This window comes from Paenarthrobacter sp. RAF54_2 (assembly GCF_052113945.1).
Taxonomy (GTDB): Bacteria; Actinomycetota; Actinomycetes; order Actinomycetales; family Micrococcaceae; genus Arthrobacter.
The window spans coordinates 167,713-278,804 of record NZ_JBFRDV010000002.1 but is presented as its reverse complement, the minus strand read 5'-3'; the positions used below and the strand labels follow the sequence as shown (position 1 = coordinate 278,804).

Annotated in this window: 108 protein-coding genes and 2 pseudogenes (2 of these 110 only partly in view); 56 read left to right on the top strand and 54 right to left on the bottom strand. The window is 61.6% G+C overall.

The window, feature by feature from the left end; all coding sequences use genetic code 11:
- Positions 1-499, bottom strand: partial view of an aldo/keto reductase gene (locus tag AB4Y87_RS02780; protein ID WP_442002954.1) — the 5' portion only. 473 nt of this gene lie to the left of the window's left edge; the window shows 499 of its 972 coding nt (coding positions 1-499); it begins with the start codon at positions 497-499; its stop codon lies off the left edge, out of view.
- A gap of 25 nt (positions 500-524) precedes the next feature.
- Positions 525-1,346, bottom strand: a complete 822-nt coding sequence (locus AB4Y87_RS02775; RefSeq protein WP_442002953.1) for an aldo/keto reductase — start codon at positions 1,344-1,346, stop codon at positions 525-527.
- A 232-nt stretch (positions 1,347-1,578) separates the two neighbouring features.
- On the opposite strand from AB4Y87_RS02775, the gene AB4Y87_RS02770 reads away from it, so the two are divergent.
- The gene (locus AB4Y87_RS02770) at positions 1,579-2,463 is read left to right on the top strand and encodes a helix-turn-helix transcriptional regulator (protein ID WP_442002952.1); all 885 of its coding nucleotides are present in this window, start codon (positions 1,579-1,581) and stop codon (positions 2,461-2,463) included.
- A gap of 54 nt (positions 2,464-2,517) precedes the next feature.
- On the opposite strand, the gene AB4Y87_RS02765 is transcribed toward AB4Y87_RS02770, so the two are convergent.
- Positions 2,518-2,727, bottom strand: a complete 210-nt coding sequence (locus AB4Y87_RS02765) for a dodecin (protein WP_442002951.1) — start codon at positions 2,725-2,727, stop codon at positions 2,518-2,520.
- A 108-nt stretch (positions 2,728-2,835) separates the two neighbouring features.
- Positions 2,836-3,642 (bottom strand): SDR family oxidoreductase, encoded by an 807-nt coding sequence (locus AB4Y87_RS02760; RefSeq protein WP_442002950.1) that lies wholly within the window; start codon positions 3,640-3,642, stop codon positions 2,836-2,838.
- A gap of 163 nt (positions 3,643-3,805) precedes the next feature.
- Between AB4Y87_RS02760 and AB4Y87_RS02755 the strand changes: the two genes are divergently transcribed.
- Positions 3,806-4,237 carry a universal stress protein gene (locus AB4Y87_RS02755; RefSeq protein WP_431117519.1) on the top strand — a complete coding sequence of 144 codons (432 nt, stop codon included), beginning with the start codon at positions 3,806-3,808 and terminating at the stop codon, positions 4,235-4,237.
- Between the two features lie 114 nt (positions 4,238-4,351).
- On the opposite strand, the gene AB4Y87_RS02750 is transcribed toward AB4Y87_RS02755, so the two are convergent.
- The 4 genes from AB4Y87_RS02750 to AB4Y87_RS02735 all read right to left on the bottom strand — a co-directional run bounded on the left by AB4Y87_RS02750 (position 4,352) and on the right by AB4Y87_RS02735 (position 7,005).
- The gene (locus AB4Y87_RS02750) at positions 4,352-4,735 is read right to left on the bottom strand and encodes a hypothetical protein (protein WP_442002949.1); all 384 of its coding nucleotides are present in this window, start codon (positions 4,733-4,735) and stop codon (positions 4,352-4,354) included.
- The gene (locus tag AB4Y87_RS02745; RefSeq protein ID WP_442002948.1) at positions 4,736-5,353 is read right to left on the bottom strand and encodes a nucleotidyltransferase domain-containing protein; all 618 of its coding nucleotides are present in this window, start codon (positions 5,351-5,353) and stop codon (positions 4,736-4,738) included.
- Between the two features lie 67 nt (positions 5,354-5,420).
- Positions 5,421-6,122 (bottom strand): FadR/GntR family transcriptional regulator, encoded by a 702-nt coding sequence (locus AB4Y87_RS02740; protein WP_442002978.1) that lies wholly within the window; start codon positions 6,120-6,122, stop codon positions 5,421-5,423.
- Between the two features lie 79 nt (positions 6,123-6,201).
- Positions 6,202-7,005, bottom strand: coding sequence for an alpha/beta fold hydrolase (locus AB4Y87_RS02735; protein ID WP_442002947.1), 804 nt, complete (start codon positions 7,003-7,005; stop codon positions 6,202-6,204).
- A gap of 131 nt (positions 7,006-7,136) precedes the next feature.
- Between AB4Y87_RS02735 and AB4Y87_RS02730 the strand changes: the two genes are divergently transcribed.
- The 5 genes from AB4Y87_RS02730 (at position 7,137) to AB4Y87_RS02710 (ending at position 12,462) form a co-directional block, all read left to right on the top strand.
- The gene (locus AB4Y87_RS02730; RefSeq protein WP_442002946.1) at positions 7,137-8,624 is read left to right on the top strand and encodes a four-carbon acid sugar kinase family protein; all 1,488 of its coding nucleotides are present in this window, start codon (positions 7,137-7,139) and stop codon (positions 8,622-8,624) included.
- Positions 8,625-8,659: 35 nt separating this feature from the next.
- Positions 8,660-9,562, top strand: a complete 903-nt coding sequence (locus tag AB4Y87_RS02725; protein ID WP_442002945.1) for an NAD(P)-dependent oxidoreductase — start codon at positions 8,660-8,662, stop codon at positions 9,560-9,562.
- A gap of 96 nt (positions 9,563-9,658) precedes the next feature.
- Positions 9,659-11,128, top strand: coding sequence for a GntP family transporter (locus AB4Y87_RS02720; RefSeq protein WP_442002944.1), 1,470 nt, complete (start codon positions 9,659-9,661; stop codon positions 11,126-11,128).
- Positions 11,128-12,018 (top strand): class II fructose-bisphosphate aldolase, encoded by an 891-nt coding sequence (locus tag AB4Y87_RS02715; protein ID WP_442002943.1) that lies wholly within the window; start codon positions 11,128-11,130, stop codon positions 12,016-12,018. The genes AB4Y87_RS02720 and AB4Y87_RS02715 overlap by 1 nt, the downstream gene beginning before the upstream one ends.
- 51 nt (positions 12,019-12,069) lie before the next feature.
- The gene (locus tag AB4Y87_RS02710; protein ID WP_442002942.1) at positions 12,070-12,462 is read left to right on the top strand and encodes a DUF1304 domain-containing protein; all 393 of its coding nucleotides are present in this window, start codon (positions 12,070-12,072) and stop codon (positions 12,460-12,462) included.
- A 21-nt stretch (positions 12,463-12,483) separates the two neighbouring features.
- Here the strand turns inward: AB4Y87_RS02710 and AB4Y87_RS02705 are convergent, their stop codons facing one another.
- Positions 12,484-12,903: a VOC family protein gene (locus AB4Y87_RS02705; RefSeq protein ID WP_442002941.1), complete on the bottom strand. Its 420-nt coding sequence runs from the start codon at positions 12,901-12,903 to the stop codon at positions 12,484-12,486.
- Positions 12,904-13,273: 370 nt separating this feature from the next.
- Between AB4Y87_RS02705 and AB4Y87_RS02700 the strand changes: the two genes are divergently transcribed.
- The 4 genes from AB4Y87_RS02700 to AB4Y87_RS02685 all read left to right on the top strand — a co-directional run bounded on the left by AB4Y87_RS02700 (position 13,274) and on the right by AB4Y87_RS02685 (position 19,701).
- Entirely contained in the window at positions 13,274-14,671 is a 1,398-nt protein-coding gene (locus tag AB4Y87_RS02700) for an acyltransferase family protein (protein WP_442002940.1), read from the top strand.
- Positions 14,668-15,024 (top strand): GNAT family N-acetyltransferase, encoded by a 357-nt coding sequence (locus AB4Y87_RS02695; protein ID WP_442002939.1) that lies wholly within the window; start codon positions 14,668-14,670, stop codon positions 15,022-15,024. Before AB4Y87_RS02700 ends, AB4Y87_RS02695 begins: the two co-directional genes overlap by 4 nt.
- Before the next feature lie 171 nt (positions 15,025-15,195).
- A complete protein-coding gene (locus AB4Y87_RS02690; protein WP_442002938.1) occupies positions 15,196-16,797 on the top strand; it encodes a sigma-70 family RNA polymerase sigma factor in 1,602 nt (533 codons plus the stop codon).
- 177 nt (positions 16,798-16,974) lie between these two features.
- Entirely contained in the window at positions 16,975-19,701 is a 2,727-nt protein-coding gene (locus AB4Y87_RS02685) for a DUF7507 domain-containing protein (protein WP_442002937.1), read from the top strand.
- Here the strand turns inward: AB4Y87_RS02685 and AB4Y87_RS02680 are convergent.
- On the bottom strand, positions 19,698-20,054 hold the full coding sequence (locus AB4Y87_RS02680; protein ID WP_442002936.1) for a hypothetical protein: 357 nt from the start codon (positions 20,052-20,054) through the stop codon (positions 19,698-19,700). The two genes, AB4Y87_RS02685 and AB4Y87_RS02680, sit on opposite strands and share 4 nt — an antisense overlap.
- 230 nt (positions 20,055-20,284) lie before the next feature.
- Here AB4Y87_RS02680 and AB4Y87_RS02675 point away from each other — a divergent pair, with 230 nt between their 5' ends.
- Genes AB4Y87_RS02675 through AB4Y87_RS02660 form a run of 4 tightly spaced genes read left to right on the top strand, consistent with a single transcriptional unit; the run spans position 20,285 to position 25,612 of the window.
- Positions 20,285-21,847 (top strand): pyridoxal phosphate-dependent decarboxylase family protein, encoded by a 1,563-nt coding sequence (locus AB4Y87_RS02675; protein WP_442002935.1) that lies wholly within the window; start codon positions 20,285-20,287, stop codon positions 21,845-21,847.
- A complete protein-coding gene (locus tag AB4Y87_RS02670; protein WP_442002934.1) occupies positions 21,844-23,187 on the top strand; it encodes a lysine N(6)-hydroxylase/L-ornithine N(5)-oxygenase family protein in 1,344 nt (447 codons plus the stop codon). Before AB4Y87_RS02675 ends, AB4Y87_RS02670 begins: the two co-directional genes overlap by 4 nt.
- Complete coding sequence (locus AB4Y87_RS02665; RefSeq protein WP_442002933.1) at positions 23,184-23,774, top strand: GNAT family N-acetyltransferase; 591 nt, start codon at positions 23,184-23,186, stop codon at positions 23,772-23,774. The genes AB4Y87_RS02670 and AB4Y87_RS02665 overlap by 4 nt, the downstream gene beginning before the upstream one ends.
- Positions 23,771-25,612, top strand: coding sequence for an IucA/IucC family protein (locus tag AB4Y87_RS02660; protein WP_442002932.1), 1,842 nt, complete (start codon positions 23,771-23,773; stop codon positions 25,610-25,612). The genes AB4Y87_RS02665 and AB4Y87_RS02660 overlap by 4 nt, the downstream gene beginning before the upstream one ends.
- A 181-nt stretch (positions 25,613-25,793) precedes the next feature.
- Here the strand turns inward: AB4Y87_RS02660 and AB4Y87_RS02655 are convergent, their stop codons facing one another.
- Positions 25,794-26,417 (bottom strand): hypothetical protein, encoded by a 624-nt coding sequence (locus AB4Y87_RS02655; RefSeq protein ID WP_442002931.1) that lies wholly within the window; start codon positions 26,415-26,417, stop codon positions 25,794-25,796.
- 381 nt (positions 26,418-26,798) lie between these two features.
- Between AB4Y87_RS02655 and AB4Y87_RS02650 the strand changes: the two genes are divergently transcribed.
- The 4 genes from AB4Y87_RS02650 (at position 26,799) to AB4Y87_RS02635 (ending at position 32,943) form a co-directional block, all read left to right on the top strand.
- Positions 26,799-29,405: a DUF7507 domain-containing protein gene (locus AB4Y87_RS02650; protein WP_442002930.1), complete on the top strand. Its 2,607-nt coding sequence runs from the start codon at positions 26,799-26,801 to the stop codon at positions 29,403-29,405.
- 69 nt (positions 29,406-29,474) lie between these two features.
- Complete coding sequence (locus AB4Y87_RS02645) at positions 29,475-31,013, top strand: SpaH/EbpB family LPXTG-anchored major pilin (protein WP_442002929.1); 1,539 nt, start codon at positions 29,475-29,477, stop codon at positions 31,011-31,013.
- Between the two features lie 144 nt (positions 31,014-31,157).
- Positions 31,158-32,096: a class C sortase gene (locus tag AB4Y87_RS02640; RefSeq protein ID WP_442002928.1), complete on the top strand. Its 939-nt coding sequence runs from the start codon at positions 31,158-31,160 to the stop codon at positions 32,094-32,096.
- Between the two features lie 67 nt (positions 32,097-32,163).
- Positions 32,164-32,943, top strand: a complete 780-nt coding sequence (locus AB4Y87_RS02635) for an SDR family NAD(P)-dependent oxidoreductase (protein ID WP_442002927.1) — start codon at positions 32,164-32,166, stop codon at positions 32,941-32,943.
- Here AB4Y87_RS02635 and AB4Y87_RS02630 read toward each other — a convergent pair.
- Positions 32,906-33,982 carry an FUSC family protein gene (locus AB4Y87_RS02630; RefSeq protein WP_442002977.1) on the bottom strand — a complete coding sequence of 359 codons (1,077 nt, stop codon included), beginning with the start codon at positions 33,980-33,982 and terminating at the stop codon, positions 32,906-32,908. The genes AB4Y87_RS02635 and AB4Y87_RS02630 overlap by 38 nt on opposite strands.
- A 212-nt stretch (positions 33,983-34,194) precedes the next feature.
- Here AB4Y87_RS02630 and AB4Y87_RS02625 point away from each other — a divergent pair, with 212 nt between their 5' ends.
- The 3 genes from AB4Y87_RS02625 to AB4Y87_RS02615 all read left to right on the top strand — a co-directional run bounded on the left by AB4Y87_RS02625 (position 34,195) and on the right by AB4Y87_RS02615 (position 36,207).
- The gene (locus AB4Y87_RS02625; protein WP_442002926.1) at positions 34,195-35,181 is read left to right on the top strand and encodes an aldo/keto reductase; all 987 of its coding nucleotides are present in this window, start codon (positions 34,195-34,197) and stop codon (positions 35,179-35,181) included.
- 46 nt (positions 35,182-35,227) lie between these two features.
- The gene (locus AB4Y87_RS02620) at positions 35,228-35,695 is read left to right on the top strand and encodes an SRPBCC family protein (RefSeq protein WP_442002925.1); all 468 of its coding nucleotides are present in this window, start codon (positions 35,228-35,230) and stop codon (positions 35,693-35,695) included.
- 80 nt (positions 35,696-35,775) lie between these two features.
- A complete protein-coding gene (locus AB4Y87_RS02615; RefSeq protein ID WP_442002924.1) occupies positions 35,776-36,207 on the top strand; it encodes a GNAT family N-acetyltransferase in 432 nt (143 codons plus the stop codon).
- Between the two features lie 3 nt (positions 36,208-36,210).
- Here AB4Y87_RS02615 and AB4Y87_RS02610 read toward each other — a convergent pair whose 3' ends face one another.
- Both AB4Y87_RS02610 and AB4Y87_RS02605 read right to left on the bottom strand, forming a co-directional pair.
- A complete protein-coding gene (locus AB4Y87_RS02610; RefSeq protein ID WP_216922561.1) occupies positions 36,211-36,612 on the bottom strand; it encodes a VOC family protein in 402 nt (133 codons plus the stop codon).
- Positions 36,613-36,645: 33 nt separating this feature from the next.
- Positions 36,646-37,578 (bottom strand): DMT family transporter, encoded by a 933-nt coding sequence (locus AB4Y87_RS02605; protein WP_442002923.1) that lies wholly within the window; start codon positions 37,576-37,578, stop codon positions 36,646-36,648.
- On the opposite strand from AB4Y87_RS02605, the gene AB4Y87_RS02600 reads away from it, so the two are divergent.
- A complete protein-coding gene (locus AB4Y87_RS02600) occupies positions 37,577-38,992 on the top strand; it encodes an aminotransferase-like domain-containing protein (RefSeq protein WP_442002922.1) in 1,416 nt (471 codons plus the stop codon). The two genes, AB4Y87_RS02605 and AB4Y87_RS02600, sit on opposite strands and share 2 nt — an antisense overlap.
- A 48-nt stretch (positions 38,993-39,040) precedes the next feature.
- On the opposite strand, the gene AB4Y87_RS02595 is transcribed toward AB4Y87_RS02600, so the two are convergent.
- Positions 39,041-40,192 carry an ROK family protein gene (locus AB4Y87_RS02595; RefSeq protein WP_442002921.1) on the bottom strand — a complete coding sequence of 384 codons (1,152 nt, stop codon included), beginning with the start codon at positions 40,190-40,192 and terminating at the stop codon, positions 39,041-39,043.
- 286 nt (positions 40,193-40,478) lie between these two features.
- On the opposite strand from AB4Y87_RS02595, the gene AB4Y87_RS02590 reads away from it, so the two are divergent.
- Genes AB4Y87_RS02590 through AB4Y87_RS02575 form a run of 4 tightly spaced genes read left to right on the top strand, consistent with a single transcriptional unit; the run spans position 40,479 to position 45,002 of the window.
- Entirely contained in the window at positions 40,479-41,897 is a 1,419-nt protein-coding gene (locus tag AB4Y87_RS02590) for an ABC transporter substrate-binding protein (RefSeq protein WP_442002920.1), read from the top strand.
- Complete coding sequence (locus AB4Y87_RS02585) at positions 41,894-42,892, top strand: carbohydrate ABC transporter permease (RefSeq protein ID WP_442002919.1); 999 nt, start codon at positions 41,894-41,896, stop codon at positions 42,890-42,892. The genes AB4Y87_RS02590 and AB4Y87_RS02585 overlap by 4 nt, the downstream gene beginning before the upstream one ends.
- The gene (locus AB4Y87_RS02580; RefSeq protein ID WP_442002918.1) at positions 42,892-43,821 is read left to right on the top strand and encodes a carbohydrate ABC transporter permease; all 930 of its coding nucleotides are present in this window, start codon (positions 42,892-42,894) and stop codon (positions 43,819-43,821) included. Before AB4Y87_RS02585 ends, AB4Y87_RS02580 begins: the two co-directional genes overlap by 1 nt.
- Entirely contained in the window at positions 43,818-45,002 is a 1,185-nt protein-coding gene (locus tag AB4Y87_RS02575) for an MGH1-like glycoside hydrolase domain-containing protein (RefSeq protein WP_442002917.1), read from the top strand. The genes AB4Y87_RS02580 and AB4Y87_RS02575 overlap by 4 nt, the downstream gene beginning before the upstream one ends.
- Here the strand turns inward: AB4Y87_RS02575 and AB4Y87_RS02570 are convergent.
- Positions 44,986-45,555 carry an SGNH/GDSL hydrolase family protein gene (locus AB4Y87_RS02570; RefSeq protein WP_442002916.1) on the bottom strand — a complete coding sequence of 190 codons (570 nt, stop codon included), beginning with the start codon at positions 45,553-45,555 and terminating at the stop codon, positions 44,986-44,988. The two genes, AB4Y87_RS02575 and AB4Y87_RS02570, sit on opposite strands and share 17 nt — an antisense overlap.
- 29 nt (positions 45,556-45,584) lie before the next feature.
- Here AB4Y87_RS02570 and AB4Y87_RS02565 point away from each other — a divergent pair, with 29 nt between their 5' ends.
- On the top strand, positions 45,585-47,351 hold the full coding sequence (locus tag AB4Y87_RS02565) for a class I mannose-6-phosphate isomerase (RefSeq protein ID WP_442002915.1): 1,767 nt from the start codon (positions 45,585-45,587) through the stop codon (positions 47,349-47,351).
- Between the two features lie 11 nt (positions 47,352-47,362).
- Here the strand turns inward: AB4Y87_RS02565 and AB4Y87_RS02560 are convergent, their stop codons facing one another.
- Both AB4Y87_RS02560 and AB4Y87_RS02555 read right to left on the bottom strand, forming a co-directional pair.
- On the bottom strand, positions 47,363-48,325 hold the full coding sequence (locus AB4Y87_RS02560; protein WP_442002914.1) for an ROK family protein: 963 nt from the start codon (positions 48,323-48,325) through the stop codon (positions 47,363-47,365).
- Positions 48,322-49,299, bottom strand: coding sequence for a Gfo/Idh/MocA family protein (locus AB4Y87_RS02555; RefSeq protein ID WP_442002913.1), 978 nt, complete (start codon positions 49,297-49,299; stop codon positions 48,322-48,324). The genes AB4Y87_RS02560 and AB4Y87_RS02555 overlap by 4 nt, the downstream gene beginning before the upstream one ends.
- 230 nt (positions 49,300-49,529) lie before the next feature.
- Here AB4Y87_RS02555 and AB4Y87_RS02550 point away from each other — a divergent pair, with 230 nt between their 5' ends.
- The 5 genes from AB4Y87_RS02550 to AB4Y87_RS02530 are packed head-to-tail and all read left to right on the top strand — an operon-like array spanning position 49,530 to position 54,762.
- Positions 49,530-50,453 carry a zinc-dependent alcohol dehydrogenase gene (locus AB4Y87_RS02550; RefSeq protein WP_442002912.1) on the top strand — a complete coding sequence of 308 codons (924 nt, stop codon included), beginning with the start codon at positions 49,530-49,532 and terminating at the stop codon, positions 50,451-50,453.
- Positions 50,453-51,250: a sugar phosphate isomerase/epimerase family protein gene (locus tag AB4Y87_RS02545; protein ID WP_442002911.1), complete on the top strand. Its 798-nt coding sequence runs from the start codon at positions 50,453-50,455 to the stop codon at positions 51,248-51,250. The genes AB4Y87_RS02550 and AB4Y87_RS02545 overlap by 1 nt, the downstream gene beginning before the upstream one ends.
- A 35-nt stretch (positions 51,251-51,285) precedes the next feature.
- A complete protein-coding gene (locus AB4Y87_RS02540; protein ID WP_442002910.1) occupies positions 51,286-52,575 on the top strand; it encodes an MGH1-like glycoside hydrolase domain-containing protein in 1,290 nt (429 codons plus the stop codon).
- Entirely contained in the window at positions 52,572-54,482 is a 1,911-nt protein-coding gene (locus AB4Y87_RS02535; protein ID WP_442002909.1) for a glycogen debranching N-terminal domain-containing protein, read from the top strand. Before AB4Y87_RS02540 ends, AB4Y87_RS02535 begins: the two co-directional genes overlap by 4 nt.
- 34 nt (positions 54,483-54,516) lie before the next feature.
- On the top strand, positions 54,517-54,762 hold the full coding sequence (locus AB4Y87_RS02530) for a hypothetical protein (protein WP_442002908.1): 246 nt from the start codon (positions 54,517-54,519) through the stop codon (positions 54,760-54,762).
- 137 nt (positions 54,763-54,899) lie between these two features.
- Here the strand turns inward: AB4Y87_RS02530 and AB4Y87_RS02525 are convergent, their stop codons facing one another.
- Positions 54,900-56,519 (bottom strand): MFS transporter, encoded by a 1,620-nt coding sequence (locus AB4Y87_RS02525; protein WP_442002907.1) that lies wholly within the window; start codon positions 56,517-56,519, stop codon positions 54,900-54,902.
- A gap of 230 nt (positions 56,520-56,749) precedes the next feature.
- The gene (locus tag AB4Y87_RS02520; RefSeq protein WP_442002976.1) at positions 56,750-57,601 is read right to left on the bottom strand and encodes a putative protein N(5)-glutamine methyltransferase; all 852 of its coding nucleotides are present in this window, start codon (positions 57,599-57,601) and stop codon (positions 56,750-56,752) included.
- Between the two features lie 257 nt (positions 57,602-57,858).
- Here AB4Y87_RS02520 and AB4Y87_RS02515 point away from each other — a divergent pair, with 257 nt between their 5' ends.
- Positions 57,859-58,107, top strand: a complete 249-nt coding sequence (locus AB4Y87_RS02515) for a hypothetical protein (RefSeq protein WP_442002906.1) — start codon at positions 57,859-57,861, stop codon at positions 58,105-58,107.
- Positions 58,108-58,194: 87 nt separating this feature from the next.
- Positions 58,195-58,455, top strand: coding sequence for a hypothetical protein (locus AB4Y87_RS02510; RefSeq protein ID WP_442002905.1), 261 nt, complete (start codon positions 58,195-58,197; stop codon positions 58,453-58,455).
- Between the two features lie 90 nt (positions 58,456-58,545).
- Here AB4Y87_RS02510 and AB4Y87_RS02505 read toward each other — a convergent pair whose 3' ends face one another.
- On the bottom strand, positions 58,546-61,101 hold the full coding sequence (locus AB4Y87_RS02505) for an ATP-dependent DNA ligase (RefSeq protein ID WP_442002904.1): 2,556 nt from the start codon (positions 61,099-61,101) through the stop codon (positions 58,546-58,548).
- 38 nt (positions 61,102-61,139) lie between these two features.
- Between AB4Y87_RS02505 and ku the strand changes: the two genes are divergently transcribed.
- Positions 61,140-62,006 carry a non-homologous end joining protein Ku gene (gene ku, locus AB4Y87_RS02500; protein WP_442002903.1) on the top strand — a complete coding sequence of 289 codons (867 nt, stop codon included), beginning with the start codon at positions 61,140-61,142 and terminating at the stop codon, positions 62,004-62,006.
- 62 nt (positions 62,007-62,068) lie between these two features.
- Here ku and AB4Y87_RS02495 read toward each other — a convergent pair whose 3' ends face one another.
- Both AB4Y87_RS02495 and AB4Y87_RS02490 read right to left on the bottom strand, forming a co-directional pair.
- Positions 62,069-62,335, bottom strand: coding sequence for a DUF7218 family protein (locus tag AB4Y87_RS02495; RefSeq protein ID WP_224094779.1), 267 nt, complete (start codon positions 62,333-62,335; stop codon positions 62,069-62,071).
- Positions 62,336-62,385: 50 nt separating this feature from the next.
- Positions 62,386-62,904 (bottom strand): DUF6328 family protein, encoded by a 519-nt coding sequence (locus AB4Y87_RS02490; protein ID WP_442002902.1) that lies wholly within the window; start codon positions 62,902-62,904, stop codon positions 62,386-62,388.
- Between the two features lie 116 nt (positions 62,905-63,020).
- Here AB4Y87_RS02490 and AB4Y87_RS02485 point away from each other — a divergent pair, with 116 nt between their 5' ends.
- The gene (locus AB4Y87_RS02485; RefSeq protein ID WP_442002901.1) at positions 63,021-63,287 is read left to right on the top strand and encodes a hypothetical protein; all 267 of its coding nucleotides are present in this window, start codon (positions 63,021-63,023) and stop codon (positions 63,285-63,287) included.
- Between the two features lie 173 nt (positions 63,288-63,460).
- Here the strand turns inward: AB4Y87_RS02485 and AB4Y87_RS02480 are convergent, their stop codons facing one another.
- Positions 63,461-63,631, bottom strand: coding sequence for a hypothetical protein (locus AB4Y87_RS02480; protein ID WP_223935420.1), 171 nt, complete (start codon positions 63,629-63,631; stop codon positions 63,461-63,463).
- Positions 63,632-63,934: 303 nt separating this feature from the next.
- Here AB4Y87_RS02480 and AB4Y87_RS02475 point away from each other — a divergent pair, with 303 nt between their 5' ends.
- Positions 63,935-64,414 (top strand): Dps family protein, encoded by a 480-nt coding sequence (locus tag AB4Y87_RS02475; RefSeq protein ID WP_442002900.1) that lies wholly within the window; start codon positions 63,935-63,937, stop codon positions 64,412-64,414.
- 27 nt (positions 64,415-64,441) lie between these two features.
- Positions 64,442-65,398 carry a DNA topoisomerase IB gene (locus tag AB4Y87_RS02470; protein ID WP_442002899.1) on the top strand — a complete coding sequence of 319 codons (957 nt, stop codon included), beginning with the start codon at positions 64,442-64,444 and terminating at the stop codon, positions 65,396-65,398.
- Positions 65,399-65,426: 28 nt separating this feature from the next.
- Here the strand turns inward: AB4Y87_RS02470 and AB4Y87_RS02465 are convergent, their stop codons facing one another.
- From AB4Y87_RS02465 to AB4Y87_RS02435, 7 genes are all read right to left on the bottom strand, one after another.
- A complete protein-coding gene (locus AB4Y87_RS02465; protein ID WP_223935423.1) occupies positions 65,427-65,705 on the bottom strand; it encodes an HPr family phosphocarrier protein in 279 nt (92 codons plus the stop codon).
- A gap of 35 nt (positions 65,706-65,740) precedes the next feature.
- Positions 65,741-67,453, bottom strand: coding sequence for a phosphoenolpyruvate--protein phosphotransferase (gene ptsP, locus AB4Y87_RS02460; protein WP_442002898.1), 1,713 nt, complete (start codon positions 67,451-67,453; stop codon positions 65,741-65,743).
- A gap of 57 nt (positions 67,454-67,510) precedes the next feature.
- On the bottom strand, positions 67,511-69,550 hold the full coding sequence (locus AB4Y87_RS02455; protein WP_442002897.1) for a PTS fructose transporter subunit IIABC: 2,040 nt from the start codon (positions 69,548-69,550) through the stop codon (positions 67,511-67,513).
- Positions 69,551-69,552: 2 nt separating this feature from the next.
- On the bottom strand, positions 69,553-70,539 hold the full coding sequence (locus AB4Y87_RS02450) for a 1-phosphofructokinase family hexose kinase (RefSeq protein ID WP_442002896.1): 987 nt from the start codon (positions 70,537-70,539) through the stop codon (positions 69,553-69,555).
- Positions 70,536-71,327: a DeoR/GlpR family DNA-binding transcription regulator gene (locus AB4Y87_RS02445; protein WP_223935427.1), complete on the bottom strand. Its 792-nt coding sequence runs from the start codon at positions 71,325-71,327 to the stop codon at positions 70,536-70,538. The genes AB4Y87_RS02450 and AB4Y87_RS02445 overlap by 4 nt, the downstream gene beginning before the upstream one ends.
- Before the next feature lie 485 nt (positions 71,328-71,812).
- Positions 71,813-72,013: a hypothetical protein gene (locus tag AB4Y87_RS02440; protein ID WP_442002895.1), complete on the bottom strand. Its 201-nt coding sequence runs from the start codon at positions 72,011-72,013 to the stop codon at positions 71,813-71,815.
- A gap of 69 nt (positions 72,014-72,082) precedes the next feature.
- A complete protein-coding gene (locus tag AB4Y87_RS02435) occupies positions 72,083-72,415 on the bottom strand; it encodes a hypothetical protein (RefSeq protein ID WP_442002894.1) in 333 nt (110 codons plus the stop codon).
- Between the two features lie 270 nt (positions 72,416-72,685).
- On the opposite strand from AB4Y87_RS02435, the gene AB4Y87_RS02430 reads away from it, so the two are divergent.
- The 3 genes from AB4Y87_RS02430 (at position 72,686) to AB4Y87_RS02420 (ending at position 75,412) form a co-directional block, all read left to right on the top strand.
- Entirely contained in the window at positions 72,686-73,480 is a 795-nt protein-coding gene (locus AB4Y87_RS02430; RefSeq protein ID WP_442002893.1) for a GAF and ANTAR domain-containing protein, read from the top strand.
- 289 nt (positions 73,481-73,769) lie between these two features.
- Positions 73,770-74,228, top strand: coding sequence for a hypothetical protein (locus AB4Y87_RS02425; RefSeq protein ID WP_442002892.1), 459 nt, complete (start codon positions 73,770-73,772; stop codon positions 74,226-74,228).
- 38 nt (positions 74,229-74,266) lie between these two features.
- Complete coding sequence (locus AB4Y87_RS02420) at positions 74,267-75,412, top strand: glutamate--cysteine ligase 2 (protein WP_442002891.1); 1,146 nt, start codon at positions 74,267-74,269, stop codon at positions 75,410-75,412.
- A gap of 81 nt (positions 75,413-75,493) precedes the next feature.
- Here AB4Y87_RS02420 and AB4Y87_RS02415 read toward each other — a convergent pair whose 3' ends face one another.
- The gene (locus tag AB4Y87_RS02415; RefSeq protein WP_216922497.1) at positions 75,494-75,895 is read right to left on the bottom strand and encodes a VOC family protein; all 402 of its coding nucleotides are present in this window, start codon (positions 75,893-75,895) and stop codon (positions 75,494-75,496) included.
- Between the two features lie 10 nt (positions 75,896-75,905).
- Complete coding sequence (locus AB4Y87_RS02410; RefSeq protein ID WP_442002890.1) at positions 75,906-76,355, bottom strand: helix-turn-helix transcriptional regulator; 450 nt, start codon at positions 76,353-76,355, stop codon at positions 75,906-75,908.
- Positions 76,356-76,380: 25 nt separating this feature from the next.
- On the opposite strand from AB4Y87_RS02410, the gene AB4Y87_RS02405 reads away from it, so the two are divergent.
- The 4 genes from AB4Y87_RS02405 (at position 76,381) to AB4Y87_RS02390 (ending at position 81,381) form a co-directional block, all read left to right on the top strand.
- Positions 76,381-77,013, top strand: coding sequence for an alpha/beta hydrolase (locus tag AB4Y87_RS02405; RefSeq protein WP_442002889.1), 633 nt, complete (start codon positions 76,381-76,383; stop codon positions 77,011-77,013).
- A 233-nt stretch (positions 77,014-77,246) separates the two neighbouring features.
- A complete protein-coding gene (locus AB4Y87_RS02400) occupies positions 77,247-78,248 on the top strand; it encodes a LacI family DNA-binding transcriptional regulator (protein WP_442002888.1) in 1,002 nt (333 codons plus the stop codon).
- 8 nt (positions 78,249-78,256) lie between these two features.
- Positions 78,257-78,988 (top strand): HAD family hydrolase, encoded by a 732-nt coding sequence (locus AB4Y87_RS02395; RefSeq protein ID WP_442002887.1) that lies wholly within the window; start codon positions 78,257-78,259, stop codon positions 78,986-78,988.
- Positions 78,989-79,017: 29 nt separating this feature from the next.
- A complete protein-coding gene (locus AB4Y87_RS02390; protein ID WP_442002886.1) occupies positions 79,018-81,381 on the top strand; it encodes a glycoside hydrolase family 65 protein in 2,364 nt (787 codons plus the stop codon).
- Positions 81,382-81,470: 89 nt separating this feature from the next.
- Here AB4Y87_RS02390 and AB4Y87_RS02385 read toward each other — a convergent pair whose 3' ends face one another.
- Positions 81,471-81,671 (bottom strand): YegP family protein, encoded by a 201-nt coding sequence (locus AB4Y87_RS02385; protein ID WP_442002885.1) that lies wholly within the window; start codon positions 81,669-81,671, stop codon positions 81,471-81,473.
- Positions 81,671-82,057 carry a hypothetical protein gene (locus AB4Y87_RS02380; RefSeq protein ID WP_442002884.1) on the bottom strand — a complete coding sequence of 129 codons (387 nt, stop codon included), beginning with the start codon at positions 82,055-82,057 and terminating at the stop codon, positions 81,671-81,673. Before AB4Y87_RS02380 ends, AB4Y87_RS02385 begins: the two co-directional genes overlap by 1 nt.
- Positions 82,058-82,254: 197 nt before the next feature.
- Here AB4Y87_RS02380 and AB4Y87_RS02375 point away from each other — a divergent pair, with 197 nt between their 5' ends.
- The gene (locus AB4Y87_RS02375; protein ID WP_442002883.1) at positions 82,255-82,590 is read left to right on the top strand and encodes a hypothetical protein; all 336 of its coding nucleotides are present in this window, start codon (positions 82,255-82,257) and stop codon (positions 82,588-82,590) included.
- Between the two features lie 57 nt (positions 82,591-82,647).
- Here AB4Y87_RS02375 and AB4Y87_RS02370 read toward each other — a convergent pair whose 3' ends face one another.
- On the bottom strand, positions 82,648-84,306 hold the full coding sequence (locus AB4Y87_RS02370; RefSeq protein ID WP_442002882.1) for an HNH endonuclease: 1,659 nt from the start codon (positions 84,304-84,306) through the stop codon (positions 82,648-82,650).
- A 174-nt stretch (positions 84,307-84,480) separates the two neighbouring features.
- Here AB4Y87_RS02370 and AB4Y87_RS02365 point away from each other — a divergent pair, with 174 nt between their 5' ends.
- Complete coding sequence (locus AB4Y87_RS02365; RefSeq protein WP_442002881.1) at positions 84,481-85,023, top strand: MarR family winged helix-turn-helix transcriptional regulator; 543 nt, start codon at positions 84,481-84,483, stop codon at positions 85,021-85,023.
- Positions 85,024-85,083: 60 nt separating this feature from the next.
- Here AB4Y87_RS02365 and idi read toward each other — a convergent pair.
- The 3 genes and pseudogenes from idi to AB4Y87_RS02350 all read right to left on the bottom strand — a co-directional run bounded on the left by idi (position 85,084) and on the right by AB4Y87_RS02350 (position 88,004).
- Positions 85,084-85,684, bottom strand: a pseudogene (gene idi / locus AB4Y87_RS02360) (isopentenyl-diphosphate Delta-isomerase).
- Positions 85,685-85,804: 120 nt separating this feature from the next.
- Entirely contained in the window at positions 85,805-87,055 is a 1,251-nt protein-coding gene (locus AB4Y87_RS02355; protein ID WP_442002975.1) for an Nramp family divalent metal transporter, read from the bottom strand.
- 133 nt (positions 87,056-87,188) lie between these two features.
- Positions 87,189-88,004 carry a CPBP family intramembrane glutamic endopeptidase gene (locus tag AB4Y87_RS02350; RefSeq protein WP_442002880.1) on the bottom strand — a complete coding sequence of 272 codons (816 nt, stop codon included), beginning with the start codon at positions 88,002-88,004 and terminating at the stop codon, positions 87,189-87,191.
- A gap of 170 nt (positions 88,005-88,174) precedes the next feature.
- Here AB4Y87_RS02350 and AB4Y87_RS02345 point away from each other — a divergent pair, with 170 nt between their 5' ends.
- Entirely contained in the window at positions 88,175-89,281 is a 1,107-nt protein-coding gene (locus AB4Y87_RS02345; RefSeq protein WP_442002879.1) for an EAL domain-containing protein, read from the top strand.
- Here the strand turns inward: AB4Y87_RS02345 and AB4Y87_RS02340 are convergent.
- The 3 genes from AB4Y87_RS02340 to AB4Y87_RS02330 form a co-directional block, all read right to left on the bottom strand.
- Entirely contained in the window at positions 89,278-90,180 is a 903-nt protein-coding gene (locus AB4Y87_RS02340; RefSeq protein ID WP_442002878.1) for an SGNH/GDSL hydrolase family protein, read from the bottom strand. The genes AB4Y87_RS02345 and AB4Y87_RS02340 overlap by 4 nt on opposite strands.
- A 140-nt stretch (positions 90,181-90,320) precedes the next feature.
- Entirely contained in the window at positions 90,321-90,764 is a 444-nt protein-coding gene (locus AB4Y87_RS02335; protein WP_442002877.1) for a hypothetical protein, read from the bottom strand.
- A gap of 136 nt (positions 90,765-90,900) precedes the next feature.
- A complete protein-coding gene (locus tag AB4Y87_RS02330) occupies positions 90,901-91,608 on the bottom strand; it encodes a FadR/GntR family transcriptional regulator (protein ID WP_442002974.1) in 708 nt (235 codons plus the stop codon).
- Between the two features lie 116 nt (positions 91,609-91,724).
- Here AB4Y87_RS02330 and AB4Y87_RS02325 point away from each other — a divergent pair.
- Positions 91,725-92,677, top strand: a pseudogene (locus AB4Y87_RS02325) (cation diffusion facilitator family transporter).
- Between the two features lie 37 nt (positions 92,678-92,714).
- Here the strand turns inward: AB4Y87_RS02325 and AB4Y87_RS02320 are convergent.
- A complete protein-coding gene (locus AB4Y87_RS02320; protein ID WP_442002876.1) occupies positions 92,715-93,548 on the bottom strand; it encodes a helix-turn-helix transcriptional regulator in 834 nt (277 codons plus the stop codon).
- 86 nt (positions 93,549-93,634) lie between these two features.
- Between AB4Y87_RS02320 and ilvD the strand changes: the two genes are divergently transcribed.
- Positions 93,635-95,497, top strand: a complete 1,863-nt coding sequence (gene ilvD / locus AB4Y87_RS02315) for a dihydroxy-acid dehydratase (RefSeq protein WP_442002875.1) — start codon at positions 93,635-93,637, stop codon at positions 95,495-95,497.
- Positions 95,498-95,504: 7 nt separating this feature from the next.
- Here ilvD and AB4Y87_RS02310 read toward each other — a convergent pair whose 3' ends face one another.
- Together AB4Y87_RS02310 and AB4Y87_RS02305 are read right to left on the bottom strand one after the other, a co-directional pair.
- A complete protein-coding gene (locus tag AB4Y87_RS02310) occupies positions 95,505-95,741 on the bottom strand; it encodes a hypothetical protein (protein ID WP_442002874.1) in 237 nt (78 codons plus the stop codon).
- Positions 95,742-95,757: 16 nt separating this feature from the next.
- Positions 95,758-97,557, bottom strand: a complete 1,800-nt coding sequence (locus AB4Y87_RS02305) for a thiamine pyrophosphate-requiring protein (RefSeq protein ID WP_442002873.1) — start codon at positions 97,555-97,557, stop codon at positions 95,758-95,760.
- Between the two features lie 116 nt (positions 97,558-97,673).
- Here AB4Y87_RS02305 and AB4Y87_RS02300 point away from each other — a divergent pair, with 116 nt between their 5' ends.
- Positions 97,674-97,913 carry a hypothetical protein gene (locus AB4Y87_RS02300; protein WP_442002872.1) on the top strand — a complete coding sequence of 80 codons (240 nt, stop codon included), beginning with the start codon at positions 97,674-97,676 and terminating at the stop codon, positions 97,911-97,913.
- A gap of 4 nt (positions 97,914-97,917) precedes the next feature.
- On the opposite strand, the gene AB4Y87_RS02295 is transcribed toward AB4Y87_RS02300, so the two are convergent.
- Together AB4Y87_RS02295 and AB4Y87_RS02290 are read right to left on the bottom strand one after the other, a co-directional pair.
- Entirely contained in the window at positions 97,918-100,074 is a 2,157-nt protein-coding gene (locus tag AB4Y87_RS02295) for an amylo-alpha-1,6-glucosidase (protein ID WP_442002871.1), read from the bottom strand.
- Between the two features lie 147 nt (positions 100,075-100,221).
- Entirely contained in the window at positions 100,222-100,479 is a 258-nt protein-coding gene (locus tag AB4Y87_RS02290; protein WP_442002870.1) for a hypothetical protein, read from the bottom strand.
- Between the two features lie 165 nt (positions 100,480-100,644).
- Here AB4Y87_RS02290 and AB4Y87_RS02285 point away from each other — a divergent pair, with 165 nt between their 5' ends.
- Positions 100,645-101,001 (top strand): cupin domain-containing protein, encoded by a 357-nt coding sequence (locus AB4Y87_RS02285; RefSeq protein WP_442002869.1) that lies wholly within the window; start codon positions 100,645-100,647, stop codon positions 100,999-101,001.
- 56 nt (positions 101,002-101,057) lie between these two features.
- Here AB4Y87_RS02285 and AB4Y87_RS02280 read toward each other — a convergent pair whose 3' ends face one another.
- The 7 genes from AB4Y87_RS02280 to AB4Y87_RS02250 all read right to left on the bottom strand — a co-directional run bounded on the left by AB4Y87_RS02280 (position 101,058) and on the right by AB4Y87_RS02250 (position 108,371).
- Positions 101,058-101,750, bottom strand: coding sequence for a GntR family transcriptional regulator (locus tag AB4Y87_RS02280; protein ID WP_442002868.1), 693 nt, complete (start codon positions 101,748-101,750; stop codon positions 101,058-101,060).
- A 39-nt stretch (positions 101,751-101,789) separates the two neighbouring features.
- On the bottom strand, positions 101,790-103,244 hold the full coding sequence (locus AB4Y87_RS02275; protein ID WP_442002867.1) for an NAD-dependent succinate-semialdehyde dehydrogenase: 1,455 nt from the start codon (positions 103,242-103,244) through the stop codon (positions 101,790-101,792).
- 26 nt (positions 103,245-103,270) lie between these two features.
- On the bottom strand, positions 103,271-104,524 hold the full coding sequence (locus AB4Y87_RS02270; RefSeq protein ID WP_442002866.1) for an aspartate aminotransferase family protein: 1,254 nt from the start codon (positions 104,522-104,524) through the stop codon (positions 103,271-103,273).
- 79 nt (positions 104,525-104,603) lie between these two features.
- On the bottom strand, positions 104,604-105,734 hold the full coding sequence (locus AB4Y87_RS02265; protein WP_442002865.1) for an FAD-dependent oxidoreductase: 1,131 nt from the start codon (positions 105,732-105,734) through the stop codon (positions 104,604-104,606).
- A gap of 3 nt (positions 105,735-105,737) precedes the next feature.
- Positions 105,738-106,505 carry an amino acid ABC transporter ATP-binding protein gene (locus AB4Y87_RS02260; protein WP_442002864.1) on the bottom strand — a complete coding sequence of 256 codons (768 nt, stop codon included), beginning with the start codon at positions 106,503-106,505 and terminating at the stop codon, positions 105,738-105,740.
- Complete coding sequence (locus AB4Y87_RS02255) at positions 106,502-107,434, bottom strand: amino acid ABC transporter permease (RefSeq protein WP_442002863.1); 933 nt, start codon at positions 107,432-107,434, stop codon at positions 106,502-106,504. The genes AB4Y87_RS02260 and AB4Y87_RS02255 overlap by 4 nt, the downstream gene beginning before the upstream one ends.
- A 13-nt stretch (positions 107,435-107,447) precedes the next feature.
- A complete protein-coding gene (locus AB4Y87_RS02250; RefSeq protein ID WP_442002862.1) occupies positions 107,448-108,371 on the bottom strand; it encodes an ABC transporter substrate-binding protein in 924 nt (307 codons plus the stop codon).
- A 261-nt stretch (positions 108,372-108,632) separates the two neighbouring features.
- Here AB4Y87_RS02250 and AB4Y87_RS02245 point away from each other — a divergent pair, with 261 nt between their 5' ends.
- The 3 genes in view from AB4Y87_RS02245 to AB4Y87_RS02235 are tightly spaced (at most 33 nt apart) and all read left to right on the top strand, a layout consistent with a single transcriptional unit that may run on beyond the window.
- On the top strand, positions 108,633-109,307 hold the full coding sequence (locus AB4Y87_RS02245) for a haloacid dehalogenase type II (protein WP_442002861.1): 675 nt from the start codon (positions 108,633-108,635) through the stop codon (positions 109,305-109,307).
- A gap of 27 nt (positions 109,308-109,334) precedes the next feature.
- On the top strand, positions 109,335-110,612 hold the full coding sequence (locus AB4Y87_RS02240) for an NAD(P)/FAD-dependent oxidoreductase (protein ID WP_416417790.1): 1,278 nt from the start codon (positions 109,335-109,337) through the stop codon (positions 110,610-110,612).
- A gap of 33 nt (positions 110,613-110,645) precedes the next feature.
- Positions 110,646-111,092, top strand: the 5' end (the start) of a protein-coding gene (locus AB4Y87_RS02235) for an aldehyde dehydrogenase family protein (protein WP_442002860.1). 1,104 nt of this gene lie beyond the right edge of the window; only the first 447 of its 1,551 coding nucleotides appear in the window; the start codon lies at positions 110,646-110,648; the stop codon falls past the right edge of the window.

Here is a 111,092-nt window from a genome sequence, read left to right as displayed (position 1 = left end):
GGGCTTGGGCGATGTGCCAGCCGGCAAAGTTGCTGCTTCCCGAATACAGGATCTTGCCCTGCTGGACGGCCACCTCGATTGCCTGCCAGATCTCATCCCACGGTGTCTGACGGTCGATGTGATGGAACTGGTAGATATCGATGTAATCCGTCTGCAGCCGCTTCAGGCTGGCATCCAGGGCACGGCGAATGTTCAGCGCGGAGAGCTTTGATTCATTCGGCCGATCCGTCATGGTGCCATACAGCTTGGTGGCCAGCACGGTCCGTTCCCGGCGCTCGCCGCCCTTCGCGAACCATCGCCCGATGATTTCCTCGGTCCATCCCCGGTGGCCCGAACCGCCGTAGACGTTGGCGGTATCGAAGAAGTTGATGCCGGAATCCAGTGCGGAATCCATGATGGAGTGCGCCGTTGCTTCATCCGTCTGGGGGCCGAAGTTCATGGTGCCCAGGCAGAGACGCGAAACTTTCAGGCCGGAGCGCCCAAGGTTGGTGTACTGCATGTTTTTGGTCCTCTACTTTGTCTATTTAGAGCTGGGTAAAAGCCGCGACGGCGGGATCGGAACCTATGCGGGCCCCGGCCTCCAAGGCGGTGATGGCAGCCAGTTCGGATTGGGTAAGGGTGAGATCGGCGGCTCCAAGGTTTTCCCGCATCCTGGCAGAGTCCGCGGACTTGGGAATCACGATGGTTCCCTGCGCGAGGTGCCAGGCCAGAATTACCTGTGCCGGGGTTGTTTCGTGTGCGGCAGCCACCAAGGCCACTACCTCGGCGTTCAGGTCCTTGCCCTGCCCCAACGGGCTGTACGCCTCAACGGCGATGCTGAGATCGCGGCACTTGTTTGCAAGATCGGCCTGCTGGTACGTGGGGTGCAGCTCGATCTGGTTCACGGCCGGCACCACGTCCGCTTCCCTCAACAGCGTGTCCACGTGGTCCGAGAGGAAGTTGGAGATGCCGATGGACCGAATCTGCTTGTCCTGGTAGAGCTTCTCTATCTCCTTCCAAGCCTGCGTGTACAGCCCCTGTGAAGGGACGGGCCAGTGGATCAGGTAGAGGTCAACTACCTCCAAGCCGAGGGCGTCGCGGCTGCGTTGGAAGGCGTCGTACGCCTCGCCCTGCTCTCCGTTGCGGAGCTTGGTGGTGATGAATAGGTCTTCCCGGGGAAGGCCTGATGCGGCGAGGGCGGCGCCCACGCCGGCCTCATTCCGATAGGCGGCGGCAGTATCGATGTGCCGGTATCCCGCCTCCAAAGCGTCTTCCACCACCTTCTGCGTTTCTTCCGGAGGCACCTGGAAAACACCGAATCCGAGCTGGGGAATGGTGACGCCGTTATTTAGGGTCAGCTCTGGCATGAGGTCTCCTTCGAGGTAGATATGTCCAAGCCTGCCCGTGGTTCCTGTGAGCTCGGCCGGGTAAGCCGGTTTTCCAGAAAGCGTTTTCGGGAGGCTCTGTACTGAGCCTATTCAGTTTTCGTCGGAGAGTCAGCAACCCAGCCTGATCCTGTTTTTCCTAGGTCTGGCAGTCCTACCCAAATCGGTGGTCCTGCTCTGGTCTTGCCCGCCGCGATAACGGCAGAATGGACGGATGGGTCAAAGCGCCGAGTTCGGAAAATTTCTCAAAGTCATGCGAGCCCGCCTTTCGCCGGAGGACGCCGGGGGCCAGGAGTCCACGGGCTCACGCAGGGTGCCCGGTCTCCGCCGCGAAGAGGTGGCGAGGCTCTCCGGGGTGAGCACTGACTACTACACACGCCTCGAGCAAGGCCGGAACATCCACCCCTCCAAGGCAGTCCTCGACTCTGTAGCGAGAGCACTGCGCCTGGACGCGGGGGAGCACGCGCACATGCTGGACCTGCTTGAGCACTGCGCGAGTTCGGCCGGCAATCCCGGCCCCGCCCAAAAGGTGCGCCCCGCGTTGCGGCAGCTGCTGGACGCCGTCGGCGATGTTCCCGCCATGGTCCTGGGGCGACGCGCGGATGTATTGGCCGGAAACCGGATGGCTCATCTGCTGTTCACGGATTTCACGGCGCTGCCCGCCACTGAGCGGAACCTGACCCGCTGGATCATTCTGGATCCTGCAGCCAAGGACCTGTTCAGGGACTGGAAAACCGTGGCCGCCGAGGCAGTGGGTGCCTTGCGGATGGATGTAGGCAGACACCCCAACGATCCGCAAACCAACCAGCTCGTAGGCGAACTCGCGGTCCATAGTGAGCATTTCCGTCAATGGTGGGCTGGGCACAGGGTGGCCTCACGCTCTGCCGGCACGGTGAGATTGCACCACACGCTGATTGGCGATCTTGAACTGAACTTTGAAACGCTAAGCCTCCCGGACGATCCCGACCAGCTGCTGAGGGTCCATTCCGCGAAGGCGGGCTCGCCGTCGTCGGACGCTTTGACCCTGCTCAGCAGCTTTGGCGAGGTGCCCGAAGCGATCCAGCCGGCCCCCGAACCCGCCCGCCGAGATGACAGTTGACGCCCATGTTTTTGCTGAACATGGGCGTCAACTGTCATCTCGCGGGGGAGGGGATCAGCGCTCCAGGCGGAAACCAAGCTTGATGGTCACCTGCCAGTCGGCAATTGCACCGTCCTGCAGATGACCGCGGATCTCTTTCACCTCGAACCAGTCCAGGTTACGCAGCGTCTGGGAGGCGGCGGCAATGCCATTCCTGACGGCCGCATCGACGCCCTCGGAAGAAGTGCCAACAATTTCGGAAACGCTATATGTGTGGTCAGCCATGGTGCTCCTCATCATCGTCCCTGAATCTTTGAAAATGCTGGCCCGCTCGGCAGGCCGTTCCTGCAGACTAGCCCACGGACGTCCGTGCGGGCCAGAGGTCGGGCGGGCTCAGCTTTCGCGCCAGTCATTGCCCGTGATGTGCGATCCTGCATGCGGTCCCATTTGGAGCATTCCGCCGTCCACGGGCCACGAGGCGCCAGTGACGTAGCTGGAATCCGGGGAGGCCAGGAAAGCGATGACGGCGGCAATTTCCCGTGCGTCACCTGGACGGCCAAGGGGCACGCCCGGCCGTTCCTTCTGCCTGGGGTCCTCGTCCGTTTGGCCCGTCATGGGTGTTGCGATCTCACCGGGAGCAACATTGTTGGCGGTGATGCCAAACTCTGCAAGTTCCAAAGCCATGGTCTTGATGAGCCCGCCAAGGCCGTGCTTTGAGGCGTCGTAGGCGGAGGCTCCGACCCGTGGCTGGAACTCGTGCACGCTCGTGACGGCGATGATGCGCCCGCCGCGGCCGGCCTTGACCATCCTTTTGGCGGCTGCCTGCATGGCCACGAAAGCACCGTTGAGGTTGGTGTCCAAGGTGGACATCCAGGTGTCGTAGTCCAGTTCGAGGAACTTGGTGCCATCGCCCGTTCCGGAGTTGTTGACGAACACGTCCACGCCGCCGAGTTCCTCGGCCAGCTTGTCAATGCTTGCAGCGGTTTCGGAGACGTTCGTGGTGTCCAAGTGCTGCACCACCGCTTTGCGGCCCAGGCCGCGGACTTCTTCTGCGGTGTCCTCGGCACCTTGCTGGTCCGTGTGCCAGGTAATGCCGACGTCCATGCCTGCCTTGGCCAGAGCAACCGCCGTGGCGCGTCCTATCCCAGAGTCAGATCCTGTAACGATGGCGGTTTGCGGGGAAAATGATGCCTCGCTCATGTCCTTGCCTTTCGGTCGCGTGATGGTTCCGATGACTTATCTCTACCCGGACACGCCGGATCGTAAACACTCGGTTGGAAGATGCCAGGTCCCGGCGGGGGATCACGATGGAGTGTAGATTTTTAGCAGCACCACCAGTGAATTCCCACAACCAGGAGTACTCATGTCTGAAGTTATTGTCGTCGGCGTTGACAGCAGCGAAACGGCCAAACGCGCAGCAGTGGCAGCAGCGAAGCTTGCCACAGCCCTTGGCGCCGAGTTGCACGTCATCAGCGGGTTCTCCGATGACCGCATTGAAGAATTTGGCAGCGGCAGCGACCGGATCACGGTTTCTTCGGCCGACTCCGCAGAATACGTGGCCCGCAAGGTCTCTGAGGAACTCGATGTCCCCAGCGGCAACATCAAGTACTTCGCAGCCCGCGGTACGCCGGCCAACGCGCTCATCAACTACGCCGAGACCAACAACGCCTCGCTGATCGTGGTCGGAAACAAGCGGATGAAGGGCCTCGGCCGTGTCTTGGGCAGCATCGCCAACAGCGTGGCACACGGCGCTCCGTGCGACGTGTACATCGTGAACACGGACGTGGACGCGTAGCCCTTTCTTATTAGGTAGCAGCAGAGGCCGTTTTGGAAGCTCAAAACGGCCTCTGCTGCTGTTCAGTTGGGGAGAATTCATGGCCGTGGAAAGGCCTCGCCAAGCCGCTGAGTGCTATCTTCGGGCGAATTCCAAGAGGGCGCTCATGGCCCTTGTGGCCTTCTTGAGCTGCTCCGTGGTGACGGCATGGTGCCCGTACCCAGCGCGAGTTTTCATGCCCAGCAGAGCGGTTAGATGCTTGGCTGCGGCTTCATCTACCGTCCTCAGAAGGCCCGCAGCCTCGTTGTGGTCTTGACTCTGTGCGAACTGCCCGAGGCGGGCAATGCAGATGGCGTCAGAGGCGGCAATGCCGGCGTGGACGCAGAGTGTTGCCACGGCATCAGCTACTTCATGGTGTTCCTCGGCCAGTTCGAGTGCGTCCAAGGCAACTTTTTGGAACTGCACAGCCTTATTCAAACGACCCAGGCGGATAGCTTCGCTTCCTTGCGCGGTCCTCATTTACGCGACGCTGTCCGCGCGTAGTACGCGCCTCAGCCAGGTAGCGTCGCCGAAAAGTGTGTACCCGTCGGTGATGATCGAATCGAAGATCGGGGAGGGTGCAACTTCGGACTCCAGATAGACCAGGGGCCGCGTGTCGTTGCCTGTCCACGCACTGACATCGGCGGCCAGCTGCGCAATCCTGGTGTCAGCCTGCGACTCGTCACTGGGGTCATTGAGGGCTATGAAAAGGTCTATATCGCTATCGTTGCGCATGTCATTACGTGCAGCTGAGCCAAAGATCGTGACGACAATGGGCGAGAATTCCCACATCTCGATTTCGCTCCGGATGCGGGCGAAGAGGCGATCTTTTGATAAGGCCATCGCGATCACTGCCTCGGCCAAAAGGTGATCACGGTTGAGCCGGAAAACGTGCGTTCTTCCGGCCACCTTGTCCAAGACGATGCCCTGAGCGACGAGGCGAATCAGGGCCTTGCGGACGCCGGCAAGGGAACTGCGCTCGGGAAGAAGGTTGGAGAGGTTGGGGGCTGTGAACTCGGCATCAGCGCGCGCCAGGACGTACAGGACACCCATGTCAAGCGTGGGGCTGATGGTCGTCAGCGGGTTCTGCAGCCGCATGGCGTCTCCCAGATCTACTATTGTGCACTTATAAGTACAATAGTAGACATCCGCCGAGCCAGTTGGGCTAGGCCTCCAGAACGTACGTCTTCAGATCGTCCAGGGTCTGCTGCATGTGGGCGTCCATGGCCAGCCGTGCCTCGTGCGGATTCCGCGAGTCCAAGGCCGCTGCGATTTTCCGGTGATGGCCGATCGCGTGCTCCTGGATTTCAGGGAAAGCTGAGGTCTCCGTGCGCCGCGCTTCGAGTACACGATGCAGTGGCTCGAACAGTACTGCCACGAACACGTTGCCCGAGGCATGGAGGATGACGTCGTGGAAGGCGAGATCGGCTTCCACGAAGGCGGCCACGTCATTAACCTCGTGCGCGGCTTGCATCTTTTCAACATGCTCTTTGAGGCTGATCAGCTCGTCGTCGGAGATGCGTTCCGCAGCGAGTTCGCAGGCGCCGGTCTCCAGCATCCGGCGTAGCTCGATGAGCTGGACGGCAGCTGCCGCGTCTTTGGTTCCTTCGGATGCCGCACGCAGGACAGCCTCCAGGGATGCCCACTGGTTCAGCGGATTAACGAACGTACCGCGGCCACGCTCCACGCTGAGGATCCGCTGCGCTTCGAGTGTTTTCATGGCTTCGCGCACGGTCATGCGGCTCACCTCGTGCCGGGCGCTGAGCTCCAGTTCGCCCGGGACAATCGTTCCCGGCGGAAACTCGCCCGCGATGATCCGGTCCAGCAGCTCATCAGCAACGACGCCCACCAGCGACTTGCGTGCCATGTATCCCCATTTCCCGTAATTCAGACCGTCCGGCACCTCATGGATGTTTTCCTCCAGGCGCGGATGGTTGTCAGACATCTTACGCTGGCGCTGGCCCGCTCGTTTTCCAAAATTCACACAAAGTCTTCGCGCATTCTTCGGGCTGGTCCCAGTGGACGCTGTGGCCGGCGTCGGGAATTGCCTTCAGGGTGCGTGATGGGCTCGCCGCCACAAACGCAGCCATCTGCTCGATGGACCGCACGCGGTCGCCCGTTCCAGCAATCACCAGAAGCGGCGCCTGAACGCGGCTGGGAACTGAAGGTTCGACGCCGGTCATCGCCGCCCGGGCGCTGGCGGACAGAACTTCGAACGGCGTATCGAAACCTTTGCTGAGCAGCTCCATGTTGTCCGCGGAGAGATCCCCGTACCAAGCATTCATAAGCTTCAGCTTGGTATCGGCGTCGAAAAATCCCTGCCGGAGCTGCGACACCAAGAGCTTCTTGAAGGCCTCGTTTTGAGGTGCCGGAACCATTCCTACCAGCGTCACTGTCGCCACTAGTTCTGGATGCTTTGCCGCCAGGGTCAGTGAGACACTGCCACCCATCGAATGCCCCACGAGGTGCACCGGCCCTTCTGTGCGGGCGCGGATCGCTGCTCCGACCGACGCTGCGGCGCTGTCCAACGTCCACGTGTAGCCGGACGGCAGGTCCTGACCCGGGTGATAGCCCGGGAGATCGAGGATCCAAACTTCGCGTCCGGCGTCGAGCAGTATTTTCGCGAGCGGCTCCCAGTACACGGAGCCTGAGGCCCAGCCGTGGATCAGCACAACGGGAACTTGCTCGCCCGAGGAAGACGCGGGGGTGCGAACCTCCACGAAGGGGAGTGGAACTGCGGTGCCGGCCATGTCTCCAGACTAGTGACGCACGGCATCTTGCGCGGGGAAGAGCGCTGTGTCACACTGGCTATGAAATGTTAGATGTCTGACATCTTACATTCACGAAACCGCGACAAAGATTTCCCACGATGGAGTGCACAGTGACCCTTGAAGCCGACGTTCTGGCCGCTTTTCCGGCGGAAGTCCACATTCCTGCCCAGCTGGTTGCCGACGCTGTTGCTGCGTCTTCGGCCGAGGCCCCACGCGTCCTGGTTGTCCTGGACGACGACCCCACCGGAACCCAGTCCGTTTCGGACCTCGCCGTCCTCACCCGTTGGGACGTCGCTGACTTTGCCTGGGCCTTCGCCTACATCCGGGAGAACCAAACCAAGCCCGCCGTGTACGTCCTGACCAACACCCGTAGCCTGGACCCGGCCGAAGCGGCAGCGCGGAATGAAGAGATTGTCCGCAACGCACTCGCGGCGGCAGCCGGCAATGTGAAGCTGGGCTTCGTCAGCCGCAGCGACTCCACCCTGCGTGGCCACTACCCGTTGGAGCCCGATGTCATCGCGGCTACCGTGGCCGCTGAGACCGGTGAAACCACCGACGGCGTAGTAATCGTCCCCGCATTCCCCGACGCCGGAAGGGTCACCATCGGCGGGGTGCACTACATGCGCGGTACCGGGGAAGAAGCAGGCAAGCTCACCCCCGTGGCAGAAACAGAGTTCGCCAAAGACGCCAGCTTCGGCTTCGCCAACTCCGAGATGGCCAAGTATGTGGAGGAGAAGTCGCACGGCCGGTTCCCCGCCAGCGACGTGATCGTTCTGGATCTGAACATTATCCGCGCCGGGGCCTCCGCCCAGGACCCCGCCATTTCCGCCAAAGCGATCGCCGATGCTCTTGAACCGGCCACGAACTCGACTCCGGTCGTGGCCGACATCGTTACCGAGAACGATCTCCGTGCCCTCGCGCTTGGCCTGGAAGAGGCCGAACGCCGCGGCAAGAAGCTCCTCTACCGCGTAGGCCCCCCGTTCGTCCGAGGCCGGATTGGCCAGGAAATCCGCACCGCGCTGACCTCCGAAGAAGCGTACGCAGGCAACACTCCCTCTACGGCCGGTGGCCTGATAGTGGTCGGCTCGCACGTCGGTGTGACAACCCGCCAGCTCAGCGCGCTGACGGCCGCACACAGCTCTGCCCGCATTATCGAGATCGACGTTGAGAAGCTGCTGGCTCCTCAAGCTGACGGTTACATCACCACGGTGGTGTCCGACGTCGTCGACGCCCTCCACCAAGGCGACGTCATCGTCCACACCAGCCGCCTGCTCATCAAGACCGACGACGCCGCAGCGAGCCTGAAGATCGCCCGCACCGTCTCCGCCGCCGTCGTCAATGTAGTGAACCGGACGTTGAAAACCTTCCCGCCGCGGTTCGTCATCGCCAAGGGTGGCATCACGTCCTCGGACGTGGCAGCGCATGGACTGGAGATCCGCCACGCGATCGTCCGCGGGCCCATGCTGCCGGGCATCGTCTCGCTTTGGGAACCGGTGGATGGCCCCGCGAAAGGCATCCCGTACATCGTGTTCGCCGGCAATGTGGGCGATGACCAGTCGCTCGCCCAGGTCACCCGCAAACTCAGCGCGACTTTCTAAACTCCCGGAAGCCACAAAATTCAATGGAGAACACCATGACCAGCAGCAACTACACCATCACCGTCCTGGGCCTCGGCGCCATGGGCCTGCCCATGGCCACCCGCCTGGCCTCTGAGCTGACCGTCCACGGTTTCGATATCGCCGAACCCCGCCTGGAGCTCGCCGCAGCGGCCGGTATCAAGACTTTCGCTTCTGCCCGCGAAGCTTCGCAGGATGCCGACGCGCTGCTCCTGGCCGTTCGCAACGGGGAGCAGCTCAACGATGTCCTGTTCGGCGAGAACGGCGTTGCCTCGGTTCTGAAGCCAGGCGCAGTCGTCATCCTCGGCAGCACCGTTGGCACCGAGGCCATCCCGGCCACAGTCGAAAAGCTCGCAGGGTATGGAGTCGCGCTGGTGGATGCTCCGCTGTCCGGCGGCCCGAAGCGCGCGGGTGAAGGTGACCTGCTGATTGTTGTTGGAGCCGAACCAGAGGCCCTCGAAAAGGCCCGTCCCGCTCTGGAGCTGCTGGCATCCACTCTGAGCATTGTTGGCGACAAGCCCGGCGATGGCCAGGCGCTCAAGACCGTCAACCAGTTGCTCTGTGGTGTTCATATCGCCGCAGCAGCCGAGGCCATGGCCCTGGCGGATGCCCTGGGTCTGGATCAGGCGAAAACCCTCGCCGCCCTCGAAGCCGGCGCTGCGGGCTCCTTCATGCTTTCAAACCGTGGCCCCCGCATCCTGGAGGCCTATACCGAAGACGGTGCCGAGGTCCTCAGCCGCCTGGACATCTTCGTCAAAGACATGGGCATCGTCGGCAAGGCCACCCGCGCTGCCGGCCTTGCCGCACCGGTTGCTGCTGCTGCAGAACAGCTTTACCTTCTCGGCCAGGCCCAGGGCCTCGCCGCCGCCGACGACTCCGCCGTCATCAAGGTTGTCGCGCCCACAAAGCGCACCAACTAACCCACCAAAAACCCGCGACGACGGCGGTCCCCCCTTCGTCGTCGTCGCCACCTCCCGCCGGTCTTTTAGACTGGTTTGTCAAAGGAGACACCCCCAATGAATCCCCTCATCAACTCGTTGATGGTCCGGGCTGCCGATGCCCCCGCTATCAAACCGGCAGTGGAACTGGGAACACCCCTGTTGCTGACTATCGCCGCCGCGGGCATTGCCCTGCTGCTGGTGCTGATCATCCGCTTCAAGATCCAGGCCTTCGTTGCCCTGTTGGCTGTCAGCATCCTGGTAGGTGTGGCGGCCCAGATTCCCCTCAAGGACATCTTCACCGTGGTGGCCAACGGCGTTGGCAGCACCATGGGCAAGGTTGCTTTGTTGATTGCGCTCGGCGCCATTCTTGGCCGCATGATCGAGGTGTCCGGCGGCGTGCAGTCGTTGGCTACACACTTCACTGAGAAGCTCGGAGCCAAGCGCGTTGCCATCGCCTTGACGGCCGTGGGCTTCCTCGTGGCGATTCCGGTGTTCTTCGAGGTTGGCGTCATCGTCCTCGTCCCGATTGTCTACGCCTTTGCCAAGATCGCGAACGTTCACCCGATCAAGTTCGGCCTGCCCATGGCCGGCATCATGCTGTCCATCCACGTGGCTGTGCCGCCGCATCCGGGAATCGTTGCGGGCGCCGGTGTCTTTGGCGCCGACATTGGACTCATCACCCTGATCTCGCTGATCATCTGCGTGCCGCTCGGCTTCCTGTCCTACTGGGTTGCCAGCATCATGAACCGCAAAGACTACGAACTGCTCCCTGGGGTCAAGGCGCAGGTGGACGAGTTCGGTTCCGCGGACTCGCTCGTGCACGTTGGCCACGACGGCCCCGGCGCCCGCGCCATTGCTCCTCCCCGTCCGGGCCTGATCATGTTCCTGATCGCTGCTCCGATCGTCCAGATCCTCGTGGGCACCCTGGGAACGCTGACCATTGCCAAAGACAACTACTGGTACGGCGTGGCTGCGTTCATCGGCAACCCGTTCTTCGCGCTCCTTGTAGCTGTAGCCCTCTCCTTCTTCCTGCTGGCGGTCCGCCGCAACTGGTCACTCAAGGAAACCGGCGAGATCTTCGAAGGCGCACTTCCTCCCATTGCCTCCATCCTCATGGTTGTCGCGGCGGGCGGCGTGTTCGGTGAAGTCCTCCGCACCTCCGGCATCGGCGCAGCCCTGTCCCACACCCTGGACAGCTTGGGCTTGCCGGTGATCGTGCTCGGCTTCATCATCTCCCTGGCACTCCGCGCCGCCCAGGGTTCGGCCACCGTCGCCATTGTCACGACGACGGGCCTGCTTACCTCCGCTGTGATGGAAGGCGGCTACACGCCCGCCCAGATCGCCGTGATCGTGATCGCCATCGGATTCGGCGCCTTGGGGTTGTCCCACGTGACGGATGCTGGTTTCTGGACCGTGATCCGGTACTACGGGCTTACCGTGACCGACGGTCTCAAGACCTGGACAGTCCTCACCACGATCCTCGGCCTGGCCGGCTTCGTACTGACGTACGTCGCATGGATCCTGGTGGGAGGTTTGGCCCACTAATGCGCGCCAAACTCGATCAGCTGGTCATCTCCGCCCTCGCTGATGGCTCTGCTGTTCCGGCTTTCACCTGCTACGACTTCACCACTGCGTTGGCCGTTGTTTCGGCGGCGGAGGAAGCCCGGCTCGGTGTGATCCTGCTGGTAGCACCCAAGACGGCATCCACTCCCAACGGACTCCGGCTCATCGCAGCACTTCGCGGCCTGGCCGACGACGCCAGCGTTCCCGTATCAGTCCAACTGGATCACGCCTCGGACCTGCAGGTCATAAAGGATTCTGTGGCAGCCGGGGCGGATGCGGTCCTGGCCGACGGTTCGTCCCTGGCCTACGAGGACAACATCGCCTTGGTCCGCGAAGTCCGTGCCGCCTTGGATGCCCAGGGCGCGTTCGACGTCGTGATCGAAGCAGAACTTGGCGGCCTCGCCGGTGACGAAGACAAGGCTTTCGGTACGGAAGGTTCAGCGCCCGACGCTGGCCCGTCCGACGCCGGTACTTCAGTCGCCGGGCTGACTGACCCTTCGCAGGTGGCGGACTTCGTTGCACGCACTGGTGCCCAACTCCTGGCGGTAGCCGTGGGTAACGTCCACGGAAAGTACAAGGGCGAGCCCAACATCCGCTGGGACGTACTCCAGGAAGTTGCAGCGCGGACGGACGTGCCTTTGGTGCTGCATGGCGCCTCAGGCATCCCGGCTGAGCAGCTCGCAAAAGCTCCTTCCATGCAGGTCGGCAAGGTGAACTTCAACACCGAGCTGCGCACCGGAATCCTGGCCACCCTTGAAGCCGAAACCCCCGCGCACCGGGCAGACGGTGAGAACCTCCAAGGCCTGCTGGCTCGATGGAATGGTTCCGCGTGGTCCTTCGCCGGAGCAACGCTGGCGATGCTGAGTGACTGACACAACCCCGCACTCACAGGCTCTGTAACGCAGGGAGGCTAGGATCAGACCATGATCCTGGCCTCCCTGATTTTTGCCCTGCTTGCGGCGTTGCTCCACGTGTACATCTTCACGATGGAGTCCATCACATGGACCAAGCCAGCCACGTGGAAGCGGTTCAGCGTCACGTCGCAGGCTGATGCCGAAACCACCAAGCCGCTCGCCTACAACCAGGGCTTCTACAATCTGTTCCTGGCCATTGGCGCACTGGTAGGCATCATCGCAGTGGCCATGGGTGCACCCCAGGTTGGCTGGACCCTCGTATTCAGCTGCTGCGGTTCCATGCTTCTTGCAGCGCTGGTGCTCGCAGCGAGCGGCAAAAAGTACCTCCGCCCTGCGGTTCTCCAAGGGACAACGCCATTGCTCGCCGTCGTGCTTGGCGTGCTCGCCGTGACGCTGGGCTAGAGCCAGCGGGGCCGAGGCGCCTTAGTGCTCTGGCGGGCCACTCTGCGCGGCGGCCTGGTCCATCCACACAACCTCCCAGTGGTGGCCGTCGAGGTCGCGGAACGCCCTGCTGTACATGAATCCGAGGTCCTTGGGATCGTACGTCTCGGAACCTCCGGCTTCGAGCGCCTTAGTGGCCAGGGCATCAACACCTTCACGGCTGTCGGCGGAGATGGCAACAACGGCCGCGGCCGAGTTCCGGGTGTCCGCGATGGGCTGATCGGTGAACTGGCTGAACTTGTCGTGCGTCAGGAGCATTGTGTAGATGGTGTCGCTGAAGACGACGCAAGCGGCTGTCTCATCGGTGAAGTTTGGATTGATGGAGTAGCCAAGGGCCGTGTAGAAGGCCTTGGAGGCCTCGAGGTCGCTGACGGGCAGGTTCACGAAAATGGACGTAGTCATGGGTTCGATCCTGCCGGTGTTTCGCCATTCCGTCCAGAGCACGGCAGGCAGTTGTGGATAACGGACAGAGGCCGCCGACAGATTCGTTGCCATAGACTCAGGATTTGGCGTGTTGAGGTTCTATGGCCCTCTACCGCATCAATGAGCGCACTGCGCTGAACAAGGACCCGGTTGTACGTCGGGTCCATTGTTCTTTAAACAGTGCGATGAGCTGCTGCTCATCTGACACTAGACTATCTTTTTCTCCCTACTCGTTGTCACTTCCGCCGTTAGCCCTTAGCACCTGCCAACGCCACGACCGCTGGTCCCCATGGCACCCGGGGCGGACAATGGAGTCAACACGCAGGGGCGTGTATTCGTGGGGAGGGCCATGCAGCGGGCAAAGCCGGTTCAGCCTCCCGCCAGCCGGAGCGCGGCTGTGCCGGGAGCCTCAGCAGTGGGACCGCAACCGGCTGTGCAGCGTGATCCAGCAATCGACCTGGTCCGCTTCATCTGCCTCCTTCTGGTGGTCGCAGCCCACTGCATGATGGTGAGCCCCGTTCTGCACAGGGACGGGAAAGTCACCACGGGAAACACACTCATGGAGCAAAGCTGGTTCACGCCGGTGGTTTGGGTGCTCATGATCGTCCCGTTGTTCTTCGTCCTGGGCGGCGTCACTGGGTTGCAGTCGTGGCGGCGCTTGAAAGCACGCGGCGGCACAGGCTTCGACTTCGCCCAGCTGCGACTGCTTCGCCTGGTCCGCCCCGCCATGGCCCTGCTCGCCGTGATGTGGGCGGGGCTTTGGGCGGCCCTGCTCCTCGGCGTTGATCCACAGGTGATCCAGTTGATGACCACCGGGGCCGCGATGCCCCTCTGGTTCCTGGCCGCGTACCTCACAGCACAAGTCAGCATCCCGCTTATGGCCCGGCTCCATCAGCGTGCCCCACTGTCAACTTTGGGCATTCTCGTAGCGCTGATCATTACCGTCGACTCCCTCCGCGGCGCCGTCCCGGTTCTTGCCTTCGTCAACATGGTGTTTGTCTGGTGCGCAGTCCAGCAGCTCGGATTCCTCATGGCCGACGGCTTTTTTGAGCGTCGCAGCAGAACCTGGCTGGTAGGGGCGATCCTGGTCAGTAATGTGTTGCTCGGGCTGGTGACCGGTGTCGGCGTATATCCGGGCAACATGGTGGTGAACATCAACCCACCCAATCTTTGCCTGCTTCTGCTGGCCATTTCACAGACTGCCACGCTCCAACTTCTGGGCAAAGGCATACGCTGGATCGCCTCTGTGCGTTGGGTCCAGACGATCATCGCGGTGGCGGGCCGCCGGTCCATGACCGTTTACCTCTGGCATCTTCCTCTCCTGGTGGGCATGTCCGGACTCCTCTTGCTCGCCGACTTCCCCAAACCGGCCGCGGGCACAGCGGAATGGTGGTGGGCACGCATCCCCGTCTTCTTCGCCGTCATAGCCCTGCTGCTGCCGGTGGTGCTGCTCCTTGGCCGCCTCGAGAACCGTCCGACGGCGGCCAGCCACGCCCGGGGTCCCTCACGCACCGCTGTGGTGACCGCCGCCGTCGTGGTCCTTATCCCCGTTGCGGACGCCGCATTCAATGGCTTGACGCTGGCGCTCCTGGGTGGGGGAGCTGCCTGCTTCGCGCTCGCCGTCCTGCTGCTTGGCAGGGTCCCGACGCCGGTGCTGCCGCCGTCGGGGCCGGACGGGACGCCAACGTCCGGGGTAAAGCGGTCCACATTGCCAGCGCAGGGTTTACGTGCCAATCTCGAATCATGACCGAGCACACTGAATCATTGGCAGACTCGTTCCGCGCTGGCGTCACTACAGTTCGAAACGACAAATTCCATCGCTATGAACTCCGCGTAGACGGGGAGTTGGCGGTGATTTCCCAATTCATCGATAGGCCCGGTCACATCGATTTCACCCATACCGAGACAAAGTCCGCGTTCAAGGGCCAGGGCTTGGCCAAGGTGCTGGCACATTTTGCCTTGGACGATGTGGTGGCATCCGGTAAGCGCATCATTCCCCATTGCCCGTACATCGCCGCATACCTGCAAAAGCATGAGGGCTACGAGCAGGACGTCGATTGGCCTGCCGAGAAACCCGTGGGCGAGCCGGAGAACGAGTAGGGTTTTCGGGTCTCGTTTGACGCCTCCAGGGGCGCTGATAATGGACGCCTCCCAACTGAATAGTGCACCTTCCTGCCGGATCGTGTCGCTGAAATTGCGAGTAATTTAACCCCCTAGTCGTAAGTACCCTGCGATTCAAGTCATCCCGGAATTTGCTGTCACACTGGGCTTATGGGGAGCGATTTTGATACTGGTTCCAGCGGCGGAACCATCACCGCTGGACCAGTCACTGATCAGGTAATAATTGCGATGGTCCGCGGCGGCGACACCGATGCCTTCGACTCGTTGTACCGGCGGCATTTGGCTGCTGCGCAATACGTTGCGCGGGCGAATACTGATAACCCGAGTGACGCCGACGACATCGTTGCCGAGGCATTCGCATCAGTGTTCCAGGCCCTTAGCAGCGGCAAAGGACCACGGGAGTTCTTTCGCGCCTACCTGCTGACAGTGGTGCAGCGGACGGCGCATGCGCGGAACCGGAAAGCAAGGCTCACCCAGTCTGCCCCTGACGATGCCATGCTGGATACCGCCGTCGTCGATGCTGATCCCATCCTGAAGGAATTCGAATCCTCCGCCGTGGCGGCGGCGTTCAAGTCGCTGCCAGAACGTTGGCAAGCGGTGCTCTGGCATGTGGACATTGAGGGCATGAAGCCCGCCGCTGCTGCGCCGTTCATCGGTATCAGCCCCAATGGAGTGTCGTCTCTGCTCATACGGGCAAGGGAGGGACTGCGTCAGGCTTATTTGCAAAACCACGTGGTGGTGGCTCCGGACGATGAGTGTTCGGAGTATTCCGGCCAATTGGGCAAATATGCACGGAACGCCCTGAAACGGACTTCGCACGAAAAGGTCACTGCGCATCTGGAGACGTGCTCAAAGTGCACTGCACTGCTGTTTGAACTCAACCACATCCAAGGGGCCATGCGGGCGGCTCTCTTCCCCCTGGTGACCGGCATCGTGTTGACGCCTGGCGCGGTTGCGGGATTGCTCTCAGCATCGAACTCTTCCGCCCTCACAGGGGAAGGCCCTGCAACCGTTCGATCCCTCGGCCACGTGGGGAAGGTTGCTGCTGCTGCGGCCGTTGCTGCAGGGGTGGCGATTTTTGGTCTGGTCGCGTGGTTCGGGCAGTCCGGTGCCCAGGTCAATAACGCCGGCGATGCTCCAAGCACCTCCGCCGCGTCACCCTCGGCATCCAGCCCCTCGGCGTCCAGCCCCACGGCGTCCAGCCCCACAAGGGACGCACCCATCATGCCGTCCCCAGCTCAGCCAGCGGCGCAGTTGCCACAACCTTTTATAAGTGAAGAGGTTCGGCCGCATCCTGTGTCCGAGGAAATAGCCAAGCAGCGGGCAGCAGTTGTCACGAACTCCGGGACAGTGTCCTCAACCACCGAGGCCACGCCTTCAACGGCTGCCCCGTCACAGTCTGTCGACGCTGTTTTTGGCATGGAAGCTGGGGGCGGAGTACTCGAGCGCGATATCAGTGTGGGCTTTTCACTTCTGGGAGGCCCGGCATCAGGTTCCGGTGAAACAACCTTCAGCTTGCCGGAGAATGCCACCTTCATCCCGGGGAAATTCTCGGCACCGACCGGATGGTCGTGCTCAGATCCTGCTGCGGACAATCGGTTGATCCGCTGCACCACGGCGTCCATCGAACCGGCCAGCTTGGCATTCAAGATGGGCGTTTCCCTTGGGAATCCGGAAGTTGGCAGCACGTTGAGCTATCAATTCGGCGGTCAACACGTCCTTACCAAGTCCTTCGCCAACGGTTTTCACTAGGCTCTGGCGGCTTCCAAAACTTTTTCTATTTTCTCCGTCACGATTCGGCCTTGGCCAACACTAAGAGGCTGACAATATCTGTGCGCATCGGCTTCCTTGGAAGCGGAAGCACCAAGCGCAGCTGCCTGGGACTTGAGCCTGGGGCGCTTGGGGACGATGGAAAGATAAGCAACAGCCGTGAAGAATTCTCTCCTGGCCAGAACCTTGGTGATACTTCTCTCCACCCTTACTGCTGCTTCAGTGCTGGGCGGCCTTCAACTTTCTCCTGCGCAGGCGGTAACGCCATCAAAGCCACCTACCCCGTCAACATCCTCGACGCCCGATGCTACGCAGCCTGGCACTGTAGTGTTCTCGGAGAATTTCGAGCACGGTAGCCCCAACTCCGCCCTGGGTGCGCAGTCCTACTCCGCTCCCGGGTCAAAGCATTATGTTGGCAAGGGCGGCCAGTCGTACACAGGTTCTCCAGCTTGGATCGACGCCTCCAGGTGCAATGGCGTTATCCTGAGCTACCGGAATTCGACCACGCCCAGATGGGCGCAGTCCGGAACGGCGGCCGAAGGCAATGACAACAGGTGTGCCGAGCTCGCGGATATCCGCAGCTATCAGTACATGCGCATGTTGGCCTTGGCCATGGGTCAACAGTTCACCCCAGCTTCTCCCAGTACAAATCACGTCAACAGCTCATACACTGAATGCCCGTCCAGCAGTTCCAGCGGGTCGGCGTGCGATGCCATCCCGTCCGGTCCCACGGATGGAGTCATGTTCAGGACGGCGAGCCCCATCCCGGTGACCGCGGGTCACTATTACACTTTTGGCCTGAATACGGCGTACATGAATTGCGGCCTGGCTGCGGGCGATCCATCCTATCAATTCGCCACGGTTGATAGTGCTGGGGCGGTCACAGCCATCGGGAATCCACTTAACGGGTGCCAAACCTCGGACGATCCCAACGTGGAGTCCTTCCAGCAACAAGTGACCAGCGATGTCGGCGGAACTCCAGGAACCGTCACCAGGACCGTCAACATCAACTCGATGACGTCGAACACGGCGATCCAAGCCACCGGAAACTCCCTGTCGCTTGAAATGTGGAACAACAATGGCACCACCAACGGGAACGATGGCGCCTTTGACGATGTGCGCCTGATGGACGTGACTCCGCAATTGAAGCAATCCTTCACGCCCGCGGTGGTGGGCCCCGGCGGGATATCCACCCTCACCCTCACTGTCGCCAATACCAGCGAGCTCAACGCGAAGCATGACTGGTCCATCAACCAGGCGCTTCCTTCCGGACTGACGATCGCCGGAGATCCGAACATCGGGGGTACGTGCGTTCAGGTTCCCGGAACCGATCCACTCCTTCGCTCTGCAGCAGCGGGCAGCGGAACTCTTTCGATCTTGGGCGGTGACCTCCGTTCGGGTCAGGCCTCGTGCACGGTTGTGGTGAATGTGACTGCTGCCGCGGACGGCACCTATGCCAGCTCGTCCTCGGATATTGCGACGAATTTGAACCCTCCTGCCCAGGCTTCCCTTGTGGTCCGGGCTCCCCGGATAACGCTGGGCAAAGCGCTGAGCACGGCGCGTGCCACGGGTTCTGACCAATTCACCATGGAGATCCGTGCGGGGTCTCCTACTGGTCCCGTGGTAAATGCCATCAATCACTCCACTACCTCCGGATCTGTGGCAGACATCGCCGCTGGTACTGGTGTCACAGGTCAGACAACGGCCAACGCAGGCACTACCTACTACCTCACGGAAGCGGGCGGCATCCCGTCCAACTACCTCCGGAGCATCACCTGTGCGGACGCGGCTGGCCTGCAGCCGAATTTGCCTGTGGGAGCGGCGGTTGACCGGCCGTTTGCACTTACACCCGTCGCCGGCGCAGACATCACGTGCATTTTGACTGGCACCGCTGCGGCCCTTCCCGGCCTCGGGTTTACTCACGGCGCTGATGCCTCCGCTGTCCACTCGCCAGCGCAGGTGGGAGATGTGATTCGCTACAGCTTTGGGGCAACGAACAGTGGAAACGTGCCATTGAGGGATGTGGTCATCAACAACACCCTTGCCGGACTTCCGGAATTGGCATACTCGTGGCCCGGAATCCCAGGTCAGTTGCTACCGGGGCAAACACTGACCGCTGTTGCTGCTTACAGGATCACCCAAACAGACCTCGACGCCGGTAAGGTCGCCAACTCGGCTGCGCTCGCCGGCGTTCCAGGCGCCGGCGGCCTCACGGCCTCGTTGCCGGTGACTACAGATACACCGCTGTCACCGGATGCGCGCCTGGAATTCTCCACGACTGCGGATGCCTCTGCGGTGGGAGATCCCGCTCAGGTGGGCCAGGTCATCACGTATAATTTCATGGCGAAAAACGCCGGAAACGCCGCCCTCAAGGCGGTCTCCATTGAGGACCAAGTGCGGGGACGCGGGCCACTGGCCTACGCGTGGCCCGGAGTCGCCGGTGAACTGCTGCCTGGTGAAACTGTGACTGCTTCGGCAAGCTACAAACTCACGTGGTGGGACGTCAAAGCGGGCAACATCACTAACGCGGCAACAGCTACGGGGAAGGCCTCGGCAGGTGGGTGGGTAACCACGCATCCTGCCACAACGGCAATAGCATTCCCGCGGACAGGGCAGAAGGAGACTGCGGAGGCTTTCCAACGGCTGGCAGTTCAATCAGAACGAGAGGCCGCTTCGCGCGCCGTTCCGAATGGGTCAGTCTCGAAACAGCCCGAGGAGCAGGGTCAGCCCGGCGAGTCCGTGACCGCTACCAATTCATCGGCCGGAGCATTGGCCTCCACGGGAGTCACTCTTACCTTGCTGCCGGTTGCTGTCCTCATCCTTTCCGGTCTGGTCCTGTTCGTAATGGGACGCCGCAAAGCTGTCCGGAGTCAGGAGCAGGTCTAGGTACTGGAGCGTTTCTTCTGCCACTGCCAGGCGTGCCAGAACAGGAGGGCGGCCGTGACCAGGATGGTCCCTGGAATCACGTAGGGCACGGACTGGAGGACCATAAAGTTTACTTGGGCTGAAGGACTTGGCGCCGTCGGACCGGTCATTGCCGCGACGGCGTCGAAAGCCCAGAAGCAAAACCACACCAACCCAGCGTCCAGCACCCAAAGGGCCACGACGAAGGGGTTCACGAGTACCCGACTCCGCCCCCGTTCAGGGGTTTCCGGGTCGTGTGGACTCACTGCCCGCACCGCATTCCCGTGTTCATCGATCTCGCGGAATCCGATCCGCTCGTGTACGTCGTCAGCCACTGGTCCCCCAACCGTCGAGTTTCTGTGCCGTTGACTCTACAGCTCTTGGCTATAAGCCGGGGTATTTTCCACGGGGCCAGCTTCCAACAAAAGTCAATGACGCGTCCTCTTCCCCACATTCGGCGAAAATACGGGCATCAGGCGAAATAGATCACAAAAGTTTGACGAAAAGGTAAGCCTAAGTAAGGCTTACCTTGCTAACTAGCGCCCAATGATGGAAGGAAGCTGACGTGACGTCACCAAGTGTCGAAGAGCGGATCGCTCAGGAGCAGGACTTTGGCTCCAAGGTGGAGCTGGCCCTCGCTGCCACAAACCAGCTGTTCAACGCACGAAATTCGCCCAGCTATGTGGCGCAGGTTCTTCAGGGAGTCAACGCTGTCTCCACCAAAGTCCAGCGCACCGCCCGGCCGTTTACCGGCGTCGGGCATGCAGAACTGAAGGCCATGGTTGGTGCGATCGATCTTGAACGTCCGCTGCCGGATATGGCTGCTGCCCTGGAGGAGCTTGACGAGCTCTACCTCAAGGACGCGATCTACTTCCACGATTCCCGTTACGCGGCGCACCTGAACTGCCCGGTGGTCATTCCCGCTTTGGTTGGTGAAGCTGTGCTTTCGGCCATGAATTCCTCCATGGACACGTGGGACCAGAGTGCCGGCGCCACCATGATCGAGCGGCGACTCATCGATTGGACTGCTGGGCGGATCGGTTTTGATACCGCCGCCGATGGTGTCTTCACCTCAGGTGGGAGCCAGTCCAACTTCCAGGCGTTGCTGATCGCCCGCAACCACGCCGTGGCAAAGCTCCGGGCCACGAATGGCGACGCGCGCCTGCCCCACCTCCTTGAACGGCTCCGGATTTTCACGTCCGCAGACAGCCACTTCAGCATCCAGAAGTCCGCTTCCATGCTGGGGCTCGGCTTCGATGCCGTCATCTCCGTGCCCACCGCTGACGATCACCGCATGGACCCCACCGCGCTTGCGGCTGCTTTGGCGGAAGCGCACGACGCCGGCTTGGTAGCGATGGCGGTCGTGGCCACTGCCGGGACCACCGACTTTGGTTCGGTTGATCCGCTCTCCGAAGTGGCGGCCTTGGTGCGGGCCTATGATTCCTGGCTTCACGTCGACGCAGCTTACGGCGGAGGCCTCATCGTCTCCGGCCGCTACCGCCACCTCCTGAACGGGATCCTTCTGGCGGACTCCATCACTATTGACTTCCATAAGACCTTCTTCCAGCCTGTCAGCTCCAGCGCGGTCCTGGTCCGCAACGGCTCCATGATGCGCCACGTCACCTACTACGCGGACTACCTGAATCCGGAGAGCGCCGCGAAGGCTGAAATTCCCAATCAGGTGGACAAGAGCATCCAGACCACCCGCCGCTTCGATGCCCTGAAGCTGTGGCTCACCTTGCGCATCATGGGCGCCGACGCCATTGGTGCGCTGTTCGACGAAGCAATCGACCTCGCCGGCCGTGTGGGAACCCTGTTGGTGGATGACGCCGACTTCGAACTCGCCGCCACACCCCAGTTGAGCACTTTGGTATTCCGCTACCGTCCGGCCGTTGACGGCGTGACCTTGGACGAGGATGCCTCAGACGTCATCAACCCTGCCATCCGGGCAGCAATCTTCGCTTCGGGCGAAGCCGTGGTTGCCGGCACCAAGGTGGCTGGCCGCCACTACCTCAAATTCACCCTTCTCAACGCCGAGGCGTCCCTGAGGGACATCGAGGAAATCATCGAACTTATCCGCCGGACGGGCGCCAGCCTGCTCGCGACCACCACGGAGGCTGCAGCGTGAGCACCCCGGACAACAGCAGGATTTACGACGTCGCTGGCATCGGCGTCGGGCCCTTCAACCTGGGTCTCGCCGCGCTAAGTGAGCCGGTTGACGGCCTGGACTGCGTCTTCCTTGAACGTCGCGAATCCTTCGATTGGCACCCCGGCATGATGCTGGAGCCCGCGCACCTGCAGGTCCCGTTCATGGCTGACCTCGTCACTTTGGCCGATCCGACGTCCCCTTACTCATTTTTGAACTTCCTCAAGCAGACCGGACCGTTGTATCGCTTCTACATCCGGGAAAACTTCTACCCGCTTCGGGCGGAATACAACCAGTACTGCCAGTGGGTGGCCGGCCAGCTTGAGTCGGTGCGTTTTAGCACAGATGTGCTGGATGTGGCGTACGACGACGGCGTGTACCGCCTTTCGGTGCAGGGTCCGGAAGGCGCTGAGGTTCTTCACGCCCGGAAGTTGATCCTGGGAACAGGCACCTCGCCATATGTTCCGGACTCCTGTGCAGGGATTGTGGATGGCGGCGGACTTGTCCTCCACAACGCCGAGTACCTGTCGAGGAAGAGTGAGCTGCAGTCCAAGCGCAGCATCACCATCGTCGGCAGCGGCCAGAGTGCCGCGGAGCTCTACTACGAACTCCTTCAGGAAATCGACGTGTACGGCTACCAGCTGAACTGGGTGACCCGCTCGGACCGCTTCTTCCCCTTGGAGTACACCAAGCTCACCCTTGAAATGACCTCGCCGGAGTACGTGGACTACTTCCACTCACTGCCGGGGGAGCAGCGCGATTCCCTGATCAAGAGCCAGAAGAACCTGTACAAGGGCATCAACTCGGACCTGATCGACGACATCTACGATCTCCTGTACACCAAGAGCCTGTCCGGCATGGTGGATACGCAGCTGCACACGCACTCCTCGCTAACATCCGCTGAATGGGACCCGGCCACGGGCACCCACACACTGCAGTTGCACCACGGGGAACACTGCCGCGATTTCAGCCTGGAGTGCGAAGCCGTGGTTCTCGCCACCGGCTACACCTACAAGGAGCCCGCCTTCCTGGCCGGCATCCAGAACCGGATCCGCCGCGACGCCAAGGGCCGCTTCGACGTCGAACGAAACTATGGAACCGGCGTCGAACCCGGCGAAATCTTCGTCCAGAACGCCGAGCTTCACACCCACGGATTCGTCACGCCGGACCTTGGCATGGCTGCCTACCGCAACTCCTGCATCCTGCGGGAAATCACCGGCCGTGAGGTCTATCCGATCGAGCGGAGCATCGCGTTCCAGCAGTTCGGCGCGCCAGCCCCAGTTGCTTCAACAGCTCCGAACACCGTGGGGGCCGCTGTATGAGCTTCACCTTCCGACCGGTCGACCCCGTAGCGGATGCACCTGTCCTCCACAGCTGGGTCAGTCAGGAGTATGCACGGTTCTGGGGCATGGTTTCGGCAACCGAGCAGGACGTTGTGGAGGAGTACTCGCGAATCGTCGAATCAGGTCACCATCAGGTGTTCCTGGGGCTCGACGACGGCGTGCCCGCCTTCCTCATGGAGCGGTATCGTCCCGAGTCGTCGCCGTTGGCAGACGTTTACGAGGTCCAGAGCGGCGATGTGGGTATGCACCTCCTGGTGTCTCCGCCCAGTGGCGAGCCGCGGCCCGGCTACACCACAGCCGTCATGCAGTCCGTCATGGCCGAACTGTTCGCCGACCCCGCAACCCGGCGGGTCGTCGTCGAGCCTGACGCCCGCAACCACAAAATCCATGTGCTGAACGAGAAGGTGGGCTTCCGCCCGCATGGAGTGGTGACCCTTCCCGCCGTCGATCCTGCCGAAGACCACAAGCAGGGGCTCCTAAGCTTCTGCACGCGCGAGGATTTCCTCGCAACCCTGACCCCGATTCTGGCCGCGACTGTCGCGGCGACCAGAGGAGATTTCCTGTGACCACTACTGCCGAAGCCACCCTCCACGAGGTAGCCGAATCCGTCTCCCACCTGACCCCGGAGCGTTGGGTCGTGGCCAACAGACACTTGGTCCGCAAGGCGATCGCCGAATTCTCACACGAGCGGATCCTGGTTCCGGAGCTGATCCGTGAGGAGGGCGCCGGCGTCGGGCTGTACAAGGTTGTCAGCGACGACGCCACCGCTGAGTACCGCTTCCGTGCGCGGCTCTTGGCGCTTGAACACTGGTCCGTGTCCGCTGAGTCGATTGCCCGGCTGCGCGGCACCGATGAGCTGACGCTGGATGCCTTGGATTTCATCACGGAATTCCACGAGGCACTGGCCATCCGGCAAGAGATGCTGCCCGTCTACCTGGAGGAAATCAGCAGCACACTCGCCAGCCACGCCTACAAGCAGGGCAAGCCTTTTAGCTCCCGCGAGTTGGCGGCGGGCATCACCCGCGGCGCGGACCGGGCGGCCGATTTCCAAGCGATCGAGCACAGCATGACCGAGGGGCATCCATGCTTCGTTGCAAACAACGGCCGGCTGGGTTTCGGTATCGCCGATTACCATGCGTTCGCGCCGGAAACCGGTGCCGTGGTGAAGCTTCAGTGGATCGCCGTGTATCGCAGTAAAGCCGTCTTTGCGTCCAGCGCAGGCTTGGATTACCGGACGCACTTTGAGGCCGAACTTGGAGCTGCAACACTGTCATGGTTCAACGCGGAACTTGCCGCTTCCGGCCTTGATCCTGAGGACTACCTGCTCATGCCGGTGCACCCCTGGCAATGGGACAACAAGCTCACAGTGACGTTCGCGGCAGAAATCGCCCAGCGCCACATCGTAAACCTGGGCAGCGGCGAGGACTCCTATCAGGCGCAGCAGTCCATCCGTACGTTCTTCAACACCACCTCACCGGAGAAGGCGTACGTCAAAACGGCCATGTCCGTACTGAACATGGGCTTCATGCGTGGTCTTTCCCCGCAGTACATGAAGGCAACGCCGGCCATCAATGATTGGCTGCAGGAACTGATCGGCAATGACCAGGAGCTCCAGAACCGGGGCTTGGCCATGATCCGTGAAACGGCGGCCATCGGCTACCACAACCACTATTACGAGGCTGCATCGGGCAAGGGGTCCCCGTACCGGAAGATGCTCTCGGCTCTGTGGAGGGAAAGTCCCCTTCCGATGCTCAAGGACGGCCAGCAGTTGGCAACCATGGCGTCCTTGTTGCATGTGGATTCCTCCGGCGCGTCAGTGGTCTCGTCCCTGATTCAGCGCTCCGGGTTGGCTCCAACTCAGTGGCTGCGCCGCTACTTCGAGACATACCTCGTTCCGTTGGTCCACTGCCTCTACGAGTATGAGCTCGCGTTCATGCCTCACGGTGAGAATGTCATCCTGATCCTCGAGGACGGCGTGCCGGTACGGGCGATCATGAAGGACATTGCCGAGGAAATTGTGGTCATGGGGGACCGGCTGGACCTGCCCGAGGAAGTCTCCCGCATCAAGGCCGAGATTCCCGCTGAAGAAATGGTCCTCGCGATCTTCACTGACGTGTTCGACTGTATCTTCCGTTTCCTCGGGGCCATCCTTGTGGAGGACGGGACGCTCCAGGAAGACGAATTCTGGGGGACGGCAGCTGCCGTAGTTCGCGAATATCAGGAACGGCATCCGGAACTAGCGGACCAATTCGCCATGCATGATCTGTTCGCTTCGGACTTCGAGTTGTCCTGCCTTAACCGGCTGCAGCTGCGGAACAACCAGCAGATGCTCGATATCTCGGATCCGTCCGGTGGATTGCAGATGGCTGGCCCACTGGCCAACCCCTTGGCAAAGTTCGCTTAAGCGGAAAATTGGCGGAGGCGCCGCCGGGAAAAATTGCTTCATCCGGTGGCGCCTCCTCATGACTGGCTGCCTGATCCGACCCCAGGCAGCTGCCACGCCTATGTAGTACTAATTGCCGCTGAATCGTGTTGCGAAAAAGGGCACGGCTTCGCGGCATCTTCCTATTCCATGGCGTTCCTTATCAGGCTGACCGTCTGTATCGAAGGCCAGCGATTGCCCGGTCGCACTCCGCTCGCGACGTGGGAAAGTCCAGGAATTCCACGAGCGTTCGCCGTCCAACGCCCAGGTGTAGCCCGTCGATGCGCTGCAGACAGCGGAACAATGCCTTGTAGCTCTCCCGCTTGCGGGTCATCATGGTGTGAATGCTTCCGCGATGATAGGCGGCAGTGGCTTCCACTGCCGCAAGTTCCCCTCTGCATATCTGTCCGATTTCGGCCAACATTTCCCAGCTCAGCAGCTTGCCGCCTTCAGACCATCCCAGATGAAGGGTCGCTATCGTGTGGCTTCTCCGCCGGGCGCTGGGGCGGAGCGACATTTCATGGATCAGCCGTTCAAAGTGCGCCATGGTTGCAAGCCCTGTATAGACGTCCGTGCAGGAGAAGGGCTCGAGGCGTTCATTTTCCGTCGCCCATCCCTCCACGAGATCCCGCATCGAACCGTCATCGGCAGGCACGCCTGCGGCCTCAAAAAAGGCACTGAAATCCTGCATGGTTTCGCGGACTCCAACGCCGTGATAGGCGCGGGACGCCCCGAGATTCTTGGCAGACATTTGCAGCTCACCACCCTCCGCTTGGGTCTTCAGCATGTCCTCGACTTCAGGAACGAGCCAATCACCCGGGAATAGCCATCCGGCTTGCTCACTACGTTGTCGCCAGCGCCCACGGAGCTGTAAGGACCTGCTTTCGATTTTCAGATGAGCGCGTTGATCTTTCATGTCCAATGAGTGCCATTGAGCGCCAAGTCATGACGCAATTTCGTCCAAATACTGGACATCGTTCTCCCTTGGACATGGTTCCATCCGCGGCCAGAAAAAGTTTTCGTTTTTTGCGGCATGAACTTTTCCCACGCCGCACTCATTGACTGGAGACCAACCCTGCCGGACGCAAATGGATGGTCTCTCTTGATGTAACTGTCTTGCTCGTCGGTTGAGGGGTCGACCGGGTCACTGTTCTTTGGAAGGAACCCCTTGAAGTATCCGGTTGGGAAGATTACGGCGTTCGTTGCCGCGTTGATGATGGTCCTGGGAGGGCTTTCATTCGGGACGCTGGGCTTCGGGACACCGGCTCAGGCTTACGAGATCGCGACCGCCCCGGCGACCCTCAATGGTCCCGGTACTGTCGCCACACTTTCCATGCCTGGGTCTGGTCTGACCACCACCTATGGCCAGTCGGGTTATACCTACATGGTGGGCCGATCAACGATCGGCAGCCGTGGATATGTGGCCTCTGATTTCTCACAAAACGTAGGAACCGGGGCCCCTGCTGTTGAATTCGCCACCCACGCAGTCAATAATTGCGCGGCAACCGGCCCCTGTAGCGGCTTGGGGACCGTCACGATCGCGTTCAGCCAGCCGGTGAGGAATCCCGTGCTCAACATCGCTGGCCTCGGCGGAGAGGTCGACTTGGATGAAACTGACAACGGGAGTGTCGACCGACAATCCCAGTTGAGCGCCGTCCTTAACCTCGCAACCCCAGGCCTGACGATGACCAAGCTGTCGGGTGGCAACCTTTCGGTGGCAAACAACGCCATCACTACTAGCAACAACAATGCCGGAACGGCGTGTAATACGAGTGTGCAGACCGGCACACCCGACCCTGTCGACGCACAGGCTACGGCAGGATGTGGATCGGTCCGCATCAACGGCATCGTGACCACGTTGACTTTCAACATCAGCAGCGTCTTCATTCCAGTCAGCAGCACGATGCCCGGTTACACCGACAACGACATCACACACATCGGAGACCACAACCAGGACAACTTCGTCATTGCGATGAGCGCTCTGCAGGATTTCGGTGATGCTCCGGCCAGTTATGACCAAGGCAGTGCTGCCCGGGCTGTTCTGTCGGACGTGACTCTTGGGCCGAACGTCACTGAGGACAACGCGACGGTTGCCAACGGCACCGCCTCGCCGAATGCGGGTCTGACGGCGGCCCAGGACCTGATGGACGACGGCGTGGTGCTGGCTCCGATGGTGCAGGGTGCTACCAGCTACTCGACAACGGTGGCGATCAGCGGGGCCAGTAAAGCAGGCATGACCTGTGGGTGGATTGATTTCAACAAGGACGGGATTTTCAATAACACTGCCGAGCGCGCCTGCGCTTCCTTCTTGGCGGGTGCCACGACCGCCACACTGACCTGGACGTCGATCGCTCCCGTGACTGCGGGGACGACGTATGCGCGGTTCCGGATCGGCTACGCCACCGCCCAGGTCCAGCTCCCGATCGGACCCTCCGATTCCGGCGAAGTGGAGGATTACATCTTCACGGTCGCTCCGGCCGCTGCTCCGGCGATCACGCTGGTGAAGACGGTGAACAAGACCACGCTGGTGGCCGGTGAAACGGCCACGTACACGTTCGTGGCGAAAAACACGGGCAACGTGACGCTGACCTCGGTGGTCATCGCCGAGACGCAGTTCTCCGGAACCGGCACGATGTCGGCCCTGTCCTATGCCTGGCCTGGCCTTCCCGGGATTCTTTTGCCCGGGCAGTCCGTGACCGCGACCGCGACATATGTGGTCACGGCGCCGGATGTCACCACGGGGTTGTTGACCAACACGGCGAAGGTCACCGGGAACCCGCCCCTGGGTTTGCCCGTCACGGCGGTCGATGACGCGCAGGTCACCGCACCGGCGGCGTGGAAGATCAAAAAGACCGCCACGGTCAACGGGGTGGTTCCTGTGAACGGGTCTGTCAGCCCGGGGCAGACCATCGTGTACACGGTCACGGCCACGAGTATCAGCGGCACCATCACCGGGGTTGTGCTGAAGGACAACCTGGGGGAGGTCCTGGATGACGCGACGTTCGTGTCCGGGTCAGCGACCCTGGTGATCGGCACGGGAACACCCGTGGCGGTAGCCAATCCCGTACCGCCCTCCACCCTGCTGAGCACTGCACCGTTCACGTTGCCGGCCGGGCAGACGGCCACCTTGAAGTACAGCGTCGTGGTCAAGGCCGGGGCGTGGAATAAGGAGCTTGTCAACATGGTGACGGGCACGGCGACCACCACGCCACCGCAGACGTGCGCACCAGGTTCCAGCGGGCCGGGTCCTGACTGCACCACCACGCACCGCACCCCGGGCAAGGTGTTGATCGAGAAGATCGGCGAGTCCTCCGGCGGCACCTGGGTGCCGATGGCCGGCTCCACCTGGGCCGTGCACGTGGACAACAACGGCGCCCCCGGCGCCCTCCTGGCCAGCCCGGTCGTCACCGCCGTGGCCGGGCAAACCGGCCGGTTCCAACTCGAAGGAATCCAGCCCGGAACCTACTGGCTGAAGGAAACCAAGGCCCCGGCCGGGTTCAACCTGCTCGCCGAACCGGTGAAATTCACCATCACCACCACCGGTGCCGTGACCCTGGGCCAAGGTGCGGGAGGCGGGGTAGTGACCAGCACCGACACCGACGGGGACGGGATTTTCCTCCTCACGGTCCGGGACGTGCCGGCACTGAAGTTGCCCGAGTCCGGCGGCATCGGCTGGTGGCCCTTCACCACCACCGGATCCGCCCTGCTGGTCGGCGCCCTCGCACTGACCCTGGCCGGCAACCGCCGCCGCCGGAACGAGCCTGTCGCTACCTGACACGTGTCGATCACTACCAAGTAAGAGTTCCCCCGGCCCCCGCTGCGTGTTGCGGGGGCCGGGCGGTGCATGTCCATTACCGAGCACCACCACGATGAAATCATCACGATGAAAGAGGAAAACACAGTGAGTAATCACCACACCGGGCGGCTTTGGAAGACCGCCGCCGCTACGATCGCCGGGGCGGTGTTGGCGATGTCCTTCTCCGTGGCCCCGGCCTCGGCTGCGCCCCTGGTTGATGGGGACAAGACCGGTTCGATCACGGTCCACAAGTTCGAGCGTCCCTCCACTCCGACGGGCCTGCCGAACAACGGCACGTCCGTGGACACCACCGGCCTGACACCGTTGGCCGGTATCGAGTTCACGATCCAGCAGGTCAACACCATTGACCTGTCCACCAACGCCGGCTGGGACGCCGCGCACAACCTCTCGGGCGTGTTCGCCCCGGCCAACCCCGCGGGCTCGATCACCGGCGCCGGGTACACCCTGGGCGCTGCCCAGGCGAAGACCACCGACGCTGCCGGGACCGCCGGGTTCACCGCGTTGCCGGTGGGCCTGTACCTGGTGACGGAAACGAACTACCCGGCCGGTGTGACCCCGTCGGCCCCGTTCCTGGTTTCCGTGCCGTTGACGGACCCGGATAACAAGGACAACTGGATCTATGACGTCCACGTCTACCCGAAGAACTCCGTTGCCGGGGCCGAGAAGACCGTCACGGATGCCCCTGACGTGAAACTCGGGGACCAGATCGACTTCACGATCACCGGTGACATCCCGAACGAAACCGTCATCGATGGCTACAAGATCGTGGACGTCCTGGACCCGAAGCTGACCTACGTCGGCGCGTCCGCGACCCTCGTTGATGGCACGCCCATCACGGCCGGCACGGACTACACCGTGAGCTTCGACGCCGCGACCAACACCGTCTCGGTCATCTTCACCCCCGCCGGCCGGGCGAAACTGGCAGCACACAACACCACGCGTGTGCAGGTCATGGTCAACACCAAGGTCAACACCATCGGCGAAATCGAAAACGAAGCCCTCGTCTACCCGAACGCTGCCAGCTTCAACGTTGCACCGGGCCAGCCCGGTGGCCCGATCGTCACGCCCCCGGTCGTGACCAAGTGGGGCGAAATGACGCTGCAGAAGGTCAACGAGAACGGTGCAGCCCTTGCCGGTGCCGCGTTCTCGGTTTACACCAACCAGGCTGACGCCAAGGCCGGGACGAACCCGGTTGACCTCAACGGCCAGACGGTCTTCACCGTCGCCGCTGACGGCACGCTGACGATCTCGGGCCTGCGGTACTCGGACTGGGCCAACGGCGCAGCCGTGGCACCCGGAACCCCGGACTACCGCACGTACTACCTGGTAGAGACCACCGCCCCGGCAGGCTATGAACTGCTCGCCGAGCCGGTGTCCTTCCTGATCAACGCCGCCACCACCACGGTCGGTATCGACCTGAGCGTGAAGAACATCCCCTCCAACAGCGGCTTCCAGCTGCCGCTGACCGGTGGCGTGGGAACCGGCATTCTCTACGCAGCCGGTGCCCTCCTGGTCGTCGGCGCAGCCCTGATGTTCGTCCGCAACCGCCGCACCAGCAACAACTAACACCAGCAACAACCAACACTGCAGGGGCCGCTACCCGCGGCCCCCGCAGTGACCCCAAGTGGGGAAGAACGCCAACCACGCGCTCTTCCCCACTTGCATTCCACTTTCACTCTTCCAACCGACTCACCCAGCTACAGGATTTTGATGACACAGGCACCAACCCGCACCCGTCGTGGACTCCGGCATCTGACCGGACCGTGGAGCCGCCAACGGCTCCTGATCGTGCTGGTGGCGGTCATCGGCGTCGGAATCCTGCTTTATCCCACCGCCGCAGCCTGGTTCTCGGACCGGATCCATGCCACCGAGATCAGCGGCTACGTGGATTCTGTCCAGACGATGAACCCCTCCGCTAAGAAGTCCCTGCTGGACCAGGCACGCGAGTTCAATGAAGAACTGCCCTCAGGACCCCTCCGGGACCCCTACTCCTTGAATGAAGCAGGCGAGCAAACCACCATCGGCGCCGGCTCCGAGGCGTACAAGAAGATGCTGGCTGTGGGGCCCGGAGGGATGATGGGCCGCATCAGCATTCCCTCCATCCACGCAGATTTGCCCATCTTCCATGGCACGGACGAGGACACCCTCTCCAAAGGCGCCGGCCACCTCTTCGGGTCCGCGCTGCCCGTGGGCGGCAAAGGCACTCACAGTGTGTTGAGTGCTCATTCAGGATTCGTCAACGCCACTCTGTTCGACGACCTGGACAAAGTCCACGAAGGCGACGTCTTCAGCATCAACGTGCTCGATGAAACCCTTTATTACAAGGTCGACCAAATCCTCACGGTGCTTCCGGACCAAACCGAGGCCTTGCGCAAAGTGGAGGGCAAGGATTACCTCACCCTCATTACGTGCACACCCAAAGGCATCAACAGCCACCGACTCCTGGTTCGCGGCGAACGAACCACTGCACCCACCAGCGCTGACGGACCCCGCACCTTGCCGTCCACAACAGCCGACCCCGGATTCCCCTGGTGGATTCTTGGCATCACCGGCTCGATAGTGCTGGCCATCATCGCCACCAAGCCGCGCAGGCGATCCTCTGACGAAGAGCAGGCGATACCCTCTGACGAAGAGCATTTGATCTTCTGACGAAGAGCACTCGACCCTCTGAAGAAAAGACAGGGCGCCGGAGGCGTTCAGCGCATAGTCTAGGCGCATGACGACTCGAGCCAATGAACTCACCGCCCTGGTCACCGGTGCCACGGCTGGGCTCGGTGCGGAATTCGCGCGCCAGCTCGCCGAAGCCGGACACCACCTCGTCCTGGTAGCCCGCGATGAAGAACGCCTCAAAGAAAAGGCCGAGGAGTTCGAACGCGACTTTAGTATCTCGGCGGAGGTTCTGTCCGCCGACCTGACCACCGACGTCGGGGTTTCCTTGGTGGCCGACCGCTTGCGGGACGCTGCTCGACCTGTGGATGTCCTTGTCAACAACGCCGGAATCGGACTGCTGAAGTCGTTCGAGCAGAACGAGTTGGAGGACGAAAGGCGGCATCTCCGCCTCCACGTGCAGACACCCATGGAGCTGTGCCACGCGGCGCTTGAAGTCATGCTGGCTCGTGGCAAAGGCCGGATCATCAACGTTGCGAGCGTCGCAGCCTTCGCCAACAGGGGAACCTACTCGGCGGCCAAAGCCTGGCAGGTGACGTTCAGCCGTTGGGCAAATATTGCGTATGGGAAGTCGGGCGTGCAGGTCACAGCGGTTTGCCCTGGCTTCACGCACACCGAATTCCACGACCGCATGGGCATGGATAAGTCCGTGGCGCCGCGGTTCCTGTGGCTCAGCGCCGAGCGCGTGGTGCGGGAAGGGCTGGAGGACAACGGCAAGGGCAAGGCTGTTTCCATCCCGACGCGTCGATACAAAGTGGTGAGCTTCTTTGCGCGTATCTTGCCGGCGAAGCTTACTTCCGGCCCGCCGCGCCGGCCCCTGCAGCCCTAAGAACAGGAACGACAGGTGCCCTGACCAGCACTGCTACCGCGATTCCAATCACCGCTCCGACGAACGTCTCAACAGCGCGCTCCATCACCAGTACGCCCGGATCCATGGGCGACGCCAGTTGGGCGATCAGCAGGACCACGGGCGTGAAGAACACCATGGCCCAGCCATAGTGCCGCGCCATGAACAGCTCAGTGGGAAACTGGCACAGGACCACCACAATGGCCAGGACCACGGCAGCGTGGCCGGGGAAATACTGCAGCGGTGACAACGGAGTTGGGAAAAGTACGACGGCGACTACCGCCAAACCGAGGAACGTTCCCACGATGCGGTGGATGCCTCTGTGGATGCGGCTCGGGAGGTCCGCGCCAGCCAGCGGGACGGCGGCTGCGGCCATGGCCCAATGCGGATGCCCGCTCCCACTGAGAACTCCACACACGCCGGCAGCACTGACAGCGAGGGTGTAGCGGGCGGCATGAACAAGGGCAGATTGCCGTAAGGGTCCGCGGAGGACGGGGACGTCGCGGGCAGCGCCCGGCTCCCACCTTCGATGCCGAAGCCAGCCGGCGAATCCAACAAGAATCGAAAACGCCGCCGAAGCCGTGCCGATCAGCACCGCCGCCAGGAACGGAACGCTGGTGGGGACCGAAGCGCACGCCCCCAACGCGAGAATGCCGAAGAACGGCCCGATCGGCTTAAGACGCACGGCGTCTGCATATAAGGAACCCGCACCGGCAAAGAGCGTCGCCACCAACACCAGCCACCAGGACTGGATGTGGTTCACGGAAAGAAACGTGCCAATGGTGAGTCCGCCAACCAGAACAAGCGCGGCTTGGGCTTGGTGTTTCAGCCGCAGCTGGTGGGTCTCGTTGCGTCCGTACATTCCAGTGAGCGCGCCGAACACCGCATACATCATGAGGTCCGGGCGGCCTACCAGAATCAAGACCAGCCCCGGAACTGCGACGCTGAGGGCCACCCGAACGGCGGAGAGACGGTCGTTGTTCGCCGGCCCTAATCTATGGAGCTCCCGGGCGTGCGCCATGAATGCGGGCACGGGAAACACCACCAATCATTCGGGGCTTGTGGGCGAGCTATCTGTATCGAAAATTATCAGGAGCAGCGGGTGGGCCGCCATAAGCCGGGTCACAACGCGTAGTAAGGCACTGGCAGTACCCCTTACGTCAGTACCTCCCATATGAGTCGAGAACGTTGTTGACTGGATCAAACGAGTTACTTGGATCAACAGGAGGCATCATGCACACACGGACACTTGGGCAAGGGTTGAAGGTCTCGGCCATCGGTCTGGGCTGCATGGGCATGTCCCAAAGCTACGGCCCCAACCCGGGGGACCGGACGGCGATGATTAAGGTACTTCGTGAAGCGGTGGACCTTGGTATCAACTTCTTTGATACGGCCGAGGTGTACGGGCCGTTCGTCAATGAGGAACTCGTCGGAGAGGCGCTTGCTCCTCTCAAGGACCAGGTGGTCATTGCCACGAAATTCGGCTGGCGCATCGAAGATGGCAAGTCGGTTGGCTTGGACAGTTATCCTGAACGGATCAAGCGAGTGGCGGACGAATCGCTCCGCAGGCTTGGGGTGGAGACCCTGGACCTTTTTTATCAGCACCGCGTCGATCCAAACGTGCCCATCGAAGACGTCGCCGGAGCTGTGGGTGAGCTCGTCCAAGAGGGAAAAGTACGCCACTTCGGCCTGTCCGAGGCCTCCGCCGCCACGATTCGTGCAGCCCACGGAGTCTTTCCCGTGACCGCTGTCCAGAGTGAATATTCGTTGTGGACACGGGATCCGGAACCGGAGGTGCTGCCAACGCTCGCGGAACTTGGCATTGGCTTTGTCCCGTTCAGCCCACTCGGCAAGGGATTCCTCACGGGCACCGTGGATCCGTCCACCCAATTTTCGTCGGGTGACGTCCGCGGCACTATCCCTCGATTCACGGCAGAAAACCGGGCAGCCAACCAAGCACTGGTGGATCACGTGGCCGAACTTGCGGCCTCGAAAGGTGCCTCACCCGGTCAGGTTGCGCTGGCATGGCTTCTCGCGCAGCAACCATGGATTGTCCCGATCCCGGGCACGCGACGTCGGGAACGAGTCGAGGAGAATGCTGCTGCAACCAACGTGGCGCTCTCTGCCGATGAAGTTGCCGATCTGGATGCTGTGGCCAGCCGGATAGGCGTGCAGGGCAACCGCTACAACGATCAGCACATGGGCCTCGTGGGAAGGTAGCAACGACACTGGAGCGCTGCCTTGCAGAGTCTGGGAAGATCAAGGTATGCCCGTAGCCTTCGTCTGCAGAACCCGCTCCGCCATGTCACCGCAGGAGCTGTTCGACCTGTCCCGAAACATCGACGCCCACGTGGGGTCGATGACCAAAAGCAGGGAAAAGGCCATAGCTGGCGTCACCACAGGTCTGATCTCGGAAGGCGAGCAGGTCACGTGGCAGGCGTGGCACCTCGGAGTCCGTTTCCGCATGACCAGCCGCATCACGCGGATGGAGGCACCGGCGTCGTTCACTGACGAGCAGGTGCGTGGCCCTTTCAAGTACCTCCGCCACACGCACGAGTTCCGGCCAGACGGCGGCGGAACGCTGATGGTGGATACCGTGGAGTTCGCTGCCCCGTTCGGGCCGCTGGGCCGCCTGCTGGAGAAGCTGGTTCTGGCGAGATACCTGCAGGATTTGATCGAAACCCGCAACGGGTTCCTCGTTGGACAGGCACCTCCCGCACTGGATAAACGGTGATCCGGCTAGCTCGAACAGACGATCTGCCGCGTTTGCAGGACATCGAACGGGGAGCTGGGGAAGCCTTCAGGGGCCTGGGCATGGATCAGATCGCGGACGACGAACCCTTCTCCTTGGACGAGATGACCGTCTACGTGACTGCCGGGCGTGCCTGGGTGTGGGTGGATGGGCTGGACTACCCCCTGGGGTACTTGTTGACGGACATTGTTGATGGCAACGCGCACGTGGAACAGGTAAGCGTGCACCCGGATCAAGCGCACCAAGGACTCGGCCGCGAGCTGCTGCATGCTGCACGAGTCTGGGCCAGGGGGCATGGCATGCAGCGCCAGACGCTGAGCACGTTCCGCGACGTGCCGTGGAACGCGCCGTACTACCGGCGTCTGGGGTTCCAAACGCTCGATGCCGGCAGTTGGGGCCCGGAGCTGGCCAAGCTCATGGAGCACGAAGCTGAGTTGGGGCTGACGCGTTGGCCTCGGGTCGCCATGTGGCGTCCCGTGGTTCCTCCGACGTAGCTACTACTCAGCCACCAGCTCAACTTCGTAGCTGTCAGTGTTGATCAAATACGCGGCGTAGTGGTCCGGACCGCCGGCGTGCGGATACTTCGACTCGAACATCTCGTACCAACCGGCGTCGGCACCGAGTGCGCGAATCCGGTCCACATTTTCCCGGGTGCCAGCATGGAAGGCCACATGGTTGAGCCCGGGATCGGTTCGCCGGTGGGCCGTTCCGGTGATGGCATCGGTACCTTCAACCACCACGTACGTGCCGTTGAGCTTCCAACTGCACCCGGTGGGCCAGTCCTGGAAGGGCTTGTAACCAAGCTCGCCCAGGAGCCAGCCCCACTCCTCCCGGGCTCGTTCAAGGTGCGGCACCCAGATCTCAAGGTGATGGATCGAACCCACAGTTGCGTCAGGCATGGGCCGAGTCTACGAGATCAGGGCGTGACAGCGTCAGGGATTCGACGGCGGGTTGAGCCTGACGCGGACAGCGGCACCTGCGCAGAGGATCACGGCGAGTCCGCCAACCGCGGTGGTCCACGTCATCGATTCTCCCAAGAGCAGGCTTGCCCACGCGATGGTCATGACCGGTTGGACCAGTTGAATCTGGCTGACTTGCGCCATGGGGCCGATCGCCAGGCCGTGGTACCAGGCGAAGAATCCGAGGAACATGCTCACAACACCCAGATAAGCGAAGGACAACCACTGGACCGGTGTAGCAGAGGGAGCTCCCGAACCCAGTGAAAGCAGCGTCAGCAGCAGCATGACAGGGGAAGCAACCACCAGCGCCCACGAGATCGTCTGCCACGGACCGAGTTCCCGTGCCAGCAGACCTCCTTCCGCATAGCCTATGGCTGCGGCGATCACCGCGCCGAGGAGCAGCAGGTCAGCCCAGTGAAGCTGACCGAAACCGCCGGACTGAACCAACGCGAATACCAGTGCGGCAACAACTCCTATGGCAGTCAGGACCCAGAACAAGGGCCGGGGACCTTCGCGGCCCCGGATGACCGCTACCGTTGCAGTGGCCGCAGGCAGTAGCGCGATGACGACGGCTCCGTGGCTGGCAGTGGTGGACGCCAGCGCGAATGTTGTCATCAAGGGGAAACCCGCAACGATGCCACCGGCCACCACAGTCAGTCGAACCCATTGGATGCCCTGCGGGAAGCGTTGGCGGGTCAGGCCCAGGGCCAGTGCTGCAAGAATGGCCGCAACCACGGCCCTGCCTGCGCCGATGAACAGGGGAGATAACCCTTCAACGGCCACTCGGGTGAAGGGAACCGTGAACGAGAATGCGACAACGCCAAGAAGGCCCCACCAGACGCCTGTCGACGTCCGACTGGATACCACTGGCCGCGAAAGTGTAGTAGCGCTACTATTGTGACTCATGAATAACGATAGCAGTTCCCGGATTGTCTCGCGAGTAAAAGAATGGATCGCAGGGGCCGCGCCGGGAGCCAAACTGCCATCCACCCGTCAACTCGTGGCGGAGTACCAGGCAAGCCCCGTGACGGTGCAGAAGGCCCTGAGAACCCTCACTGCCCAGGGCCTGATAGAAAGCCGCCCCGGCGTTGGCACTTTCGTCCGGGCTTACCGCACTGCCAGGCCGTCCGATTACGGCTGGCAGACAGCTGCACTCCGAGCCACCCAAACGCCGCGCTTGCTGAACTCGGGCGCCATGCGCAGCGCTTCCAACGACGTCATCGCCTTCCACTCCGGCTATCCGGACCGGGAACTCCTGCCGGAGAGGCTCGTCCGGGCCGCACTTACCAGGGCTGCCCGTGGCGAAGCTGCGCTGTCCCGGCCACATGCCCAGGGTCTGCCGGAACTGCAATCCTGGTTCGCGCACGAGCTCAGCACCTCGACGCCCGTTGGCGTCACGCCGCCCCAGCCGAGCGACGTCGTCGTACTTCCCGGGAGCCAGAGCGGTCTTAGCTCCATTTTTCGTGGGTTGGTGGGGCATGGGCGGCCACTGCTGGTGGAGTCGCCCAGTTACTGGGGTGCGCTGTTGGCCGCTGGCCAGGCCGGTGTTCACGTTATTCCGGTGCCGTCCGGTCCTGACGGGCCTGATCCTGAGGAGCTGGCGAGGGCTTTCGAGGAATCCGGCGCCCGGATGTTCTACGCGCAGCCCAACTTTGCCAATCCCACGGGTGCTCAATGGTCTCCGGAACGGTGCGAGGAGGTCCTCCGGATTGTCCGCCAGCACGGAGCGTTCCTTGTGGAGGACGACTGGGCCCACGATTTCGGTATCACCGCGCAGTCCGTCCCGCTCGCCGCCAAGGACGATTCCGGGCACGTGGTCTACATCCGCTCGCTGACCAAGAGCGTCTCACCGTCCATCCGCGTGGCAGCGATTATCGCCCGCGGTCCCGCGCGGGAACGGATCATGGGCGCGCAGGCTGCGGAGTCGATGTACGTCAGCGGCCTGCTTCAGGCCGCAGCGCTCGACGTCGTCACTCAACCTGGCTGGCAAACACACCTTCGCGGACTGGGCCATCAGCTGCAATCGCGCCGCGATCTGCTGGTCACCAGCCTGCGCGAGCACGTTCCACAGGCACACCTCAGCCACCTGCCCAAAGGCGGCTTGAACCTGTGGCTACGGATGCCGGACGGGTTCGACGTCGATCAGCTCACCAAGGATTGCGAAGCGGCCGGGGTTCTCATTGCGGCCGGAACGGAGTGGTTTCCTGCCGAACCTGAAGGACCTTACATCAGGCTCAACTACGCCGGCCCCAATTCCGGCGGATTCCCCGAGGGCGCGCGGATTATCGGCGAGGCGGTCAAGGGTTTGCTGCCGGGTTAGGGGAGTGACGTCGCTCGGGTGGGTGCCGCCGTCGAGCCCTTCAGAATCCTAGGCAGCCAGCCGGCTATTGATTGCAGGTGCTGAGAATACGTGGTTTACCAACAGCCACGACATGCCCCGAATCCCGGCATCCTCGCCCAGCGTGGCAAGGCGGACATCGAGATTGCGCGTGGCCCGGGGGAGCGACATTGGATAAAGCGTCTCCCGGATGCCGCCAATAAGCGAGGACGATGCCAGATCTCCGGCAATTAGCAGCACGGCTGGGTTGAACAGGCAGACCACTGTGGCCATGACTTCGCCCAGCCGCCTGCCGGCCTCGTGCGTAAGGCGCATGGCCTCCACGTCTCCGGCCATCAGGTGACGTTGTACATCTCGGCCGGATGCGGCCGGTATGCCCATGTTGGTGAGTTTTCTGGCAATGGCGCCGCCGCTCGCCCCAGCAGCGAGACAACCAAAGGATCCGCACTGACACTGCAGTTCGGAGAAAGCGGGTAGTCGGATGTGTCCGATGTCGCCGGCCCCGCCGTCCACTCCTTGATACACGTGGCCGTTAATGACCAGCCCGGTCCCGATACCGGTTGAGACCTTGACTAAACACAGCGAGGCGGTGTGCGGGAAGCCCGCACTGTACTCGCCTGCAGCCATTGCGTTTGCGTCATTTTCCACGAGGACGGGGGCGGAGAAAGCATCGTGCAGAAAGTCCGCCACGGGGTAGGCGTCCCATCCGGGCATGATGGGGGGCTGGCTGGGCCGGAGTGTGTGGGGATCCACCGGGCCGGGGATGGATATACCCACGCCGGAGATTTTGCTCGGGGCGGTCTTGGTTTTTTTGAGGAGTTGCCGTCCCGCATGGGTGATGGCGCTAAGTACCTTTTCGGGTCCGTCGCTGACGGCCAGGTCCAAGTGGTCCACTGCAAGGATTTCCCCCCCAAGGTCAGTGAGGGCCACTGTGGACGACGTAGTTTCGACCGTCGCGGCCAGAATGCACGAGTGCTGGAGGTTGAAAGCCAGTTGTGTAGGGCGTCGTCCGCCAGAGGCCCGATCGGCCCCGGCTTCCCGGATCAGCCCGGCGCCAAGCAGTGCATCCACGCGCTGTGCCACGGTCATGCGGGACATACCGGTTTCCTCTTGGATGTCTCCGCGGGTGCGGGCTTTGCCGGACTTGATCAGGTGAAGTACATCCCCTGGTCCCACGTACATTCGTCACTCCTTGTTGTAAATCTCTTCAACCAACGTCTCTTTGAGCACTTGGTGCCCTTGACTGTACGGGAACGCCAGCGCACTATCCACCTAATGCTAGACAGCTAGACAACATATGGATAGTCTTTAGGCACAAGTTCCCCGAGCTGTGATTGCACTCACAGATGGGGCTGTTTAGTTCTGGTCCCCGATACGCCGCCAATGCGGTCGGCGCTGCCCGGATCAGGGTGACTAGGGAGAATCTTGCGGAGCCGGTTCCGGCTACGCCCACGACAGGAGCATTGAAGTGAAGAGAACCAGAGGACCCGCCAAGGTCGCCGCGATTGCCGCAGCATCCCTCGCTGTGGCAATGCTCGCAGCTTGCACGCCCAACGAGGGTTCGGACAGCGGTTCAGGATCCAACGCCAATGCAGAGGCCATTACCGTCTGGACAGCGGATACGCTTCCCGATCGGGTTGCCAAGACTGAGGCGATCATTGCGAAGTTCACGGCAGCCACAGGTGTCAAGGTTGACCTGGTGGGCGTACCCGAAGATCAGTTCAACCAGGTGCTGACATCTTCGGCTGCCGCAGGAGACCTTCCAGACGTCATAGGTTCCATCTCTCTGGCCCAGGTGCGTACGCTAGCGGCCAACGATCTTGTGGATACCGAGACCAACGCTGCCGTCATCAAGGGATTGGATGAAAAGACCTTCTCTCCCCGTTCCCTCGAGCTGACACGCGACGGCGATAAGCAGTTGTCCGTGCCGGACTCTTCCTGGCAGCAGTTGCTGTATTACCGCAAGGACCTTTTTGACAAGGCAGGCATCCCAGCCCCCAAGACTTACGACGACATCAAAGCAGCGGCACAAAAGCTGGATTCACCAGAAGTTGCGGGCTTGGTGGCGGCAAATAAGCCGGGTGAGGCTTTTACCCAGCAGACTTTCGAGCACATAGCCCAGGGCAATGGCTGCGAAATGGTCAATGAAGCAGGTGAAATCACGTTTGACAGCCCGGAATGCATTGGCGCCCTAACCTTCTACCGAGATGTGCTCAAGGACTATTCAGTGGCTGGTGCGCAGGACGTGGATACCGTTCGGGCCAGCTACTTTGCGGGGCAGGCAGCGATGTCCATTTGGTCGACCTTCATCCTGGATGAAATGGCAGGATTGCGAAATGACGCAAAGCCTACTTGCCCTGAATGCGAGGCAGACCCTGCCTTCCTCGCCAAAAACACTGGCGTTGTTACCGGCATTCAGGGTCCCGACGGAAGTCAGCCATCGCAGTTCGGCGAGATTGTCTCTTGGACGGTCACAAAGGAAGCTGCTTCCGAATCCTCGAAAAAGTTCATCGAATACTTCATGGGTGAGGGCTATGCCGATTGGTTGTCCATTGCCCCCGAAGGCCGTCTCCCGGTGAGGGCGGGCACCACGGCCAATCCCACCGAGTACTCGGACAAATGGAAGACCATGCCTGCGGGTGTCGACAAGAAGGAACCGTTGGGTGACTTTTACTCCGCCGACGTCCTGTCCGTTCTGCAGAAGGGCTCCGATGACCTGAAGCGCTGGGGCATCACCCAAGGTCAAGGCGATCTTGTAGGCGCCGCTCTGGGCGAACTGCCCATCGCCAAGGCGGTCAGCGACGTAACATCCGGCGGAGTTGATCCTGCCGAAGCAGCAAAGCAGGCAGCCGAGTCCCTGCGTTCCATCAAGGACTCATTGAAGTGAGTCTCCTGAAGAAGAATGCACCTGCAGGGCGGCCTGAGCAGGCCGCCCTGCAGGGGCAGCGAAAGCGCTCACCCATGGCACGGGAGGAGCAAAGGGCCGGCTTGACCTTGCTCTCACCGACGCTGATTCTGGTGCTGGTCATGGTGGTCCTGCCGATCCTGTGGACCCTGGTCCTGGCGTTCCAACGCGTGCGGATCCTCAATATTCGCACCGCTGGAATCTTTGGCCCGTATACGCTCGACAACTTCGACAACGTGTTTTCCAGCAGTTTCTTTCAGTCGCTGGGGACCACGCTGGCCTACTCGGTATTCGGAACGGCCGGCGCAATTGGCCTAGGCGTCGTCGCCGCGTTCGCGCTACGACGGCCCTTTAAGGGCCGCACTTTAGTCCGGGCTTCGATGCTGATTCCATATGTCTCACCGATTGTGGCTGTCACTTTCACGTGGACCACCCTGTTGGATCCACAGTTTGGCCTCATCAATCACTGGGGCAAGGAAGTGTTCGGTTGGGAGGAGTCGATCCCCTTCCTGAGCGAACGGTCCCGGGAAGTTTCATTCCTGGGAATGGACTTCAATGTCCCCACTGCCCTCATTGCCATCATTCTGTTCGAGGTGTGGCGGTCTTTTCCCTTTGCGTTCCTTTTCATCACAGCGCGGCTTCACGCTGTACCTGAAAGCCTTGAAGAAGCTGCCCGCGTAGATGGCGCCACACCTCTCCAGCGCTTCGCGTACATTTTGCTTCCGCAATTGTTGCCCACGATCGCGATGCTTTCGGTGCTTCGTTTCATCTGGACCTTCAACAGTTTCGACGACATTTACCTCCTAACAGGTGGTGGAGCTGGGACGGAAGTTGTGTCGGTTGCAGTGTTCAACTTCCTGACGGCGCGGGGCGATATCGGCGCCGCTTCCGCGCAAGCCTTGGTTCTTGCCCTGATCCTTGGCCTGTTTGTGGGCATCTACATCAAGTTTTTCGCCAAGAAGGAGGAGGTCTCCTGATGACGGCCCCTACCACCACCAGACCGAGCGCCCCGCGGGCTATGCAGCAACCTGCTTCCCGGTGGACGCGGGATGTCGTGGAAACCAAGATTCTCGCAGTCCTCCGCTGGGTTGTGATCATAGGGCTCTTACTCGTAACGCTTTTCCCGTTCTATTACATGGTCATCTTGTCGATGAAGCCGCTGGACGCATTGCTACGGGATCCTGGCGCTTTGGCTATTCCTTTCAATGAGCTGGATTTTGGGGCATATCTCAGCATCCTGAAACCCCAGGAAGACGGCGGGCAAGGATTCCTGCAGTTCATGGGTAATAGTGCAATGGTGGCCGTGGGCACTGTGCTGATCTCCTTGGTCGTGGCAATTCCTGGTTCCTACGCCATCAGTCGGCTGAACTTCTTCGGCCGCCGACAAGTCAGCGCCTTGTTCCTTGCCGTTTACCTCTTCCCGAGCATCCTGCTTGCTATTCCCCTGTTCACTTTCTTCACACGAGTGGGCCTTCGCGGCCAGCTGGTAGCGCTGCTGATCGTTTACGTAGCCCAAGTGATTCCTGTGACGATTTACATGCTTCGCAATTATTTCGACACCATCCCCACCAGCTTGGAAGAAGCGGCTGCCCTGGACGGGTGTAGTCGGCTCGGTGTGCTGTTCCGGATAAGCTTGCCCCTGGCAATGCCAGCGATCATTTCCAACGCCTTGTTTGTCTTCATGATTGCTTGGAACGAATTCCTGTTTGCCTTGTTGTTCCTGGTGAACTCGAGGCCAAGCTGGACTGTCTCGTTGGGCTTGTCGCAGTTGGCTGGCAGCATTGAGGTGCCTACTACCGTCCTGATGGCGGGGTCAGTGGTTCTGACCCTTCCAATCATCATTATCTTCTTCGCCTCGGAAAGGCTGCTCACAGAGGGCCTTACGGCGGGTGCGGAGAAGGGATGATGAAACAGCCCTCTGATCAACCGGGAAGTTCGTCCGCCCTATCCGACGACGTCCGGGTGCTCATGGATTCGCACTGGCGCCAGGAGCTCGGTTACTCCGTCCCTAACCCGGACACGTATCCACATCTCTGGCTTTGGGATTCGTGCTTCCACGCCATCATTTGGGCCGTCCTTGGAGACGATCGGGCGGCCATCGAACTGGAAGCAGTCCTGTCCGGTCAGCTAAGCGGCGGAATGGTTCCTCACATGCGCTACTCCGGTGCCGGACCGGACACTTGGCTCGGTCCGCTTGGCCGAACGTCCGCATTGACGCAGCCGCCCATGTTTGGGCACGCGGCGAAGGTGCTGACCGAAGCGGGCATTTGCCTCGCACCTGAGGTTCTTGCCAAGGCAAAAGCAGGGCTCGAGTGGCTATGGGAGCACCGCCGGACCTCCGATGGACTTCTCTATGTGGTCCATCCTTGGGAAGCGGGCAACGACCATTCGCCACGTTGGGACGACTGGGGCGCCCCAGGCCGGACCAAGGAAGGCTACGACCGTGCGGCGCGGACCGCCTGGAACAAAGAGCGCATGAAGGACGTATCCTTCGCCGAGGATGGTTCGGCACTGTGGTCAGCCAGCTTCGTGGCCTGCCCTGCGGCCTTCAATGCCTATGCCGCTTTCAACTTCCGCGAACTGGCAGCTGTCATCGGAGACGAGACGCTCGAAGCCAGGGCGCTTGAGCTGGCGGACACCATGGATGAACTGCTGTGGAACGAGGACGAGCAGCTGTGGTCCGACCTTGCCGTCGTTGGCGGTGGACCTTCGGTGCACACGCCTATTAGCGACGGCGTCATGGGTGCGCTTGTCACGGCAGACGGAACGAAGGCGCATGCAGCCCTGCGGCAACTGGACGATCCTGCCAGGTTCGGTGCCCCATATGGACCTTCCAACGTCGTTCGAACCCATGTTGCTTATCAACCGGACATGTATTGGCGAGGTCCTGCCTGGCCGCCGTTGAACTATCTCTTCCAACAGGCCGCGAGGCGTCATGGTATGGATGGGACAGCGCTGATACTGGCAAGGATCACTGAGGCCGGCACCTCCACCAGCGGCTTTGCAGAGTACTGGAACCCGGAGAACGGCCGGGGTTTGGGCGCGGTTCCCCAGTCTTGGGCAGGTCTTGTCATCGCCATGCAGTAGTGACGCAACGGACGGCGGCCTTCGCCAAGCAAGCATGCCCGGAATCGTTGGGGTGGACCGTGTCGGCGTCCAGCATGACTTGAGGATCCCAATCAGTGGCTTCAACCACGAGAACCCCCGGCACCCTTCGGGCGATTCGTCGGAGTTCTGCGTTGTACCTCCCCACAAGCATGTTGGAACCGCGGTTATGGGGGGCATGGCGGCTGAAATCCAGGAGCCGGGGTTGCTCAAGGACCAAGGTCAGGGATTCAGGGGCGGCAGTTCGGAACTGGGGAAGAATAATCTTCAATGCTGCCGAGTAGCTCCGAAAAGACGCCGGTGAATCACCGCCCAGCCGGAGATCGTTGAGTCCGGTCATGAGCAGGTATATGGCCGCTGGCGGGGGAGGGTCCGCACGAATTAGGTCGGCGGTAGCTGTGCTGCTGCTCCCCCCAACCGCCCGGTTGTCCAATTCCAAACCCAACCGGCGGGAAACCAGGGCCGCCAATGAGGCCTCAGACGATGAGGCGCAATCGCCGTCGATCCAGGAATGTCCATAACTAAGCATTTGCATCACTTCGTCACCTTCATGAATGGAAGAAAATGATCCCCACCAACTACAACAAGTTCCCGAAAATCATGGTCCCCGGTAACCCTAAGTCGTGGTCGGGCGTGGAGGCTTGGCTGGAAGCTGCCCGGGCAGGCGGAGGGCCTATTGTTGTGGACACCTATCCGGGGACGGACCTCGTGGAACTCCAGGCGTTCATTACTGAGGCCCTGCCTGGCCATCGGGTGCTGAACGTTGAGGAGCTGGCAGCCCGGCCGCTTGCGGAGATCGATGCGCTGATCGCGGCGAACCTGACGGAGGACAGGATTTTCGGGGTTATGAGCCACCACACCCTTGCAGACTTCTACCGCACCACCCAGCTGGAGGAGATTGCGCAGTCGGTAACTGCATCGGACATTCCGACGGTGTTGCTGGGTTGGGGAGCCGCTCTGGTACCTGTCACAAGGCGCGTTCTCATCGTGGCAGATATGGCACGTTGGGAACTGCAGCAACGCCAGCGTGCCGGAGCCCCGAACTGGCGGTGCGACAACACGAATGAGGACAACCTTCGCAAGTACAAGCGGAGCTTCTTCGTGGAGTGGCGTGTGGCTGACCGTCATAAGCGGCAGTTGCTCCCCGCCGTCGACTATATCCTTGACGCGAATAGGGGTGCAGGCGATGCAAGGCTCATCACCGGGGAAGCATTCCACAGTGGCATGGCGGCAGCAGTGGCTGCTCCGTTCCGTGTAGTGCCCTTCTTCGACCCCGGGGTCTGGGGCGGTCAGTGGATGAAAGAAGTCTGCGGCCTGGACAACCACGCCGACAACTACGCTTGGTGCTTCGACTGCGTCCCGGAAGAGAACAGCATTCTGCTGGATGTTGGCGGGAAGATCATGGAATTGCCTGCCCTGGATGTTGTCTTGACGCAGCCAGTTGCGCTTCTGGGTTCGCAGACTTATGCACGGTTTGGTGCCGAGTTCCCCATCCGGTTCGACATGTTGGACACTATGGACGGCGGCAACCTCTCTTTGCAGGTTCACCCCCTGACGGACTACATCCAGGACCGTTTCGGAATGCATTACACGCAGGACGAGAGCTACTACCTCATGGACTGTTCTGACGATGCTGTGGTGTATTTGGGTCTTAAGACCGGGACGGAACCAGCCTCGATGGTCGCCGCCCTGACGGAAGCGTCCGACGCCGGCACCAGCTTTCCAGCGGAACGCTACGTTAACGTCTTCCCAGCCAAGAAGCACGATCATTTCTCCATCCCCGCCGGTACCGTGCACTGTTCCGGAGCCAATTCGATGGTGCTGGAGATCTCCGCCACGCCTTTCATCTTCACGTTCAAGATGTGGGACTGGGACAGGATGGGGTTGGATGGCATGCCGCGTCCAGTTCATCTGGAGCACGCCAGCCGGAACATCCAGTGGGAGCGCAATACGGAGTGGGTGGAGAAGGAACTGCTCCACCAGGTGGAGCAGGTGGGATCCGGCCCCGGCTGGACGGAAGAGCGTACCGGCCTGCATGAACTTGAATTCATTGAGGTCCGGAGGCACTGGTTTACAGACGCCGTGCACCACCACACCAACGGGACCGTTAATGTGCTGAATCTGGTGGAAGGAGCTGGGGCTTTGGTAGAGAGTCCGGACGGAAAGTTCCAGCCGTTCACGGTCAGCTATGCAGAGACCTTCATCGTCCCCGCCGCCGTCGGTGCCTATACGATCAGGCCGCTTGGACAGGGAATTACACAGCCGCTGGCAACCGTCAAGGCTTATGTCCGCGGAACTGCAGCGGGACTGCCGTCTGTTGCCACGGCCTAAAAGTCGTCTACTCATGTGATCCGGTTGACCCAGATGGCGGCTCCTGCGAGCGAAGCCTCTTCGAAATGCTCGGCGTTGGTGATCAGGAGCCGTCGCAAGGCAGGAACAGCAGATGTAATGCCGCTGCGAAGGGCGGGCTCCACAATGTCCCAGGAGCCTGCCATCGAGCCGCCCACCATTAGCTCCTGGGCGCCGAACTTCCTCAAGTAGGGGCCGGTAGCAGTACCGACGGCTGCGAAGGCTCTCTCCAGTACCCGGGATGCGACCGTGTCACCCTTACGGCTGAGTTGGGCGATGGCGTGGACGTCAGGCGGCTCCGTCCCGAGAGAGCCGGTGGCCTCGGCGTAGGCCCAACGGATGGCTCGTCGAGAGGCCGTGTCTTCCAGCGGTCGGCCTTGGAAAGAAAGGTTGTAGCAGTTTCCGCCAAGCGGAACCAGATGCCCGGCTTTTACTGGGAGTCCACCCTGAAGAAATGTGGAGCCTATTCCTGTGCCCAAGGTAATGCAGACTGCCCGCTCAGCCATGCCCCTGGCTGCGTCGCCCCGACTCAATGCGAAAGCTCCGATTCCGAACGCATCTGCGTCGTTGAGGAACGCCATGCCATCGTGGGGGTGGTCGAATCTAGCTGCAAGTTCTGAACCAACATTGACGCCGCGCAGTTGGTCGAATTTGCCCACGTCCCGATACATGCCCATGCCCGTGGCGTAGTCGAAGGGGCCAGGCAGCGCGATGCCCCAGAGCCGGGCGTGGTCGCGTCCCAAAGAGTTGGCTGCCGCCGCAAGGGCATCCAACAGATCATCGGCGGAACTCCCCGCATGCAGACTTCGTCGAGTAATGCTGCCAGAGACTACGCGCCAGGAGGTGGACAGGTGCGGTCGTGCCATGACGAGTGCTGCCGTGACATGAGTGCCGCCGATTTCCAAGACCGGCGTTGGTGCTGGATTTCGGGGGAGGGGCAAGCCCGCGCCGGTCACCGTTCGTTCCGCATTTCTGCAACCCATACCTGGCGGTGTTCCTTGGCTGAAAGAGCCGCTGCCTCCACGATTTCTTGGACGAGGAGAGCGCGCTCCACATCAACGGTAGGTGGGATACCCAGCCGGACGGCATCAGCGAACTCGCGGCGAAGGGCAGGCCAGCACTGATCGTGGTCCATGCCCTGGGTGTTGTATTCAAGGCTCCCGGCAGCTGCATACACGTTGAGCATGGTGGACGCGGAGGACCCGCTGACTGAACCTGACAGCGCAGCCTGACCCGTGGCACCGTTGGCATGGAGGGTGGTCAGGGTTCTGTAGGCAGCTTCGCCTTCGGTACGAACCGCCAGAATTGGACCCGCCGCGATTTCCATGAGATCCAGCAGGTGTGGGCCGAGATCGTACAAAGCCCCGTATTCCGACCGCCACCCCTTCCGGGCATCCCCGGAGAGGAAGCCCTTGTCTAAAAAGCCGTTATGGAGGTAGACGCCCATCACCCCGGCCAGCGTTCCCGTCGACCTGAGGTTCGCCGCCGCGGCAAGGAACTCCCGGGTGCGCGGATGGTAGCGCTTGGTAAGTACGACGGCGTTTGGCGAACTGTTGCGCCTGACCGCATCCGCGACCCGGATTGCTTGGTCCAGCGAGACGCCCAGCGGCTTTTCGAGGAGCAACGCCAAGCCTGCGTCCGCCGCCTGCGGAACGAGCTCAGCCTGCACTGCCGGCGGCACGGCGAAGTCCACAGCCTCGCATGATGCCAGCAGTTCTTCATACGTACCAAAGGCTGGCACGCCGTGTCTTACCGCGAGCTGCTCCGCAGTGTTGCCGCTTGCCGACCAAATTCCCACAAGCTGGGTTTCGGCACCGGCAGTGTGCAGAGGAGCGTGCATAGCTGCGGCCCATTGTCCTGCGCCAACAAGTCCAACTCTCACCGGCGCGTAGGGGGAGAGATGTTGCCCTTCGGGCGGCATGGAAATCATGGATTGAAGCTACTCCAACTTCTGTCTAATGTCTATGCAGAATATGCCTACAGATAATGCTAATGTCTACTGCATCACACTCACGACCTAAGGATCGATGCGAAGTGTCACGCTTCCTCAGAATCGCTGCCCCGCAAACAATTGCAATCATGGATGCCCCGTTACCGCCGCTGGAACCTGGCCAAGTTAGAGTGCGCACCCTCTACTCAGGGATTTCTGCAGGAACGGAAATGACTGCCTACCGGGGGACCAACCCTTACCTCACCTCCACGTGGAACCCATCGACCCGGCTGTTTGAATCCGGACAGGGCGGCCTCAACTATCCTCTGGACGCATGGGGCTACTCGGAAGTTGGAGAGGTGGTGGAGGTTGCCCCTGCCGCAGAGGCAGAAAATGACACCGCGCCAGTCAACGTCGGCGATATTGTTTGGGGAATCTGGGGCCACCGGGAAGAGGGAGTTCTCGCTGCAGAGACACTGCGTGGTCATGTGCTTCCATCCGGAATGGACCCCCTGGCAGGAGCTTTTGTCCGTGTCGGGGCCATAGCCCTCAACGCCGTGCTTGCCGCCGATCTGGGCCCCGGGTCAACTGTGACCATCTTCGGGCAAGGCGTAATTGGCCTGCTCGCAACGAGATTTGCAGTGCAGAACGGTGCTACTGTAATCGCCGTTGACGGCATAGAAAGCCGCCGTAAGCGGTCGCTGGACTGGGGCGCGACTCACGCATTGGCCCCTTCCGACACGCTTGCCGCCAACCTTCGCGAATTGACCCACCGCAGCGGGACCGACGTCGCCATTGAACTCAGCGGCAGCTACCGCGGGCTTCACGAGGCAACCCGAGCGGTGGGCTCTGATGGCACAGTGGTGGCGGCCGGCTTCTATCAAGGGGGTGCGAACAGCGTCTTCTTCGGCGAGGAATTTCATCACAACCGGGTTCAGTTGCTGGCCTCCCAGATAGGCTCAGTCCCGAATCGCCTCCGCCCGCGGTGGGATGTCGCCAGGATCCAGACCACCGTGGTGGACTTCCTTTCCCGCGGACGCGTGGATGCTCCCGCTCTGGTTACCCACAGGTTCCCGTTGGCCGCGGCTGCTGATGCCTATCATTTGCTGGACACCGAGCCCGCATCCGCCCTCCAAGTTGTTTTGGAGTTCTGATGACACTGATAACTGTCCAGGAACAACACCTTCCGGGCCGCACGCTGGAAGAGAAATTCGACCACGCGCTCGCATGGGGTTTTGACGGCATCGAGCTGCGTTCTGCAGGCGATCTGCAGTTCGCATCCCGCCTTCCGGAACTTCGAAGGGCAAAGGACGCTGGCGTCGTCATGCCTACTGCCTGCGTGGACATGAGCCACTTCATCGGCGCTTTTGATGAGGGGCTTCGAAGGGACGCCGTGCAGCAGCTGACGTCCCAAATCAGCATCATGGCCGATATCGGTGGGCGCGGGGTGATGACTCCCGCATCCTACGGAATGTTCTCCAAGCGCCTCCCTCCCTTTGTTCCGCCACGCACGGACGAGGAGGACACTGCCGTACTGGTGGACGCGCTCACCCTTCTCGGAGAGCACGCCGCTTCCGAAGGCGTTGAGGTCTACCTTGAACCGCTGAATCGCTATGAAGATCACATGATCAACAGGCTCGCAGACGGCGTGAAGCTATTGAGCCTGGTAGGCCTGGAATCGGTGCGGCTGGCCCCGGACACGTATCACATGAACATCGAGGAAAGCGATCCTGCAGCCGCGTTGCAGGAGGCCGCCAGTTACATAGGCCATATTCAAGCCAGCGACTCAAACCGCCTGGAACCCGGCGCCGGGAATGTGGATTGGGCTCTGTTTGGTGCCACGCTCAAATCCATCGGATACCAAGGAACAGTTGCCATCGAGTCGCGTTTATCGGGCCCGGCCGAGGACGTCCTGCCACGCGCTGCATCCTTATTGGGACGGTACCTCTGATGAGGGTGCCAGACAGTACTCTGCCGGATACCCCGATGACTCCAGATATGATCAGCGCCCGGGCAACTGTTGTCTTGGAAGCCAACTGGCGGACGAGCCATACTGTTCCAGCAGGTGGGCTGTACCCCCATCAGTGGAGTTGGGATTCATCTTTTATTGCCATCGGCCTCAGTTTGTTGTCACCCCGGCGGGCGGGTCAGGAGATGGACGCGTTGTTCGCTGGACAGTGGCGGGACGGCCGCTTGCCGCAGATCATCTTCGATCCCCACAGAGATCAGGATTACGCACCTGGTGCCGCCTTCTGGCAGTCGGGCAGCCTCGCAGATGCCCCAGCGAGGGCCGAGACCGCCGGTTTCATCCAGCCGCCAAACCATGCTTGGGCGGTGTGGAAGATTCACCAAGCAGACCCGGACGAGTCTCGCCGTCGATCTTTCCTCGAACGTAACTACCCCAGGTTGGTGGACTGGCACAACTATCTGTCCCAGAGGCGGAATCGCGGCGCGTCCGGCTTGGCGAGCGTAGTCCATCCCTGGGAATCCGGCACAGATAATTCCCCGTTATGGGACGTGGCAATGAAACGGGTTCCTTCGGAATGCCGGACACCGTTGGAGCGCCCGGACCTGCAACACGCAGACGCGGGTGAGCGACCAAGCCAGAAAGAATATGCAAAGTATTTTTGGCTGGCCGAGCGGTACAGAGACCATGAGTGCGACGACGTCGATCCCGAATATCCGTTCCTCATGGAGGACCCGCTGTTTAACACACTCTGGGCCCTGTCGGAATATGCCTTGGCTGACATCGCCAGCGAACTGGGATTGCCGGCAGCACACCATATGCAGCGCGCGCAAAAAGTGATCGCGGCATTGGACGAACTCTTCATTCCGGAACTGGGTTGTTACGCAGCCAGGGATGTCTTGGACGGAAGCCTCGTTCCGAAAGCGACAATCAATGGCCTTCTCCCTTTGCTCCTGCCTGGGAATCCCAATGCTGAAGTCCTGCTTGAAACTCTCCATGGGCCGCGATTCATGGGCTCCGGTGCGGTAATGGTGCCCAGTTATGACGCTACGGCCCTGGACCACGATCCCGCCCTGTATTGGCGCGGGCCGGCGTGGTTCAACATGTCCTGGATGATTGCGGAAGCGTTGGACGGGCTTGGCGACGTTAAGGGCGCGACATCCCTAAGAAACAACATAGGGTTCCTTGCTGCATCGCATGACTTCCCTGAATACGTGGACCCCAGGACCGGGGCTGCGCATGGAACCCGCAAATTCAGCTGGACAGCCGCACTGGCGCTGGATGCTGCAAGCGATAGGAGCAAACGATGACCACCTTTGCACCTCCTTCAGCAGTGTCGGTACTGGTGGCCCGAGGGGCGATGATGCGGGGAGCCGCTGATGGAAGCATCGGCCGCATCGACTCTCCAGCGGAGGGAACGCAAGGGCTGTACGTCGCCGATACGCGCCTGCTCTCACGATGGCTCCTGGAAATTGGCGGTTCTTCGTTGTGGGACGTGGGAAATGTCCGTGAGCCCGGGAAGCGAACAGTAGCGCTTGTTCCGACGTCACAAAGGAATCAAACCCACGATATTTTTGGGGTGCGCACCCAGCAACTGACCGCGTCCGGATTGACGGACACCGTTGAGATTCGAAACCTCGGCCGCGAGAAAACCACGGTCGAAGTAGTCCTGCGGGCCGGCACCGATTTCGCGGACCAATTCACGGTTCGCACAGATGGCAGAAGGTTCGATCTCAGTGCCGCGGCCAGTAGTGCTGTGGTTTTGGACGACCGGTCCGCTGCAATGCGGTACTCGCACACATTGAACAAACGGACGTTCGAAGCAGCTCTCACCTTGGACGTCAGTTCAGTTCCGGAAATTCTGCAGGATGTTCGCGATGGGCGGTTCGTAGGATTTGTCATGACGTGGGCGCTTGTCATTCCCGCAGGCGGTAGCCACACGCTGACGATCACGGCTGCCGCGGAGGGAGCGGCGGCCCCGATTCCCGCCGCACCCTTGGGGATGCCGGCCCCTGCATGGGATACCAGCCCTTTGGGTGTGCAAAGCCGCAAGGACCTCGATTCCCTGATGATGCCATGTCCTACGCTGCCGAACCTGAATATCCCTGCAGCCGGGTTGCCATGGTTTCTGACCCTCTTCGGACGGGATTCCCTGCTGACCTCGATGCTCACGCGCCAGGAACGGCCGGCGCTCCTAGGCGATGTCCTCAGGGCGCTCGCGGCTACGCAGGGAGTGGTTAACCATCCTGCCCGGCTGGAACAACCAGGCAGGATCGTGCACGAGGTTCGAGTCAGTGAACTAGCCCAACTCGGCCTTGTGCCTTACTCCCGTTATTACGGAACAGTGGACTCGACGGCCCTGTTTCTCATGGCATTAGGCCACCTGGACGATCCGGAACTGCTTCGGGAGTTGGAACCTGCGGCCAGGGCAGCAGTCGAATGGATCTGCAACGAAGGAGGGTTGGAAGCCACTGGTTTTGTCCGCTACATGCCCGACACCCAAGGCTTGATTCATCAGGGATGGAAGGATTCGTTCGATGCTGTGGCTGGGGCCGATGGGCGGGAACCAGTGGGCGCGATTGCCTTGGCCGAAGTTCAGGGCTACACATGGCGTGGCCTGCATGAGTGCGCACTTCTGGCCTCCGAGACCTGGAACGACAAACCGTGGGCCCGCGGGTTGTCCAGACTCGCCGATTCCCTACGAAAGAGGTTCCGCGAGGTCTTTTGGATGCAGCACCAGGATTTTCCCGCGCTGGCGGTGGATGGCGACAACCATCAGGTTGATGCCTTGGCCTCCAACGCGGGCCACCTTTTGTGGGCGGGGATTCTTGACGAGGACGACGCTCGCACCGTGACCACACGCCTGCTTGGAGAAGAATTCTTCACAGGCTGGGGGATCCGAACTTTGGCCATCGGCCAGCACTTCTACCACCCGATGTCATATCACAACGGCTCAGTGTGGCCGCATGACACCATGCTGGCTGCAGAGGGAATGGCAGCCTACGGATTCAGTGAAGAAGCCGGCACCGTTGCCCGGGGCATCCGGGAAGCTGCGGCCCACTTTGGCAACTCCTTGCCGGAACTCTTCGGTGGTTTTTCCCGGGCGGAGTTTCCGACACCTGTGAGATATCACCATGCGGGATCGCCCCAGGCGTGGGCGGCAGCGGCCGGTTTATCCGCGGACCGGCTCGCATCAGGGAACCAAGGCCGGGCCTAAACGCCGTTTTGGTAGGAAACTCAGGGGAGAGTTGATGGACCACAGGCAATTGCTTGGGTTTGGGCATTCGGAAGCAGCCGTCTTTTGGCAGCCCGTCGACGATTGGACGGATCTTAAGGGCGAAAAGATCGAAGTTCACGAACGGGGCCGAGTAATTGATAAGGGCACTGTGGACGCGGTGACAGCAAATGGCTTGGTTCTCTGGCTGGCTTTTGATGGTCCCTTCCCACGCCGGTTGGTAGAGAAGCTGCATGGCAGGTACGTTCGCGTCCTGCCATAGCAGAGCACCGCCGTCGAGCCCTTAACAGCCGTAGCCACCAATCCCAAGGAGAGCGCCTTGGTATTGGTGGCTACGGTGGGCGGCGGGTTGCCGCGAACTATCTGAATCGCTGTGCAGAAGTTGCAGGCACGTGGTCCCTAGGCTGGGGTCAGGTCCTTGTCGCGCCGGCCGAACACTTCATCATCGATGGGCTGGCCGTCGAAAGGCATTTCGTCCAGGTTGATGAGCGGGTTTGTGTCCTGGGTGGCAACGAGTTCGCGGGCCTCAGCGGCGGTGTCAACACTGGGCATGGAACCGGGCAGGGGACGCTGGGCGGATTCACGCAGGAAGTAGATGGCAATGGCACCCACGATGGACGTTCCCATTAGGTAGTAGGCCGGCATCATGTCATCGCCGGTGCCTTCAATGAGGCCCTGCACGATGAACGGAGTGGTTCCTCCGAAGATGGCCACCGAGAAGTTGTAGGCGATACCCATTCCGCCGTAGCGGCTGGACGTCGGGAACAGTGCCGGGAGGGCCGAGGCCAGGTTGGCAATGTAGAACGTCACCGGGAAGGCGATGAGGGCAAGGCCGGCCAGCGTGGACCAGATATCGCCGATCCCGATCAGCATGAAGGCAGGGACCGAGAACACGATGGTGCTGCCCGCACCGATCCACAGCACTGGGCGGCGGCCGATACGGTCGGACAACTTACCGGTGAGCGGAATGCACAGGGCCATGATCACCAGGACCGGGATGGTCAGCAGGGTTCCATGAACGGGGTCGTAGCCCTTGGAATCCGTGAGGTACGTGGGCATGTAGGAGGTCAACGCGTAGCCCACAGTGTTGGCTGCGGCGGCGAGAATCATGGCCAGCACGATCTGGCGCCAATAGGCCTTGATGATGCCAACCGGGCCCTTGGCGACGTTGGCATCCTGTGCCGCAGCGTCCTTGGCGATAGCTTCTTGGGCGTCCAGGGTGGCCTGGAACTGCGGGGATTCCTCGATCTTGCTCCGGAAGTACACAGCGATGAGGCCAAGCGGACCGGCGATCAGGAACGGAAGCCTCCAGCCCCATTCCTCCATGGCTGCCTGTCCGAGCGTGAGCTGCAGGACTGAAACGAGCGCGGCGCCGAGGGCGAAGCCGATGTAGCTGCCCATGTCCAGGAAGCTCGCGAAGAAGCCGCGGCGCTTGTCCGGGGCATATTCACTGACGAAGGTTGTTGCACCGGCGTACTCACCGCCGGTGGAGAAGCCCTGGACGAGCTTGAGGATGACGAGCAGCGCGGCGGCCCAGATGCCGATCTGCGCGTAGCCGGGCAAAAGTCCGACGGCGAACGTGCTTGCCGCCATCAGCATCAGTGTTGCTGCGAGCACCTTCTGGCGGCCCACCTTGTCGCCGAGCCAACCGAAGACGACGCCGCCAAGAGGGCGCGCGATAAAGGTTGCGGCGAAGGTGCCGAGAAGGAAGAGTGTCTGGACGGACTTGTCCGCTTCCGGGAGGAAGACGGGGCCCATGGTGGTGATGAGGTAGCCGAACACGCCGACGTCGTACCATTCCATGGTGTTGCCGACGATCGTGCCGCCGAGTGCTTTCTTCAGCATCGGCTGATCCACAACATTGACGTCGGATTCTTTCAACCGGCGCTTGGTGCGGAGCTTCGTTTTCTTGGGGTTCTTTACAGTGTTGGCAGCGGCCGTTGTAACGGCCGAGACCTGGTTTCCAGTGGCGTTCCTTGCGCCTGGCGGAGAGACGGTGTTGCTTTGGTCTATGGGCATTTGGGCTTCTCCTAGGGAGGTCATTTGCTTGCGACTTCTGGCTGCCCCGCTCCGGGCAGGTGTTCAATTTTACGTGGTTTGCCCGCCAAACCCCAGTTGAGATCCGATTTATGGGGCGTTTGAGGGGGCAATTTGCCTAGTTGTCTTACATCTTTTTGCCCGGCCTTGCCGTGTCATGGCGCGGAACCTGGCCGGTTTTGGCCCTGGCGAGCACGTTGTTACCAAATTGTTTAGCTGAGCCCATGAAACGGGGCGTTTTTGGGGTTAAGAACTGACTGATCCCGTGCCTTCTCTTGCCGTCCTGTCCGGGCGATACCCAGCACGATGGTTGCGTCCAGATCGTCGTCCGTCACCATCCGTGCACGCAGGCCCGACTGTTCCATGATCCTGGCGGTTTCGGGCGCTTGGTCTTCCGAGGTTTCAATCAAGAGGCAACCGCCCGGCGACAACCACTCAGCCGCGTGCTCTGCAACCCGGCGCTGGACATCCAAACCGTCAGTACCGCCGTCGAGCGCCACCATCGGTTCATGCAAGCGGGCCTCAGGCGGCATCATGCCGATGGAACCCGTAGGTACATACGGAGCATTGGCGAGCACCACGTCCACGCGTCCCCGAAGTTCACGGGGGAGGGCGTCGTAGAGATCGCCTTCGAAAACGCGCCCGCCGCGGGGCTCTACGTTCTGACGCGCGCAGCTCACCGCCGCCGGATCGATGTCGGCCGCGTAGAGTTCGCAGTTCCCCAGAAGATCGCTGAGTGCCGCACCGATCGCTCCGGATCCACAGCAAAGATCAACGACGACGCCACCCGGCGGTGCGATTTTCGCCGCCTGGCGCACCAGGAACTCCGTGCGACGCCGTGGAACGAAGACGCCGGGTTCAACAACCATGCGGCTCCCGCAGAAGTGCACCCACCCGAGGATGTGTTCCAAGGGCATTCCCTTGACGCGCTGGTCCACCATGTAGTCCAAATGGTCTGGACCCGTGGCGGCATCAATGAGGAGTTGCGCTTCGTCCTCCGCGAAAACGCAGCCGGCATCGCGGAGGGTGATGGCGACGGACATTCTCCTGGTCACGGGTGTCATGCTAGCCGAGGGGTTCACAAAAGCGGCGATTCTTGGTTAGGGTATGACGCATGGGAACACTGATTTTTGAGTAGACCGGCCTATGCCTTAGCGGCCCTCCGCCCTTAGTGGCACAGCCGAGTTTCACCTGACAAAAATCCATGCCTGTTGAGGCCCTGCCTCCATGCCGTTCCCGTTGTCGACGCTATTTTTCTCGAACCGCAACGCCATGGTTTTGGTGCTTCTTCAGGACTCACACCACTGAGGAGTCCACTTTTATGACTGCCAATCCTTCCGAAAACAACACTCGGGAGCCCGCTGCGTCGGGAAATGACGACGCTGCGTCGGGAAGTCCAAAGTCCGCCTCCGGCGGCATTAAGTCCAAACTGACCGATGCCCAGAAAGCGATGCTCGCCAGCAAGTCCGGCGGCGGCGCTCCCGCTGGCTGGCAAAGCACGGGCAAGGGCCACAAACCGACGTCCGCCAGCGGCAAGCAGGCCAAGACGGAGAAGAAGGTCCGTTGGTGATTCCTGGACGCAGGTAAGTCCTGCAGACAACCATCTTCGGCGCGCCTAGTATTGAAATTCCTTCGTTTCATAGGGAAAGGAAGAACCATGACTGCAAAGAATCAAGCCGAAAATATTGATCCCGAGGTTGCCAGCCACTTGGTGGAGGCCATGGACATGGCTCCCATGCCTGAACCGGCAACCATTGACGTGTCCCTGGGTTTGGACCAGGAACAGCACTGGCCCGACGGTAGCGGCAAACGCCGGCACCCGAAGGACCAGGACCAAGCCCGCGGACGTATGGGGCAAGGCGCAGCAGTGACGGCAATCCACCGGACCAGCCGACCGCAGATGCCGCACTCCTCCTAACCGCTGACACCCGAATCGAACCAGCACAGCCAGCCCAACTGACTAGCACTTGTGGTTGTTATGAGCGCTGAGAACAACCACTAATGCCAGTCAGTTGGGCTGGCTTACGTCTTCCGGTGACTTGTCGGGACGCCAGCCACGCCACACGGGATGCCGTAGCCTGCCTGGCCCGGTCCATTCTCCGAAGGTCACTTCTGCTACCAGCTCCGGCTTGACCCACTGGGCACTGGCTGCGTCCTCGCGGGGGATATCGGCGAAGGGGGAATCAGCTACCACGCGGGACTCCAGTTTCTCCATGACATCCCTCAGCTGCCACTCTTTGAACCCGGTGCCAACCCGGCCCACGTAGTGCAGCTTCTCGCCTTGGGGAGTGGGAGTGCCCAACAGCAACGAACCAAAACTCCCACTCCGGGCACCAGCGCCAGGACGCCAGCCGCCCACGACCACTTCCTGGCTCTGCTCCAGCTTGAGTTTGATCCACGAGCGGCTCCGCCGGCCGATCACGTAACGGCTATCTGCTTTCTTCGCCATCACTCCTTCCAAGCCGAGCTCACGCGCGCTTGTCATGAGGTCGTCGACGTCGTGGTCCAAGACAGCTGAAAGGTGAAGCGGGCAGCCAGCGCGCAAGCGCCCGGCAAACGCCTCAAGCCTCTCGTGGCGCTCACGGAAAGGCAGCCCGCTCAGGTCCGTGCCGCCGTCGTACAGAAGATCGAACAGCATCAGCTGTACCGGGACCGAAGCCCTGGCCCGCTCGATGTCTGCGGTCTTCACCAGGTTCATCCGTAGCTGCAGCCGGCCGAAGTCCGGCCGTGAGCCCTTGCCAAGCGCCACGATTTCACCGTCAGCCACGAAATCGCCGTCGGGCCAGCACGAGCGGTCTGTCAGTTCGGGGTAGGTGGCGGTGAGATCGTTGCCGTTGCGGCTCATCAGACGAATTCTGCCATCGGTGCCGGTTCCAGTACCGGTGATGATCGCCCGGATTCCGTCCCACTTCAGTTCGTACAGCCAGTCGTCGCCACGAAGGTCGTCCACGGTGCCGGACGTGGCAAGCATGGGAGTGTAGTTCGGCATTGGCTGGGGAGCAGGGGTTTGAACGGGTGCCGGCTTAGGTGCCCCGGCCCTGGCAGGCCGCCTGCCACCTGGCTGCTCCTTCATCAAGTGGATCAGCCAACGGTCGCCGGTGTTGATCAGCGCTAAACGCTTGGTCCCGTGCAGTCCACCTCCTGGCTGGCCGGTCAGCGTCGCGATCACTTCCTTGCCGTCCCGCCATTTCTCGCACGTGTACTCGCCGCGGTCCCAAATGGTCATGGTCCCTGCGCCGTACTCACCTTTGGGAATCACGCCGGCGAAGTCCGCGTACTCCATCGGATGGTCTTCCGTATGTACGGCAAGGTTGTTCCGGTCGGGTGTTTCCGGGACACCACGCGGCAAAGCCCAGGACGCAAGGACGCCGTTGTGCTCCAAACGCAGATCCAGGTGGTAGCGCCGGGCATGGTGCTCCTGGATAACGAAGATCCCGCCGGGCGGCGAAGGGTCGCCCGGCTTGGGCTGGTCTGAGGAGGAGCCTCCGGACGTCGCCGAGGCAAAAGCAGCCGACGACGCCGGGAATGGCTCAGGGGTTTTGCCCGGATCGCGCATCCCAACATACTTCGCGAGACGGTTCTCTACAGTCACCACGCGCTCGCGGTGAGGGCCGGACCCGCTCAAAGCAGCGCCGTCGTCGTCATCCGTATACTCGCCGTGCGGCGGGAGGTGCCGTGAGGAGATGGGGGCGAAGTGGTCCTTGCCGGTCTTGACCCGCTTCATCACCGCTGTGTAATCAAGATGGTCCAGGGTGCTTGAAGAGAGCTCCCGCCACGTGCGCGGCGCCGCGACGGTAGGGTGGGCTTTCCCCCGGAGCGAGTAGGGCACGATCGTGGTCTTGTTGCCGCTGTTCTGGCTCCAGTCCACCAACACTTTGCCGTGGCGGAGAGACTTCTTCATGTCGCTGACCACCAGCTCGGGGTGGTCGGACTCAAGGGCACGTGCCAGCTCATGGGCGAAGGCCGATACCTGCTCGGACTTCAGCGTTCCCTCCAACCCGGTGTAGAGGTGGATGCCCTTGCTGCCGCTGGTCACCGGCACCGGATCCATGCCCATGTCTTGCAAGATCGAGCGGGCAAGTTTGGCCACCTCAACGCACTCAGGCAGGCCTGCGCCGGGACCAGGGTCGAGGTCCAGGACGAAGCGGTCAGGCCGGAGCGGATTACCCTCAGCGTCAACCTGCCATTGGGGGACGTGGATCTCCAGGGACGCGATCTGCGCCATCCATGTAAGCGTTGCGAGGTTGTTGACCATGGGGTAGACGGTGGTGTGGTCCGAGTGCTGGATGGCGGTGCGGGGGATCCACTTGGGTGCGGAGTCTTCAAGGTTCTTTTGGAAGAACACCTGTCCCGGGTTCTCGGCGGTGCCCACGCCGTTGACCCAGCGCTTGCGGGTGACGGGCCTGTTGGCGGCGGCAGGAATGAGGAACGGCGCGACGGCGGCGTAGTACTCCAGGACCTCGGCTTTGGTGGTTCCGGTCTCGGGGTAGATGATCTTGCCCAGGTTGGTGAGGGTCAGCTCGTGGCCTTCCACGTTCACCCGCTCCTGTTGCTTGCCTGCCACCTCTTCTCCTCTGCTGTCTTGTGCTGTTGACTGGGTGCATGAGGGCCATATGGAAGGGATCTATCGCGTTCGGTCTGGTCAACGTACCAGTGAAGCTTTACAGCGCCACGGAGGACCACGATATTGGCCTTCACCAAGTCCACAATAAGGACGGCGGACGCATCCGGTACCAGCGGAAATGTGAAATTTGCGGCGAAGTTGTTGCTTACGAAGATATAGACAAGGCCTATGAAGAGGAAGGCCGCACAGTGGTTCTCACGGCGGCCGAATTGAAGTCCTTGCCGGAAGAGAACAGCCGCGAAATTGAGGTAGTGGAATTCATCCCTGCCGAGCAGCTGGACCCGATCATGTACGAGCGCAGCTATTTCCTGGAGCCGGATTCCAAATCCCCCAAGGCCTATATGTTGCTGCGGCAGACACTTGAGGACACGGACAGGATTGCAATTGTCCAGTACGCGCTGCGGCAGAAGACGCGGCTCGGCGCGCTGCGCGTACGCGGAGACGTATTGCTGCTGCAGGCCCTTCTCTGGGGCGACGAAGTCCGGGAGGCCAAGTTCCCCTCCCTCGAGACGGACATCAAGATCTCCGATAAGGAACTCGAAATGTCCTCCGCGCTGGTGGACTCCATGGCCCACGATTTCGACCCCGACGAATACACCGACGACTACCAGGTGCAGCTCCGCACGTTGATCGAGGCCAAGCTTGAAAAGGGCGAGGCGCTCGATACGGAAGCCACGTTCGGTGTCACGGAAGGCGAAGGGGAGGGCGGCGACGTCATCGACCTCATGGAGGCGCTGAAGCGGAGCCTGGACAAGAAACGGGGCAAGGAAAAAGCGGCCGACGACGACGCTGCCGCCAGCAAAACTACCAGCAAGCCAAAGGCGCGGGCCAAGAAAAAGGCGTGACCCGGCGTCGGGCTCTGTTTTCTTCGTTAGTGGCGTTGCGTTCGTGAGTGGTTCCGAAACCTTTAGTGGTTCCGCAGCATTGATATGATCTCGGACTTCTTCTTGCCGGAGTAGCCCTTGATTCCGAGTTCCTTGGCGCGGGACTTCAGTTTGTCCACCGTCCAATCGTCGTAGTCGCCGGACTTGCCTCCCTTGCGGCCTACTTCCTTGCGTCCCTGTTTGGCAGCGGCATTTGAAACACGGGCCGCTTTTTCCTTGGAGGCGCCTTCGTCGCGGAGTTCTTCATATAGCTTCGGGTCCTTCAGACTCGAATTCTTCTTTCCAGGCATGATTCGTTTTCCTTTCGGCTATTGATTCTGCGGCTGTCTCATAATGTGGCTCACGGTGCATTTCCGCTCTTGCCGTTCCCGTTTTGCAGGGCCCGTCGGTGCAGCCAGATAGGCATGCCCACAACGAGTAGCAGCAGGACCAGGATGATGAAGCTACCGGCAATCAGAGCTGCTGTTCGCCCGGCCGTGACATCGAAGACCAGGGTGGCCGAACCTACAATCAGGATGGCCACGCCCGCCAATGCCCATTTGGTGATCGCGTCGGCGCTGGAGACGAGAGTGGCTTTGAGTCCCCGGCGGAAAAGGCGGCGATGCACGCTGACCGGAAGCAGGATCAAGGCAGTTGTCAGGGCGGCTGCCATGACATTGAAGAGGTAGAGACCGCGTTGCCAGTCGTCCAGGTGCTCAAAACGCGCCTGGAAAGGCAGGGTCAGCAGGAAGCCGCCCAGGATCTGGACTCCGGTCTGGAGCACCCGCAATTCCTGGATCAGCTCCATCCAGTTACGGTCCATCCGTTCTTCAACGGTTTCGTTCCTGCCGGTCCTGGGAACCTGCTCCGGCTCTACCATTCGTACACCTCCAGATAGCTATTGGTGGACGCTGACACTACACCGGACTACGGTCGAACTGTCAGCATTCCTCGAACAATTTTCGAAGGCCTCAAAGGATTTTCAAGGAGGAAGAAATGAGTCAGGACGAACACCGCGTTGACCCGGAGGACGCTGCCGGCGGCTATGGCACGCCAACGCCTGAGCAGGAATTGCCAGGACAGGGATCGGAGCGTGAAACACCGGAAAGGCCATCGCCCGGAACTCCTCCCGGGCCGGGGGAGCCACCTGAGGGCAGCCCTACTCCGGAAGACCCGGATACCTCTCCCGTTTCGGAATCACCGGACGAATTCCCCACTCCGCGGGATCCCGACGCGGCGCCCCCTCCCAGTAATGGCGACTAAGTACGGACGACTAAAGCTCCTGTTCCCGAGCACCTGTCCGGGTGGCGGATGCGCGGGAGGACTGCCCCTGCCTGCGGTTCCACTGCAGTGGGACAGTCCTCACGTTCCGCGGTATTCATCGGCGGTCCGACCATCTTGCTCGGCCGGTTCGGGTCATTGTCGCGGTGCGCGCTCTATACCGTGTGTCCCCTGCGGCCCGACATGAAGCTGAGCAGCCAGCCGATAGCTGCGATGACGAGGAGGACGACGCCTACCCACAGCAGCCAGTTCAGGGCCGACGAGAAGCCGCCCACCAGGAGAAGGACAATTGCAACTACACCAGCAATGATCAGAAGCGTGTTCATGGTCAGCACATTCCTTTCTGGGGGAATCCGCAAAGAACCTATTGGATTCCTGACTATGCATTCCTATTTACTTCTACGGGTACTTGGGAGCGTTCCACCGCTTCCAAGTGCCCTTTATCGCTATCACTTCCGGCCTTCGCTGAGGGGCGAAGTTCGCCGGATGTGAACAGCAACACTCTTCATTGTACTACTAAGCAACCTTATGAAAGAGTTATTGATGTCGCCACTTGATGATTGACCTACGTCGAAGGAATTCGACACCAGGGTTTTTCGCTTGCACCGGCCGTCCAAGGAGAGGAACACATGAAAGCGTCACAGCAGCTTGCAGACAACCTTCAAATCGTCCTGACAGACCTGATCGAACTACAGCTCCAGGGCAAGCAGGCACACTGGAACATCGTCGGTCCGAACTTCAGGGACCTCCACCTCCAGTTGGACGAACTCGTTGCCGCCACCCGTAAATTCGCCGACGACACGGCGGAGCGGATGAGGGCCCTTCACGCCCTGCCCGACGGTCGGAGCGGGACCATCTCGGCGGGTACCCGCCTTGAAGAATTCCCTGGCGGCCTGGTCAACACCAAGAACGCAGTCAAGCTGGTCACCGAGCGCGTGGAGCGGACCGTCCAGACCATGCGGGACGTCCATGACGAGGTGGATGAAGAAGACCCCACAACAGCGGACCTTCTCCACGAATTCATCGCCCGCCTGGAGCAGCTCGTATGGATGATCAACGCCGAAATCATGAGCGCGGGAGCCGCGGTCACGGATCCTGACGAAGCTTAGCCCGCTGCCGGACTCGATCACTGAAAAATGCCAAGGCTTCGGCGAAGTGACCTTTCCAAGCCCGGTATTGAACGTCGCAGGGCCGGAAAAGGGTTCAGTTACAGGTATCCCGACGGGAGCCTGGTAAGCCAAGAGGATCGCCAGCGCATTAAAGCGCTGGCGATCCCGCCTGCATGGACCGAGGTGTGGATCTGTCCGGATGGCAATGGGCACATCCAGGCCACGGGGGTGGACGCGGCTGGTCGAAGCCAATACATCTACCACCCCCGATGGCGTGAACGTAAAGACACCGAGAAGTTCCAGCGGGCCGCGGAATTGGGCTCGGTGCTCCCTGCCGTGCGCAGGACTGTCACGCTGCACCTGAAAGACACCTCGTCTCCCCGGCAGCAGACCTTGGCCGCGGCCGTGCGTCTCATGGATCTAGGCGCTCTCCGCGTGGGCTCTGAAAGCTACATGCGTCAGAACGGCTCCTATGGACTCACCACGCTCAGGTGCCGGCATGCCCGGGTCAAGGACGACGCCGTCGGCCTGAAGTTTCCCGGCAAGAGCGGGCAGTGGTGGGACATCTCCATCCAGGATCCCGCGCTGGCAACCTTCCTTGAGCCATTGGCGCGCCGGCCCGGCAAGGAACGGTTGCTGGCCTACGAATCCGACGGTTCATGGATTTCCATTGATGCTTCCATGATCAATGAGTACCTGCGCGGCATTGCCGGAGCTGCGTACACCTCCAAGGATTTCCGTACTTGGAAGGGGACAGCGGCGGCAGCCCTATCTCTGTTGAAGTCCGAAGGCACCATGACGCGACCCCAGGCCTTGGTGAAGGCCATGAAGGATGCTGCCCAATTGCTGGGCAACACCCCCACCGTGGCGCGTACATCCTACGTGGACCCTCGGATCGTGGAGGCCTATCTGTCCGGAAAACTGCAGGACGTGAATCCGACCGAGGCCTCGATAGCCGCTTTCCTCATCGGGAAGCAGAGCTAGCTGGGCTCCACGCCCAAACTCGGGTGACCTACTCGGCGTCGTGGTCCGTTTCGAGGATCTTCACCAGGCTGTCCAGGGCTGCTTCTGCGCCTTCGCCTTCGGCACGCAGCACTACGACGTCGCCGTGGGAGGCGCCCAGGCTCATGAGTGACAGGATGCTTGCTGCGTCCATGGCGTCGTCGGCCGGCTCGCCTTCACGGGCGATCGTGACCTCGAGGTCAAGGTCGCCTGCGGCTTCAGCGAAGATGGCTGCCGGGCGGGCGTGGAGGCCGACGCGGCTTGCGATAGTGGCGGTACGTTCAGGCATTGGTGCTCCTTTGATGTGGATGGTTGTGGGGAAGTCTAGAGGCCGAGCTCGTTCAGGATGGGAAGCTGGGCCCGGACCGCGCTGCGTGCCGCGGCTGCGTTGGGGGCCGCCAGGGCGGTCGCCGCGAGCTGTTGGGCCTGGGCAACAGTCACCGTGGCAAGTACAGTGGCGACGGCGGCAAGCGCCCGGGCACTCATCGACAGCGTCGCCACGCCAAGCCCAACAAGCACGACGGCGAGGGCCGGATCCGCTGCTGCCTCACCGCAGACGCCAACCGGCTTGGCCGTGCCGCTTTCGCCGCTGACCTGCGCGGCGCCGTCGGCCGTTAGCTTGACCAACTGCAGGACTGCAGGCTGCCACGGATCGTTCAGGGTGGCGAGCGGCCCGAGCTGACGGTCCGCTGCCATGGCGTACTGGGTGAGATCGTTGGTGCCCAGAGACGCGAAACTGACTTCGCGCAAAACTGTGGCCGCGGTCAGTGCTGCCGACGGGACTTCCACCATGACACCCGGGGTCTTGAGCCCGGCGGCGGCACAAAGTGTTGCGAACCGCGCGGCCTCGTCCGCCGTCGAGATCATGGGTGCCATGACCCAGACCTCGGCGTTGTTGGCTGCTTCGGCGGCGGCGATGGCCTCGAGCTGCCGTTCGAGGACGCCAGGGGACGTGAGGTCCGTGCGGTATCCGCGGACACCGAGCGCAGGGTTCGGTTCGTCGGCATTGGTGAGGAACGGCAGCGGCTTGTCCGCGCCGGCGTCCAAGGTCCTGACCACAACTTTCTTGCCCGGGAAGGCTGCGAAGACCGCTCCGTAGGCGGCGATCTGCTCCTCCACAGTGGGCTCGTCGTCGCGGTCCAGGAAGCAGAATTCCGTCCGCAGAAGTCCAACGCCTTCGGCTCCGGCGTCGGCCGCTTTTACCGCGTCCGCACCCGTGCCAACGTTGGCCAACAACGGCACCCGGAAACCGTCTGCCATGGTGTTGTTCCCGCTGAAGGCCGCCAGTGTGGAAGCTTGGGTGGCCCACGCCTTGGCAGCCAACCGCAGGTCTTCCCCGGGCTCAACTGTGATGGTGCCTGCGGCGCCGTCCACATAGACCTCGGTGCCGTCCGCGATCTCGTCCACGCCGAGGGCGGCGACGACGGCGGGCAAGCCGAGAGCACGGGCGAGGATGGCTGTGTGCGACTGCGGTCCGCCGCTGGAGGTAATCAGCGCGACTACCTTGGATGGGTCCAGCGTGGCAGTGTCAGCAGGCGCCAGGTCCTCGGCCGCAAGGATGAAGGGGACATCGGAAGCCGGGATTCCCGGTGCCGGCAGGCCCCGGAGCTCAGACACGATGCGTGCCCGGACATCGAGGACGTCCGCCACGCGCTCGGCCATGTACCCGCCCAGGCCCTTGAGGGTCTCAGCCACCGTTCCGCCAGCTTCCCAGATTGCGCGTTCAGCAGTCCGTGCACCACCTGGAGCCTCGGGAGACAACAGCTTGATGGCCGATTTCACCAGCATGGGGTCGGCGGCCATCAAAGCCGTTGCTTCCAGGACTTCCTTGCCTTCTCCGTTGGCCGTAGCCGCACGGGCCCTCAGTTCCGCCTGAACCGCCTTGGCAGCGTCTTTGATGCGCTGCCCCTGCGATTCAACCGTGACGTCGGCAGGAATATTGACGTTCGCGTGCGGTTCCTGGACCGGCTTGGGCATTTGCTTTACCGGTGCCAGGACGCGCCCGGGAGCTACGCCTACGCCTGAGAAGGTCTGCATGTATCTGGTCCTCTGATTGCTTGGGTGCTGTTGGGCTGACGGGGTATCTGCCGGCGCTTACACGCCTGCCGGGACGGGAACTGCCTCGGCCTCAACCGGCTTGCGGACAGCCCAGCGCTTGAGGGCAATCACAAGGAGGGCGGTGATGACCACACCGACGGCGATCGACAGGAAGAACAACAGGAAGTTGTCGATTGCGAAGAACACGAAGATGCCACCGTGCGGAGCCTTGGACGTGACCGCGAATGCCATGGACAGGGCACCGGTTACAGCGCCACCCACCATGCTGGCAGGGATGACGCGGAGCGGGTCTGCAGCTGCGAACGGGATGGCGCCCTCGGAGATGAAGGATGCACCCAGAAGCCAGGCGGCCTTTCCGTTTTCACGTTCAGCCAAGGAGAACAGCTTCTTGTCCAGCACAGTAGCCAAGGCCATGGCGAGCGGCGGAACCATGCCCGCTGCCATCACTGCAGCCATGATCTGCCACGGTGCCTGGTTTGCCACGCTTGCCGTGCCGAGGCCGGCAACAGCGAAGGAGTAGGCGACCTTATTGACAGGACCGCCGAGGTCGAAGCACATCATGAGGCCGAGAATGATGCCGAGGACGATTGCGCCGGCGCCGGTGAGGCCCGAGAGGCCGGTGTTAAGTGCCTTGGTCAGTGCCACGATCGGAGCACCGAGGATCAGGAACATGAGGCCGGAAGCAACCAGGGAGGCCAGCAACGGAATAATGACCACAGGCATCAGGCCACGCAACCAACGGGGAACATCGAGCTTGCCGATCTGGAAGGCGATGTAGCCAGCCAGCAAACCGCCGACGATGGCGCCGAGGAAGCCCGCGCCCATGAATCCTGAAACAGCACCGGCAACAAAACCGGGGGCAATGCCGGGACGATCAGCGATGGCGTAAGCGATGTAGCCGGCCAGCGCGGGAACCAGGAATCCCAGGGACAGTGCCCCGATCTTGAACAGCACAGCGCCGATATAGGCGCCCAGCGGACCCCAGGCGTTGTTCGGGAACTCGGTGGGCAGGTTGAAAATGTTGTTCTCAACCAGCATCTTGTCGGCGAAGCCCGTGATTTCGTAGCCGCCGAGCAGGAACCCGATGGCAATCAGCAGGCCGCCACCAGCCACGAACGGGATCATGTACGAAACACCCGTGAGGAGTGCGCGCTTCAGCTTCTGGCCAATGTGCTCACCCTTTTCCTCAGCAGCGCGCTCTGCCTGCTCTTCGGCACCGAAGTGCGGGACGCGGCGGGCGTGCGGGTCATCCGCAGCGGCCAATGCCTCTTGGACCATCTTGGTGGGCTCATCGATGCCGCGCTTGACCGGAGCGTTGATGACCGGCTTCCCGGCGAAGCGCTCCTTGCCACGGACGTCCACGTCGACAGCGAAAATCACTGCGTCAGCAGCGGCGATGATGGCCGGATCCAGCGGCTTGGCGCCGGAAGAACCCTGCGTCTCAACCTGAAGGTCCACGCCCATTTCCTGGGCAGCGGCAACGAGCGAATCAGCCGCCATGTAGGTGTGTGCAATGCCGGTAGGGCAGGCGGTCACGGCGACGATGCGCTTGGGTGCGGCAGCCGCCGTCGTGGTTGATGCGGCAGTGGCCCCAGCGGGAGCCGCGGCGGGGGCTGCAGCTGGCTTGTCCGCCAAGGCCCCATCCACGAGGTCCACGATGTCCTGCTCTGTGGCCGCGGCGCGCAGCGCTGCCGTGAAGTCCTTCTTGATGAGGGAGCGGGCCAGCTTGGAGAGCAGCTTCAGGTGCTCCTGGTCAGCTCCGTCCGGGGCCGCAATGAAGAAAATGAGGTCAGCCGGGCCGTCCTTGGCGCCGAAGTCCACTTTGTGGGACAGGCGCGCCATGGCAAGGGCGGGCTCCGTGACTGCGGCCGAGCGGCAGTGCGGAATAGCTATGCCGCCGGGGACACCGGTAGCGGTCTTCTGCTCGCGGGCAAAGGCATCGGTGAAGAGCCCTTCAACCTCGGAAGCACGGCCAGCGGCGGCGACTTTGCCAGCCAGGACGCGGATGACGTCGGCAGGGGAGTCGCCCAGGTTCTGGTCGAGGATGACCAATTGGGGTGTGATCAGCTGGGTCACTGTTAGTCCTTCTGGAGGGCCGTGATGGTTACGGCGTTGGGGGTTGTCTGGTGGACTGCAGGGACAGTGGAGCCCGGCAGCGAAGCAGCAGCGGCACCATGTGCCACGGCCTGACGAAGGCAGTCCTGGGCGGAACCGCCTTGGGTAGCAGCCAGCAAGTAGCCAGCCAGTGCAGAATCCCCGGCGCCCACCGTGCTGACGGCCTGGATGGGGGGATGCGTGGCAAGCCACGCCCCATCAGCCGTCACCAGGATTGCGCCCTTGGATCCGAGTGTTGCCAGAACGGCGCCCACACCGCTTTCGACGACGGCGGCAGCAGCTTGGGCGGCTTTTGCCGGGTCTGCTTCCAGTTCGTCAGCGGTGGAGACGATGGTGAAACCGGCAGCGGCAGCGAGTTCTGCGAGCTCTTCCGCGTTGGGCTTGAGGAGATCGGGTTTTCCTGCAGCATCGCCTTTCAAAGCGGCCGCAAGCGGAGCCCCGGATGAGTCGATGGCGATGCCGGGAACGGCCGCTCCATCAGTGTTCGACCGGAGCCGACGCGCGATTGTGGCGTAGAAATCCGCGGGCACTCCTGGTGGGAGCGAGCCTGCGAGAACCACCCAGCTGGCGCCACGGGAGCGCTCCAGCAGCAGCCCGATCAGGGCTTCCTGCTGTTCGTCGCTCAGCTCCGGGCCGGGTTCGTTGATCTTGGTGGTGACGCCATCCGGTTCGGTGAGGGTGACGTTGCTGCGTAGCGCCTGACCGATGGGCAGGGCAGCGAACGGCACACCGGCGTCGTGCAGTCCGGAAAGTACCGGATCGGAGTCAGCACCCGGCAGGACGGCCAGTGTTTCGAGGCCGGAAGCCACGAGGGCGCGGGAAACGTTGACGCCTTTTCCGCCCGACTCCTGGTGGACGGCGACAGCGCGCTGTACCTCGCCGCGGGCCAGTGGTGCCGGAAGCTCCACTGTGCGGTCCAGGCTTGGGTTGGCGGTGAATGTGACGATCATGCGATCACCACATCAACGCCGGCTTCGGCCAGGGCAGCCGCGAGTTCAGCGGAGGGTTCACTGTCTGTAATCAAAGTGTCAACATCCTTCAGGGTGGCGAACTGGACCAATGTCTCGGCGTCCAGCTTGGAAGAATCGGCCAATGCCACAACGCGGCGGGCTGACTTGACGAAGGCGGCCTTTACCGCGGCCTCTTCAGGATCGGGCGTGCTCAGCCCGAAGGTGGAGTGAATGCCGTTGGCGCCGACGAAGGCGATGTCCGGACGAAGCTTGTAGGCGGCCTCCACGGTGGATTGTCCGACGGCGGCCTGGGTCAGACCGCGGACCCGGCCACCCAGGATTTGGAGGGCAATACCGGCCGTGGAGGAGAGCTTGCCCGCTATGGGAATGGCGTGGGTGATGACCACGAGCTCTTCGTTACCGTTGGCTGCAGGTGTTCGCTGGGCCAGCAGGTCTGCCAGGGTTTCCGTTGTGGAGCCGGCGTCCAGCAGGATGCTGCCAGTGGTGAGTTCCGGAATCAGGGCAAGTGCGGCAGCTGCGATACGGTGCTTCTCGGATTGGCGCTGGATGGCCCGCTCCAGGATGCTTTCCTCGCGAGTGCTCAAGCGGTCCGAAGGGACGGCGCCACCATGAACGCGGCGCAGGCTCCCCGAAACTTCGAGAGCCGCGAGATCACGACGGATGGTCTCCGTGGTGATGCTGAAACGGTCGGCGAGGTCAGTGACGCTCACCCGTCCGCGCTCGGCGACGAGTGCGGAGATCAGTTGTTGGCGCTCTTCAGCGAACACTTACCCTCCATTGCGGTAAAGCCATTTATCAGTGCAGCCACATCAGGTGACTGCTGTCACAACGATGTGGAATTGCTTGACTCTATCTTTGTTTGTGTTGGTAAGTCAATAGAAACCAACATAAACAAAGATTGCAACGGGGGCTGTTCAGCAGGTGCCTGGCTCCAGGGCGCCCTTCAGGGGCACGCCAAAGGGCATGTCGCACTCCCTGTAGTGCGACATGCCCTTCCATCGGATCCTGACTGGGGGATTTGGCGGGATCCGGTCTATGGGGTTGGAAACCCTCTAAAGAGGGGTTTGTCCAGGTGGCTGCCCGGGCGGTTGTCCAGTATCTGGCCGTGCCGGTGGTGACGGCACTGTTGGTCCCGGCGTCGGGTCCGGTACCGGGGGAGGCCCTGGCTCCGGCAGGGGAACCGGCTCCGGTGTGGGCCCGGGCTCCCTGGTGGGATCGGGATGCGAAGGGTCCGGCGGGAAGTCACTCAAGGTCAAGCGCCACGCAGGTGGGTGGCGCGCCGATGAAGCTCGCGCGTGACACTTGGGGAGTACCTGCTGGTGTCCCACCCCGAGGCAAGGTAGTCGATCGGAAGGTTGTCCGGGTCAGGTGGATCCGGAAGCTTGTGCTTTCTAACCGGCCTGTGATCAGTCCCGGTAACTGGAGACTCGTCCTTCTTTGAATCGGTCTGCATGTTTTCCCTTCCTGTTCCTCTACCTCTGCTAAAACTGGTTTCGTTGCTCATGGCGCCTGATCACTGCATCTAGTCCGGGATTTCCATGTGGAAGCCGCAGGGGCAGCCGAGGGTGCGGGTATTGATGATGACCTCGTACATGCGCAGTTGGCCGCCGGGCTTCAGGACAAGCGGGGCCTGGATCCGCCGTAGCTGGCAACTGCTGGTTCTCATGGGCTCCCCGCAGTGCAAATACTGGCCACCGAACTGCAGTATGCCCTGGGAAACGCCGGGGCGGTTCAGTACGACGGCCACCCTTTGTACCGTGGCGGTCTGGTCATAGGAGTTGTTGCAGACCCTGCATTCGTAGGCCACATCCACCGTGTTGGGGGTGGGAGGGTAATGCGACTGAATCGAATCCACCACCAAATGTTGGTCAGTATTGCAGCGTGTACACCATAGGGGGTCGTCTGGTTGGTGGGCTTCGTCGGGAACTCTGGACGCGGGCTGGGCCGACATGGGATTTACCTCTGCATTGTTAATGCGGGGTGCCCGTCTGCATGAGCTGTAAAGCCTGTCCGGCAATGCGGACTCTAGCTAGATTGTGCACATAGGTGCACGGCAGATGCAAGGATTCTGGTGCTTGTTCTTCAAGGAGTGACGAGTTGGCTCCGGACGATCGTAAACTGAATCATGGACGAAATGCACGTTGATTTTGCGGTGCCGGACGATGTCCCAGCGCCGTCGGATACTGTCCCATCGCTTGACGATGTTTCGGTGCCTGAACAACTTCAGGACTTGGTAATCGACAGCGATGATGTAGCAGGCTTCCTGCATGATCTTGCGGTCTTCTCCGCGGCCTCCGTATCTGAAGCCGTAGGCCTGGATGTCCTGTGCGGCATCACTTTGAGCCGGCGACGCCGCACGGCCACAGTGGCCGGAAGTACCCACGAAGCGAGGCTGATCGATGAAGTTCAGCAAGCTTACGGGGATGGCCCGTGCCTGGAAGCCATGCGCAGCCACGCCACGGTGCATGTACCCGATACTTCCGCCGAGGAAAGATGGTCCGAGTACTGCACCGTCATCGCAGAACGGGGGCACCTTTCGGCCCTTTGCGTCCCGCTGGAGTTGGATGAGGGGGCAACGGCAGCCCTGAACTTCTTCGCTCCGCAGGCCAATGTCTACGACGACGAGACAATCCGGAATTGTGAGTTGTATGCCAGCCAGGCCGAGCGTTCACTGAGGTTGGCCGTGAGGATTGGCATCAAGCAGCAGCATGCTGATGACCTTCAGGCCGCAATGCAGTCCAGGACAGTGATTGATCTGGCCTGCGGCATCATCATGGGCCAAAACCGCTGTAGCCAGGATGAGGCCTTCAGGATCCTCACCAAGGCTTCCAACGGTCGCAACCAAAAACTCAGGGATGTGGCTGAGCAGCTCGTCAAGGCTGTGGCGGACGAAGCGCCCGTGGCCCACTTTGAGCCCTAGGAGACTGTCGCCGTGCCCTTCGCACGTATGACAGACCTTGCGCACTTGTGACGCCCGCCACTAATGAACTACATTCATAGGTGGGTTAAGCAGATAGCCCTTGGAGACTCATGACCTGAAGCCATCCAAGATGGTACAAGAACTGCACCTTAAGCCGTGGCCACAATCGGCCGGCTCGCCGCGTGCATCCATGCAGGCCTCCTCGAGGAGCAATCAGCTTCTCCCGACGCGATTCAATATGTTGTCGGAACCCACCTCGCGGTGGATACGTGCATAAAGGAGAATGGCAATGACGCTTGGATCCCCTATTCCCGCCCCTAAACCCATGGTTGGGGCGAAACCCGCAACTTTTGACACCGCCACACGGCCATGGTGCACAGTTTGCGATACTGATTCGTACATTTTTGTTGAGACCGTCGTAGAAGCAGAACCGAACCAGTCCGAAATCGTTGAAGTCAGCTATACCTGCAGTGAGTGCGATACGTTTTACGCCCACCCCGTGCCCTTGGCCGAACTAGTACCGGAGATCCAAACCGAATTCCTGTCCACGTCCGCATCCGGCCTATGGTTCAGCTGCACGCATTGTGGCGAGCCCATGACGCTGGGACGCCCCTCAGAGAGCATCATCGAGCCGCCCCGGAGCACTGACGACCTGGAAGGCCCGAGCCTGTTCGAGGTCTACCTGCAAACGCAGGTGCTCCATTGCCGCTGCGGTTTCCAGATGGAGGTTCCGCGCCACGTCGGATAACCGCGGCCTCTAATTTCATTACTGCTGGGAGGGTAGCTATGCGTACGTTTGGCGTCGAGGAAGAGTTGCTGATCGCAGATCCCGTTGACGGGATGCCGCTTCCGCTTGCTGCGGGCATCCTGGACATAGCTGCCCAACCCCACATGAACACGGCAAGCTATCCGGAAGCCGGTGATTCCCTCAAATCGGAGTTTAAACAGGAACAGATTGAGGTGAATTCCCGGCCTTGCCGGACGGCAGCGGAGCTTCGCGACGAGATCCGCCTTGGGCGGGCTTTGGCCGATTCGGCTGCACGGACGTTGGGGGCCAGAGTGGCCGCCTTGGCCACGCCCCCGGAATTCCACGCGACGCCCACCTTGGGCAATCAACGCTATGCGACCATGGGAACAGAGTTCGGCCTTATTTCGCGCGAGCAGCTCACGTGCGGATTCCACGTCCACGTGGCCATTGAATCGCCGGATGAAGGCGTGGGCGTCCTGGACAGGATGCGCCAATGGCTCCCGGTGCTCCTTGCTTTGAGTGCGAACTCCCCGTTTTGGATGGGCTCGGACACAGGTTTTGCCAGTTACCGGACCCAAATTTGGAACAGATGGCCCACTGCCGGGCCCATGGACGTCTTCGGCTCGTCTGAGGGCTACCGGGCGGTGCTCGCGAACCTGCTGGGCACGGGCGTCCCTTTGGACGAGGGCATGATCTACTTCGATGCGCGTCTTTCCAGAGGACATCCCACCGTTGAACTCCGCATCGCCGACGTCTGCCTGTACGCCGAAGACGCCCTCACCATCGCGGTGATTGCCCGGGCTTTGGTGGAGACTGCGGCGACACAATGGCGGAAGGGGGAGCCGCCGTCGGACGCTTTGACCAGCCTGCTGCGGATGGCCAACTGGCGGTCCAGCCGCTTTGGCATCAACGATCAACTGGTTCACCCGATGGATCACAGGCCTTACCCTGCCGCCGATGTAGCGGGGGCCTTGTTGCGGCACGTCCGAGGGGCGCTGACGAAATCCGGGGACCTGGCGCTCGCACGGTCGGGCGTGGCGAAGATCCTGCGCCGTGGCACGGGCGAACGTCTTCAGCGCCAGGCTTACAACCGGCGGCTTCGGCTCTCCGATGTGGTTTCTGCTGCTATCGCATCCACGCACGAGTACGGCGAACGCTCAAGCGCTGGACTGTTGAGCCACTAACTCTGGACTGCGTATTGCGGAAAGCACGACGGCGGCAGGCCGGTAAGTGCGCCGGTGACCTACCGTCGTCGTGCTTGGGCCTTAGCCCTGGTTGATGCGGATCATGTTGCCGGACGGATCGCGGAAGGCGCAGTCGCGGGGACCCCAGGGCTGAACAATCGGCTCCTGGAGGACTTCGGCACCTGAGGCGCGCAGCTTTTCAAACGTGGCATCGAGATCGTCCGTGTTGAAAACGAGCATTGGCATGACGCCCTTGGTGAGCAGCTCCTGGATGGCGTCGCCATCAGCCTGCGAGCGGCCGGCGTGTGGAGGGGACAGGACGAGTTCGAGGTCTGGCTGGGCATCGCTGCCGAGCGTAACCCAGCGCTGGCCGTCCGAGCCGACGTCGTTCCGGACTTCCAGGCCGAGGGCGTCGCGGTAGAAGGCGAGCGACTCATCGACATCGTTAACAGTGACGTGTGCGTACTTCAATGAAATGTTCATGTCTCACACGCTATTGCAGCTGTGAGGCGGGCGCTTCTTCAATCCTGCTCAGGTTCTTATTGCCGTTTCTTTCCGGCCGTGTTTGCTGCTTCGCGATGCAGGTGGGCATCGCCTTCACCGCATGGTGCTCGCGTGAGCGGTATTCGCTGGGCGTCACGCCGACGATCTCCGTGAAACGTGAACTGAAGGAACCCAGGGACGTACAGCCCACCTCCATGCAAGCATCGGTAACGCTGGTTCCCGCCCGCAGCAAGGCCATGGCCCGTTCGATGCGCCGGGTCATGAGGTAGTTGTAGGGCGATTCACCGTATGCGGCCTTGAACTGGCGGGAGAAATGCGCCGGGGACATAAGGGCGCCCGCTGCCATGGTGGGCACATCCAAAGGCCGCGCGTACTCGCGATCGATGAAATCGCGGGCGCGCCGCAGATGGGCCAGGTTGGCCAGTTCCTGCGGAGTCATGGGGCCAGTCTACTAGGCTCGTCCCATGGATTCAGTGGTCTGGTCGAAGCCCGAAAACCAGCGCGCGGGCACCCCGTTGCTGGTGATGATGCACGGCTACGGCACCAGCGAGCAGCGCATGGTGGACCTGTTTCCGTATCTCCCTGCGGAATTCACCTGTGCGGCGCTTCGCGGCCCCAAGGAAATCGGCGACCACTACGGCTGGTTCCTCCTGGACTACTTCCTGACGAACGACTTCGCCGATGTCATCACCTCCACCAACTCCGTTTTCAACTGGATCAACACCGTGAAAGAGAACCACAGCAGCGTCAGCCTGCTCGGCTACTCGCAGGGAATGGCCATGGCCAGCACGCTCCTGCGGCTACGGCCGCACGCGTTCAAAGCAACGGTTGGTTTGTCCGGTTTTGTCCTGGACAACGACCTCCTGGCGCTCAGCGAATCCTTTGATTCGCCTCCACCCTTCTTTTGGGGCAGGGACAAGGCGGATCCGGTGATCAACGAAGACGCCATTGCCCACACGGAAGAGTGGCTGGAAGCGAACGTAGCCCTGACGGCGCGTACCTACCCGGGCATGGGACACAGGATTGAGCCGCCGGAGCTTGTGGATGTCAGCGCGTTCCTTCGGTACTACGTGTTGAACGGGCGCTCACGAACCTGAAACAGCTGCCGGATTAGACGGCATCCGCCCGTCAGAATCAATCTTTCTGTGAGATTCGCGTCACAAATTCGCATTCGGCCACACACTATTGAATGACAAAATTGTAAGCGCTTACACTTTTGGCTTGCGGCCGCCCCCAGGTCGAAGTTGTCCTGGGGCGCAGTGCCGTTCCCCCAACGTGTCATCGAGTATGGAAAGGGTTGAGGCCGTGTTGCATGGTTAGGACTCACAGGGTGACAATCCAGGACGTTGCAGTCCTCTCCGGATTGTCCATTTGTACGGTTTCCAGGGCTCTGAGGAATCTCCCCAACGTTTCCGAAAAGGCCCAGCGGCAAGTGGCGGAAGCCGCAAACAAGCTGGGCTACAAAGCCTCGGCAGCAGCATCAAGACTGGCCGGTGGCAGCACGGGTTCCGTGGCCATCATCGCCCCCACCGCCACAGCCTGGTTCTTCGCGCAGGCCGTGGAGGCAGCAGAAGAAGTCTTCGGCGACAGCGGTTACGACACCGTCCTGATCAGCCTTCGCAACAAGACCAGCGTCCGCAAGCAGGTCTTCGGCGATCTTGAACGGTTGGCGCAAAGGGTGGACGGCCTGCTGCTGCTCAATGTTGACCTTGACCCCGCCGAAGTGGAAGCGTTGCAAGCTTCCGGGCTGCCAGTCGCCAGCGTGGGCATGCGGAATGTTCCGTGGGACAATGTTGGTATCGATGACGAGCACGCAGCTTGGCAGGCCACCCAACACCTGCTGGGGCTGGGCCATTGGGACTTGGCCGTTCTCTCGAGCAATGAACTCTCCGTTGCTACTGAGACCCCGCGGTTCCACGGCTTCAGGCGTGCACTGGATGAACACCACCTCACCGTCCACCCGGACCTTGTGGTGGCTGCTGGGCCAAGCATCGACGACGGCCGCCGGGCAATGACCGAACTCATCACCCGCGGCGCACGGCCCACTGCAGTGTTCGCCCATTGTGATGAAGCAGCGTTCGGTGCCCTGATGGCGTTGCGGGAGCATGGCCTGTCCGTGCCCAAAAACATGTCCGTGATCGGAATCGATGACCATCCCATGAGCTGGTTCCTTGGACTGAGCACTGTGGCGCAACCCGTTGCCGACCAAGGTGCTTTCGCGGCGAACCTGCTGTGCGAACGACTTTTGAATACAGATCCCCCCAACCCACCCTCCACTCATCTGCTCGATACCAAGCTCATCGAACGCAAAACCACGCGCCACAAGCGCTGAACGGAACCATGCACATGACTGATCTTCGTAATGCCTGGACTGGCGCTTCGGCGCTCTTGTTCGACCTCGACGGCGTGCTGACGCCAACTGCCGTAGTGCACGAGCAGGCCTGGCAGGAGCTGTTCGACTCCTACCTCGCCGATGCCGGGCACCCGCAGGGCTACCAGGAAAGCGACTACTTCGATCACATCGACGGCAAGCCACGCTTCGACGGCGTCCGGGACTTCCTCACCTCGCGCGGAATCACGCTGCCGGAAGGGCCCCTGGATGACGCCCCGGCGAACGAAACCGTGCAGGGCCTGGGAAACCGCAAGAACGCAATATTCAACGAGATCGTGGACACCCGCGGCGTCGAGCCTTTCCCCGGCTCGGTCAAGTTCATCAACGCCGCGCTTGAGCTGGGACTCAAGGTCGCCGTCGTGTCCTCCTCACGCAACGCCCCCGCGGTACTGAAGGCAGCCGGACTTGACCACCACTTCACGGTGGTCGTCGACGGTCAGGTAGCCGCCGCCGTCGGACTTCCCGGCAAGCCGGATCCGGCCACGTTCACTTACGCGGCGTCCCTGCTGGACGTCCCCACCCAGGAATGCATCGTGGTGGAAGACGCCGTTTCCGGCGTGCAAGCCGGCAGTGCCGGCAACTTCCAGGCCGTCATCGGCGTGGACCGCGGCGCTGGCCGCCAAACACTGCTCGACGCCGGCGCCACGCTGGTGGTCGACGACCTCAACGATCTTCTCTGACCCTACTTTTCGAAGGACCTCTTTAGCCCATGGCACTCATCAGCTCTGATCGGCTGCGCTTTCCCTGCGAGCCTTGGAAGCTCGTGGAAAGAATCCACGTCCCCGGTGACGAGGGAACGCTGGAAACGCTGTTCGCCCTCGGCAACGGCCACCTTGGCGTCCGCGGCGCCCATTCCACGCGTGGTGACGGCGAACTTCCCGGCACGTTCATCAACGGCTTCCACGAGATCTGGGACATCAAGCACGCCGAGAATGCGTACGGCTTTGCGCGTACCGGCCAGCGGATTGTGTACGTCCCGGACGCCAATAACTTCACGGTATCAATCGATGGCGAGGCCCTGAGCCTGGCCGAATCCACGGTGCTGGACTACCACCGGAGCGTGGACTTCTCCACAGGCGTCTATGAGGAAACCACCACATGGGCTTGCCGCTCCGGCGCCACGGTCACCACTGTTGAGAGGCGAGCAGTCGGGTTCGATTCGCGCGGATGTCTTGGCCTGGAACTGTCCGTGAGCGCTGACCGCGACGTGTCCGCGGACATTGTTTCCGGCGTCGTAAATCGCCAGGACCAGCCTGTGGAGGACCACTCGGTCCATGACCCCAGGCGATCCGGCCGGCACGCCGGCCGTGTGCTGCTGCCCTTGCACCTCCAGGGCGCCGATGGCTCCCTGCGCCTGGCGTGGGAGACCTCGGAATCCCGCCAGCGCATTGCCATGGCGGTGGATCACTGGATCTCCGCCGAAGGCCAACCCTTCGAGACCGTGGTGGCGGAGGACGAGTCATCCGTGCGCTATGTCCTGGCCATCAACAGTGGCGAAGCATTCCGTCTGGAGAAGACGGTCAGCTACGTCGTGGCTGGGCGCGCGCTGACGGATGATGAAGACGGCGGCGAGAGCCTGGCAGCGGACGCCGAGGCCAATCTGGTGCCGTTCTCCGAAATCCTTGCGCAGAGCCAGGCCCACTACAGCCAGTACTGGACCACCGCGGACGTTGCCATCGGCGGCCAGCCCGAACTCCAGCAAGCCGTGCGGTGGGCCCTCTTCCAGCTCGCGCAGGCAACAGCCCGCGCCGGTGTCGCCGGCATTCCGGCCAAGGGAGTCAGCGGTTCCGGGTATGAGGGCCACTACTTCTGGGACCAAGAGGTCTACCTCCTCCCGTATCTGACATACACCAATCCTGACGGTGCCCGGAAAGTGCTCGAATCACGGCACGCCATGCTTCCGGATGCGCGTGTCCGCGCCAAGGAACTCAGTGTGGACGGAGCTCTTTTCCCGTGGCGAACCATCAATGGGCTGGAAGCGAGTGCCTACTACGCGGCCGGAACAGCCCAGTTCCACATCGCAGCTGCCATCGCGTTTGCCGCCAACCGCTACGAGTGGGCCAGCGGCGACGCCAGCTTCCGTCCCGACATTGGTGCCGACCTGCTCATTGAGACGGCACGGATGTGGGTCTCCCTGGGCTTCTTCGGCAAGGACGGACTCTTCCACATCCACGGCGTTACCGGACCGGATGAATACACCGCCGTGGTCAACGACAACCTCTACACCAACGTCATGGCCCGGTTTAACCTCCGTGCCGCGGCTGCGTTGGAACACGAAGGCATCGCTGACACCGAACGTTTGGTGTGGCGCCAAGCTGCCGAGCGCATGTCCCTGCCCTACGATCCCCACCTGGAAGTCTTCAGCCAGGACAACGACTTCATGACTTTGGAGCCGTGGGATTGGAACACGCCCAAGTCCAAGTACCCTCTCCTGCTGAACTTCCACCCCTTGGTGATCTACCGGCACCAAGTCCTTAAGCAGGCCGATACCGTGCTGGCCATGTTCCTTCAGTGGCAGGATTTCTCAGCCGAAGAAAAGCAGCGGGCCTTCGACTTCTACGACCCCATCACCACCGGCGACTCCACCCTGTCCGCCTGCGTGCAGGGCATCATGGCCGCCGAAGTTGGGTATGGCGACGTCGCGCTGAAGCATTTCACCGAAGCGTTGTTCATTGACCTGGACAACTCACACGGCAACACGATCGACGGCGTCCACATCGCCTCCACCGGCGGAATTTGGAGCTCGTTGGTCTGCGGCTTTGCCGGAATGCGTGATCAGGGCGAGGTCCTGCGCTTCGATCCGCGGCTGCCCGTGGAGTGGGAAGGCCTCTCCTTCCGGCTCAAGGTTCGTGGTCGTTTGCTGTCTGTGGAACTCGTTCAGGGATCCATCGCGCTGACGCTCGTTACAGGTTCGGGTTACAGCGATGAGCCTCTGCTGATTCGGGTTCGGGATCACGACGTCACCGTCAGCGCGGACACCATCACGGTGCCGTTGGATACGGTACCCGTGCCGCCGCCGTCGATCTTTCCCAGCGTCTTCCCGACGGCAGGATTGCCGATCGTTCGGGCCTAAACCGGCACAGCTCTTTGCGCTGCTTGCAGCATTGGCGGTTGTTCCCGGCCGTGGGAACAACCGCCCATGCTTTTCAGATGGGCTGCGTCTCAGTTAGGCGAGGGAAAAGTTGATGTGTGGTCCTCAATGAGGCCGCTCGCTGCGATTTCCCTCAGCGTGTAAATAGCCTTTGCTGCTGCGCCTTTGTCCCGGTAAGTGACGGTGAGCGCGAGTTCGATCCCGTCATCATCGACGAGGCGTACCCTGCAGTCGCCGCCAGTGGCGTCAAAGACTTCGAAATGCCCAGCCATTAAGCGGCGCCCCGCTGCATTGCCTGTGCCGTACCTGCACCGGCCGCCTGCGTGTCCGTCACATTCTGATGACCAGATGAACGACGCCGATCCAACTCGCTGTTAATGAGCTCCAGAAGCGCTTGTGCCGGCTCGGACAAATGATGGGTATCAGCCGAGCCCAACTGATCGCAATGGATGAGGACGTGGCGGATGCGTTCGAGTTCGCGCGAAGGAACCAAAGGCCAGCGATGAAAAAGCTGCCGTACGGCTATCGCCCCGAGAAGGGCGTCGGGTTTGTTGGGCGTCACATGGTGTCCTGCTGCTCTTCTTCGAGCGACAGCAGCCGCGGAAGACGCGGCTCCATGTGCGAGGAGGATCTCGGATTTGAGGGAATTGGGGGCCATGCGGACCTCCCGAAATAGTACGAGGGAAGCCGGCTGCGTGACTTTCAATCAAGCTTACAGAATGTGAGTTATGTCATGTCAATCATTACGTCATCTGCATTAGTGCCAGGCTGATCAACCAGCAGCAGCTCTGGAAGTTGGGTGTACCGGATCGCGGAACTCCAAGCCTCTCAGTGGAGATTGTTAAGCTGGGACCCATGAATCGCAGCCTCGCAACGTTGTCCGTCGTGCCGCTCCTTCTACTCCTCGCCGGCTGCGGCTCTGTGGAGGAAGCCGCCGGGAATGCTGCCAGCGAAGCGGCCTCGAAGGTGGCCACTGCTGCTGCCGAGGAAGTCAACAAACAGATTTGCGCCGTAGTCCAGGACGGATTGGTGAGCGCTGAGGACAAGCAGGTACTCAGTGGGCTGGTCACTGCTGCCCGTACCGCCGGTGTTCCCGCCGAAATCACGACTCCGCTGAACCAGATCGCTGAGGCCGGCGACGACGTCCCGGCTGAGTCGGTCCAGGCATTGAAGGAAGCTTGTTCGGCCTAGTCCTTGATCTGCGCAGACCTTGATCTGCGCAGCCCCCCAACCGGGATCCGGCTGGTGTCAGCTCCAGCTGGTGCGGTGCAGCAAGACGTTCTCCAGCAGCATCCCAGCCATGGAAAAGTGCGTAACAGTCGAATCTGGTGACCATGACGCTGTTGCGGGCGCCTCTGGATGCAACGGTGATGACGGCTCCGGTGAAGACGCTGCCAGTGAAGACGGTGACGGTGAAGACGCTGCCAGTGAAGAAGGTGACTGCGAAGACGGTGACAGTGAAGACGGTGACAGTGCAGTTGCCGGAGAGCGAGTGTGGCCCGGTAGGCGTGGGGCTTTGGATTGGTATATGTGTCCGGTGGGTGTGTTGATTTCCAGTTGGTGCAGACCGCCGTGGAGTGTTTTTGTGTTCCAGTCGGGGTTTTCTTTGGTGTGGTTGCACGCTTCGCAGAGCCCCGCGCCGTTGGCGAGGCTCGTGGCGCCGCCGTTGTGCCAGGGGATGACGTGGTCTATGTGGCGGATGGGCGCGTCGCAGTAGGGTGTGCGGCAGGTGTCGTCGCGGGTTTCGATGAAGCGGCGCATTCCGGGTGGGAAGAGTCGGGCTTTGGAGTCCATGGCCAGCAGTTCACCGGAGGCGGGTGCTGTGTAGAGCCGGCGGAGCAAGACTCTAAAGTCCTTGCCCTCGTTGGACTTCGGGCTCACCTTGTACTCTGTGCTCACCTCAGCCTGCCCCGCGGCTCCGGCTCCGTCTTTCGCCTCTGCCCCAGCTGGCTCTCCGGCGATGAGGGTTCTGGCCCATTCGGCGGGGACGATTCCGTAGCCCTGGAGCCGTGCTGGTTCGCTGTCGCCTTGGAAAAGGGTGCGGTCGGTCATGACGAGCTGCACATCAACACCGCTGATCCCGCCGGGGGTACCGGTGAGGCGTTCGGTCAGGGTGTCGGCCATCACCTGGCCCCGGTTACGGGTGTCCCCGCCGGAGCGGGCGGAGTCGGCGTGCCGGGTGAGCGCGGCGTAGGCGGCGACTCCTTGGGCGACGGGGAGCAATGCGGTGAGGATGGTCATGGTGTCCGGGGCTGGGCGGAGGCTGACGTGCCGTTCGGACGCGGCGTGGGCTGCGCGTTGGGTGATGGAGCGTGGGTCGCGCCGGTAGGCGGCGGCTCGTGCGGCGGCGGTGATGGTTTTGTCTCCGGCGCCGTCGAAGGTACCGGTGTCGGGGGCGAGTTCCTCATCAACGGCTGCCCGGTCTTCGACGGACAGGCAGGCTGTTTCCTTCACCAACAGAGTGGCCCGCCATTCGTTCAGGTGTCCGGTTTCCAGGGCGGCCATGGTGCGCGGCATTTCCGACACCAGTGCCTTGGCCAGTCCGAGGAGCCGGGACCCTTTGTTCGGTGATTCCCGGCGCGCGAGGGCGATCTGCGCGCCCACACCCTGACCAAGCTCAGCGGAGGAGACACCGGCAGAGGCTTGTTCGCGGCGCTGCGCCAAGTCAAACGCCACCGCGGCCCGCGCCTGCAAAGCCGCGATCGCGGACTTCACGTCCTCCAAACCACGAATCTGATCGATCAAGCCACCGCTGTCACTCCTCAACCGGAGAGAGCCCACCCCAGCAAGCAAATCCTCAACGTCAAAGCCACCGGAGCCCGAGTCCCTGGAGCCAGCGGTCACAGCAACGGAACCCGGCACGGCGGAAACCGACATAGCTGCTTGGCTTTCTCGGTTCCGCTCCATACCCCTACTCTTCCAGCAGCCGCAGACATTATCGGCGGGTCAACGTGCCTATGTGGAAAACCCTTGAATGTCGGGCGAGGGCGTGCAAAGCAGGCTTCCCTGCGTTCACCAACTACCGTGAATTAGGATCAGATGCTAGGGAAACAAGCTTCACGCTTATCGAAGGATCACGGAATGGACGCAAACGGCCACGCCAAGGGCTACTGGTACGGCAAGGACCCCGGGGAGATAGCCCTTGCCGTTGATGTCCTGAATGCCCTCCGGGATTATCGTGTCTCAGAACAGGCCATGCGTCGAAGGACCCGCTCTGCCATGGGTATGGGCGAAAAGGACCTCTTGGCCTTGCGGTACCTTTTCGAAGCCGAAGCGGCGGGCAAGGTGATGAAACCCAAGGATCTGGGCGATCGCTTGGGCATAACGTCAGCGTCCATGACCACGCTGATCGATCGTTTGGTGGACTCCGGCCACATCCGGCGCGAACCGCATCCTACGGATCGTCGGGCCTTGATTCTGCGGCCTACTGCCGGTTCCGATCAGGAAGTCCGGCACACGCTTGGTGGAATGCATCGCCGCATTTTGAACGTAGCCAGCGCCCTCAGCCCAGTAGAAGCGCGGGTGGTGATGGACTTCCTCCTGAACATGCGCGAAGCCTTGGACACGATTGACGAAGACTCAACCGACGAACACTCGAGGAACCCGGGACCTACCCCCTCATGACGTGGGGCTCCACTGCAGGATCAGTATCAGCGTGACCAGGAATCCAAATCCGTAGTTGAGTTAGATAAAACGGCGCCGTTCAGTGTTGGTGCGTGCCGCCGTCGTATCCGTGAATGCTTGTGGCCCAAGCTTCAGCGCCTGAGCTTCGACGAGCCGCGGAAATTGCAGTGCCAGCCATGGGCTGAAGACGGCAGGAGTCCTCTCCAAGGCTTCTGCGAGGAGTCCCGGAGACATCCATACCGTAGTCAGCCACTTCGAGTGGATTTGGCCTGAGCGGTCCCAGGGCCCGGGCCGTATAGACGGGGCAAAGCTCGTTCTCGACGATGCCCGAAGGGTCCACGGCGCGATAACGGAAGCTGGGGAGGACTAGTTCGAGCCGCCCCACGTCCACTCCGAGCTCGTAGTGCGCGCGACGGAGAACAGCATCCTTGGGGTCCTCGCCGGGAGCCGGATGCCCGCAGAAGCTGTTGGTCCACACACCTTGCCATGTCTGATTTTCGGGGGAGCGGCGTGTGAGGAGGAGCTCGCCGAGGTCATTGAGCAAGTAGCAGGAAAATGCAAGATGCAGTGGCGTTTCTTGGGTGTGGACTGCTTCTTTTGGGGTTTCGCCGATGGGCCTGCCGGAGTCGTCGAGAAGGACGACCATTTCTGTTGCGTTCATTCTCCGCCTTCCTCAGACGCCTCGAACGTTAAGATCCACTCGAGTGTTGCTAGATAAGCTAGCTAGAAGGCTAACATGTATGCAGTTAGATGTAACATATGCAGAGGATGGGTTAGCGCCTTAGGAATGGCCGCTGATAGTAAGCGTAATCAGCACTATGTTGAGCCCAACAATCAAACTTGCACTCGTCCAGCCTGCTATCTTCAACGGCTTGGAGTCCGCATGGATGCCCATGACCTCGCGCTTACCGGTGAGTCTTATGAGTGGGATCAGCGCGAAGGGAATTCCAAAGCTCAGCAGGACCTGGCTTAGCACCAGCGCCAGGGTGGGCTCAACACCTGCTCCCAGGACGATCAATGCCGGAATGAGGGTAATCACGCGGCGGGTCAGCAACGGGATGCGTACCTTGAGCAGGCCGCCCATGATGGTTGCGCCGGCATAGCAGCCTACCGATGTTGACGCGAGGCCGGAGGCGAGCAAGCCAATCGCGAAGATGATGCCGATTGCGGGGCCAAGTGCCGATGTCACGGCCGCGTGGGCACCGGCAATCGTATCCGTTCCCTCAATGCCCCTGAGGCTGGAGGCAGCCAGCAGGAGCATCGAAATGTTCACCACACCGGCAAGCAAGAGGGCGCCCACAACGTCAAAGCGGGTTGCGCGAATCAGCCGCGTCCGCACAGCCGGGTTTTCGGAGAATCCGTGCCGGTCTCTGGCCAAAGCCGAGTGCAGATAAATCGCGTGCGGCATCACGGTGGCGCCGAGCATGCTTGCTGCCAACAGGACCGTATCCGTACCCTCAAAGCGGGGAAGCAAACCGCCCAATGCGCTTCCGGCATCCGGAGGATTGACGAACAAACCGGAGACAAACCCGACGGCAATGATGCCCAGCAATACCAGGATCGCGTACTCGAAGGAGCGCTGGCCGCGGCGGGACTGCAGTGCCAACAGCATCATTGACGCGACGCCAACGATCAGGCCGCCGGCCAGGAGTGGCAGCCCGAACAAGAGATTGAGCGCAACCGCACCGCCAATCACCTCAGCCATGTCCGTGGCGCCGGCAACGATCTCGGCCTGCGCCCAGTAAAGGCGCCGGCCCTTGGTTCCAAGCCGCTTGCCGAGGATCTCGGGAAGGCTCAGGCCGGTTGCCAGACCGAGCTTCGCTGATTGGTACTGCACGAGGACTGCCATGGCGTTGGCTGCAACCAGCACCCACACCAGCAAATACCCGTAGTTTGCTCCCGCCGTCAGGTTTGCGGCCACGTTGCCGGGGTCCACGTACGCGATAGCCGCCACGAATGCAGGGCCAAGCAAGAGTAGCCGCGACCATACCTTTGCGGGTGTGGGTCGTCTTTGCAGGGTGGGGGTGGCCATCGTCTTCATCCTCTTCATTGCGGAATCCTGTTACGAGGATAGCCGAAAGTTAGGCATACCGAAAAGTAGTTTTTAGGTAGTCCGTTCCAGCCGCTCCACGTCATGGCCCAAGGAGCGGTCTCAGGCACATCGCTCAATACAGGAAGATGGGCAACCAATCACGGTTGTGCGCATGGACCAAAGCCAGGAACAGGACGAAATCGAAGAGCAGATGAACTGACACCACATATGTGAAGGACTTCGTCAGCTTGAATGTGTAGCCCTGTAGCAGTGCAAAAGGGAAGGTGAGCAGGGGACCCCAGGCCTGGTAGCCGATCTCCCAGAGAAAGGACGAGAAAACCACGGCTTGCAGGAGGTTGGCCAGCCAGTCGGGGAAGTGCTGGCGCAACAGCGTGAACGTGGTGCAGATGAAGAACAGTTCGTCCCAAATGCCCACCGAGTTCACTCCGAGGAAGAGGCGCCAGAAGATGGTGGGATCGGAGGCGGCCGGCCAATTGTGGTAGACGCCTGTCCGGATCAGGTAGGCCGGCAGGATGAAGTATCCAAGCCCTACAACGCCCACCAGGTATAGCTTCGCGGCGAGCGGCCATGCACGGCCCGTGTTGACTGGAAATTTGATCGTCTTTTCGTTGTACAGGTACCGGGATACAAGCCACGGAACCAACACGGCCAAAGCCATGGCGCCACCCATGAGTGCCATGTGTTCGATGCTCAGATCCGCATTCAGGGGTACCAGGCTGATCGTGACCATTCCGGCAGCTACCAAGGCGAGGTGCCGCATCAAGCCGTGGTCGATAAACGCAGCGGTGACAATGCTGGCCGCAAGGAGTGCGTAACCAAGAAAATCGTTTCCCAAGGCGAAAAGCGGCACGCCGGACAGGGAGAGCATCGCTGCCGGCAAAAGCTTCCAAGTGAGCGCGGTCCGGGATTCCGTGGAAGTCGACATCACAACTCAAGCATCCCAGTGCTGGCTGCCGCAGGACACGGTTTTCCTATACTGCCTCAGGCCCCTAACTGGAACGCGGAAATTCTCTGTAAGATTCGTGGCAGGGCCCATGCTTTTCCGGGTCAGGTCATGTCTGGCTTAGCCAGCGGGGGATACTCATAAAGGAATATTCAATGGCTCAAGAAGCGGGCTCTTTTCCACCGGGCGGCAGTGCTGACCACCCATCAGCGGAGGACGTCAAGGCGTCCAGTTTTGCCCAGGGCATGACCATGCGTGAACAGGTGATGGACATCATCGATGCCATCCTCGCTGATTCTGATCTCGAGAGCGAAGGCGCCAGGAACAAACTTCGCCAGCTCATCGAGGCTCGTCCGGATGATCCCGAGGGCGCTTTGCTGGAGCATCTGCTGGAAACCCGGAAGGCTTCGGCCGCAGAGCCGGCGGTTCCGGTTCGGCAGGAAGTCTCCAGTGTCCATCTTGAGTCCTCTGACGCAGCGCGCACGGTGACTGTTCCCGTAAGCCAGGAGGTCCGGGAAGACATCCAGGCAATACTCGCGGACAAGCTTTTGTTGACGGCATTCCAGCCGGTCCACGCGCTGCCTGACGGAAACGTGGTGGGCGTTGAAGCGTTGACCCGGTTTGTCGGTGAGGACGGCGCCGGAGCGGATGTCTGGTTCCGCGAGGCCGCGGAAGCCGGCTTGGGGACTGAATTGGAGATCGCAGCCCTTCATTGCGCGCTCACTGCTGCAAAAGACGTCCCCAACGACATGTATGTCGCCTTGAACCTTACTCCGGCGACGTCCCGTGACCCGAGAGTCCGGAACCTGCTTGCTGCAGCGTCGCTGGCCCCGGACCGGATCATCGTTGAACTAACCGGCAGCTTGGAAGCCTTGGAAGGCCAAACGCGCGACGACGGACTTGGCCAGTTGCGCGCGCTCGGCTTGCGCGTTGCTGTCAGCGCCTCCGGAGCAGGTTTCGTTTCCATGGACCTGCTGAGCGAGCTGAGCCCCGACATCATCAAACTCGATCGCCATCTCATCGAAGGCATCGAAGGCAGCGAGGGGCAACGGATCCGGGCCAGGGCAGTGGTCGAGCTCGCCCGCGAAGTTGGAGCTGCGGTGGTCGCGGAGGGCATCGAAACTCCCGCGGAACTAAAGGAAGTCACGGCGTTAAAGGTGACTGCTGCCCAGGGATACTTGCTCGGACGCCCCTCGGTTCACCCCTTGGACTGGTCCGCCTGGAGCATTCGCGCACAAGCCGAGGCCCAGCCGACGAGCTAATTGCCCAGGGGTTCTCCTTCTCTGTGCACGTTGTGCGGATCCGTTACCACGTAGGTCCCCGGCGGCATTCCGGCGCCAAAAACAGGACCGGGATCCGGCCGCTTGGGGTGCCGATTGTCGTCGGCCAGCCGTTGCGTTAGACGTTGAAGAACCCAGGGAACCAGGTGTTCCCGAGCCCAAACGATGTCGTCCGCCCTGGCCTCCCGCCAAGTGCGTGGAGGCAGGGCCTTGGGAATCATCGGCTCCAAGGTGTGCGGGACATTGAGCGTCTCGAGCACCATCATGGCGATGGTGTGCTGGCCCAGCGGGGAGAAATGCAGCCGGTCCGGATCCCACATTTGCGGGTTGGTGAGCTGGCGCAGCGCCCAGAGATCGGCGATCACGGCGTCGTGGCGGGCGGCGATGATGCGCATGTTTTCGTTGAAGATGGCTACTTTGCCACGGGCATGCCCGACCACCGGGGTTGCACCCCAGTCGGGACCCGCGAACAGCAGGATTGTTGCGCCGGTGGCCGCCAGGACCTTCACGCCGGAATCAAGTTCGAGGGCGAGTTTGTCGGGATCGCTCCTATGGAACAGCAGGTCGTTTCCACCGGCGTTGAGCGTTATGAGATCCGGCTGCAGTTCAAGGGCCGGGGCCACTTGCTCTTCCAGGATCTGGTGGAGCAGCAGTCCCCGCACGGCGAGGTTGGCATAGGCGAAGTCCTCATGTCCGACGCTTAGTTCCTCCGCAACCCTGTCAGCCCAGCCCCTTAGTCCACCGGGGCTGCCGGGCTCCGGATCGCCAACCCCTTCGGTGAAGGAATCACCCAGCGCCACGTAGCGGCTCCACGGGTGCAGGCGGGTCCCGAAGGTGACAGGGCCACCCTGCGCCGGACCATCGGCGCTGGAGGCGTTCATTCCCCCATATTGCGCTCTCCCAAGGCTCATTGCCATGGGTTGACGTGTCAAGTAGGGGGAACGGCACTGGAAGTGACGTACGACGGCGGTACGCACCCAACGCGCGTACCTCGCGGAAGGTGCGTACCGCCGTCGTTGTTTCAGAAGCGGATGTGGACTGCGAAGCTGTCCTCGGGTTGGCCGGTGTAACGCGAGGCCGAGTTGCGGGCAGCGGCCGGTATATCGATGAAGCTCCGGGCTGTGGCGGTGAGCCCCGGGTAGTCGTCGAATGCCAGCGTCAACCGACCGTCAGCAGCGTGTTTGATGTGCACCGTGATGACTGTTTTTGGCGTCTCCGCCGGAAGGCCGGCCGTGGTGAGTGAGTAGTAAGGCGTGGTTCTCCCGCGGATATCGGCAGGAACGTTGGCCCGGATGGACCCCTCTTCCTCCAGTTCGGAGAGGCGGGCCTTGACGGTATCTTTGCAGGCCGTGACGCCGTGGGTGATGTCTGATACTTTGCTTGCGCCATTGCGAGCAAGGTAGTTGAGGATTTGGCTTCTGGTGAGTTGGGTTCGGGTGGGGGCTTTGATGGAAGTCGTTGTCATGGCCGTGTCCAAGCGGTCGACTTTTTAGTCATCATTTCCTATGGTCAGGCACCCAGTTGGGCGCAATGAGGCGGTGCGGATTCCTCGTTGAATCCGTCCGAATGGTGTGGTGGGTTGTCTCGTTCGATCCAGGGCTTTAGGGCGCCGAAACCGGTAGGACAGCCCCTAGCGATCCTTCTACGCCATGAAGGTGCCGCATCATGGCGATCCCGGCATCCTCGGCCGAGCCATTTTCGATGGCTTCAAAAATGGCCGCGTGCTCTAGTCCGGATTCCTTCCTCCGGTCCACTACCTGGTTCAAGGTGCTGGACTGGTTGGCCATGGCCTCGTCGATGTCGGAAAGCATCGATGCGAAGACGCCATTGCCACTGCTGCGGGCGATGATTGCGTGGAACTCGGAATTGAGGATGACCCACTGTTCCAGATCGTCTTCTTTATCCATTGCCAGCAGGATTTCCCGGAGGGATTCGACATCCTGCTGGCTGCGGTGTTCCGCTGCCAAACTGGCGGCCGGCACTTCAATGTGAGGCCGGGCCTGCAGGAGTTCGCGGGCCGAATACTTGCCCAGTTTCAGGTCGTGGCCAACTTTGTCGGCGATGACGAAAGTGCCCTTGCCCGTCCGGGTTACGGTCAGGCCCAAGGCATTTGAAGACTTCAGGGCCTCGCGCACCATGGTCCTGCTGACGCCGAACTGCTGCGCCAACGTGGCTTCCGAATCCAGGCGCGAACCTACTGGGAGGCTGCCGTCTTCAATGGCAGCCCTCAGGGTGGCAAGCACTGCCTCGGCGGCACCGACCCTTACGACTTTGGTTTGTCCAGCAGTCCAGCTGTCCAACAGGCTGATCATGCAATGAATATGGCATGGCTCACAGAGTGGGGCAAGTTGTTACGCGGGGAGTTGCGCTGCTTGACGGGCCTGAAGTGCTGCCTGACCTGCCTCCAGTTGGGTACGGTATCTCCATGGCGGCATCCGAGAAGCGCGATAAACCCGGTTCCACACTGCTGACCGTTGCCATTGCCTTTGCGGCGAACGCCCTCGTTGCGGCGGCCAAATCGGTGGCTGCCGTCATCACCGGATCTGCTTCCATGACCGCCGAAGCCGCACATTCCTGGGCGGACACCGGCAACCAGGTATTCCTCTTCGTGGCGGAACGGCGCTCCCGGCGCCCTCGGGACGACAGCCATCCGATGGGTTATGGCCGGGAAGCATATGTCTGGTCCATGTTTGCCGCTTTCGGGCTGTTCACCGCTGGCGCAGTGGTGTCCATAATGCACGGGATCCAGCAGATCATCACGCCGGAGCCCGCTTCGGACTTCCTGGTGGCATACGTGGTGCTGGCCGTGGCCTTTGTCCTGGAGGGAGTTTCCTTTGTCCAGACTTCCGCCAGACCAGGAAGGCGGCCCAGGAGCTGGAACGGAACACCCTGAAGCAGGTCCTTATCAGCTCCGATCCCACCTTGCGAGCCGTGTTCGCAGAGGATGCTGCTGCACTGATTGGCCTGGTGGTTGCGTTTGCCGGTGTGTTCCTGCACCAGGTCACTGGTTCGGCCGTGCTGGACGCCGTAGGCTCGATCATCGTGGGTGTTCTGCTGGCGGTTGTTGCCGTTGTGCTGATCGATCGCAACCGACGCTTCTTGGTGGGCCAAGGTGTAACGCCGGACATTGAACGTTCCATCGCCCGCCGCGTGCTCGAACACAGGGATATTGCCCGCCTCACCTACCTCCATGTGGAGTTCGTCGGCCCCCGCAAACTGTACGTCGTGGCCGCCGTCGACCTTCAGGGTGACCACCCGGAACACCAGGTGGCAGTTGCTCTGCGTCGAATCGAGCGTGAGCTGGAGGACCATGAAACGGTGGAGGAAGCCGTACTGACGCTGGCTACTCCGGATGAAACCCCCTGGGCGGTGACTTAAGCGGACCAGGGGCGCTAACTACAGGCCACTGCCTTAGCTACCGGCCACTCACCATCAGCCGCTGCATCTGCTCGCCTGCGTCGCTCCCAGGCGTCGGTGTGTAGACCACGATGTGGAGATCGGGCCTGTCCGACGGCGAGACCTGGTGGTGCTCCATCTGCAGTACGCCCACGGCAGGGTGATGGAAGAGCCGTTCCCGGGACTCGAAGCCCAGGATGTCGTAGCGGTCCCAGCTTTCCTGGAACTCCGGGCTGGCTTGCTTGAGCCGTTCAACTTGGAACTCAACATCGGGATCGCCCAAGCGTTGCCCCGTCTCTGCCCGGAACTCGGCAAGGAACCGCTTGCTGGTGACGTCCCAATCGGGGAGCAGGTCGCGGATATAGGGGTCAGTGAAGACCAACCACAAAAGGTTCCTGTCGCCGGCGTCGAAGGTTCCGATGTTGGGATACAGGGCCTCGTAAGCGCGGTTCCAGCCGGCGATGCCCCAGTCCGGGGAAAGGGCGTAGGAAGGGTTGGGATCCAACGCATCCAATAGCCGCTGCACATGGGCGGGTGCATCGGCCGCGACTGGACCGGCAGGAGGGGCGGACGAATAGCCGCCCAATGACAGAACGTAGCTGAGTCCGGTGTCGGACAGATGCAGCGTGCGGGCTACGGCCTCGAGCACCTGCCGGGAAGGGCTGATATCCCGGCCTTGCTCAAGCCAAGTGTACCAAGTGACGCTGACGCCGGACAGGAATGCGATCTCTTCCCGGCGGAGGCCGCGCTCGCGGCTCCGCCCCACGGGAGGGAGTCCATAGTCAGAACGCAGGGCTTGGGTGCGGCGGGTCCTGAGGAAGAGTCCCAGTTCCTTGCGCCTCTCATCTTTCACGAACTCAACACTATTACTCTGGTAGTTTCACTACTAGTAGCAGCACCGTCTTCCACCCGCTGTAGAACAACAGCAGGATGGTACTTATGCCTGCACTTCGCTCCAGAACAGTTACCCACGGCCGCAACATGGCCGGCGCCCGCGCACTGCTGCGCGCCTCCGGCGTCGCCAACACGGACATCGGTAAGCCGATCATCGCCGTCGCCAACAGTTTCACCGAGTTCGTTCCCGGCCACACCCACCTTGCTCCCGTGGGCCGGATCGTCTCCGACGCGATCCTCGCCGCCGGTGCGGTGCCGCGCGAATTCAACACCATCGCCGTGGACGACGGCATCGCCATGGGCCACTCCGGCATGCTCTACTCCCTGCCTTCCCGCGACCTGATCGCGGACTCCGTTGAGTACATGGTCAACGCCCACTGCGCGGACGCCCTGGTCTGCATCTCCAACTGCGACAAGATCACCCCGGGCATGCTCATGGCCGCGCTGCGCTTGAACATCCCGGTAGTGTTCGTCTCCGGCGGTCCCATGGAGGCCGGCCGTGTGACCCTGACCGACGGCTCCGTGCGCTCCCTGGACCTGGTGAACGCGATTGCCGACGCCGTAGACGAATCGATCTCCGATGAAGACATCAACCTCATCGAAGAGAACGCTTGCCCCACCTGTGGTTCGTGCTCTGGCATGTTTACCGCCAACTCGATGAACTGCCTTGCCGAGGCAATCGGCCTGGCACTGCCGGGCAACGGCTCCGTGCTCGCGACCCACACCGCCCGCAAGGCGCTGTACGAGAAAGCCGGCGCCACCGTCGTCGAGCTCGTCAAGCGCTATTACGACGGCGACGACGACTCCGTTCTGCCGCGCTCCATCGCCACTGCCGAGGCCTTTGACAACGCCATGGCCCTGGACATCTCCATGGGCGGCTCCACCAACACGATCCTGCACTTGCTGGCCGCGGCCCAGGAGGCGGGCGTGGACTACGGCCTGGAAGAGATGGACGCCAAGTCCCGCCAGGTGCCATGCCTGGCCAAGGTGGCCCCGAACGTCGCCGGAGACAAGACCTATTACATGGAAGACGTGCACCGCGCCGGCGGCATCCCCGCGCTGCTGGGTGAGCTCAACCGCGGTGGCCTCCTGCACAAGAACGTCCATTCGGTGCACTCCAACGACCTGGATGGCTGGCTGGACGACTGGGACATCCGCGGGGGCAAGGCCACGGAAGAGGCGCAGGCGTTGTGGCATGCAGCTCCCGGCGGCGTCCGCTCCTCCACAGCTTTCTCGCAGTCAAACCAGTGGACCTCGCTGGACACCGATGCCGAGGGTGGCTGCATCCGTTCGGTGGAGCACGCATACTCCAAGGACGGCGGCCTGGCTGTACTGCGCGGCAACGTAGCAGTGGACGGCGCCGTGGTGAAGACCGCAGGCGTGGACGAGTCCATCTGGACCTTCGAAGGCCCAGCAGTTGTGTGCGAGTCACAGGACGAAGCTGTGGAAAAGATCCTGAACAAGACCATCAAGGAAGGCGACGTGGTGGTCATCCGCTACGAAGGCCCCAGGGGCGGCCCGGGTATGCAGGAAATGCTCTACCCGACGTCGTTCCTCAAGGGCCGCGGCTTGGGCAAGAAATGCGCCCTCATCACGGACGGCCGCTTCTCCGGCGGGACCTCCGGCCTGTCAATCGGGCACATCTCCCCGGAGGCTGCCTCCGGCGGCGCCATCGCCCTGGTGGAGAACGGTGACATTATCAGCATCGACATCACGCAGCGCTCCCTGCAGTTGCAGGTCTCCGACGAGATTCTCGCCGAACGCCGCGAAAAGCTTGAGGTCAACGGCGGCTACAAGCCGAAGGATCGCGAGCGCCACGTTTCGCCGGCGCTGCGCGCCTACGCGGCCATGGCCCTGTCCGCGGACAAGGGCGCCGTCCGCGACGTGTCGTTGGTGGAGAACCTCTAAGCGCAGGTCAGGACTGTTCGGGCGCTTCTTCGTTGGCGATTGCTTCGATCCAATCGATGGCTTCGTCGGGCATCTGCAGTCCCGGACTTTCCTCGTCCGCGACCCACCACGAATCAGCTGGTTGTGGTCCGCCGGCCCCTGCGATCTCGGCAGCGATTTCCGGGGGCACGGCGGCGCCGTTGTTATTTATCAACCATTCACGGGTCATGGGACTCAACTGCGTCCACCACTGCTGCATGCTCATTGAAACTGCTCCATGTTCATTGGGACTCCATCTCCGCATAACTGTCCAATAGCTTCCGGGCCCGCTCGCCGTCGCCGCCTTCTTCTGCCAGGGCGGACCTCATGCCTTCCAGCTTCTTTTCCCCGGCAGGGAAGGGCGGGAGCAGCGGGATGTCCGGATCTGTCAGGACCTCCAGGACTGCAGGGCGGTCCAGCGAGAACGCGTAATCCCACGCGTCGCCGAGCTTGGCTGGGTCCTCCACGCGTATTCCGGCCAGGCCCAGCAAGTCCGCATAGGCGGCATAAGGAAAGTCCGGGATCTCCTGGCTGGCATTGAATCGCGGTTCGGCCGCGTTTTCGCGCTGCTCCCAGGTGACCTCAGCAAGGTCGCGGTTGTTGAAAACGCACACCACGAACCGGGGATCGGCCCAGTTGCGCCACCGATGCGCCACGGTGATCAGCTCCGCGATGCCCAGCATCTGCATCCCGCCATCGCCGGCAAGTGCCACCAGAGGCCGGTCCGGGTAGGCAAGCTTGGCAGCCAGACCGTAGGGAATCGCGCAGCCCATGCTGGCGAGCGTGCCGCTTAAATGGGCCGGGACTCCCGGCGGGAGGGTCAGTTGGCGGGCGTACCAGTAAACGCAACTGCCGACGTCGAGACTTAACTGTGCGTTGTCCGGAAGCCTGCCGTTAAGTTCGCGGACCACGAGTTCCGGGTTCACAGGATCGGCGGGTATGTTGGCGCGCTCCTCTGAAAGATGGCGCCAGGCGCGGACCTGGGTTTCGACGTCGGAACGCCACCGGGTGCGTGCGCTTTCCGGTTGGTTGGGCTGCTGATCGAGGCGCTTGCCGAGTGCGTCCAGTGTCTCTGCCGCATCGCCCACCAGCCCGACGTCCACCGGGTAGCGATTGGCGATCTTCCGGCCATCAACATCGATCTGGACAGCCTTGGCCGTTCCAGGTTTCGGGTAGAACTCCGTCCAGGGATCGTTGGAGCCGATAATCAGCAGGGTGTCGCAGTTGTTCAGGAGGTAGGAACTGGCAGTAGTGCCGAGGTGGCCCATGGTGCCGGCAGCGAAGGGCAGCGTCTCGTCGACGTGCGGCTTTCCCAGCAGGCTGGTGGTGACGCCGGCCTGCAGCTTTTCGGCCAGCTCCTGGACCTCGGTCCGGGCACCGCGGGCTCCCTGGCCCACCAGGAACGCCACCCGCTCACCTTTGGAAAGGATCTCGACGGCGGCGTCCAGGTCTTCCCCCCGGGGCATCACCCGTGCGGGGTGCCATACCGGGGCGGTGACAACTATTCCGTGCTCATGTTCGAGTTCGGGAGCCTGGGCGGATTGAATGTCGTGGGGGATGATCACGACGCACGGGGACTTGGTCTCCAGGGCTGTACGGAACGCGCGATCCAGGAGCATGGGAACCTGTTCCGGTGAGCTGGCGAGCTGTGCGAACTGCGCAGCAACGTCCTTAAAGACGGTTAGCAGGTCGATTTCCTGCATGTAGGCCGAGCCCAGGACGGTGGTGCTTTGCTGGCCAATGATCGCCACCACTGGAACGCCGTCCATCTTGGCGTCGTAGAGTCCGTTGAGCAGGTGGATTGCGCCAGGACCTTGCGTCGATGTCACCACCCCGACGCCGCCGGTGTACTTGCCGTGCCCCACGGCCATGAAGGCGGCCGCTTCTTCGTGCCTTGCCTGCACGAATTCCACGGCATCCTGTGCTCTGCGGAGGGCGCCCATGAAACCGTTGATGCCGTCGCCGCTGTAGCCGAAGACCCTGTCCACGCCCCACGCTTGAAGGCGTTCCACGATGAGATCCGAAACTGTTCGCTCGGCCATGTCTGAAATTCCTCTCGCTAGGCACTATCGTCAATTGTTGACAATTGCTACGCTTGGTTCATCACCTAAAACCCGGGCCAAGCATTCGCTGAAGCCCCTTGCGTGAAGGACCTCCCATGAAGAAGCGACGCCCGGCTACCCTGGCTCCAGAGCTCGTTGAAACATCGCGCACAGGGCACCACTGCCCCAAGACCGGTTGGTGGTCTGTCGCGGGAGACCCGAGGGCCGCCCGCCTGATTACGAAGGGCGAGGTGATGCCTGCCCTGCACGGCACGCCGGCGCTCTGGATCATGCGCGAAACGGCTGCTGGGACCCAAGCGGCCCGCCCTGCCGCCAACTTGCTGGCAACCTCATAGCCAATCAGCCCTCCTTCCGGAGGCCGGCCTGCTGCACGAGTTCGGTCAACCAGGGCCGGTGTCCTCTGTGGAAGACCATCCCGTCCGGAAGCCCCTGCACGGTGGGAACGGAATCGGCGATATCGATGGTTACCCGGCCGCCACCCATGGGCGCGTTGGTGATATGCAGGTCGCCGTAGGACGCCGGCAGTTGGGGATCCATCCAGAACCCGCCACGCGACACATGGGCGTCGTACCTCATCAGGCTGGTGACCAGTTGGATGGGGGAGGTGGCCGCCCACGCTTGCGGCGAGCACGCCGTGGGGTACGGAACGGGCTCGCTGTATTGCTCCCTGCTGAAGCCACAGAACAGCTCCGGGAGCCGCCCTTCGGAGTAGTCGGCCGCTTCGAGCAAGGCTGTCGAAATTCGTTGGGCCTCTTCCACGAATCCGTAGCGCATCAGACCGGCGGCAATCACAGCGTTATCGTGCGGCCACACAGAACCGTTGTGGTAGCTGGCCGGGTTGTAGGCACCCATGTCGGTTCCGAGGGTACGAACTCCCCAGCCACTGAACATCTCGGGAGACATCAGCCGTTCGGCCACCAGTGGCGCCTTATCCTCGTCCACCAACCCCACCCACAGGCAATGCCCCATGTTGGAGGCGCACGCGTCAACCTGCCTTTTCTTGCCGTCCAAAGCAATGGCGTAATAGCCGCGGTCCGGCATCCAGAATTGCTCGTTGAACCGGACTTTTAACTCCGCCGCCCGATCGGCGAGTTCCTGCGCCAAAGGTGCGTCACCGGCGTCGTGCGCTATCCACGCCCGTGCCATGTACGCGTCATAGACGTACGCCTGAACCTCACAGAGGGCGATAGGCGGCTCCGCGAGGCGCCCGTCCGCAAAATTGATGCCGTCCCACGAGTCCTTCCAACCCTGGTTGATCAGCCCCCGATCGTTGAGCCGCTGATACTCGACGAATCCGTCCCCGTCCCTGTCGCCATAGTCCCGGATCCAGTCCAAGGCCCTGTCCGCGTTGGGCAGCAAGGCCGCAATGGTGTCCTTGGCGAAACCCCACCGGCTGACCGAACCCAGCAGCACCACGAACAGCGGCGTGGCATCGATGCTGCCGTAGTAAACGGATTTGCCGCCGAGCGACAGTCCGCTGGAGACGTCCAGCCTGACTTCGTGCAGGATCTTCCCTGGTTCTTCCTCGCTGATGGGATCCACTACCTTGCCTTGCCTGTCAGCCAGCGTTTGCAGGGTGCCCAGGGCGAGGGACGGATCAACGGGCATGGCCATCTCCGAAGCCCAGAGGGAGTCGCGGCCAAACAGCGTCATGAACCACGGCGCTCCTGCTGCCACAACCACCCTGTCCGGGTGAGTGGGGTCTTCAATGCGGAGGGCGCCGAGATCGTCATAGCTGCGCCGCAGCGTCCTCTCGATGGAGTGGTTGCCCATGTGCAGCACGGGAATTTTGGCCACCCATTCCTGGCGGCGCTGATCGCTACGGGACAGCTCGCCGACGGCGGGACGCACCACAGGCGCTGCAGGCGCCCCTCCCTCAGTTCCGGGAGCAATGGTGACCACGGTGCTCCAGTGCCCGCGTGGAGGGATAGTGGTCTGATATCTGAGGCCCTCGGGGGTCGCCTCGGCAACATCGGAACTTACGACGACGGACTTCCGGACATCCTGCCACCTGGAGCGGATGGTCAATGTGTTGTGGTGGTACTCGCGGGACTCCTCCCACTGCCTTTGGACCCGTGCTTCCTTGACTTCGAAAACGTCGGCGAAGTCCGAGCCCACTGCGAATTCGACCAAACATTCCACGGGTTCCATCGAATGGTTGCGGACGGTCACATGCTCCACCATTCCCACGCCTACTTCCCGCAAGCGCTCCACGATCAGCGGCGTATCCGCATACCCGTCGGACCGTGTGACGCGGCCGGCAAAGGCTGCCCTGTAGGGCTCTTTTGTCTGGGCGGTCAATGGCTCCAGCGACTGGCCGTTGATGGTGAGGACCCAATCGGACAGGACCCGGGTGTCCTGGAAAAACATACCGTGGGGATGGTCCGGGTGAATATCGCCGTTAGGCAGGGAGATGCAGAAGGACGTGCCTTCCACCAAGGTGACAGTCCCGGCGCCGAGGGGTCCGGCTGCTGTATCTGCATTCCATCCAGCCACTGCATGGCTCCTCTAAGAACCAAGGACGGCCAGTCCCTGTTCCGGGCTCCCGGCTGTCCTGCTACATCGTCACCTCGACGGTACTCTTGCTGGCCTGCTGGGGCTAGAGCGTTGGTGGCTGTTGCTTTGCGCTGTCAGTCCGGGCTGTCAGCCTTGGGACGCGACCAGCAGATCGTAGTCATCATCGATGTGGAAAAGCCGCCGTTCGCCGATGCGGTCTATTACCCAGATCGTTTGTCCGTCCGCAGTCCGATCGTCCACAGTGCCCCTGTGGTATTCAAAGCCGCGCAGGCTGAGGGAAACTACGTCTCCAGCTTCCAGGGAGTTCCAGAGCGATACCCTCCGGCTTTGCGCGCTGTATGCGGCAGGAGTACTTTCCAGGCTGTTTTTCCAGATCAGTTTCATGGGGAAGTTCTCCTTGGTGACGGGGCTGGCATCGGTGGCAGGGCGTCCGCTGAATATATTCTCCTTCAAGCCTATCGTCGATTGTTGACAATTGCTAGGATGGAAACTGTGCTTTCCAAAGACGGCAGGCACGTTCAAAAGGGCCCAGCCCCAGAAGGAGAATCCATGATCAAGGCCACTGTCATGAGCGACGCAACAACGCAGGACCCGGGGGAGCACATCCCTAAGGCAACCACCAGCACACCGGGCCAGACTGAGGTCTCGTTCCGTTTGTGGGCCCGCGATAACCACAAGACGGGCATCTGGGAGGTCACGCCGGGTGTGTTCAAGAGCACCCGCCCGGGCTATGACGAGATCTGCCAGATCCTCAGTGGCAAGGCGACCATCACTGAAGAAGACGGAACCAGCTTCGACATCGGTCCCGGAACGTTGTTCGTTACTCCGGCAGGATGGACGGGCACCTGGACCATCCACGAGACGCTGCGGAAGATGTGGGTTGTCACGGACGTTCCCACAAGCTAACTCGCAAGGAAGGGCCCGGTTCAACTGAACCGGGCCCTTCCTGTATGAAGACTTTCCTAAGCAGTAATTCCTGTTACTTCCGGGCTGGAAGTGAGGTCCTCCACGGCCTTCTGCATGTGGCGTTTGATGGCCTGCTGAAGTCCGCTACGGTCCCGGGCCTCAAGGAGGTCAAGGAGCTGCTGGTGCTCCTGCACAAGTGCATCAATGCGGGGATATGCCACCTCCAGGCTCAAAATACACATCCTGGATTCGGCAGCAAGAGTCTCATAAATACGTATGAGCCGCGTGTTTCCAGTGCCTGAAACGAAGGCAGTGTGGAACTGCATATCAAGGCGCGCAATGGCTTGCCAGTCCGAGGCCGCAACCTGCTTGGCCATGTTCCGGATGATGCCCTTGAGCTCCCGGCAGGTGTCCGCCACCTGCTCTGCGTCCGAGTCCAAAAGCGTGTTTGCCGCGGCCAACTCAACGGCTTCACGGACAGCGTAGATCTCTTTGACATCCTGCGTGGAAAGTTCCAGCACGAAGACGCCGCGGTTGCGCTTGCTCACCAGGATCCCCTCTTGGCACAGCCGCTGGAGCGCCTCGCGGAGCGGACCCCGCGAAGTGCTCAGCTGGCTGGCCAAGGCAGATTCATTGACCTGCTGGCCAGGTCTGAAGGCCCCTTGGACAATGAGCTCACGTAATTGGTCAGCGATCAGCTGGGCCGTGGGCCGGCCTTCCAATACGAACATTCCCTCCGGTGCCGCCATTGACATCCCCTCATTTCATGCTTCGGCAATTTGAAACTGTTAGACCGCTATTGCGGTGTACTTGTACTCCAGGAATTCTTCGATTCCTATTTTTCCGCCCTCGCGTCCGAGCCCGGATTGCTTGATGCCGCCGAACGGTGCCGCGGGGTTGGAAACCAGGCCGGTGTTCAGGCCCACCATTCCGACTTCCAGTTCCGCGGAGAACCGCAGGGCCTTGTCCATGCTCTCTGTGAACACGTACCCCACCAGGCCCCACTCAGTATCGTTGGCCAGGCGGAGAACTTCGTCCTCGCTATCGAACGCGGTGATTGCTGCGACCGGGCCGAAGATTTCCGTGCTCATGAGTGCGGCGTCTGTGGGCACATCCACCAGGACAGTAGGGGTATAGAAATAGCCGGGGCCATCCGGACGGCTTCCGCCGGTCAGTACGCGTGCTCCCTTGGATACTGCATCTGCAACGAGGCTTTCGACCTTTTCCAGGCCCTTCTGTTCGATGAGGGGCCCGACGTCGGTACCAGCCTTGGCGCCGTTGCCTACCTGCAATTCTGACATCTTCTTGGAGAACTTCTCGCCAAATTCCTCTACCACCGAACGGTGGACGAAGAAGCGGTTTGCTGCCGTGCAGGCCTCGCCCATGTTGCGCATCTTGGCCTTCATGGCACCGTCCACGGCCTTTTCGATGTCTGCATCGGCCAGCACGATGAACGGGGCGTTGCCGCCGAGCTCCATGGAGGAGCGCATCACGTTGTCCGCCGCCTGCTTCAGCAGAACCTTGCCCACTTCCGTGGAACCAGTGAAGCTGATCTTTCGGGCGATGCCACTGTCAGTCCAGGTCCGGACCACCGTGGAGGCGGTGGACGTTGTCACAACGTTCAGCACGCCGTCGGGAAGGCCGGCCTCCTTGAACAGGGCCACCAGGGCCAGCGACGTCAACGGTGTCAGCTCAGCAGGTTTGAACACCATGGTGCAGCCCGCAGCAACGGCCGGGGCGATCTTGCGGGCGCCCATGGCAAGCGGGAAGTTCCACGGAGTCACCAGGACAGAGGGGCCAACTGGTTCCTTAGTGATGAGGATACGGGTGTTTCCATCCACGGAGCTGGCACTGTCACCGCCAATGCGGACTGCTTCTTCCGAGAACCAGCGGAGCATTTCGGCACCGTACGCCACCTCACCCTTCGCTTCTGCGAGTGGCTTGCCCATCTCCGCAGTCATGATGGCCGCGAGCCGGTCCGTGTTGGCGATGACCAGTTCAAAAGCGCGCCGAAGGATATCGGCCCGCTGGCGCGGAGTGGATTTGCTCCACTCCGCCTGGGCGCGACCCGCTGCCTGAATAGCCAAGGCAGCGTCTTCAGGACCGCCGTCGGCAACGTGGGCAATCACTTCGTTCGTGGCAGGGTTCTCAACGGCGAAGGTGGCTCCACTGGTTGCTTTCTGCCACGTTCCGTCAATGAACAGGTCCGTTGGGATGGTGGTGGGGTCAAAGGAGGTGGTCATGGTCGCTCTTTCAGTGATCAGGGGGACTAGGAGGTGGCCGTCTTGAGCGCCTGGGTGAATTTGGACAGGCCCTGCTGAATTTCATCGCTGCTGACGTTCAGGGCCGGGATGAGGCGAATGACGTTGCCATGCGGACCGCAGGTGAGGAGCAGGAGTTCCTCCTTGATGGCTGCCTGTTGGACGGCGAGGGCAGTTGCCGCGTCCGGGGTGTTGTCGGCGGCGGTGAACTCGACGCCCTGCATCAGGCCGCGGCCACGCACGTTGCCGATTCCCGAGAATTCCGTTTGCAGATTGTCCAGTCCTGCCCGCAGTTCGTCACCGCGCAGCAAGGCGTTCTCCACGAGGTTCTCCCGCTGGATCACACCCAAAGTTGCGACGCCGGCTGCTGCCGCGACTGCGTTTCCGCCATAGGTTCCGCCCTGGGAACCTGGCCATGCCTTGCCCATCAAATCGGCGGACGCGGCGATCGCGGAGATGGGGAAGCCGCTGGCAAGTCCCTTGGCGGTGATCACGACGTCTGGGGAAATTCCGGCCCAGTCATGTCCCCAGAACTTGCCGGTGCGGCCCACTCCGGCCTGGACCTCGTCCAGGATGAGAACGATGCCGTGCTTATCGGCACGTTCACGCAGGCCTTGGAGGAATGCGACAGGCGTGGGGATGTACCCGCCATCACCCAGTACGGGTTCGATGATGAAGCCGGCCGTATCGCTCGGGGCGCTGATGGTCATCAGAAGGTGGTCGAGTTCCTTCAAGGCAAAGTCGACGGCGGTGGCTTCGTCCCAGCCGTACCGGTACCAGTGCGGGAACGGGGCAACGTGCACGCCACCCATGATGGGGGAGAACCCTGAGCGGAACTTGGTTCCTGCGGTGGTCAGGGAGGCGGCCGCTACGGTGCGCCCGTGGAACCCACCCTGGAAGGAGATGATGTTGGGCCGTCCGGTTGCCATGCGGGCCAAGCGGATGGAGGCCTCCACTGCTTCGGAGCCGGAGGTTGCATAGAAGACGCTGTCCAGGCCCTGGGGCAGGACACCGCCCAAGAGTTCCGTGAGTTCAAGGAGGGGCTTGTGCATCACGGTGGTGTACTGGGCATGGACAATCTTGCCCACCTGTTCGCGGGCTGCGGCCACCACATCGGGGTGGCAGTGCCCGGTGCTGGTGACGCCGATTCCGGTGGTGAAATCCAGGTATTTCTTGCCGTCTGTGGCGTGGATCCAACTACCGGACGCATAGTCCACGACCACTGGAGTGGCCTGCTTCAGGATGGGGCTAAGTGTTGCCATGGCTTCATACTTTCTTAGTAACTGTAGATTGTCAACAATACGCGATTCGCGGGTCATTAGCCCGCGAATCGCGTGATGCCTAGTTCTTGAACCTCTGTGGACGGACGAAGTCCAGGCCGTCAAAGCCACCCTTGCCCAGTGCCTCGCTGGCAGCAATCTGGCCGTAGCCGGAAGCCATCTTGAAGCCGGCTCCGGAGAAACCGGTGGCGGAGTAGATCCGGCCGGACTCAGTGAAGAAGCCCAGAAGGGGCTGCGAATCCGAGGTGAACAGGTCCGGGAAGGCATCCGAGCGGACGATGCTGGGGACCAAACCCGGGAAGAATTCGGTAACCGTCTCAGTGGTTTCTGCAATCTCCGCTTTGGTCAGCTCCCTGGGCACTGAGTCTGCAGCCGGGGTTGGTGCCCCGCGGCCATCAAGCGTGGCTTTAACGGTGACGCCGTCCACCGCGGGCGCTCCATACATGGAGCGATCGCCGGAAATCCTGATGAAGATGGGGAACTTCTCCGGCGTGAACTGGGTTGCGTCGCGGGCGACGAACCAGCTCAGGAAAATCCTGCGGGTTTCCGTGTGTGCCTTCAGGTACTCGGGCATGAGCTGCTGGGACCACCCACCGGATGCGATGATCACCCGTTCGAAGGTCCAGGACTGTTCGCCGGAGGTGACGACAACGCCGTCGTTGGTTTCCGTGATGCTGCTGACAGGAGTATTGCTGAGGACGGTTGCCCCGTTTGCCTGTGCCGCTGAAACCGCCGCGGTAACTGCCCGATCAGTGCGAAGTGCGCCGCCGAAGGGATCGTAAACGGCGACGTCATCAGCCCGGAGGTTGTGCTGCGGGTAGCGTTCCGCCATTTCCTCACGAGTGAGGATTTGGTGGCTCGCTCCGTTGATCCGGGTAGTTTCCAGCAGCTTGGGAATGTAGGGTCCGTCAACTGTGCCGATGGAGAGTCCGCCACAGCGGGTGAGGATATCCTGTGCCGTTTCTGCCTCCAGCTCGGCCCAGAGATCCCGTGAGCGCTCCAGGATGGGATAGTAGTCCGGCCTTCCCCTGTAAAGCATCCGGAACAGGCGGGTGTCGCCACCTACCGCACTTCTGCCGTGCCCGGGGGCGTGTGCTTCGAAGCCGACCACGGATTCGGACAACCGTGAGGCCTGCCAGAGCGCCATGCTTCCGATGCTGCCCAGGCCGATGACGGCGAGTTTTCCATCCATCTCTTAGAGCACCTGCTTCAGGAAGGCCTGGGTGCGTGCTTCTTTGGGGTTCTTCAGGATTTCCCGGGCGTCGCCGCGTTCCACCACGTAGCCCTCGTCCATGAAGATCAGGGAATCGGCCACTTCGCGGGCAAAGCCCATCTCGTGGGTGACTACCACCATGGTCATGCCCCTTTTGGCGAGGTCCTGCATGACAGCCAGGACTTCCCCTACCTTTTCGGGGTCAAGGGCACTGGTGGGTTCGTCGAACAGGATGATTTCCGGATCCATGGCCAAAGACCGGGCGATGGCCACGCGTTGCTGCTGCCCGCCGGAAAGTTCGGCAGGGTAGCGGTCGCCGAAAGCGCCGAGGCCCACGCTCGTCAGCAGTTCCTGGGCGCGCTTGGAGGATTCCTTCTTGTCGGCACCTTTGACGAGCACGGGGCCTGACATGACGTTCTCGCGGGCGGTCATGTTCGGGAACAGGTTGAACTGCTGGAAGACCATGCCTACCCGTGTACGTTGCTGGGCAAGCTTCTTGGGGGGCAGCGCGTGGTAAGCGTTGTCGGTCTCGTAGTAGCCGAAATCATCGCCGTTGACTTTCAGGATTCCGGAGTCCACGGTCTCCAGGCCGTTGATGCAGCGCAACAGGGTGGACTTGCCGGAACCGCTGGGTCCGATAATGCAGCAGATTTCACCGCTGGCAATATCGAGGTCGATATCGTGGAGAACGGTCTTGTGCCCAAAGGACTTACGAATTCGGCGGGCTTGGATCGTGCCGTCGTTGCTCATCGTGCGATTCCTTCCGGCGCTGTCAGTTGGACTTTCCTGGCCTTGCGGGGAACCCGGGCGGAGGTATGGGAGTATTTCTGTTCGAGCTTGGACTGCGGGTAGCTCAGCACCAACGTCATCACGAGATACCAGAGGCTCGCCACGATCAGCAGCGGGATGGTCTCGTAGGTGCGTGCGTAGATGAGCTGGGCGCTCTGGAGAAGTTCCGCAACACCCAGGACGCTGACCAAGGATGTTTCCTTGAACATTCCGATGACCTGGTTGCCGGTAGCCGGAATGATCGAGGGCATGGCCTGGGGAATGATGATCTTGCGCATCTTCGTAGCGGCGCTCATTCCCAGGGAGTCCGCGGCTTCGATTTGGCCCTTGCCCACCGAGGAGAACCCGCCGCGGATGATTTCTGCCATGTATGCGGCTTCATTCAGCGTCAGGCCGACCAAGGCTGCGGTGATCGGACCCATGAGTGCATTCGTGTCGATCGCGGTGCCGATGTCGGTAAACGGGATCCCGATCGTCAGATTCGGGTACAAGGCCGAAATGTTGAACCAGAAGATCAATTGGACCAGCACCGGGGTACCGCGGAACAGGGTGATGAAAACGCCCGCTGTGGCCGCGATCGGTTTGACTTTCGAGGACCTCATGATGGCAATGACCAGGCCCAGGAGGGTGCCCAAGGCCATGCTGGCGACCGTAAGGAAGATGGTGAGCATCAGCCCGCGGAGGATCGATTCGTGGGTGAAGTACTTGGCCACGACATCCCACTTGAAATTGGGGTTGGTGGAGACCGAGAAGAGGATGCCCGCGCCAAGCAGGATGGAAACCACCCAAGCGACGTATTCAAAGGTACTTCTGCGACGAAGACGGGGCTTGAGTGCCGGATCGATTCCGTTCATTGTCGGTTTGCTTCCGTTACTGATGGTTTGCACCATGGGAGCACCTCTCCTAGTTGAGTTTTGCGTCCGTGATGGCACCGGACTCGAGGCCCCAGTTGGCGAGGGACTTCTTGTATTCCGGGCTGTTCAGGACCGACTGGATGGCGGCCTGGAGTGCGGGAGTCAGGGCAGATCCCTTTTTGACGCCGATAGCGGTGAGGTCGCTGGAGCCAACGTTAACCTGCGGTGTCAGGATCGTGAAGGCTTTCGGCTGCTGCTTCTCGGCCCAGGCGAGGGAGGTTGTGTCGTAGAAGATACCGTCGATGCGCTTGGACGCCAGCTGGGTCAGGGCTTCCTGGACGTTGGGCAGCGTCACGGCGTTGATCGCTGGCTGTCCCTTGGAGGTGCAGGTCTGCTCGTTAAGGGCCGGGAGCCGCTTGAGCTGGCCGGTAGAGCCCTGGGTGACGGCGATGTTCTTACCGCACAGCGTCTCGTTGGTGAGTTTCAGCGGGTTACCCGCGGCCACGGCCACCGAGTTGCCGGCCTTGAAGTAGTCGATCATGTCCAGGACCTTCAGCCGCTCATCGGTCTTTGACATGGTCGTGGCGGTGAAGTCGTAGCGGCCACCGTCAAGACCAGGGACGATCGTGTCGAACTTCGTGTCCTGGAACTTCAGCTTCAGGCCGAGCTTCTTGGCCACCAGGCGGGCGATGTCCGGGTTCAGGCCGATCGCCGTCGAGTTGTCCTCGGCAAGGAACGTCGTCGGCGGGTAGTGCAGGTCCATTGCGACCGTCAGCTCGCCCTTGTCCTTATAAGATGCCGGCAGGAGGCTCACGGCCTTTTCGTCGGGCTGGACGCCCTCGGAGATGTCAGTGGTGTTTGAAGTCTTGCTGTCTGGCGTATCGCTGCTGTTGGCTGTTCCGCCACAGGCGCTCAGTGCGAGTAGTACGGCAAGTCCTGCAGCTGCAGTCTGGGCCTTGGTTCGAATCTTCATGGTGCTTCCCTTCGAGGGAGTCGGTCACGGGGGAGGGAGAAGTTCTAGGTTGTAATGTGATCCGGATCTCTCCGTCATCTACTGCAATGCAACCCCCTCAACAGTAGATTGTCAACAATTGACAGAAACTTTTTTTCAGTTAGGTCCTTGGTTGAGAACCGTTCTAAATACCGCCTAGAAACTGTTGACAATTTACAATTTGCCCCCCTAGAGTCGAATCACAAGCCTCCCCTTCCATCTCCCTAAAAGAACGGAAACCCCATGGCAGAGACCAACTTCCGGCCGAAGTACATCTCCTTCGATGTCTACGGCACGCTGATCAACTTCGACATCGATCCCACAACCCGGCGGCTGCTTGATGGACGTATCTCCGAAGAGCAGTGGCCTACGTTCAAGAAGCAGTTCCGTGGCTACCGCTTCGACGAGGTCCTTGGCGACTACAAGCCATATGAGGCGATCCTTCAGGATTCCTTTGACCGCGTGTGCAAGCGCTGGGGCATTGGGCCCACCGAAGGTGCCGGCGCAGCGTTCGCTGAGGCTGTCCGCGGCTGGGTTGCCCACGAGGACGTGCCGGCCCCGCTGAAGCTCATGGGCGATAACTACCAGCTTGTGGCGTTGTCCAACGCGGACGACAGTTTCCTGGACATCAGTATTCCCAAGCTCGGTGCAGAGTGGCACGCCGTGTTCACCGCTGAGCAGGCCCAGGCCTACAAGCCCCGCTACCAGGCCTTCGAGTACATGCTCGATACCCTGAACGCCAAGCCGGAGGACTTCCTGCACGTTTCCTCGCACACCCGGTACGACATGCACCCGATGCATGACATGGGCTTCCGCAACCTCTGGATGCTGGACCGCGGCTATGACCCCATTGGCCAAGGCTACGACCTCAACACTGTTACGTCCTTGGACGAGCTCAACAAGCACCTCGGTCTCTAAACAGACTTCCAGGCGAAAGGTCATACCGTGAAACTTGTTCCCTACTGGCTCGATACCGCAGAGCCTTCCGGCGATTACCGTCGCACTCCGGTCCCGGAAAACGTTGATGTTGCGATTATCGGTGCCGGTTTTACCGGGCTGTCAGCAGCCCTTGAATTCGCCAAGCAGGGCGCCAGCGTGGCCGTTTTCGAACGTCACACTGTTGGCTGGGGTGCTTCGGGCCGTAACGGGGGAATGGCTACGACTGGTTTGGCCATTGGCTTCAGCACGGCAGTCAAGCGCTACGGGGCTCCCCGCGCGGTTGAGATGTTCCGCGAATACAACGACGCGATCGAAACCATCGAGAAGCTGGTGCACGACAACGGCATCGACTGCGACTTCAAGCGCTTCGGCAAGCTCTCCCTCGCGTTCCACAAGTCCCACTACGACGGCTTCCTGAAGTCCCAGGAACTGCTCGCCAACCTGGTCGACCACCACGTAAAGGTCATCCCCAAGTCCGAGATCCACAGCGAAATCGGCACGGACTTCTACCAGGGTGCCATGATGGATCCGCTGGGTGCCGGGCTCCACGTAGGGAAGTTCGTGCACGGCCTGGCGAAGGTGGCAGCTGACAACGGCGCGGCCATCTGCGAGAACGCATCCGTCACCGAACTGAACAAGGTCTCCGGGACAGTGCACGATGTGCACACCACCCGTGGAATTACCCGGGCCAAGCAGGTCCTGGTCGCCACCAGCGGCTACACCGGCAACGTCACCCCGTGGCTGCAGCGTCGCGTGATCCCGGTGGGCAGCTTCATCATCTGCACGGAGCCACTGTCCGAAGAGGTAGTGAACCGTATCCTGCCCAACAGGCGTCAGGCCTCTGACAGCAAGATGCTGACCTACTACTTCAGGATCACACCGGACAACAGGCTGCTGTTCGGTGGCCGGGCCCGATTCGCTTTGTCCAGCCCGGACTCGGACGTCAAGAGCGCCGAAATCCTGCACAAAGCCATGACCGAGCTCTTCCCGTACCTCTCCAAGGCCAAGGTGGACTACATCTGGGGTGGGCTGGTGGATCTCTCCATGGACCAGATGGTCCATGCCGGCCAGCACGACGGCCTCTTCTACTCCCTCTGCTACAGCGGCCACGGTGTTCAAATGGCGGCCCACATGGGTAAGCGGATGGCCCACTACATGGCCGGCGACAAGTCGGCAAATGTGTGGGAAGACCTGAAGAACCCGCCGGTCCCCGGCCACTTCGGCCCGCCATGGTTCCTGCCCTTCATTGGCGGAGCCGCGAAGATCATCGACCGTATCAAGTAGACATCCCGCTAGCCAGGCAAGGTAAAGGTTCCCATGAGTTCATCAACAACCGTCGCTGGAGCGCGCCTGAAAACAGGTGAGGAAACTGCCTACAGGCGGGCAAGCGTTGCGGCCCTTCCCGGTGGTGCCTTCCTCGAAGGCCTGTGGGAGACCGCCGACAGGATCCTGGAAGTCCGGGATCCTGAAGACGGCGTGCTGCTGGGCACTGTGTGTTCTTCAACCCCACAGGATGTCCGCCGGGCGGTTGCCCACATTCACCGCCACCTCCTGGACGATGAATGGCCCCTCCGGGAACGCCGCGAGGCTTTGGAACGGGCCGCAGTGCTCCTGGCTGAGCAGTCAGTACGGTTTTCGGAGATCATTGCCGCCGAAAGCAGCAAGACCATCAACGAGGCCGAGCGCGAAGTGCGCCGGTGCATCGAGACGCTGCGGCTTTCGGCGGCAGCTTCGAGCGAACTCGTCGGGGAGACTCTCGGCTTT

Coding starts and splice junctions, on each gene's coding strand:
- AB4Y87_RS02410 (WP_442002890.1), bottom strand. CDS start 76,355: ATGACTCCGCAGGAACTGGCCAACCTGGCCCATCTGCGGCGCGCCCGC.
- AB4Y87_RS02305 (WP_442002873.1), bottom strand. CDS start 97,557: ATGGCCGAGCGAACAGTTTCGGATCTCATCGTGGAACGCCTTCAAGCG.
- AB4Y87_RS02345 (WP_442002879.1), top strand. CDS start 88,175: ATGGCTCAAGAAGCGGGCTCTTTTCCACCGGGCGGCAGTGCTGACCAC.
- AB4Y87_RS02540 (WP_442002910.1), top strand. CDS start 51,286: ATGACTCCAGATATGATCAGCGCCCGGGCAACTGTTGTCTTGGAAGCC.
- ku (WP_442002903.1), top strand. CDS start 61,140: ATGAGGGCCATATGGAAGGGATCTATCGCGTTCGGTCTGGTCAACGTA.
- AB4Y87_RS02635 (WP_442002927.1), top strand. CDS start 32,164: ATGACGACTCGAGCCAATGAACTCACCGCCCTGGTCACCGGTGCCACG.
- AB4Y87_RS02695 (WP_442002939.1), top strand. CDS start 14,668: ATGACCGAGCACACTGAATCATTGGCAGACTCGTTCCGCGCTGGCGTC.
- AB4Y87_RS02475 (WP_442002900.1), top strand. CDS start 63,935: ATGAAAGCGTCACAGCAGCTTGCAGACAACCTTCAAATCGTCCTGACA.
- AB4Y87_RS02375 (WP_442002883.1), top strand. CDS start 82,255: ATGAATCGCAGCCTCGCAACGTTGTCCGTCGTGCCGCTCCTTCTACTC.
- AB4Y87_RS02625 (WP_442002926.1), top strand. CDS start 34,195: ATGCACACACGGACACTTGGGCAAGGGTTGAAGGTCTCGGCCATCGGT.
- AB4Y87_RS02665 (WP_442002933.1), top strand. CDS start 23,184: ATGAGCTTCACCTTCCGACCGGTCGACCCCGTAGCGGATGCACCTGTC.
- AB4Y87_RS02655 (WP_442002931.1), bottom strand. CDS start 26,417: ATGCTGAAGACCCAAGCGGAGGGTGGTGAGCTGCAAATGTCTGCCAAG.
- AB4Y87_RS02405 (WP_442002889.1), top strand. CDS start 76,381: ATGGATTCAGTGGTCTGGTCGAAGCCCGAAAACCAGCGCGCGGGCACC.
- AB4Y87_RS02420 (WP_442002891.1), top strand. CDS start 74,267: ATGCGTACGTTTGGCGTCGAGGAAGAGTTGCTGATCGCAGATCCCGTT.
- AB4Y87_RS02270 (WP_442002866.1), bottom strand. CDS start 104,524: ATGGCAACACTTAGCCCCATCCTGAAGCAGGCCACTCCAGTGGTCGTG.
- AB4Y87_RS02530 (WP_442002908.1), top strand. CDS start 54,517: ATGGACCACAGGCAATTGCTTGGGTTTGGGCATTCGGAAGCAGCCGTC.
- AB4Y87_RS02310 (WP_442002874.1), bottom strand. CDS start 95,741: ATGAGCATGCAGCAGTGGTGGACGCAGTTGAGTCCCATGACCCGTGAA.
- AB4Y87_RS02390 (WP_442002886.1), top strand. CDS start 79,018: ATGGCACTCATCAGCTCTGATCGGCTGCGCTTTCCCTGCGAGCCTTGG.
- AB4Y87_RS02745 (WP_442002948.1), bottom strand. CDS start 5,353: ATGCGGCTGCAGAACCCGCTGACGACCATCAGCCCCACGCTTGACATG.
- AB4Y87_RS02770 (WP_442002952.1), top strand. CDS start 1,579: ATGGGTCAAAGCGCCGAGTTCGGAAAATTTCTCAAAGTCATGCGAGCC.
- AB4Y87_RS02340 (WP_442002878.1), bottom strand. CDS start 90,180: ATGAACGCCTCCAGCGCCGATGGTCCGGCGCAGGGTGGCCCTGTCACC.
- AB4Y87_RS02365 (WP_442002881.1), top strand. CDS start 84,481: ATGGACGCAAACGGCCACGCCAAGGGCTACTGGTACGGCAAGGACCCC.
- AB4Y87_RS02470 (WP_442002899.1), top strand. CDS start 64,442: ATGCCAAGGCTTCGGCGAAGTGACCTTTCCAAGCCCGGTATTGAACGT.
- AB4Y87_RS02245 (WP_442002861.1), top strand. CDS start 108,633: ATGGCAGAGACCAACTTCCGGCCGAAGTACATCTCCTTCGATGTCTAC.
- AB4Y87_RS02260 (WP_442002864.1), bottom strand. CDS start 106,505: ATGAGCAACGACGGCACGATCCAAGCCCGCCGAATTCGTAAGTCCTTT.
- AB4Y87_RS02490 (WP_442002902.1), bottom strand. CDS start 62,904: ATGGTAGAGCCGGAGCAGGTTCCCAGGACCGGCAGGAACGAAACCGTT.
- AB4Y87_RS02610 (WP_216922561.1), bottom strand. CDS start 36,612: ATGCCTGACGCAACTGTGGGTTCGATCCATCACCTTGAGATCTGGGTG.
- AB4Y87_RS02580 (WP_442002918.1), top strand. CDS start 42,892: ATGACGGCCCCTACCACCACCAGACCGAGCGCCCCGCGGGCTATGCAG.
- AB4Y87_RS02440 (WP_442002895.1), bottom strand. CDS start 72,013: ATGCAGACCGATTCAAAGAAGGACGAGTCTCCAGTTACCGGGACTGAT.
- AB4Y87_RS02565 (WP_442002915.1), top strand. CDS start 45,585: ATGATCCCCACCAACTACAACAAGTTCCCGAAAATCATGGTCCCCGGT.
- AB4Y87_RS02355 (WP_442002975.1), bottom strand. CDS start 87,055: ATGGCCACCCCCACCCTGCAAAGACGACCCACACCCGCAAAGGTATGG.
- AB4Y87_RS02710 (WP_442002942.1), top strand. CDS start 12,070: ATGATCCTGGCCTCCCTGATTTTTGCCCTGCTTGCGGCGTTGCTCCAC.
- AB4Y87_RS02755 (WP_431117519.1), top strand. CDS start 3,806: ATGTCTGAAGTTATTGTCGTCGGCGTTGACAGCAGCGAAACGGCCAAA.
- AB4Y87_RS02550 (WP_442002912.1), top strand. CDS start 49,530: ATGACTGCCTACCGGGGGACCAACCCTTACCTCACCTCCACGTGGAAC.
- AB4Y87_RS02285 (WP_442002869.1), top strand. CDS start 100,645: ATGATCAAGGCCACTGTCATGAGCGACGCAACAACGCAGGACCCGGGG.
- AB4Y87_RS02265 (WP_442002865.1), bottom strand. CDS start 105,734: ATGGATGGAAAACTCGCCGTCATCGGCCTGGGCAGCATCGGAAGCATG.
- AB4Y87_RS02335 (WP_442002877.1), bottom strand. CDS start 90,764: ATGACAACGACTTCCATCAAAGCCCCCACCCGAACCCAACTCACCAGA.
- AB4Y87_RS02520 (WP_442002976.1), bottom strand. CDS start 57,601: ATGACACCCGTGACCAGGAGAATGTCCGTCGCCATCACCCTCCGCGAT.
- AB4Y87_RS02775 (WP_442002953.1), bottom strand. CDS start 1,346: ATGCCAGAGCTGACCCTAAATAACGGCGTCACCATTCCCCAGCTCGGA.
- AB4Y87_RS02690 (WP_442002938.1), top strand. CDS start 15,196: ATGGGGAGCGATTTTGATACTGGTTCCAGCGGCGGAACCATCACCGCT.
- AB4Y87_RS02370 (WP_442002882.1), bottom strand. CDS start 84,306: ATGGAGCGGAACCGAGAAAGCCAAGCAGCTATGTCGGTTTCCGCCGTG.
- AB4Y87_RS02555 (WP_442002913.1), bottom strand. CDS start 49,299: ATGATTTCCATGCCGCCCGAAGGGCAACATCTCTCCCCCTACGCGCCG.
- AB4Y87_RS02535 (WP_442002909.1), top strand. CDS start 52,572: ATGACCACCTTTGCACCTCCTTCAGCAGTGTCGGTACTGGTGGCCCGA.
- AB4Y87_RS02615 (WP_442002924.1), top strand. CDS start 35,776: ATGGATCAGATCGCGGACGACGAACCCTTCTCCTTGGACGAGATGACC.
- AB4Y87_RS02760 (WP_442002950.1), bottom strand. CDS start 3,642: ATGAGCGAGGCATCATTTTCCCCGCAAACCGCCATCGTTACAGGATCT.
- AB4Y87_RS02620 (WP_442002925.1), top strand. CDS start 35,228: ATGCCCGTAGCCTTCGTCTGCAGAACCCGCTCCGCCATGTCACCGCAG.
- AB4Y87_RS02495 (WP_224094779.1), bottom strand. CDS start 62,335: ATGCCTGGAAAGAAGAATTCGAGTCTGAAGGACCCGAAGCTATATGAA.
- AB4Y87_RS02415 (WP_216922497.1), bottom strand. CDS start 75,895: ATGAACATTTCATTGAAGTACGCACACGTCACTGTTAACGATGTCGAT.
- AB4Y87_RS02645 (WP_442002929.1), top strand. CDS start 29,475: ATGTCCATTACCGAGCACCACCACGATGAAATCATCACGATGAAAGAG.
- AB4Y87_RS02700 (WP_442002940.1), top strand. CDS start 13,274: ATGCAGCGGGCAAAGCCGGTTCAGCCTCCCGCCAGCCGGAGCGCGGCT.
- AB4Y87_RS02715 (WP_442002943.1), top strand. CDS start 11,128: ATGCGCGCCAAACTCGATCAGCTGGTCATCTCCGCCCTCGCTGATGGC.
- AB4Y87_RS02425 (WP_442002892.1), top strand. CDS start 73,770: ATGACGCTTGGATCCCCTATTCCCGCCCCTAAACCCATGGTTGGGGCG.
- AB4Y87_RS02485 (WP_442002901.1), top strand. CDS start 63,021: ATGAGTCAGGACGAACACCGCGTTGACCCGGAGGACGCTGCCGGCGGC.
- AB4Y87_RS02570 (WP_442002916.1), bottom strand. CDS start 45,555: ATGCAAATGCTTAGTTATGGACATTCCTGGATCGACGGCGATTGCGCC.
- AB4Y87_RS02720 (WP_442002944.1), top strand. CDS start 9,659: ATGAATCCCCTCATCAACTCGTTGATGGTCCGGGCTGCCGATGCCCCC.
- AB4Y87_RS02765 (WP_442002951.1), bottom strand. CDS start 2,727: ATGGCTGACCACACATATAGCGTTTCCGAAATTGTTGGCACTTCTTCC.
- AB4Y87_RS02515 (WP_442002906.1), top strand. CDS start 57,859: ATGACTGCCAATCCTTCCGAAAACAACACTCGGGAGCCCGCTGCGTCG.
- AB4Y87_RS02705 (WP_442002941.1), bottom strand. CDS start 12,903: ATGACTACGTCCATTTTCGTGAACCTGCCCGTCAGCGACCTCGAGGCC.
- AB4Y87_RS02480 (WP_223935420.1), bottom strand. CDS start 63,631: ATGAACACGCTTCTGATCATTGCTGGTGTAGTTGCAATTGTCCTTCTC.
- AB4Y87_RS02395 (WP_442002887.1), top strand. CDS start 78,257: ATGCACATGACTGATCTTCGTAATGCCTGGACTGGCGCTTCGGCGCTC.
- AB4Y87_RS02605 (WP_442002923.1), bottom strand. CDS start 37,578: ATGAGTCACAATAGTAGCGCTACTACACTTTCGCGGCCAGTGGTATCC.
- AB4Y87_RS02510 (WP_442002905.1), top strand. CDS start 58,195: ATGACTGCAAAGAATCAAGCCGAAAATATTGATCCCGAGGTTGCCAGC.
- AB4Y87_RS02430 (WP_442002893.1), top strand. CDS start 72,686: ATGGACGAAATGCACGTTGATTTTGCGGTGCCGGACGATGTCCCAGCG.
- AB4Y87_RS02545 (WP_442002911.1), top strand. CDS start 50,453: ATGACACTGATAACTGTCCAGGAACAACACCTTCCGGGCCGCACGCTG.
- AB4Y87_RS02525 (WP_442002907.1), bottom strand. CDS start 56,519: ATGCCCATAGACCAAAGCAACACCGTCTCTCCGCCAGGCGCAAGGAAC.
- AB4Y87_RS02640 (WP_442002928.1), top strand. CDS start 31,158: ATGACACAGGCACCAACCCGCACCCGTCGTGGACTCCGGCATCTGACC.
- AB4Y87_RS02600 (WP_442002922.1), top strand. CDS start 37,577: ATGAATAACGATAGCAGTTCCCGGATTGTCTCGCGAGTAAAAGAATGG.
- AB4Y87_RS02575 (WP_442002917.1), top strand. CDS start 43,818: ATGATGAAACAGCCCTCTGATCAACCGGGAAGTTCGTCCGCCCTATCC.
- AB4Y87_RS02750 (WP_442002949.1), bottom strand. CDS start 4,735: ATGAGGACCGCGCAAGGAAGCGAAGCTATCCGCCTGGGTCGTTTGAAT.
- AB4Y87_RS02300 (WP_442002872.1), top strand. CDS start 97,674: ATGAAGAAGCGACGCCCGGCTACCCTGGCTCCAGAGCTCGTTGAAACA.
- AB4Y87_RS02290 (WP_442002870.1), bottom strand. CDS start 100,479: ATGAAACTGATCTGGAAAAACAGCCTGGAAAGTACTCCTGCCGCATAC.
- AB4Y87_RS02250 (WP_442002862.1), bottom strand. CDS start 108,371: ATGAAGATTCGAACCAAGGCCCAGACTGCAGCTGCAGGACTTGCCGTA.
- ptsP (WP_442002898.1), bottom strand. CDS start 67,453: ATGCAGACCTTCTCAGGCGTAGGCGTAGCTCCCGGGCGCGTCCTGGCA.
- AB4Y87_RS02465 (WP_223935423.1), bottom strand. CDS start 65,705: ATGCCTGAACGTACCGCCACTATCGCAAGCCGCGTCGGCCTCCACGCC.
- AB4Y87_RS02450 (WP_442002896.1), bottom strand. CDS start 70,539: ATGATCGTCACATTCACCGCCAACCCAAGCCTGGACCGCACAGTGGAG.
- AB4Y87_RS02380 (WP_442002884.1), bottom strand. CDS start 82,057: ATGGCCCCCAATTCCCTCAAATCCGAGATCCTCCTCGCACATGGAGCC.
- AB4Y87_RS02740 (WP_442002978.1), bottom strand. CDS start 6,122: ATGGCACGCAAGTCGCTGGTGGGCGTCGTTGCTGATGAGCTGCTGGAC.
- AB4Y87_RS02595 (WP_442002921.1), bottom strand. CDS start 40,192: ATGTACGTGGGACCAGGGGATGTACTTCACCTGATCAAGTCCGGCAAA.
- AB4Y87_RS02725 (WP_442002945.1), top strand. CDS start 8,660: ATGACCAGCAGCAACTACACCATCACCGTCCTGGGCCTCGGCGCCATG.
- AB4Y87_RS02255 (WP_442002863.1), bottom strand. CDS start 107,434: ATGGTGCAAACCATCAGTAACGGAAGCAAACCGACAATGAACGGAATC.
- AB4Y87_RS02735 (WP_442002947.1), bottom strand. CDS start 7,005: ATGGCCGGCACCGCAGTTCCACTCCCCTTCGTGGAGGTTCGCACCCCC.
- AB4Y87_RS02275 (WP_442002867.1), bottom strand. CDS start 103,244: ATGACCACCTCCTTTGACCCCACCACCATCCCAACGGACCTGTTCATT.
- AB4Y87_RS02280 (WP_442002868.1), bottom strand. CDS start 101,750: ATGGCGGCACCGGAGGGAATGTTCGTATTGGAAGGCCGGCCCACGGCC.
- ilvD (WP_442002875.1), top strand. CDS start 93,635: ATGCCTGCACTTCGCTCCAGAACAGTTACCCACGGCCGCAACATGGCC.
- AB4Y87_RS02630 (WP_442002977.1), bottom strand. CDS start 33,982: ATGGCGCACGCCCGGGAGCTCCATAGATTAGGGCCGGCGAACAACGAC.
- AB4Y87_RS02385 (WP_442002885.1), bottom strand. CDS start 81,671: ATGGCTGGGCATTTCGAAGTCTTTGACGCCACTGGCGGCGACTGCAGG.